General features: G+C 56.3%; 96 protein-coding genes and 2 pseudogenes (1 of these 98 only partly in view). 32 read left to right on the top strand and 66 right to left on the bottom strand.

Translation table 11 applies throughout. From position 1 onward, the window contains the following. The 6 genes and pseudogenes from AC2FJZ_RS11265 to AC2FJZ_RS11240 all read left to right on the top strand — a co-directional run. A partial coding sequence (locus AC2FJZ_RS11265; RefSeq protein WP_496777637.1) for a hypothetical protein occupies window positions 1-761 on the top strand: 761 nt, incomplete at its 5' end. A gap of 397 nt (window positions 762-1158) precedes the next feature. After that, the gene (rfbC, locus tag AC2FJZ_RS11260) at window positions 1159-1728 is read left to right on the top strand and encodes a dTDP-4-dehydrorhamnose 3,5-epimerase (protein ID WP_496777635.1); all 570 of its coding nucleotides are present in this window, start codon (window positions 1159-1161) and stop codon (window positions 1726-1728) included. Beyond that, window positions 1725-2765, top strand: a complete 1041-nt coding sequence (gene rfbB / locus AC2FJZ_RS11255; RefSeq protein ID WP_496674086.1) for a dTDP-glucose 4,6-dehydratase — start codon at window positions 1725-1727, stop codon at window positions 2763-2765. The genes rfbC and rfbB overlap by 4 nt, the downstream gene beginning before the upstream one ends. Continuing rightward, a complete protein-coding gene (gene rfbD, locus AC2FJZ_RS11250; RefSeq protein WP_496777634.1) occupies window positions 2762-3625 on the top strand; it encodes a dTDP-4-dehydrorhamnose reductase in 864 nt (287 codons plus the stop codon). Before rfbB ends, rfbD begins: the two co-directional genes overlap by 4 nt. Window positions 3626-3643: 18 nt before the next feature. Continuing rightward, window positions 3644-4510: a glucose-1-phosphate thymidylyltransferase RfbA gene (rfbA, locus tag AC2FJZ_RS11245; RefSeq protein WP_496674091.1), complete on the top strand. Its 867-nt coding sequence runs from the start codon at window positions 3644-3646 to the stop codon at window positions 4508-4510. Window positions 4511-4751: 241 nt separating this feature from the next. Next, a pseudogene (locus AC2FJZ_RS11240) lies at window positions 4752-5933 on the top strand (HlyD family type I secretion periplasmic adaptor subunit); the annotation flags it as partial. Window positions 5934-6017: 84 nt separating this feature from the next. Here the strand turns inward: AC2FJZ_RS11240 and AC2FJZ_RS11235 are convergent. From AC2FJZ_RS11235 to AC2FJZ_RS11215, 5 genes are all read right to left on the bottom strand, one after another. After that, entirely contained in the window at window positions 6018-6719 is a 702-nt protein-coding gene (locus AC2FJZ_RS11235; protein WP_496777633.1) for a response regulator transcription factor, read from the bottom strand. Further along, window positions 6719-8584, bottom strand: a complete 1866-nt coding sequence (locus AC2FJZ_RS11230) for a PAS-domain containing protein (RefSeq protein ID WP_496673893.1) — start codon at window positions 8582-8584, stop codon at window positions 6719-6721. The genes AC2FJZ_RS11235 and AC2FJZ_RS11230 overlap by 1 nt, the downstream gene beginning before the upstream one ends. A 108-nt stretch (window positions 8585-8692) precedes the next feature. After that, the gene (locus tag AC2FJZ_RS11225) at window positions 8693-10315 is read right to left on the bottom strand and encodes a bifunctional aspartate transaminase/aspartate 4-decarboxylase (protein ID WP_496777632.1); all 1623 of its coding nucleotides are present in this window, start codon (window positions 10313-10315) and stop codon (window positions 8693-8695) included. A gap of 18 nt (window positions 10316-10333) precedes the next feature. Then, window positions 10334-12019, bottom strand: a complete 1686-nt coding sequence (gene aspT, locus AC2FJZ_RS11220) for an aspartate-alanine antiporter (protein ID WP_496777630.1) — start codon at window positions 12017-12019, stop codon at window positions 10334-10336. Window positions 12020-12239: 220 nt separating this feature from the next. Then, on the bottom strand, window positions 12240-13772 hold the full coding sequence (locus tag AC2FJZ_RS11215; RefSeq protein ID WP_496777629.1) for an alkaline phosphatase family protein: 1533 nt from the start codon (window positions 13770-13772) through the stop codon (window positions 12240-12242). A 233-nt stretch (window positions 13773-14005) separates the two neighbouring features. On the opposite strand from AC2FJZ_RS11215, the gene AC2FJZ_RS11210 reads away from it, so the two are divergent. Genes AC2FJZ_RS11210 through AC2FJZ_RS11195 form a run of 4 tightly spaced genes read left to right on the top strand, consistent with a single transcriptional unit; the run spans window position 14006 to window position 17922 of the window. Continuing rightward, window positions 14006-15130 (top strand): MlaE family lipid ABC transporter permease subunit, encoded by a 1125-nt coding sequence (locus AC2FJZ_RS11210; protein WP_496673882.1) that lies wholly within the window; start codon window positions 14006-14008, stop codon window positions 15128-15130. Between the two features lies 1 nt (window position 15131). After that, on the top strand, window positions 15132-15947 hold the full coding sequence (locus tag AC2FJZ_RS11205) for an ABC transporter ATP-binding protein (RefSeq protein ID WP_496673879.1): 816 nt from the start codon (window positions 15132-15134) through the stop codon (window positions 15945-15947). 5 nt (window positions 15948-15952) lie between these two features. After that, window positions 15953-17269 carry an MlaD family protein gene (locus AC2FJZ_RS11200; RefSeq protein WP_496673876.1) on the top strand — a complete coding sequence of 439 codons (1317 nt, stop codon included), beginning with the start codon at window positions 15953-15955 and terminating at the stop codon, window positions 17267-17269. Continuing rightward, on the top strand, window positions 17266-17922 hold the full coding sequence (locus AC2FJZ_RS11195) for an ABC-type transport auxiliary lipoprotein family protein (RefSeq protein ID WP_050604266.1): 657 nt from the start codon (window positions 17266-17268) through the stop codon (window positions 17920-17922). Before AC2FJZ_RS11200 ends, AC2FJZ_RS11195 begins: the two co-directional genes overlap by 4 nt. A 109-nt stretch (window positions 17923-18031) precedes the next feature. On the opposite strand, the gene AC2FJZ_RS11190 is transcribed toward AC2FJZ_RS11195, so the two are convergent. From AC2FJZ_RS11190 to AC2FJZ_RS11165, 6 genes are read right to left on the bottom strand one after another with little or no spacing between them, the layout of a single operon-like run. Continuing rightward, entirely contained in the window at window positions 18032-19555 is a 1524-nt protein-coding gene (locus AC2FJZ_RS11190; protein WP_496777627.1) for a DHA2 family efflux MFS transporter permease subunit, read from the bottom strand. Next, a complete protein-coding gene (locus tag AC2FJZ_RS11185; RefSeq protein ID WP_496777625.1) occupies window positions 19552-20535 on the bottom strand; it encodes an HlyD family secretion protein in 984 nt (327 codons plus the stop codon). The genes AC2FJZ_RS11190 and AC2FJZ_RS11185 overlap by 4 nt, the downstream gene beginning before the upstream one ends. A gap of 20 nt (window positions 20536-20555) precedes the next feature. Further along, entirely contained in the window at window positions 20556-20882 is a 327-nt protein-coding gene (locus tag AC2FJZ_RS11180; protein WP_050604269.1) for a cytochrome o ubiquinol oxidase subunit IV, read from the bottom strand. Further along, on the bottom strand, window positions 20875-21507 hold the full coding sequence (locus tag AC2FJZ_RS11175) for a cytochrome c oxidase subunit 3 (RefSeq protein WP_050604270.1): 633 nt from the start codon (window positions 21505-21507) through the stop codon (window positions 20875-20877). The genes AC2FJZ_RS11180 and AC2FJZ_RS11175 overlap by 8 nt, the downstream gene beginning before the upstream one ends. Continuing rightward, window positions 21504-23594, bottom strand: coding sequence for a cbb3-type cytochrome c oxidase subunit I (locus AC2FJZ_RS11170; protein WP_496673864.1), 2091 nt, complete (start codon window positions 23592-23594; stop codon window positions 21504-21506). The genes AC2FJZ_RS11175 and AC2FJZ_RS11170 overlap by 4 nt, the downstream gene beginning before the upstream one ends. Then, the gene (locus AC2FJZ_RS11165) at window positions 23591-24550 is read right to left on the bottom strand and encodes a ubiquinol oxidase subunit II (RefSeq protein WP_496777623.1); all 960 of its coding nucleotides are present in this window, start codon (window positions 24548-24550) and stop codon (window positions 23591-23593) included. Before AC2FJZ_RS11165 ends, AC2FJZ_RS11170 begins: the two co-directional genes overlap by 4 nt. A 162-nt stretch (window positions 24551-24712) precedes the next feature. Here AC2FJZ_RS11165 and AC2FJZ_RS11160 point away from each other — a divergent pair, with 162 nt between their 5' ends. The 4 genes from AC2FJZ_RS11160 (at window position 24713) to AC2FJZ_RS11145 (ending at window position 30701) form a co-directional block, all read left to right on the top strand. Beyond that, a complete protein-coding gene (locus AC2FJZ_RS11160) occupies window positions 24713-25960 on the top strand; it encodes a lytic murein transglycosylase (RefSeq protein ID WP_496777621.1) in 1248 nt (415 codons plus the stop codon). 665 nt (window positions 25961-26625) lie between these two features. Next, a complete protein-coding gene (gene galU / locus AC2FJZ_RS11155; RefSeq protein WP_050604272.1) occupies window positions 26626-27519 on the top strand; it encodes a UTP--glucose-1-phosphate uridylyltransferase GalU in 894 nt (297 codons plus the stop codon). A gap of 498 nt (window positions 27520-28017) precedes the next feature. Further along, window positions 28018-28914 (top strand): DUF2793 domain-containing protein, encoded by an 897-nt coding sequence (locus tag AC2FJZ_RS11150; RefSeq protein ID WP_496777619.1) that lies wholly within the window; start codon window positions 28018-28020, stop codon window positions 28912-28914. A 482-nt stretch (window positions 28915-29396) separates the two neighbouring features. After that, on the top strand, window positions 29397-30701 hold the full coding sequence (locus AC2FJZ_RS11145) for a UDP-glucose dehydrogenase family protein (protein WP_496673850.1): 1305 nt from the start codon (window positions 29397-29399) through the stop codon (window positions 30699-30701). A gap of 83 nt (window positions 30702-30784) precedes the next feature. Here the strand turns inward: AC2FJZ_RS11145 and AC2FJZ_RS11140 are convergent, their stop codons facing one another. Beyond that, a complete protein-coding gene (locus AC2FJZ_RS11140) occupies window positions 30785-31690 on the bottom strand; it encodes a sterol desaturase family protein (RefSeq protein ID WP_496777617.1) in 906 nt (301 codons plus the stop codon). 204 nt (window positions 31691-31894) lie between these two features. Here AC2FJZ_RS11140 and AC2FJZ_RS11135 point away from each other — a divergent pair, with 204 nt between their 5' ends. Next, entirely contained in the window at window positions 31895-32785 is an 891-nt protein-coding gene (locus AC2FJZ_RS11135; RefSeq protein ID WP_496777615.1) for a LysR substrate-binding domain-containing protein, read from the top strand. Here AC2FJZ_RS11135 and AC2FJZ_RS11130 read toward each other — a convergent pair. Genes AC2FJZ_RS11130 through AC2FJZ_RS11120 form a run of 3 tightly spaced genes read right to left on the bottom strand, consistent with a single transcriptional unit; the run spans window position 32758 to window position 35140 of the window. Continuing rightward, a complete protein-coding gene (locus AC2FJZ_RS11130; RefSeq protein ID WP_496777613.1) occupies window positions 32758-33834 on the bottom strand; it encodes a helix-turn-helix domain-containing protein in 1077 nt (358 codons plus the stop codon). The two genes, AC2FJZ_RS11135 and AC2FJZ_RS11130, sit on opposite strands and share 28 nt — an antisense overlap. A 47-nt stretch (window positions 33835-33881) precedes the next feature. Next, complete coding sequence (locus AC2FJZ_RS11125) at window positions 33882-34619, bottom strand: hypothetical protein (RefSeq protein WP_496777611.1); 738 nt, start codon at window positions 34617-34619, stop codon at window positions 33882-33884. Beyond that, entirely contained in the window at window positions 34616-35140 is a 525-nt protein-coding gene (locus tag AC2FJZ_RS11120) for an RNA polymerase sigma factor (protein WP_253276870.1), read from the bottom strand. Before AC2FJZ_RS11120 ends, AC2FJZ_RS11125 begins: the two co-directional genes overlap by 4 nt. A gap of 96 nt (window positions 35141-35236) precedes the next feature. Between AC2FJZ_RS11120 and AC2FJZ_RS11115 the strand changes: the two genes are divergently transcribed. Together AC2FJZ_RS11115 and AC2FJZ_RS11110 are read left to right on the top strand one after the other, a co-directional pair. Next, entirely contained in the window at window positions 35237-36178 is a 942-nt protein-coding gene (locus AC2FJZ_RS11115) for a c-type cytochrome (protein ID WP_496777610.1), read from the top strand. Between the two features lie 293 nt (window positions 36179-36471). Continuing rightward, the gene (locus AC2FJZ_RS11110; RefSeq protein WP_496673833.1) at window positions 36472-38256 is read left to right on the top strand and encodes an ABC transporter ATP-binding protein; all 1785 of its coding nucleotides are present in this window, start codon (window positions 36472-36474) and stop codon (window positions 38254-38256) included. Between the two features lie 444 nt (window positions 38257-38700). On the opposite strand, the gene katG is transcribed toward AC2FJZ_RS11110, so the two are convergent. After that, window positions 38701-40881, bottom strand: a complete 2181-nt coding sequence (gene katG, locus AC2FJZ_RS11105) for a catalase/peroxidase HPI (RefSeq protein WP_496777608.1) — start codon at window positions 40879-40881, stop codon at window positions 38701-38703. 107 nt (window positions 40882-40988) lie between these two features. Between katG and AC2FJZ_RS11100 the strand changes: the two genes are divergently transcribed. Further along, window positions 40989-41921, top strand: a complete 933-nt coding sequence (locus AC2FJZ_RS11100) for a hydrogen peroxide-inducible genes activator (RefSeq protein WP_496777607.1) — start codon at window positions 40989-40991, stop codon at window positions 41919-41921. A 52-nt stretch (window positions 41922-41973) separates the two neighbouring features. Here AC2FJZ_RS11100 and AC2FJZ_RS11095 read toward each other — a convergent pair whose 3' ends face one another. From AC2FJZ_RS11095 to AC2FJZ_RS11085, 3 genes are read right to left on the bottom strand one after another with little or no spacing between them, the layout of a single operon-like run. Continuing rightward, window positions 41974-42309: a carboxymuconolactone decarboxylase family protein gene (locus AC2FJZ_RS11095; protein ID WP_496673825.1), complete on the bottom strand. Its 336-nt coding sequence runs from the start codon at window positions 42307-42309 to the stop codon at window positions 41974-41976. A gap of 11 nt (window positions 42310-42320) precedes the next feature. Further along, window positions 42321-43079 carry an amino acid ABC transporter permease gene (locus tag AC2FJZ_RS11090; protein WP_496673822.1) on the bottom strand — a complete coding sequence of 253 codons (759 nt, stop codon included), beginning with the start codon at window positions 43077-43079 and terminating at the stop codon, window positions 42321-42323. Window positions 43080-43088: 9 nt separating this feature from the next. Next, complete coding sequence (locus AC2FJZ_RS11085) at window positions 43089-43829, bottom strand: amino acid ABC transporter ATP-binding protein (protein ID WP_496777605.1); 741 nt, start codon at window positions 43827-43829, stop codon at window positions 43089-43091. Between the two features lie 121 nt (window positions 43830-43950). On the opposite strand from AC2FJZ_RS11085, the gene AC2FJZ_RS11080 reads away from it, so the two are divergent. Then, window positions 43951-44721 (top strand): transporter substrate-binding domain-containing protein, encoded by a 771-nt coding sequence (locus tag AC2FJZ_RS11080; RefSeq protein ID WP_496777603.1) that lies wholly within the window; start codon window positions 43951-43953, stop codon window positions 44719-44721. Between the two features lie 104 nt (window positions 44722-44825). On the opposite strand, the gene AC2FJZ_RS11075 is transcribed toward AC2FJZ_RS11080, so the two are convergent. Together AC2FJZ_RS11075 and AC2FJZ_RS11070 are read right to left on the bottom strand one after the other, a co-directional pair. Then, window positions 44826-45536 (bottom strand): aspartate/glutamate racemase family protein, encoded by a 711-nt coding sequence (locus AC2FJZ_RS11075; RefSeq protein ID WP_496777601.1) that lies wholly within the window; start codon window positions 45534-45536, stop codon window positions 44826-44828. Next, the gene (locus tag AC2FJZ_RS11070; protein ID WP_496777599.1) at window positions 45533-46237 is read right to left on the bottom strand and encodes a GntR family transcriptional regulator; all 705 of its coding nucleotides are present in this window, start codon (window positions 46235-46237) and stop codon (window positions 45533-45535) included. The genes AC2FJZ_RS11075 and AC2FJZ_RS11070 overlap by 4 nt, the downstream gene beginning before the upstream one ends. A 112-nt stretch (window positions 46238-46349) precedes the next feature. On the opposite strand from AC2FJZ_RS11070, the gene AC2FJZ_RS11065 reads away from it, so the two are divergent. Continuing rightward, window positions 46350-48044 carry a thiamine pyrophosphate-binding protein gene (locus tag AC2FJZ_RS11065; protein WP_496777597.1) on the top strand — a complete coding sequence of 565 codons (1695 nt, stop codon included), beginning with the start codon at window positions 46350-46352 and terminating at the stop codon, window positions 48042-48044. Here AC2FJZ_RS11065 and AC2FJZ_RS11060 read toward each other — a convergent pair. Next, window positions 48005-48925, bottom strand: coding sequence for a LysR family transcriptional regulator (locus tag AC2FJZ_RS11060; RefSeq protein WP_496777595.1), 921 nt, complete (start codon window positions 48923-48925; stop codon window positions 48005-48007). The two genes, AC2FJZ_RS11065 and AC2FJZ_RS11060, sit on opposite strands and share 40 nt — an antisense overlap. A gap of 97 nt (window positions 48926-49022) precedes the next feature. Between AC2FJZ_RS11060 and AC2FJZ_RS11055 the strand changes: the two genes are divergently transcribed. The 6 genes from AC2FJZ_RS11055 (at window position 49023) to AC2FJZ_RS11030 (ending at window position 55300) form a co-directional block, all read left to right on the top strand. After that, window positions 49023-50156 carry an enolase C-terminal domain-like protein gene (locus tag AC2FJZ_RS11055; RefSeq protein WP_496777593.1) on the top strand — a complete coding sequence of 378 codons (1134 nt, stop codon included), beginning with the start codon at window positions 49023-49025 and terminating at the stop codon, window positions 50154-50156. Further along, window positions 50153-51403: an NAD(P)/FAD-dependent oxidoreductase gene (locus AC2FJZ_RS11050; RefSeq protein ID WP_496777591.1), complete on the top strand. Its 1251-nt coding sequence runs from the start codon at window positions 50153-50155 to the stop codon at window positions 51401-51403. Before AC2FJZ_RS11055 ends, AC2FJZ_RS11050 begins: the two co-directional genes overlap by 4 nt. Window positions 51404-51455: 52 nt before the next feature. Beyond that, window positions 51456-52433 carry a TRAP transporter substrate-binding protein gene (locus AC2FJZ_RS11045; RefSeq protein ID WP_496671655.1) on the top strand — a complete coding sequence of 326 codons (978 nt, stop codon included), beginning with the start codon at window positions 51456-51458 and terminating at the stop codon, window positions 52431-52433. 69 nt (window positions 52434-52502) lie between these two features. Continuing rightward, on the top strand, window positions 52503-53036 hold the full coding sequence (locus tag AC2FJZ_RS11040; RefSeq protein WP_050604293.1) for a TRAP transporter small permease: 534 nt from the start codon (window positions 52503-52505) through the stop codon (window positions 53034-53036). 4 nt (window positions 53037-53040) lie between these two features. Next, window positions 53041-54354, top strand: a complete 1314-nt coding sequence (locus AC2FJZ_RS11035; RefSeq protein WP_050604294.1) for a TRAP transporter large permease — start codon at window positions 53041-53043, stop codon at window positions 54352-54354. A 7-nt stretch (window positions 54355-54361) separates the two neighbouring features. Next, window positions 54362-55300 carry a hypothetical protein gene (locus AC2FJZ_RS11030; protein WP_496777589.1) on the top strand — a complete coding sequence of 313 codons (939 nt, stop codon included), beginning with the start codon at window positions 54362-54364 and terminating at the stop codon, window positions 55298-55300. 149 nt (window positions 55301-55449) lie between these two features. Here the strand turns inward: AC2FJZ_RS11030 and AC2FJZ_RS11025 are convergent, their stop codons facing one another. The 7 genes from AC2FJZ_RS11025 to AC2FJZ_RS10995 form a co-directional block, all read right to left on the bottom strand. Then, window positions 55450-55794 carry a RidA family protein gene (locus tag AC2FJZ_RS11025; protein WP_496671643.1) on the bottom strand — a complete coding sequence of 115 codons (345 nt, stop codon included), beginning with the start codon at window positions 55792-55794 and terminating at the stop codon, window positions 55450-55452. A gap of 148 nt (window positions 55795-55942) precedes the next feature. Beyond that, window positions 55943-57613: a thiamine pyrophosphate-binding protein gene (locus AC2FJZ_RS11020; RefSeq protein ID WP_496777587.1), complete on the bottom strand. Its 1671-nt coding sequence runs from the start codon at window positions 57611-57613 to the stop codon at window positions 55943-55945. A 2-nt stretch (window positions 57614-57615) separates the two neighbouring features. Then, window positions 57616-58983 carry an amidase gene (locus tag AC2FJZ_RS11015; protein WP_496777585.1) on the bottom strand — a complete coding sequence of 456 codons (1368 nt, stop codon included), beginning with the start codon at window positions 58981-58983 and terminating at the stop codon, window positions 57616-57618. A 3-nt stretch (window positions 58984-58986) separates the two neighbouring features. Next, window positions 58987-61398, bottom strand: a complete 2412-nt coding sequence (locus tag AC2FJZ_RS11010; RefSeq protein ID WP_496777583.1) for a GcvT family protein — start codon at window positions 61396-61398, stop codon at window positions 58987-58989. Further along, window positions 61395-63794: a GcvT family protein gene (locus AC2FJZ_RS11005; protein ID WP_496777582.1), complete on the bottom strand. Its 2400-nt coding sequence runs from the start codon at window positions 63792-63794 to the stop codon at window positions 61395-61397. The genes AC2FJZ_RS11010 and AC2FJZ_RS11005 overlap by 4 nt, the downstream gene beginning before the upstream one ends. Continuing rightward, window positions 63791-65083, bottom strand: coding sequence for an aspartate aminotransferase family protein (locus tag AC2FJZ_RS11000; RefSeq protein ID WP_496777580.1), 1293 nt, complete (start codon window positions 65081-65083; stop codon window positions 63791-63793). Before AC2FJZ_RS11000 ends, AC2FJZ_RS11005 begins: the two co-directional genes overlap by 4 nt. Beyond that, entirely contained in the window at window positions 65080-66624 is a 1545-nt protein-coding gene (locus AC2FJZ_RS10995; protein WP_496777579.1) for a trimethylamine methyltransferase family protein, read from the bottom strand. The genes AC2FJZ_RS11000 and AC2FJZ_RS10995 overlap by 4 nt, the downstream gene beginning before the upstream one ends. A gap of 108 nt (window positions 66625-66732) precedes the next feature. Here AC2FJZ_RS10995 and AC2FJZ_RS10990 point away from each other — a divergent pair, with 108 nt between their 5' ends. After that, the gene (locus tag AC2FJZ_RS10990; RefSeq protein WP_496777577.1) at window positions 66733-67599 is read left to right on the top strand and encodes a LysR family transcriptional regulator; all 867 of its coding nucleotides are present in this window, start codon (window positions 66733-66735) and stop codon (window positions 67597-67599) included. A gap of 129 nt (window positions 67600-67728) precedes the next feature. Here AC2FJZ_RS10990 and AC2FJZ_RS10985 read toward each other — a convergent pair whose 3' ends face one another. Both AC2FJZ_RS10985 and AC2FJZ_RS10980 read right to left on the bottom strand, forming a co-directional pair. Continuing rightward, window positions 67729-70146: a GcvT family protein gene (locus AC2FJZ_RS10985; RefSeq protein ID WP_496777576.1), complete on the bottom strand. Its 2418-nt coding sequence runs from the start codon at window positions 70144-70146 to the stop codon at window positions 67729-67731. A gap of 263 nt (window positions 70147-70409) precedes the next feature. Next, window positions 70410-71306, bottom strand: coding sequence for a LysR substrate-binding domain-containing protein (locus AC2FJZ_RS10980; protein ID WP_496777574.1), 897 nt, complete (start codon window positions 71304-71306; stop codon window positions 70410-70412). A 224-nt stretch (window positions 71307-71530) separates the two neighbouring features. Between AC2FJZ_RS10980 and AC2FJZ_RS10975 the strand changes: the two genes are divergently transcribed. Then, window positions 71531-72877, top strand: coding sequence for an MmgE/PrpD family protein (locus AC2FJZ_RS10975; protein WP_496777572.1), 1347 nt, complete (start codon window positions 71531-71533; stop codon window positions 72875-72877). Window positions 72878-73121: 244 nt separating this feature from the next. Here the strand turns inward: AC2FJZ_RS10975 and AC2FJZ_RS10970 are convergent, their stop codons facing one another. From AC2FJZ_RS10970 to AC2FJZ_RS10880, 19 genes are all read right to left on the bottom strand, one after another. Continuing rightward, window positions 73122-73883: a Phenylacetic acid catabolic protein gene (locus tag AC2FJZ_RS10970; RefSeq protein ID WP_496777570.1), complete on the bottom strand. Its 762-nt coding sequence runs from the start codon at window positions 73881-73883 to the stop codon at window positions 73122-73124. 13 nt (window positions 73884-73896) lie between these two features. Continuing rightward, window positions 73897-74970, bottom strand: a complete 1074-nt coding sequence (locus tag AC2FJZ_RS10965; protein ID WP_496777569.1) for a 2Fe-2S iron-sulfur cluster-binding protein — start codon at window positions 74968-74970, stop codon at window positions 73897-73899. Window positions 74971-74983: 13 nt separating this feature from the next. Beyond that, on the bottom strand, window positions 74984-75442 hold the full coding sequence (paaD, locus tag AC2FJZ_RS10960; RefSeq protein ID WP_050604309.1) for a 1,2-phenylacetyl-CoA epoxidase subunit PaaD: 459 nt from the start codon (window positions 75440-75442) through the stop codon (window positions 74984-74986). 6 nt (window positions 75443-75448) lie between these two features. Further along, the gene (gene paaC / locus AC2FJZ_RS10955) at window positions 75449-76216 is read right to left on the bottom strand and encodes a 1,2-phenylacetyl-CoA epoxidase subunit PaaC (protein ID WP_496777567.1); all 768 of its coding nucleotides are present in this window, start codon (window positions 76214-76216) and stop codon (window positions 75449-75451) included. Beyond that, window positions 76216-76500 carry a 1,2-phenylacetyl-CoA epoxidase subunit PaaB gene (paaB, locus tag AC2FJZ_RS10950; RefSeq protein WP_050604311.1) on the bottom strand — a complete coding sequence of 95 codons (285 nt, stop codon included), beginning with the start codon at window positions 76498-76500 and terminating at the stop codon, window positions 76216-76218. The genes paaC and paaB overlap by 1 nt, the downstream gene beginning before the upstream one ends. Before the next feature lie 23 nt (window positions 76501-76523). Beyond that, complete coding sequence (gene paaA, locus AC2FJZ_RS10945; RefSeq protein WP_050604312.1) at window positions 76524-77501, bottom strand: 1,2-phenylacetyl-CoA epoxidase subunit PaaA; 978 nt, start codon at window positions 77499-77501, stop codon at window positions 76524-76526. A gap of 15 nt (window positions 77502-77516) precedes the next feature. Next, a complete protein-coding gene (gene pcaF / locus AC2FJZ_RS10940) occupies window positions 77517-78719 on the bottom strand; it encodes a 3-oxoadipyl-CoA thiolase (RefSeq protein WP_496671605.1) in 1203 nt (400 codons plus the stop codon). Window positions 78720-78938: 219 nt separating this feature from the next. Further along, the gene (locus AC2FJZ_RS10935; RefSeq protein WP_496777565.1) at window positions 78939-79790 is read right to left on the bottom strand and encodes a PaaX family transcriptional regulator; all 852 of its coding nucleotides are present in this window, start codon (window positions 79788-79790) and stop codon (window positions 78939-78941) included. A 159-nt stretch (window positions 79791-79949) separates the two neighbouring features. Then, entirely contained in the window at window positions 79950-80924 is a 975-nt protein-coding gene (locus tag AC2FJZ_RS10930) for a methylenetetrahydrofolate reductase (protein WP_496777563.1), read from the bottom strand. A 4-nt stretch (window positions 80925-80928) separates the two neighbouring features. After that, window positions 80929-81495, bottom strand: a complete 567-nt coding sequence (locus tag AC2FJZ_RS10925) for a methylenetetrahydrofolate reductase C-terminal domain-containing protein (RefSeq protein WP_496777561.1) — start codon at window positions 81493-81495, stop codon at window positions 80929-80931. Between the two features lie 344 nt (window positions 81496-81839). Further along, the gene (locus AC2FJZ_RS10920) at window positions 81840-82967 is read right to left on the bottom strand and encodes an aminotransferase (protein ID WP_496777559.1); all 1128 of its coding nucleotides are present in this window, start codon (window positions 82965-82967) and stop codon (window positions 81840-81842) included. A 21-nt stretch (window positions 82968-82988) separates the two neighbouring features. After that, window positions 82989-83942, bottom strand: a complete 954-nt coding sequence (locus AC2FJZ_RS10915; RefSeq protein ID WP_496777558.1) for an ornithine cyclodeaminase family protein — start codon at window positions 83940-83942, stop codon at window positions 82989-82991. Window positions 83943-84334: 392 nt separating this feature from the next. Then, window positions 84335-86131, bottom strand: a complete 1797-nt coding sequence (locus AC2FJZ_RS10910; protein WP_496777556.1) for an aminopeptidase P family protein — start codon at window positions 86129-86131, stop codon at window positions 84335-84337. Continuing rightward, a complete protein-coding gene (locus tag AC2FJZ_RS10905; protein WP_496777554.1) occupies window positions 86124-87122 on the bottom strand; it encodes an ABC transporter ATP-binding protein in 999 nt (332 codons plus the stop codon). The genes AC2FJZ_RS10910 and AC2FJZ_RS10905 overlap by 8 nt, the downstream gene beginning before the upstream one ends. Beyond that, window positions 87119-88111, bottom strand: a complete 993-nt coding sequence (locus tag AC2FJZ_RS10900; RefSeq protein WP_496671582.1) for an ABC transporter ATP-binding protein — start codon at window positions 88109-88111, stop codon at window positions 87119-87121. Before AC2FJZ_RS10900 ends, AC2FJZ_RS10905 begins: the two co-directional genes overlap by 4 nt. Window positions 88112-88114: 3 nt before the next feature. After that, window positions 88115-88966: an ABC transporter permease gene (locus AC2FJZ_RS10895; RefSeq protein WP_496777552.1), complete on the bottom strand. Its 852-nt coding sequence runs from the start codon at window positions 88964-88966 to the stop codon at window positions 88115-88117. After that, window positions 88963-89904: an ABC transporter permease gene (locus AC2FJZ_RS10890; RefSeq protein ID WP_496777550.1), complete on the bottom strand. Its 942-nt coding sequence runs from the start codon at window positions 89902-89904 to the stop codon at window positions 88963-88965. Before AC2FJZ_RS10890 ends, AC2FJZ_RS10895 begins: the two co-directional genes overlap by 4 nt. Window positions 89905-89963: 59 nt before the next feature. Beyond that, window positions 89964-91547 carry an ABC transporter substrate-binding protein gene (locus AC2FJZ_RS10885; RefSeq protein ID WP_496777548.1) on the bottom strand — a complete coding sequence of 528 codons (1584 nt, stop codon included), beginning with the start codon at window positions 91545-91547 and terminating at the stop codon, window positions 89964-89966. 97 nt (window positions 91548-91644) lie between these two features. Continuing rightward, a complete protein-coding gene (locus tag AC2FJZ_RS10880; RefSeq protein ID WP_496671578.1) occupies window positions 91645-92256 on the bottom strand; it encodes a helix-turn-helix domain-containing protein in 612 nt (203 codons plus the stop codon). Window positions 92257-92545: 289 nt separating this feature from the next. On the opposite strand from AC2FJZ_RS10880, the pseudogene AC2FJZ_RS10875 reads away from it, so the two are divergent. Beyond that, window positions 92546-93021, top strand: a pseudogene (locus AC2FJZ_RS10875) (hypothetical protein); the annotation flags it as partial. Between the two features lie 95 nt (window positions 93022-93116). Here AC2FJZ_RS10875 and AC2FJZ_RS10870 read toward each other — a convergent pair. From AC2FJZ_RS10870 to AC2FJZ_RS10825, 10 genes are all read right to left on the bottom strand, one after another. Then, entirely contained in the window at window positions 93117-94373 is a 1257-nt protein-coding gene (locus tag AC2FJZ_RS10870) for an Hsp70 family protein (RefSeq protein ID WP_496777546.1), read from the bottom strand. 62 nt (window positions 94374-94435) lie between these two features. Continuing rightward, on the bottom strand, window positions 94436-95398 hold the full coding sequence (locus AC2FJZ_RS10865; RefSeq protein ID WP_496777545.1) for an isopenicillin N synthase family dioxygenase: 963 nt from the start codon (window positions 95396-95398) through the stop codon (window positions 94436-94438). 315 nt (window positions 95399-95713) lie between these two features. Beyond that, complete coding sequence (locus AC2FJZ_RS10860; protein WP_496777543.1) at window positions 95714-96319, bottom strand: pyrroline-5-carboxylate reductase dimerization domain-containing protein; 606 nt, start codon at window positions 96317-96319, stop codon at window positions 95714-95716. Between the two features lie 15 nt (window positions 96320-96334). After that, window positions 96335-96511 (bottom strand): hypothetical protein, encoded by a 177-nt coding sequence (locus tag AC2FJZ_RS10855; protein ID WP_496777541.1) that lies wholly within the window; start codon window positions 96509-96511, stop codon window positions 96335-96337. Window positions 96512-96564: 53 nt separating this feature from the next. Continuing rightward, window positions 96565-97266 carry an SDR family oxidoreductase gene (locus tag AC2FJZ_RS10850; RefSeq protein ID WP_496671568.1) on the bottom strand — a complete coding sequence of 234 codons (702 nt, stop codon included), beginning with the start codon at window positions 97264-97266 and terminating at the stop codon, window positions 96565-96567. Between the two features lie 46 nt (window positions 97267-97312). Continuing rightward, window positions 97313-98395, bottom strand: coding sequence for a dihydrodipicolinate synthase family protein (locus tag AC2FJZ_RS10845; RefSeq protein WP_496777539.1), 1083 nt, complete (start codon window positions 98393-98395; stop codon window positions 97313-97315). A gap of 404 nt (window positions 98396-98799) precedes the next feature. Next, window positions 98800-100029 carry an RNA polymerase sigma factor gene (locus tag AC2FJZ_RS10840; protein WP_496777537.1) on the bottom strand — a complete coding sequence of 410 codons (1230 nt, stop codon included), beginning with the start codon at window positions 100027-100029 and terminating at the stop codon, window positions 98800-98802. A 3-nt stretch (window positions 100030-100032) separates the two neighbouring features. After that, window positions 100033-100392: a YciI family protein gene (locus AC2FJZ_RS10835; RefSeq protein ID WP_496671560.1), complete on the bottom strand. Its 360-nt coding sequence runs from the start codon at window positions 100390-100392 to the stop codon at window positions 100033-100035. A 151-nt stretch (window positions 100393-100543) separates the two neighbouring features. After that, window positions 100544-101578: a proline racemase family protein gene (locus tag AC2FJZ_RS10830; protein ID WP_496671557.1), complete on the bottom strand. Its 1035-nt coding sequence runs from the start codon at window positions 101576-101578 to the stop codon at window positions 100544-100546. A 242-nt stretch (window positions 101579-101820) separates the two neighbouring features. After that, window positions 101821-102267, bottom strand: a complete 447-nt coding sequence (locus AC2FJZ_RS10825) for an Lrp/AsnC family transcriptional regulator (protein ID WP_050604332.1) — start codon at window positions 102265-102267, stop codon at window positions 101821-101823. A gap of 129 nt (window positions 102268-102396) precedes the next feature. Here AC2FJZ_RS10825 and ocd point away from each other — a divergent pair, with 129 nt between their 5' ends. Beyond that, window positions 102397-103446: an ornithine cyclodeaminase gene (gene ocd / locus AC2FJZ_RS10820; protein WP_496777536.1), complete on the top strand. Its 1050-nt coding sequence runs from the start codon at window positions 102397-102399 to the stop codon at window positions 103444-103446. Between the two features lie 23 nt (window positions 103447-103469). Continuing rightward, the gene (ctlX, locus tag AC2FJZ_RS10815; RefSeq protein WP_496777534.1) at window positions 103470-104387 is read left to right on the top strand and encodes a citrulline utilization hydrolase CtlX; all 918 of its coding nucleotides are present in this window, start codon (window positions 103470-103472) and stop codon (window positions 104385-104387) included. A 76-nt stretch (window positions 104388-104463) separates the two neighbouring features. On the opposite strand, the gene AC2FJZ_RS10810 is transcribed toward ctlX, so the two are convergent. Genes AC2FJZ_RS10810 through AC2FJZ_RS10790 form a run of 5 tightly spaced genes read right to left on the bottom strand, consistent with a single transcriptional unit; the run spans window position 104464 to window position 110222 of the window. Beyond that, entirely contained in the window at window positions 104464-105471 is a 1008-nt protein-coding gene (locus AC2FJZ_RS10810) for an Ldh family oxidoreductase (protein ID WP_496777532.1), read from the bottom strand. Between the two features lie 12 nt (window positions 105472-105483). Further along, the gene (locus tag AC2FJZ_RS10805; RefSeq protein WP_496777530.1) at window positions 105484-106113 is read right to left on the bottom strand and encodes a DUF3726 domain-containing protein; all 630 of its coding nucleotides are present in this window, start codon (window positions 106111-106113) and stop codon (window positions 105484-105486) included. Continuing rightward, window positions 106110-107798 (bottom strand): hypothetical protein, encoded by a 1689-nt coding sequence (locus AC2FJZ_RS10800; protein ID WP_496777529.1) that lies wholly within the window; start codon window positions 107796-107798, stop codon window positions 106110-106112. Before AC2FJZ_RS10800 ends, AC2FJZ_RS10805 begins: the two co-directional genes overlap by 4 nt. Before the next feature lie 4 nt (window positions 107799-107802). Then, window positions 107803-108777, bottom strand: coding sequence for a membrane dipeptidase (locus AC2FJZ_RS10795; protein WP_496777527.1), 975 nt, complete (start codon window positions 108775-108777; stop codon window positions 107803-107805). Next, window positions 108777-110222: an aldehyde dehydrogenase family protein gene (locus AC2FJZ_RS10790; protein ID WP_496777525.1), complete on the bottom strand. Its 1446-nt coding sequence runs from the start codon at window positions 110220-110222 to the stop codon at window positions 108777-108779. The genes AC2FJZ_RS10795 and AC2FJZ_RS10790 overlap by 1 nt, the downstream gene beginning before the upstream one ends. A gap of 99 nt (window positions 110223-110321) precedes the next feature. Between AC2FJZ_RS10790 and AC2FJZ_RS10785 the strand changes: the two genes are divergently transcribed. Beyond that, complete coding sequence (locus AC2FJZ_RS10785) at window positions 110322-111194, top strand: LysR family transcriptional regulator (RefSeq protein ID WP_496777523.1); 873 nt, start codon at window positions 110322-110324, stop codon at window positions 111192-111194. A gap of 170 nt (window positions 111195-111364) precedes the next feature. Here AC2FJZ_RS10785 and AC2FJZ_RS10780 read toward each other — a convergent pair whose 3' ends face one another. Further along, a protein-coding gene (locus tag AC2FJZ_RS10780; protein ID WP_496671534.1) for a CHASE2 domain-containing protein crosses the window boundary here: on the bottom strand, window positions 111365-111442 show its 3' portion. Its footprint extends 2154 nt past the window's final position; the window shows 78 of its 2232 coding nt (coding positions 2155-2232); its start codon lies beyond the right edge, outside the window; its stop codon occupies window positions 111365-111367.

The raw sequence follows: 111442 nt of genomic DNA, 5'->3' as shown, positions 1-111442 counted from the left end.
TATGGCAAAACACCGATGGCACTTATAGTGAATGGGTCACTGATGGATCCGGCCAGTATATCAGCAGCAACACCATCTCCAACGTTGTGGATGTTGAAACGGATTATAACGCGGACCTGAACAATGACGGCACAATCGGTCACAAGACGACCACCATTGAATCTAACGGCACCACCACGCTCGGATCCTCGACCCGTGGCGTATATGTGATCGACGGCAACACTGACCTGTCATTTAATAATGCCATCGCTGGACCGAACAGCTTTTCCGGTTGGCAAGCCATACACGCCGAAGCGTCGAGTGGTGGCTATCGCGTTTTGTGGAAAAATACTGATGGATCCTACAGTGAATGGGTCACTGATGGATCCGGTAAGTACATCAGCAGCAATCTCGTCGCCAATGTGGCGGACGTAGAAGCTTTCTATGGGGCGGACGTCGATGGCAGTGGTGCTATAGGGCACCAATTGCCCAAGCAGACCGCGCCCTCAACACCAGAGTCGAAACTGGCTGTTGCCGCGCAGGATCTGAATTTGTCGGACTGGGATGAGGCGGCTGATGAACTGCAATTTGTGCCAGATCTGACATCGGCCTCGGAAAGCAACGCCACGTTTGACGAGTATCTGGATACCCAGGACCTGGGCGTGTATTTTGACGAAAATCTCAGCGAAATAGCTTGGTTCAATCTCTCCATCAATGAAGGTAAGGAGGGTCTGGACCCCACTCTTGCCATTCTTTTGGAGGAGGACGGCTTCCTGCTGTGATCTTTTTTTCTGCTGGAAGCTGGGGCGCTATCACCCGGCTCCAGCGCATCAGAAATCTAGGCTGTCAAAGAACAGAAATTTCGCAAAAACTCTGAGCCCAATACCGCTCAGCGGTCTCACCATTGTTTGAGACCGAAGCCGCAAATTTGACCCGCACGGTTTAGATTGTCGGCATCGGTTGGGCTCTCCGCAGTTAGTGTTATTCGCCATAATAGAGGCAGCCGAATTGTTTCGGAGCAACATCTGCCACTTCATAAATGGGTTGCAAAAATACTTGAGACCGTCACGCTACAGCCATACCTTGCCCGTTTTCATACATGGGCTGTGGCGAAATCAGCCTACATGTGACATAGCTTTCTTAGACAACAGGATAGCTTAAAGAGTAGATTTAGTTTCAATGGAAATAATTGCGCTTTCCATTCCGGAAGTGAAGTTGATTACGCCGAGGCGTTTTGGTGATCATCGCGGGTTTTTCGAAGAAACCTATAATGCCGACAGTTTTGCCGCTGTAGGCATAGATACGCAGTTTGTTCAGGACAATCATTCGCTCTCCGGCGCAATGAACACAGTTCGCGGCCTGCATTACCAGGCCCCTCCCCGTGCGCAGACGAAACTGGTGCGCTGCGGACGTGGCAGGCTGTTTGATGTTGCTGTGGACATTCGCAAGGGCTCCCCGACTTTTGGCAAGTGGGTCGGAGAAGAATTGAGCTTTGAAAATGGGCGGATGCTGTTGGTTCCTGCGGGTTTTGCGCATGGTTTCGTGACATTGGAGCCGGGCACCGAGATCGTCTATAAGTGTTCAGACACCTATGCACCTGAAACGGAAGGGGCAGTCCTTTGGGACGATCCTGATATCGGAATAGACTGGCCAAGCAGCAATTCAGCGCCCCAGTTGTCCGATAAAGACAAGGTCGCGCCACGTCTTTGCGACATTGAAACCCCTTTTGTATTTGAGGCTGCGCAATGAAGATTCTGGTTACGGGAGGGGCCGGATTTATTGGGTCTGCTGTTATTCGGCGCGCTATTTCCGACGGGCATTCTATCGTCAACGTCGATGCGCTGACCTATGCTGCCTGTCTGGATAATGTTGCGTCGGTGGCTGAGTCACCAACATACGTTTTTGAGCATGCGGATATCCGGAATGCCTCGGCGATGTCGGGAGTTTTGGACAAGCATCAGCCTGACGCGATCATGCATTTGGCAGCTGAAAGCCATGTGGACCGTTCAATCGATGGACCCGCGGCCTTTATCGATACAAACCTGACTGGCACATACGTTCTTCTGGAAGCCGCGCGCGCCTATTGGGTGGGTGCGGGCCGCCCCGAGGGTTTTAGGTTTCATCACATATCGACAGACGAAGTTTTTGGGTCGCTAGGGGAAACCGGGTATTTCACCGAAGATAGCCCTTATCAGCCCAATTCGCCCTATTCCGCCTCAAAAGCAGGATCAGATCACCTTGTGCGTGCATGGCGGGAAACCTATGGTCTGCCTGTGGTTTTGACAAATTGCTCGAACAATTACGGCCCCTACCAGTTCCCGGAAAAGCTGATACCCGTCGTCATCCTGAATGCGTTGGCCGGGAAGCCGATCCCGGTTTACGGGAAAGGAGACAATATTCGCGACTGGCTGCATGTCGAAGATCATGCCGAAGCGCTATTGCTGGTGCTGGAAAAAGGAGAGCTTGGTCGCAGTTACAATATCGGTGGCGAGAATGAGATGGCCAATCTCGACCTCGTCAGAATGTTGTGCACAATTCTGGATCGACTGAAGCCGGGAACAGCACCCTATAATGATCTGATCACGTTTGTAACGGATCGCCCAGGCCATGATCGCCGCTATGCCATCGACCCGACCCGCATCCGTGAGGAACTGAACTGGCGTCCGTCGCACACGCCTGAAACCGGGCTGGAGCAAACCGTGCAATGGTACCTGGACAACACAAACTGGCTGAACGCCCTGCAAGCGCGCAACGGTGTTGGCAAGCGTCTGGGGACGGCCCAATGAAGGCGCTGGTTTTTGGTTACAGCGGTCAGGTGGCGACCGAGTTGCGTCGCCGCGCGCAGAACCATGATATCACGCTCCAGACACTGGATCGCGCGATGGCAGACCTGTCCGATCCTGCTCAATGCGCTGAGGCCATTCGGCGCACGGACGCTGATGTAATCATCAATGCCGCTGCTTATACAGCGGTCGACAAGGCGGAAGATGAGCCCGAACTGGCCCAAACGGTTAACGCGGAGTCGCCCGGCGCGATGGCACGCGCAGCCGCTGAACGCGGCCTGCCCTTCCTGCATGTCTCGACGGACTATGTTTTTAACGGGTCAGGCATGACACCATGGGAAACCGAAGACTCAACAGCTCCATTGGGGGTTTATGGTAGAACCAAGCTGGATGGCGAACACCAAGTTGCACAAGCCGGAGGGTGGCACGCAGTTCTGCGCACCAGTTGGGTGTTCTCTGCCCATGGAAAGAACTTTGTAAAAACCATCCTCAGGCTGGCTGAAACACGGGACAGACTGACAATTGTAGCCGATCAGATCGGTGGGCCGACACCCGCGGCCGATATAGCCGACACCCTTCTTCTTATGGCCAAAGCTGGGCAAAATGACGAATACGGCTTGTTTCATTATTCTGGCGCACCTGATGTAAGTTGGGCAGATTTCGCCCGCGAAATCATTGCGCAGTCTGGTTTGGCAGTTCAGATCGAAGATATCCCGACGACAGACTACCCTACCCCGGCCCCCAGACCGCTGAATTCACGTTTGAACTGTGATCGTTTGAACACCGTTTTTGGACTCAGCAGACCAGACTGGAAAGCTGGCCTGAACAACGTCTTGCGCGAGTTGAACTCTGCAACAGGCTGAACCGTGAAAGGACAAGGTATGCAACGCAAAGGCATTATTCTTGCAGGAGGATCCGGCACCCGACTTTATCCGATCACAATGGCAGTCTCGAAGCAATTATTGCCAATCTATAACAAGCCTATGATCTTTTACCCCCTGAGCGTTCTGATGCTTGCAAAAATCCGTGAGATTGCAATCATCACCACCCCCCAGGATCAGGAGCAATTTCAACGTATGCTGGGTGATGGCAGTCAGTATGGGCTGTCTCTCACGTGGATCGTGCAGCCCTCTCCTGACGGTCTGGCACAGGCTTATACACTGGCGGAGGATTTTCTGGCCGGTGCCCCTTCGGCGCTGATATTGGGCGACAATATTTTCTTTGGACATGGTCTGCCGGAACTACTTGTTGAAGCGGACCAACAACAGCGCGGCGGGACCGTTTTCGCTTATCGCGTTGCCGACCCTCAACGTTATGGCGTGGTGGATTTTGAAGGAAACAAAGCCCGGGCGATTATCGAAAAGCCTGAGGTTCCACCATCGAACTATGCAGTGACCGGGCTATATTTTCTGGATGGCGACGCCCCGGCCCGAGCGCATGAGGTTCAGCCATCAGCGCGCGGCGAACTGGAAATCACCTCGTTGTTGGAAATGTACCTGCGCGAAGGCTTGCTGGAGGTCCAAACCATGGGGCGCGGCTTTGCCTGGCTGGATACCGGCACGCACGGGTCCTTGCTGGATGCAGGCAACTTTGTACGGACCCTCGAAGACCGTCAAGGAATGCAGACTGGCAGCCTCGACGAAATCGCGTGGGCAAATGGCTGGATCGACAATGCCGCACTGGAAGAACGGGCGCAACTTTTCGCCAAGTCCACATATGGCCCTTATCTGAAACAGTTGTTGGACTAATTCGTACAAACAGTGATAGTTCCTGAGCCTCTATTTTGCTTTTACTAAACTGAAAGCATGACCCCGCAGCGCGGTTGGAAATATCTTCCCACCCGCGCTTACTAGGTCAAAGGGCGGTGATCACCCACTCAGATGAATGAACGAGCGACAGAGATCCTCAACAACGCAGATCGAGCAGTAGAGGTCCGGCCAAAACGACACAGGACGCTGCAGGAAACTCGGACGCACCGGTTATCTCACCGAACTTGACGATGTCACCCGTGTGGACGGGCGCATCGTACCCTCGGGGGACATCCAGGTGATCGACGCAACCGAGCCGGGTGTTCTTCGCACGCTTCAAGTGCGCGAGGGGCAGCTAGTGGATAAAGGCGCATTGCTGATGGAGCTGGACACCACCCAGATCGATAGCAAACTCAGCCAAGAGCAACAGCGCGCCTATGGCCTGATGGCACGCGCTCAACGGCTTCAAGCAGAAATAGACGGAACGCATTTGGAATTTGATGCGAATTTGATCGAAGGAGCACCAAGCGTCGTACGTTCGGAAACCGCTTTGTATCAAGGGCGGCAAGCAGAGTTGCAAGCAGAGATCGCCATCCTAGAGCGCCAACGGCAACAGAAGTACCGGGAATATGAAGAAGGCTTGGTAGATCAAGTGACGGCCGACGAAACGCTCAAAGTTCTTGCGGACGAGCGCGCCATCATTGCTCCTTTGGTTAAACAACAGATGGAACCTGCGACAACTCTGCTAGCGTTGCGGCGGAGTGAGGCCGAGTGGCGCGGTCGGAAGGTGCGTGCCGAAGCCGCAACCAACAGATTACAAACAGGATTGGATGAAATCGACGATAGCATCCGGGCTGCCCATAGTCGGTTTCGCAGTGCGGCACTGACGGACCTGGCGATCGCCACGGCTGAATTGGCCACTTTGCAACCGACCCTGCCAGCTTTGCGCGACCGGGCATCAAGGGCCCAGGTCCGCTCTCCGGTGCGGGGCATTGTCAATCGCATTCATCAAACGACCATCGGAGGTTTAGCGAGAAGCGGCGAGGAACTCGTCGAAATCGTGCCGCTGGATGACACATTGCTGGTCGAAGCCTATGTGAAACCCGAGGATATCGCGTTTCTGCACGCTGGTCAGCCCGTGAAGGTCAAGATCACAGCTTATGACTTCGCGCGCTACGGCGCGCTGGATGGTGAAATCACACGCATTGGTGCAGATACGATCACGCGCTCGGAACGTAATGAAGAAGAGGTGTTCGTCGTGGAAATTCGCACCAATAACACAATGCTGGACGGGAACGGTTTTGCGGTTGAAATCATACCCGGCATGATTGCTGAAGTGGATATCTTATCTGGTCGTAAATCTGTTCTGGATTACATTTTGCAACCCGTCGTGAAGATCAAGGACCAGGCTTTGCGCGAGTAGACCTCAGCAAGAGGGTTTTCTCAGCGCGATCGACATCGTTTGATTGCCAACACGTGGCCAAAAACTCGTGCGATAATGCTGCACTTAGCTCCAGTCTACGTCGCCTAAAAAAATGTATCCTGCGCCGTATATCGTTTTGATCAGGCGCGGATTTTTTGGGTCTTCCCCAAGTTTTGTGCGCAATCTCGAAATTCTAACATCCATGGCCCGGTCGAAACTGTCACCAGCCGCGCCGCCCAAGGACTCCTGCATTTGCGCCCTGCTGATCAGACGCTTGGGACTTTCCAAAAACAACCGGAGGACTTCCCCTTCAGCATGGCTGAATGGCGTTTCAGCACCGGCCCCATCCTCAAGAACATAACGGTCAAAATGCGCTGTCCAGCCATTGAACACAGCTGTATCCGAATGTGAGGTTTGACCGCGCGGTGTCCGCAATCTGGCACGAATCCGGGCCACCACTTCTGCCGGGTCGAACGGTTTCGTTATGTAGTCGTCGGCTCCAAGTTCCAGTCCTGTCACCCGATCCTGCACCTGTGCCCGTCCAGAAATGATGATTACCGCCGCGCCCTGTTCCAATGCAAGGCGATGAACCAACGCCAACCCGTCGGTATCCGGCAATGAAAGATCGACCAGACAGACATCTGGTGTCACGCGGTTCAGTGCCGCTTCAAATTCCCGCGCGCGGGAAAAACTTTGTGTTCGGAACCCGGCTTCTTCCAAAGCGTCGGTAAGAATACGTCGTATCTCGGGTTCGTCATCGAGAATAGTCACCAACGGTTGCGTCATCAGGCGGCCTCGGCTTGGATCAGTGCGGCCAATTGAGCCTGTGAAAACGGTTTACGCAACACCGGCGCCGCAGAAAGCGCCTGTTGGTACAGAGGATCAGAATTCGGCAACGAAGTCATGAGGATGCACGGCAATCCAGAGTTTACTTTCCGCAGAAGATCCAGACCTGTTCCCCCGCCTTTTAAGCGGATATCGGACAAAACCATCGAGATGTCTTCAACACTAGAAAGCAGCGTCAGAGCTTCATCCGCCGAATTGGCCTCGATAACTGTAAAACCGAGCTCTACCAGCATGTCCCTGAACTGGCCCCGTAACTCGTCACTGTCTTCCACCAGCAATACCAAGCCATCCTGAGCGGGTGGAGCAGAGCGATACGGCAATCGCAACACGACCGATGCGCCGGATGGAGTATTTCTGAGGTTCAGATCGCCGCCCGCAAGTTTCACTGTGTCGTAAACCATTGACAAACCCAAACCGGACCCGTCACTGCCCTTGGTTGTAAAAAAGGGGTTCAGCGCCTTCTCCAGCGCTTCGGGTGAAAATCCTGAACCGGTGTCCGACACCGTGATTTCGACCCATATCTTACCGATCGCATGTGCGCTGATGGTGATCTGACCTGAGCTTCCGCACGCATCCCGCGCATTCAGAACAAGGTTCAGCAACGCATCCTGCACCATCCCCGGATCCAGCATTAATGTCTGATCCGGCAAAGTGTTAACGACAGAAAACCCCATACCGCGCGGCAGGGACGGGGTGGCCAGGATACGCAGGTCTTCCAGCAAACCGCGCATATCTGTAGCTTGTGGCCGCGGGGTTCGGTTACCTGTCATATCTGCGATGCGGTTCAGCAATTGCCCGCCCCGACGCGCCGTTTGTTGAGTGGCTGCGACAAGTTCTTGCGCTTCCTCCGGCAAGCCCATCTTGTCCAGTCTGGACTGCATCCCAAGGATAATCGTTAGCAGGTTGGACAAGTCATGCGCCAGTCCGCTGGTCATCTGCGCCGCCATCTCTCGGCGACGGGTTTGTTGTAGGGCGACCCGCGCCTGGGTTTCTTCGGTAATGTCCACGGACATGACATAGACGCCCCCTGCCCCATCTGGAGTGAATGAAACACGGATCCGGCGAGAATCCTGGTCTTCGGTGAATTCAAAAACCGAAGGTTCACCATCATAAGCCTTTCGCAGGTGGCTTTCCACGCGCTCAAATGCTGCTTCGCCAAGCGCGTCGGAGATATGTAGGCCCAGAATATCGGACGGACGCCCAGGCATAACCGCGCTCAGGCGCCGGTTGGAAAAGTCATACAAACCGTCACTGTCCAAATGCGCGATATGCGCTGGCATCATCTCAGTCACAAGGCGCGTGCGGGCTTCAATTTCGGTCAGTTCCCGTTTGGCTTCTTCCAAGGCAGCTATTGTGGCTGCAAGCTTGCGATTGGTGGCCGAAAGTTCTTCGGCGTGACCCAGCAATTGTTCAGACAATTCCTCTGACCGCGCCCGCAACAGGTTTTCGGCCCGCCGAGTGCCTGTGATATCGGTATAGACCGCAACCCACCCCCCCTGAGGCAACGGTGCACCTTCGATTGAAACAACCTGTCCGTTGGGTCGCACGCGTTCCATGTAATGGGATTCAAAGGTCAAAGCTTGCTCGATGCGCAGATTGACCATGTCTTCCACACTTTCGTCGTGGCCGTATTCTCCTCGGCTGGCAAGAAAGTAGATTGTGTCTCGGAACAAAGCGCCGCGTTGGACAAGCTCATCCGGCAAGTCGAACATTTCCTGAAACCGGCGATTGCTGAGCACCAGCTGCAACTTGCTGTCATAAATGGAAAGCGCCTGACCAATCAGGTTCAGTCCGGCGGTTGTCATCGCCTTGATGCGCTTTTCCGTTATGTCCAAGTTTGCCTTTTCCACAACCCCTGCGTAGCACCTGATTTCAGGTACGGATAGTGGGTTTCATTCTTGGACATTGCTACTTTATGACTCGCCATGCAGCGGCATTTTGTTGGCGGCATGATAAGCCTCGACATAACCTCTGGCGACGGACCGCACGGCGCGGCCGATCTGGGTATAGGCTTCGTCTGGCAGGTTGGCAAAGGACACGCGAGCAGACCACCCTGGCGCATCGAATCCGCTGCCGTTCAACAAAACAATCCCGTGATCTTCGGCCAGTTTGAACGCGATGTCGAGCGGGTGCACATTCTTCTTGATCCATGCAACAACATCATCGCCTACATATTTGCGCAACCAGTATTCGAAATCGATGATCCCGTAATAGGCATCGTAGTTTTCGCCTGCATTAACTTCGATACCCATCGCTTCGGTCAAAAGTTGGAACCGTCGATGTACAAGCTCCATGCAGGCGGTTTGATAGTCTTTCTTGGTGTCCGCCAGTTCGACGAGCGAAAACAGGCTCATCATGACTTGTTGCGGCAAGGACAGACCAGCGGTGTGGTTCAGGGCTACATCCCGGCTGTCCGCAACCAGACGATCAATAAACCTGATCTCACGAGGAGTCAGGCTGAGCGTGCCATAGCGTTTGTCCAGGGTCTGTTTGATCTCTTCACTGTGCCCAGCCAGTTTGAGGTCAAAGATATTGTCTTGCGCCACTGCGATGACACCCAAACGCCAGCCCGTGCAGCCGAAGTATTTTGAATACGAATACACGCCTATCGTGTTGCGCGGCATGTACCCCATGACCGAAGTAAAATCATGTACGAAGGTCCCATATACATCATCTGTCAGAACGATCAGATCGGGACGGTGGTTCTCGACAACATCCGTTAATTTTTTCAGGGATGCCTTGTTCAAGGCGACTGACGAAGGGTTGCCCGGGTTGACCAGAAAGAACGCCTTTTTCTTGGGGTCTTTCAGTGTCTCGACCGCCGCATCGGTTAATTGGAATCCATCTTCTTCATCCGTTTCCACATGCACGGATTCGAGGCTGTAATCCTCAAGTTCAGGCATTTCCAGATAAGGAGTGAAGATCGGGGTACACAGCGCAATCGTATCCCCAGGGTTCAACAGGCGGTTGGCCTTGAGTGACTTGAAAATATAGCACATCGCCGCCGTGCCGCCTTCGACCGCAAACAGATCAAATCGCGCGTCGGGCTGTCGACCGGAACACATGGCCCACATCAGATATTCGTGCGCGATGATCTGATTGTGGTGCAGAATGCGGTCCGGCACCGGGTAATTGTCGCCAATGATCGAGTCCGTCAGTTCGTGAACAAATGCATCCGCATCGAAATCAAATGCACGAATGGCGTGTTTGACAACGGTCATCAAGGTTTCTGTGCCGGGCATATCGGCATTGGCCTCAGCCCAGCCTACCAATCGATCATAGCACCCCTTGATAGCTGGCATTCCGCCCAAACCCGCCGGATGATCCATGACGCGTTTGGCTTCGGTGATGGCAAACTGACCGAGAGCAAAGAACGCTTCCCGCGGGCGGGTCGCGATCCAGTTGGGGTTTCCTCGCCCCGCATTCAGAAACGCACTGTTGGATTTTCGCGCTTCATCCGAGGCCAGATTGATCAGCTCATCCTTGATCTGAAAAGGGCTGAGCGCTTCGTAATCGTGCAGTTTCAGACGGTCCATAACACATACCTTTCCAAATCAACTGAGGATCAAAACAACGACCATGCCAAAGATGGTCAGCAACGTATTCCCGATCGCATAAGGCATCCCGTACCCCAGCGCGGGTATCCGGCTTTGCGCGGCTTCCTGGATCATCCCAAGCGCCGCTGTGGTTGTTCGCGCACCGGCGCAGGCCCCAAACAGTATGGCCGGGTGGAACTTGAACACATAGTGGCCAACGTAGACTGAAAAGATCATCGGCAGAGAGGTGGCGACGATCCCCCAAAGCAGCAGTGCGATACCGGCCTGTTGCAGGCCCGCGACAAAACCGGGGCCGGCGCTGATGCCGATCACCGCGATAAAAACGTTAAGGCCAAGAGTGTTCATCAACCACAAAGACGGGCCAGGAATGCGCCCGAATGTCGGGTGCACGGTACGTAACCAACCCAGCAACAGACCTGACAAAAGTGCTCCACCTGTTGTGGACAGGCTGATCGGGAAACCGCCCATGGTAATTGCCAGGGTTCCGACGAGACCACCAATGAAGATCCCCCACCCGACAAAAGCAAGATCTGTCGTGTCCACCGGACGGTCCGCATATCCAATCTTGGCGATTGCCACTTCGACATGACGCTTTGAGCCTAGAACAGTCAGGATGTCGCCACGGTGCACGACAGTTCCTGGCAGCAGCGGCAGTTCAACCATGTTGCGCATAAGTTTTGATACATAGACGCCACGGGCCAGCGAGAGCTTGCTCAACTCTTCCAGAGATTTGCCGTGCACCTCTTTGCTGGTGATCAGAACATCCAGCTTCTCGGTTGGCGTGTTCAGCAGTTCCGGGGCGTCAGCCTCTTTCAGACGACCTTCCAGCAGGCCGACCAACTCCGACCGGCGACCCGAGAACATAACGATGTCGCCCGCTTGAAGCTCCGTGCTGTCTTCAACCTCGACAATAGCATCACCACGCTTGATCCGTTCGGCATAGACCCGCACACCAGGCAACAGGTCTTTGACCGGCTGGCCCAGCAGGTCACTGTCATTAGGGATTTCAAACGCCCGAGCCTCGATCGTTCGGTAGGCCGAAACGATACCGTTGCCGGATTCGATTGCCGTTCCGCCCCCCAACTGGGCTTCGTATTCCTTGCAGGCCGCAACCAGATCCACACCGATCAGGCGCGGGCCAATCTTGGCCAAAATAATGGCAGAGCCAATAGTGCCATAGATATAGGTGACAGCATATGCGATCGGAATCTGATTGGCGTAGGTCTGCGCCTGTTCTGACGACAGACCCAATTGATTGATCTGATCCGTCGCCACACCAATCGCGGCAGAAATGGTCTGTGACCCGGCATACAAGCCAGCCGCAAAACCCAGTTCCAATCCTGCGACCTTGGCAGAAATAACCGGCACAATCAGACACAAAGCCAATACACTGAGTGCGAACAACACCTCACGTGCACCGTCTGCCTTGAGGCCACGAATAAATTGCGGCCCGACACCATATCCTACCGCGAAGATGAACATGATGAAAAATGTCGATTTGACTGCCGAGTCTATTTGGATGTGCGTTTGCCCGATGATCACAGCCGCAAGCAAAGTTGCCGTGACAGTCCCGAGGCTGAAGCCAAAGAGTTTTTTGGGACCGATCCAGAACCCAATCCCTATCGACAGAAAAACCGCCAGTTCAGGATAGCTGCGCAGCACATTCACAAACCAATCGCCCATCACTGTCCTCCCGAAAACACCCAGTGTAAACATGGATGTGTTTGGAACTTCAAAATCGCTGACAAGCCGATCTGGACAATTCACTCAAAACCGGAAACACAAATCACCGGCACCACAGGCCGTCAGAGCGCAAACAAAAGCGTATTTTTCTGCGACGATATCGTAAGATGCGAATTTTTCTACAGTTTTCCCAAACGGAGTCGGGTCACTAACGGGAAGCCTAGTATCGTGAGCGGGATTTTGCGCCTTCGGATGTAATCGAGTGCAGGGACAAAGTGTGGTCCATGTTTCGCATCCGGTGCCGCAGCATCTGACGACTCAATCGGACCAGGTCGGCTGCAAACTCGGGCTTGTCAGCTACATTTTCGAACTCGCCCTGGCCCTGATGGTCAAACAAAATCGGCGGCAGGTCAGCTGCGAACTCGACCAAGGTAAACCGGTCATCTCGCAGTATGCCCAGACACGAGTCGCTGTTGCCGGTTCCAAGTCTTTGTTGCCACAACGTTGGGTTTTCAGGTTCCGAGAAATCCAGTTCACTGAAGGAATAGCTGCGCCAGTCTTCGGGAATGTCACCATGCAACAATGGCAACAATGACCGACCATCCATCGCGTTCGGAGCTGTTTGCCCGATCCAGTCAAGGATTGTCGGTGTTACATCTATCGACTCAGTTGGCACGGTGATCTGGGTGCCCGCTTGGACCTCGTTGTCAGGCAGACGGATGATTAGCGGCGTATGATAGGCCGCGTCGTAGACCGTCATCTTGCCCCAGCTGTGACGATCCCCCAGCATTTCACCATGGTCTGCGGTGATCACAAGCATCGTGTCGTCGTATTGCCCACTGTCCTTGAGGTACTTCACCACACGGCCGATGTGGTGATCGACCTCTGTTGCCAACCCCAGATAGACAGCGCGCAAAGTACGAATATTCTCATCCGTCGGCTCAACTTCGTCAAAGCCATGAACAAACTCTTTGGCTGTATAGACATCCAGCTTTGGCCCGAAAAATGGGTGCTGTTCTTTCTCAGCTTCTGCGCTGTGCAACCGTTGCGGCAGCGGGATGTCCGCCGGGTTGTACATGTCATTATACGGCGCGGGCGCGACCAAAGGCGGATGGGGGCGGATATAGGTCAGATGGGCAAACCATCCCTCGCCACAATGAGGTGCGATCCCATCCAGGAACGCATCCGTCAGGAACGCAGTGTCGCTGTCTTCCGCCCGATACAGCGCCGGGTCGTTCAATTTGGGAGGTTGACCATCCCCAGAGACAGGTTTGTAGACGTCCCAGTACTGATCGAACTCGTACCCTTTCTTCAACAAGTGCCCTTGCCAAGGATATGACTCTTCAAGGCGCATTTCGACAACCTCAAGGAATCCGGTCATGGATTGTTCATATGATTTGAGCACCGGATCGTTGGCGTCATGAACGCGCGGATCGGCTGAGGTGTCCGTATAGCCGAAAAGCATCGGCATGAATCCCGCTTTACGCATTTCAGTGGCGATGTTCGGGGTATCGTGACGCAGCGGCGTTCCATTTCGAACCGACCGGTGGTTCATCGCATATTGTCCGGTCAAAAGCGACGCTCGCGAAGGGCCACAGGGATTAGTGACAGAATAATGCCGCGTGAATGTCACCGCTTCTTCCATGAATGCCCGAAGGTTTGGAAGCTTCACGTGATCCGCCAAAGCGCCGCTGAGGCAATCCGCCCGAAGCTGATCGATGATGATGAACAAGACATTCTTGGCCTGAGGCATCTGGCTTCTCCGACTCCAAACCTGAGTTTCCGCGGCGAAATGTGTCTTTCTTCTTGCGCTCACGCAACTTATTTAAGAAGCGCTCCGTAACTTTCTTTCGCGGGCTGACAATAGCAGACAAATTTGCGTAGAATCGGCCTTTTGCGTGACGCGAGCGCCATCCTGCAAAGTAAAAACCCGGCCTTTGGGAACAAAGACTTGCAGGTTCCGAAGGTTTTACTTCACATGTCGGTATGACGCAGCCAGCGATTTCAACCGAGCACGACCCCGACGGCATACATGTCCGTATCTCGGGCAAGTTGCTTACCCAATCGTTGCAATCAGTTGAAGCGGATTTTGCTGCCATCCAACCCTCGGCGGATCGGGTGGTTTTTGATTTGTCCAAAGTTGAAGCGCTTGATACTGGCGGGGCGTGGCTGATCGCAAATCTTGGTCGCCGTTTCACCACGAACGGTGCAGAGATTGAAATTCAGGGGGCAAAGCCCGCGCACGCCACGCTTATCGATACTGTAACTCACAATATCCCGGACAAACCTGGGAAGCTTGAAGAACCCCTCAGCTTTATAGACTGGGTCGCCAATGTTGGGCGCGGAACGTTCGGGGCGTGGAAAGATACGCTTTCGATATTGGAGTTTCTGGGCCTTACCCTGCACCGGCTGTTTCGCACTTTCATCATGCCGTGGCGGCTGCGCAAGGCGGCCCTGGTCACGCATATGGAGGAAACCGGGGTCAAGGCCCTTCCCATCGTGGCGCTGATGGGGTTTCTGATCGGTGTTGTGCTGGCCTTTCAGGGGGCCACGCAGCTCAAGCAGTTTGGCGCAGAGATCTTTGTGGTTGAATTGATCTCGATCTCGGTACTGCGTGAGTTGGGAATTTTGCTGACCGCCATCATCGTCGCGGGGCGATCGGGTTCCGCCTTCACGGCCTCTATCGGTTCGATGAAAGTGCAGGAAGAGATCGACGCCATGCGCACGCTGGGGTTGGACCCGATTGAAGTTCTGGTCATTCCCCGTGTCTTGGCCTTGCTGATCATGCTGCCCATTCTGGGATTTGTCGCCGACATTGCCGGCCTGTTTGGCGGTGCCTTGATGAGTTGGATCGATTTGGGCGTGAGCCCGGGGATGTTTCTCACGCGGTTGAAAGAGAACACAGATGTCTGGCAACTGGCCGTAGGTCTGATCAAGGCTCCGTTCTTTGCTCTGGTCATCGGCGTGATCTCTTGTTGGCAGGCCATGCAAGTCAAAGGGTCAGCGCAAAGTGTGGGGCAGCGCACGACGGCATCCGTTGTGCAATCCATCTTCATGGTGATCGCAATCGATGCCCTGTTTTCGATTTTCTTTTCAGAGATCGGAATCTGACATGATGGACGATGTGCAGCACGTACCAGCCTCTACCAAGACGCAACGAGACGCAGTGATCCGCGTACGCGGGCTCAGAAACCAGTTCGGCACGCAGGTCGTGCATGAGAACCTAGATCTTGACGTTTGGCGTGGTGAGGTTCTTGGCGTTGTCGGCGGATCGGGTACGGGCAAATCCGTTTTGCTCAGAACAATTGTCGGGCTGAACAAACCCGCTGCCGGCAGTATCGAAGTTCTGGGCGTCGATGTTGTGAACGGCCCCGAGCAAGACCGCCGCAGGATCGAGCGCCATTGGGGTGTGGCCTTTCAGGACGGTGCGCTATTTTCCTCTCTGACGGTGTTGCAAAACGTGATGGCCCCACTGCGCGAGCATACGGGTCTCAGCGAAAAACTAATGGAGTCGCTGGGCGCACTGAAAATCAGCCTGGTGGGGTTGCCGCAGTTGAGTTGCGGCAAATTTCCATCCGAGCTGTCAGGCGGCATGCGCAAACGCGCAGCGCTGGCCCGGGCGTTGGCCTTGGACCCTGAGATCGTGTTCCTGGACGAGCCAACCGCCGGGTTGGACCCGATTGGTGCAGCGGCATATGATGAGCTGATCGGCGAGTTGCAGCAGGCACTTGGGTTGACGGTGTTCATGGTCACCCATGATCTGGACAGCTTGTATGCTATCTGCGACCGGATTGCCGTACTTGCAGAAAAGCGCGTACTGGTCGAAGGTCCGATAGAAGACATGACCAAGGTTGATCATCCTTGGGTGCAGGAATACTTCACAGGCCCCCGCGCCCGCGCAGCACAACAAAAGGGCCAGGACAGGTAGAGGCAATGGAGACCCGAGCAAATTATATCCTGATCGGCGCGTTTACCCTTGCGGGGCTTTTGGGCGCGTTCGGTTTTTTCCTGTGGCTTGCCAAGTTCGAGGTCACGCGCCAGTACGCATATTACGACGTTCTTTTCGACAATGTTTCGGGGCTTTCTGCGGCAGGCGGGGTGAACTTCAACGGTTTGCCCGTTGGTCAGGTGATCTCGCTGAATCTGGATGAAAACGATCCCTCGAAAGTCAGGGTGCGTATAGAAGTGGACGCAGAAATTCCGATCACGGAAGAAACAGTCGCGCAACTGCAGTCGTTGGGCGTGACTGGTGTGGGCTATGTCGAGTTGACCGGCGGCACACCAACCTCCCAACGTTTGCCGCAAGACAGTGTGATCAAAAGCAAGCGCAGTACGATACAATCCCTTTTTGAGGGCGCACCAAAAGTGCTGGATGAAGCCGTCACTCTTTTGGAAAGCCTGAACAAAGTCGTTGACGACAAGAACCGCGACGCCGTCAGCAGCATTTTGGACAATCTTGCATCAGCCACAGGTCGATTGGACAAAACACTGACAAGTTTCGATTCCGTCGCCAGCAATATCGGCAAGGCAGCCCAGGATATTGGCGAGTTCTCCAAACGTTTGGACCCTTTGATCGATACCGCAGAGACAACGCTGAAAACCGGAACCGATACGCTCAACTCGGTCAAAACCGCATCTGAATCCGCAAAAGCAGCGTTGGACGAAGCAAAAACCACGATCCAGACGGCAGACCGTATCCTGCAGCAGGACATTCAGCCCTTCATTGAGCGTGGCTCGCAACTGGCTGAACGCCTGACGTTACTGTCCGACGAAGGCAGCGTCACGCTGGAAATTGTCAACGAAACCGTTCTGAACGCAAATACGACGCTGGGCTCGATCACATCGGCGATGGACACCGCCAAAGGGGCGCTGTCGTCGGCAGAGACCGCTTTCAACTCTGCCAATCGGGTTATGGAGGACGAGGTTGCGCCTGTTGCCGCAGACATTCGCAAGGCTGCCAACCAAGTAACCGAGACCGTCTCGAATATCACCGAAAAGATCGACCAGATCTCGGACGATGTTCTCAGCGCGTCCAATTCCGCGTCCGAGCTTTTGGGCACCATCGACGGCATTGTTCAGACCAATCGCCGTCAGGTTTCCGATTTTCTGCGTGTAGGTCTACCGCAATTTATTCGTTTTATTGAAGAATCCCAACGCCTTGTCATCAGCCTGGATCGTCTGGTGGACAAGGTCGAACGTGACCCTGCACGTTTCCTTCTGGGCACCCAAGCATCGGAGTTCCGTCAATGATCAAGCCTGCTCTCGCTTTGCTGGCTGTTGCCATAATCGGTGGGTGCGCCGGTTTGGGTACGTTGAAACAAGCAGCCAAACCCAATGACCTGTATCTGCTGACGCCTAAAAGCACGTTCTCTTCGGCGTTGCCCAGAATACAGAAACAGATCGTTGTCGAGGAACCAACAGCTACCGCCGCGGTGAACACTGATCAGATCGCCATTCAGCCGACCCCTTTGCAGGTGCAATACCTACCACGCGCACGCTGGGTGGACCGCGCGCCTTTGATCGTTCAAACGCTGTTGGTGGAAAGCTATGAGAACTCGGGCAAAGTAGCCGCGGTTGGTCGTTCTACGGTTGGTCTGCGCGCTGACTATGTGATTGCGCCGGACCTGCGCGAGTTTCAGGGCATTGTGGTCGAGGACTCTGAAGCCGGGAAAAAGGTCCGCATTGAAGTCCGCATGAATATCAAGGTGATCGACGAATACGAAGACAAGATCATCGCATCCAGTTCGTTTCAGGAAAACGTGGTGGCCGCTAGCGACCAGACCCCGGATTTGGTCAAAGCCTTTGATTTAGCCTTGGGGCGTGCAATGCGAGATGCCGTTGAATGGAGCATTCGCAGGATCAACACACATGTGGCGAATAACCCTAGGTCGGACCCCAGTTAACCCTTCAGGATGACATTACAGCAGCCTTGTTACGGCCGGTGAGCATATGGCGCGTTGTTTGATGTAGCGTGCGACCACCGAGCTTTGTTTTCGACCTGACACCAGTGAATCAATGCACATGGGCAGCGGCCTGGGTGCCCGGCTTGGGGGCACGGCAAAAGAAAAGCAAAGGAATTGCGCCCAATGCCAGCAGGCCCAGATTGTTGAACACGGTCAGATAAGAAATCATTTCGGCTTGTCTCATGATTTCCTGCCCCAATATCGCGGCACCTTGCGCACTGTCAGGCGCAAGACCGAGTGGATTCAGATAAGTTTGGGCCGCAGGATTGTACGGTGTCACATTCTGGCTGAGGACCGCTGTGTTTGTCTGAAGCCCTCGTACGACCCATGTCCCGACCAGAGAGATTCCAACCGATGATCCCAATTGCCGTGTCACGTTGAACAGACCCGAGGCTTCGTCTTGCCGGTTTTGGGTGATGCTCTCAAACGCGAGAATAGACATGGGAACAAAAACCAAACCCATGCCTAACCCACTGATAGCTCCGGGCCAGGCCAGTTCCCAAAATCCGGCGTTGAGGTTTATAGCCCCCATCATGAAATTTCCAAGCGCGGTCAACAACAGGCCAACGCCTGCCAACATACGTGGGTCGAAATGATGGACCAGCACCGCGCCCGTCAAAACCATCGACAACCCTGCCGTCAGCCCTCGCGGAATGAACAAGTGGCCCGAAGCGATGACAGGAAAATCCAGCAAGCTTTGCACAAGCGTTGGTAGAATTGCGATGCCGCCGAACAGTGAGACAGCGAAGCCAGCAATAATCAGGTTGCACAGGGCAAAGTTCCGATCCGCAAACAGCCGCAGATCCACAACCGAATTTCGCGCAGTCAGGGTGTGAACGACAAACCCCAGCGCCCCCAGAATCGACGCAATCACAGCCACCTGAATAACGCGGGAAGACATCCAGTCCATGGTTTCGCCCTGATCCAGGACAAATTGCAGGCACCCGATTCCCAGCGCAAGCAGAGCCAGACCTTTCCAATCTATCTGCACATCTTCGGTTTTGTCTTCGGGCAATTCTCCGGCCAGCAAGAGCAGGGCAAGGGCAGCCACAGGCAGATTGACGAAAAACACCATCCGCCACGAGAAATACTCGGTCAGAATCGCACCAACCGTCGGCCCAAGTACCGGTGCCACCACAACCCCCAGGCCAAAGACCGCCATCGCTTTACCACGTTCCTCGCGGGGGAAAGCATCGAACAGGATCGATTGCGATAGTGGGATAAGGAAAGCCCCGAACATGCCTTGGGCCAGCCGAAAGGCCACAATGACTTCCAGACTCCAGGACAGGCCGCACATCACAGACATAACGGCGAAACCGGTCACTGCTGTCAGGATCAGCCGTCGTCGCCCAACACGACGGGCCACGAAGCCGGTCAGTGGCATTATGACCACCGCCGACACGATATAGCTGGTCAAAATCCATGTTGCTTGATCAGTTGTCGCCCCAAACGCCGCCTGAATATGCGGCAAGGCGACATTGACGATTGTACTGTCCAACACTTCCAGTATGGCGCTGAGAACAACAGCAACCACGATCACCCGGTTTACATGACCGGACGCCGCCGAGGTCATTTGCCGTCCGCCGGGCCTGTTGTGTCCACAACCACTTTACTGCTGCCGCCGACACGCAAAGGCGCATCTGTCGGGTCCAATTCGACCCTCACTGGAAAACGACGTGTGACCTTGACCCAGTTTCCGCTCGCATTCTCGGATGGCAACAAGGAAAACGTGTCGCCTGATCCGCGCCCGATCGAGGCCACTTTGCCGGTCAGTTTCACCCCCGGCAGCATATCGACTTGAACCGTGACCAACTGACCGGCGCGGATGCGCGGCAAAGACGTTTCTTTGAAGTTGGCGTCAACCCACCAGTCCGATGACTCGACAATCGAAAACTGCGGTGCGTTAGCAGAGACCGAAGAACCGGGGCGCAGTGTCAGATTGGCGATCCAGCCGTCTGCTGCCGCATAGACCTTGGTCCAAGCCAGGTTCGTTTCCGAGATCTCAAGCTGTGCCTGCGAAGACAGGATGTCGTCCTGCTTTGCTTCCAACCCGCTTTGCAATGCCAATAAGCTGGATTGGCTGGTCGTCAACCGTGCCGAGGCTTGAGCGAACTCTGACGTGGTTTGATCCAGCGAAGCCTGCGCGACATCCCCGGCTGCAAACAGTGCCTTTGCTCTTTCGAGGCTTTTGTTTGCAGTGTCATATGCGGATTGCGCGCTTTCGACGGCTGCTTCAGCAGCGGTTATCTGAGTGGAATAGGATTTGGCCTGTTGAACCGCACTGTCTAAATCGGCTTTGGCCGCATCGACCGACGCTTTGAACTGCGTATCGTCAATAGTAAAAAGAAGATCGCCAGCTTTGACAGGTAGATTGTCCGAGATATGAACTTCAGCGACCTGACCGGTCACTTGAGGCGCCACATAGATGATATTGGCTCCGATATAGGCATCCTTGGTGGACGGATACCGTTCCTCATGTCGCCAGAACAGCAGCAAACCAACTCCAATAGCTGCCAACATTGCGGCAATTGCTGCTGTTTTGAGAGATTTCATTGTCGCTTCTCCCTGACTGCTTACATCGTATGCATGTGCATCCGTATCGCCAAATTGCCCAAGACCCAAACGGTGCCAAGGATCATGATCAGCAGTACCATGGTGGAAAACAGGACCAGATGCAGGTCTTCCCGGCTGCTGCGCCGACGGTCGATATGCAGGAAATAAACGAGTTGCAGAATAAGTTGCGCCAGACCAAGCAACCCGATGGTCAGATATACCCCAACCGTTTCGATCCCAAACAAATAGGCCACTCCGAACATGGCGAGGGTCAAAATCAGTGATCCGCCATATCCGATCACATAACGCCGTCGCTCGCGCCGGTGCATTTCGGAACGGTTATCCATAGGTCAGACCTCCGAAATAGACGATTGTGATAATCCCGATCCAAATCAGGTCCAGGAAGTGCCAGAACAGCGCCAAACGGACAACGCGTGATATGATCACATCTGTCATCCCCTTGACCCGCAGCTGGACGCCCAGAACGATCAGCCACAAACAGCCCGCCGCGACGTGCAAACCGTGCAGTGGAACAAGACCAAAAAAAGCTGACAGGAACCCACTGCGTTGCGGGATACCGCCTTTTTCCGCCATGGCCATGAAATCGCGAATTTCGAGCACAAGAAAACTGAGCCCTAACAAGAGCGTGACGCCAAACCACAGAATGATGCGCCCGCGTGGCAGGTTGTATTTCAATGCCAGCATTGCAAGACCGACCGTCAGGCTGCTGGTCAACAGGATCAGGGTTTGAGCAAAGACACTTTTTAGGTCGAACAACTCATGCGGACCGGGTCCACCCGCCTGCGCGTCAATCATGGTGATGTAGATCGCGAACATCAGGCCGAAATAGACCAGATCGCTCATTAGGAAGACCCAGAACCCAAAGGTGACAACCTCAGCCGCCTTATCCGCACTGGCGTGGCGTTCCCCCAGATTGATGCCGGGATAGCTGTGGGTCGGTGCACGCTTCATGTGACAGCCTCCAGATCAGGGCGGGCGAGGCCGCGGTTTTCTGAGGAGGTTTCGTAATCACGATCCACTGCTGTTTCGTTATGCACCAGGGATAGCCAGGCTTCATGGTCTCTGCGAACCTCTTCAGCCGCGATGGTGAGCTCGGTGCTGTCATCAAAGGTCCAGATGATCACGGCAAGGATTATCAGCACCGTCATCAGGGCCGCCAACCACCAGATCCACCAAACCAAAGCAAACATCCAGATGCCGCTGAAAACACAGAGGATAAAACCGATGCCGGTATTGCGCGGCAATTCGATATCTTCATAGGCGTCCGGCGTAGGATACGCGACGCCACGTTCTTTGGCTGCGGCGAAATCATCACGATCTGTAACCTTTGGGATGATCGCAAAATTGTAAGGTGGCGGTGGCGACGGGATCGACCATTCCAAGGTGCGGCCATCCCATGGATCCCCCACTGGAACGTGTGTTTTTTCGCGGTCGCGGATGCTGACCCACAATTGGATAAGAACCGAGAACAAAGCGCAAGTAATCACCAGCGCCCCGATGATGGCGACGATCATAAAAGGTTGGAAGGACGGATCGTCATAGCTGAAGGAACGGCGCGGCATCCCCATGAGTCCGACAAAGTAGAGCGGCATGAAGGTCAACAAAAACCCTCCGGTCCAAAGAGCCACCGTAACACGCCCCCAGAACTCGTTCAGGCGGAAGCCGAAGGCCTTGGGGAACCAATAGTTATAGGCTGCCAACAAACCGAACAGCACCCCTGGCAACAGCACGTTGTGGAAATGCGCCACCAGGAACAGCGTGTTGTGCACCTGATAGTCCACCGTCGGATTGGCCAGGATCACTCCGCTGAGGCCACCAATCACAAACAGCATCAGAAACGCCAAACCATACAGCATCGGCACCGAAAACCGGATACGTCCCCGCCACAAGGTGGCCATCCAGTCATAGACTTTCACACCGGTTGGAATAGCAATGAGCATGGTTGCGATGCCAAAGACGGCGTTGATCAGTGCGCTCTGACCCATGGTGAAAAAGTGGTGCAACCAGACCGTGAAGGACAGCACCGCAATCGACATCGTCGCAATGACAAGTGAGTTGTAGCCATACAGCCGCTTGGCCGAGAACGTCGCGAACACCTCGGAATAGATACCGTAGGCAGGCAGGACCAGAAGATAGACCTCGGGGTGGCCGAACAGCCAGAACAGGTTGGCATAGTTCATCATGTTGCCGCCGAGATCGTTGGTGAAGAAGTGGAAATCCAGATATCGGTCTGCGGCCAGCATCAGCGCGGCAACGCCCAAGGGCGGCATGGCAAAGATGATCAGGATCGAACTGCAGATGATCGTCCAGCAATACATCGGCAGTCGCATAAAGGTCATACCCGGCGCGCGCATCTTGTAGATCGTGACGGCAAAGTTGATACCTGTGAGCGTGGTACCAACACCCGACACAACGATGGCCCAGATCCAGTAATCCGGCCCCACGCCCGGATTAAACGCAGCACCCGTATATGGAGGATACGCCGTCCAGCCGCCAGTCGAGAAACGCCCCACCACCAGCGACACCATCAACATCATGCCAGCGGACACCGTCAGACCCAGACTAATTTGGTTCAGTCTGGGAAACGCGACATCCCGCGCACCTATCATCAACGGCACAACATAGTTGGCGATCCCAAAGACAAAGGGCACAGCAACAAAGAAAATCATGATCGTGCCGTGGGTGCTGAAAAGCTCGGCAAAGTGTTCAGCTTCCAGAAACCCATCTCCGGGCCCTGCAGCCTGCTGAGCGCGCATGACGACGCCTTCCAACACGCCGCGTGCAAGCATCACGATGGCAAAGACGACATACATGATGCCAATCTTCTTGTGATCGACGCTGGTCAGCCAATCGCGCCACAGCGGTGTCCACAGTCGAAACCAGCTAAGCAAACCGACCACAACCACGACGCCAACAATCACGATACCAGCGGCTGCATTTGCCACGATCTCATTCGTGTTTGGATTTTCAAGCAAGCCGGCAATCGGAAGCGCATCCCAACTTAGGCGGCCGAAGAAGCCTGTTTCGGGTGAGGTCATTTCTGCGCCTCCCGCCCGAAGGATGCTGTGCCGGGTTGCTGATCAACTGGCAGGGCCTTGCCGCTGTGATATCGGTGCAGAATGTTGTGGAACACGTCTTCCTCCAGCGTGAAGTACAGTGCATCGTCCGGCATCTGTGCAGTGCCCAGGGCGGCTTGAACCTCATCCCTGTCGGACCGCTTTGAAAGCGTCTGATAAGTCGTCGCATCCAAAGGGATGCCGCCAGCACGCACTTTGTCCACCCATGCCTCGAATGCGTCTTGGTCCATTGCAACTGTGCGGAACTTTTGTTTGGTAAACCCGCGCCCGTTATACTGCGTGTTTTCGCCCTGCATGACCTCCGGGGTATCTGCAACCAGGTGAAGTTGCGTTGTCATACCCGGCATCGCGTAAATCTGACCGGCAAGGGCGGGGATCATGAAAGACTGCATCACCGTATCGGTCGTCAATGTCATGGCGACCTGCCGTTTGGTGGGAATTCCAAACTCACCCACGCTGGCAATACCCAGTTCGGGATAGAGAAACAGCCATTTCCAATCCAGGCCCACCACCTGAACTTGCACCGTCGGTTCCTCACCAAAACTTGCCGAATACGGGTCGAGCCTGTGTGTCGCCTTCCAAAGATAGAAAGACAGAAGCGCCACGATCAATACAGGCACGCCCCACATGACAAATTCAAGTTTAGCTGAAAAATCCCAGTCCGGCCTGTAGGCAGCGGTTCCGCCCTTTCGACGTCGGTATCGAAGCGCGATCCAGGGAACCAGAACGAGAACGGGAATAACCGCCACCATGATCAGCGCGGTCGCCCGCAACAGGTGGGTTTTCTGGATGGCGGCAATCGGACCTTGCGGATCCATGAAACTGTCGCTGGCCAACGCCATCGATGGTGTCACCGCAAGAAAGACCAAAGCAGCCATCACGAGCGAGGACGGGTTGGACATTCTGCCTTTGGCCATAACGCACAGCCCTCTCGTGATCCAAATTCCACCCAACTATCGGCAAATGCAAAAGTTTTCTCAAGACCTTTCCAAACTGCAGATTGCCGAGGTACTGTTTAATTCAACCTTGGGCACCAACGGGAAACACCCGTCGTTGACACCTTACCAGAGCAGGGACGCATGTTTACTTTGATGCGCACAATACTTGCAGTCATGTGCTTTAACCTGCTGTCGCACGCCGCATCAGCTCAGGATCATGCCGAGGTCGAACGTCAGTTTCAGGCGTGGTTGCAGGACGTAATTTGGCCAAAAGCACAAGCCAAAGGGGTTTCGCGCAAAACGATGGAGCAAGCGTTTGCTGGAGTGACCCTGAACTGGAAGCTGCCGGATCTGGTTCCGCCCGGACAAAAACCCAAAACCCCGAAAGCCCAGAAACAGGCCGAGTTCGGCTCGCCCGGGCGGTATTTCAACGCGGGATCCGTTCAGGGTGCCACCGCCGTAGGTCGCAAAATGGCGACACGGCATTCAGCGACACTTGCCTTGGTCGAACGTGAAACCGGAGTGCCCGGCCGCATAATCCTGGCAATCTGGGGCAGAGAGAGCGGGTACGGACAAGTGCCGATCCGCCACGACGCGTTTCGTGTTCTGTCAACCAAAGCGTTCCTGAGCACGCGCGCCGAGTATTTTACAGGCGAGCTGATCGCAGCCCTGCAAATTGCTGAATCCGGATATTTGCCTGCTCGGGACATGAAAAGCAGCTGGGCAGGCGCATTAGGCCAGCCACAATTCATGCCGTCCAATTTTTTGACCTATGCAAAAGACGGCGACGGAGATGGGCGGGCTGACATCTGGGGGTCGCCCGCTGATACTATTGCATCCATTGGCCATTATCTGGACCAACATGGCTGGGTTAGCAATCGAGACTGGGGTTTCGAGGTGTCCGTTCCCGCAAAAGTGTCCTGCTCTCTGGAAGGGCCCGATCAGGGACGGCCCATTCACAAATGGGAGGAGATGGGGATACGCCGGGTCTCGGGCAGGCCATTCCCGGCCCATGAACGTGATGGCGAAGGATTTCTGATGATGCCAGCAGGCCGACATGGGCCTGCTTTTCTGGTCACACCAAATTTCTATGTCCTCAAGGAATACAACAAAAGCGACCTTTATGCTCTGTTCGTTGGCCATGTCGGCGACCGCATTCAATACGGCGTCGGTGATTTTGCTGGGCAATGGGGAAAAGTCGGAGGGCTGTATCGATCCGACGTTGCGATAATGCAGCGCGCCCTCGAAGAATTGGGCCATGATGTTGGTGGTGCAGATGGGTTGCCTGGGTTCAAAACGCGCCGCTCAATCGGTCGATGGCAACAGTCTTTGGGACTCGCGCCAACTTGCTTTCCAGATGCCGGGATGAAAGCCGATCTGGTTCCTTAACGGTCGTGTGATTCCGAAAAACAGCGAATTTGGCAGAGGTCTGCCTCCAACTTGCTGACCCGTGCCGCGCCCATGTGCTCGAATCCTAGGCCCGCCCTGCGTTCACTGAGGGGAAATTTGCCTCATTGTTGCCAATTTCAGAACAGCGCTACTGCTTTCTCACTTCAAATCTTACCCTCCCTTTGTTGGAAGAAACACTGCAACTTAACTTGCCTGCTGTCTTTGCTTATTCAGCGCAAACCAACGAAAAAGCCTTTTGGTTGCACGTCTGCCTTGGCTCGTGAGATTGAAATCACCCTCAGAAACTCAGCAGAAAAGCACAGTGTTATGGGCCAGATAGCCTTCATCTGACGCTGCGAAACGGTCCCGTTCAATCGGCGAAGGAGAAAGGCCTACTGAGAACATGGGTAAACACTACGTGATCAATCAACATAAATCAGACATGGATCAAAAGTAGAAATACCCTGAACCACGGCACTTTTCTGTATTGTTCCGGATAGCATGACATCAGCACATTCTTTTGACCACGTCCCTAGAAAATGGCACGATTTGACCAATTGCCGCCCGAGCTATTGGGCATCGTTGATTGATCGGGGCGCGCAGCCTATTAGAACACATCGGACGCTATTCATTCTTCCGACCGACTATTGAATTTGAGAGGCACCATGACACGCAAGGTCACCAAAGCGATTTTTCCAGTTGCAGGCATGGGAACGCGTTTTTTACCCGCAACGAAGTCTGTTCCAAAAGAAATTATGACGCTGGTAGACCGCCCTTTGGTGCAGTACGCGATCGACGAAGCTCGCGCCGCCGGGATCAAGGAATTTATCTTTGTCACATCACGCGGGAAGTCTGCACTGGAAGATTATTTTGACCACAACCTCGTGCTAGAACAGGAGTTGAAGGCCAAGAAGAAAGACAAGCTGCTTGAGATCTTGAACAAGACCAATATGGAAAGCGGCGCGATTGCCTACATCCGTCAGCACAAAGCATTGGGCCTCGGGCACGCTGTTTGGTGCGCCCGCCGCCTGATCGGCGATGAGCCCTTTGCCGTCATGCTGCCGGACGATGTGATCGCGGCGGGCAAGCCTTGCCTGCAACAAATGATCGAAGCTTATGAAGAGACCGGTGGCAACATGGTAGCCGCCATGGAAGTTCCGCAGGAAAAAACAAGCTCGTACGGTGTGCTGGATGTAGGCGACAGTATCGGTCCTGTTATCCCTGCCCGTGGCATGGTCGAAAAACCCGAACCCGCAGAAGCGCCATCCAACCTTGCGGTTATCGGGCGCTATGTTCTGCGCCCATCTGTCCTGAACAACCTGAACGCAAAGAAAGCCGGGAGTGGTGGCGAAATTCAGCTGACGGATGCAATCGCCGAAGACATCGCGCAAGGTGTACCCGTGTTTGGGTACAAATTCGACGGACAACGCTTTGATTGCGGGTCGAAATCGGGCTTCCTGCAAGCCACCGTTGCCTTTGCGCTTGCACGTGACGATCTACGAGACGACCTGAGTCAGTATCTCAATGACATTGTAGCGACAGGAAAAGCGGCCCAGTAACCAAGAATCGATGTTTCACGTGCGCGTTAAGCCGCACTTTTGGTGAGTTGAGATTCAGCAACAGACCCGACGTAGACACAATTCATCCTGTGTTCTTTCAGAGCATCAGGAACATGTTGTGGTCTGTTTCCAAATGCCCGTGAAAAGTCTGATGTGATCAGGTTCACGAACGCAGGGCATGGATAAAGCGGGGCTTTTTCTCTGTTTAAAAAGTTAGCAAAAGGTTTCTAGGGCGGTCGGCCCGATCACAGAGGATTGACGCGCTTTGCGGCAGTGAAGCGCGCAACCGGTGTTTCGGACCGACAGCTACAGGAGGACCTTCGTGTCACAAATCTCACCCCGACTGAACTTGCCTTTTTTGCAACCCTCGCAGGCGCAAAAGCACGTCACCCACAACGAAGCTCTGCGTCAGCTTGATTTGATCGTGCAGCTGACAGTCCGCTCAATCGACGCCAGTACCCCCCCCCGGTTGTTCCCCAACAGGGCGAGGTTCATGCGGTGGGCACATCCCCAACCGGCGATTGGGTGGGGCACGCCGGGGAACTTGCAGCTTGGCTGGACAATGCCTGGCATTTCGTGGCCCCAGCCGTTGGTTGGCGCGCTTGGGACGAAAACTCTGGTGATCTCAAATTCTGGGACGGAACAACCTGGGTGCCTCTACCCGTGGACACGCAAAACCTGGATGGTGTCGGGGTGGCGGCCACCTCAGACACAACGAACCGCCTGACTGTGCGCAGCCCGGCCACATTGCTGACCCACGAAGGTGGTGGACATCAACTGAAGATCAACAAAGCCAGTGCGGGCGACACCGCGTCATTGCTGTTCCAATCGAACTGGACAGGCCACGCTGAGATGGGCCTGTCGGGCAATACTGGTTTTTCCATCAAAGTCTCACTCGATGGCGGAAGCTGGACCGATGCGTTGAGGTTTGATCCAACCACCGGAACGGCAACAGGCGCGGCTGTCCAAAGCGATGCAACCGATACAACCCCTGGCCGCCTTATGAGAGCAGATTTCGGTTACGGACCCGCTAATCTTTTGGGATCTGTCTCGGAAAACTCGGGCACCCCGACCGGCGCTGTTATCGAGCGCGGAAGTAATGCAAACGGAGAGTTTGTGCGGTTCGCCGATGGCACCCAAATCTGCACCGCTACTTTACCCTCAGTTGACTGCACCAATGCTGAAGGTGCTATTTTCGTAAGCTCTGCAATAGTGTGGGACTATCCCGCGACCTTTATAGCGGCACCAAGTGTCAGTGGTAGCGGAGGGGCAACCAACCGTTTCATTGGAATGGACACACCCAACACGACACAAATTAATTGCAAAGTGTTGTCGGCCCTGTCGGATTCCTCGACACTGCCTCCAACCGTTACAGCAATCGGGCGCTGGTACTAATTCAAATGGCCGTCCGACGTCGTATGTCTCGGGCGGCTATATTTCTCGAAGGTCGAAGATGACCAATTCTAGATTCCAGGCATGGGTTTAACAAACACGGCTTCAAAGCTCATTTCTGGCGAGCCGCTCAGGTTTTCACAGTTACAGCCTCGTGTGAATCTTCCCCACCATGCGCAAGCGAAAGACCGAGTTCCGCCGCAGACCCTTGTATAGACCGGTTCTCCTAGCCGAACCCAGAAACCGAATAGCTTTAAGTATTCGCAAGGTGCCTTTCACGTCTGCATCTGCTGTGTATTCAGACGATTAAAAGCAGTTTGGACTTTAACGTGCAGCGCAAGTTTTTTCTCTGCGCTCTTATTGCCTCAAAAACAGCAAGAATCTATGGGATGTAACCCACAGCTATTGTGAACCATTGAATTCGGTGTTGGTTTCTTCAATTGTTCGCGCGTTGTCGACAGGTATTAGTAAGAAGGATTTTACAGATGCGTATTGCAATGATCGGCACCGGATATGTGGGCCTTGTGTCTGGCGTGTGCTTCTCGGATTTCGGTCATGACGTGATTTGCGTCGACAAGGCAGATCAGAAAATCGACATGCTCAAAGCCGGGGACGTCCCAATTTACGAGCCGGGCCTTGATGTGTTGATGGCTAAAAATGTGGCTGCCGGTCGCTTGAGCTTTACGACTGATTTGGCCGCTGCCGTAGATGGCGCTGATGCTGTCTTCATTGCAGTCGGCACCCCAACGCGGCGGGGTGATGGCCACGCAGATCTGACCTACGTTATGGCCGCTGCAGAAGAAATTGCAGGGGCTGTCACTGGCTATACGGTCATTGTCACCAAATCGACAGTACCCGTGGGCACCAACAGACGAGTGCATGAGGTTGTCTCGGCCTCTAATCCCAAAGCTGAATTTGACGTCGCTTCGAACCCTGAATTCCTGCGTGAAGGTGCGGCGATTGATGACTTCATGCGCCCGGATCGCGTTGTGGTGGGTGTGGAAAACGATCGCGCCGCCGAAGTGATGGCCGAGATCTACCGCCCGCTTTACCTGCGTGATTTTCCGATCCTTTCTACGGATCTGGAAAGCGCTGAGATGATCAAATACGCCGCAAACGCGTTTCTTGCGACCAAGATTACCTTCATCAACGAAATTGCGGGCCTTTGCGAAAAGGTCGGCGCAGATGTCAAAGAAGTGTCGCGCGGCATCGGTCTGGATGGACGGATCGGCAACAAGTTCCTACATGCTGGCCCTGGCTATGGTGGGTCGTGCTTTCCTAAAGATACTGCCGCGCTGGCCCGGATCGGTCAGGATCATGCGCATCCGATGCAGATTACGGAAACCGTCATTCGTGTGAATGACGAAATCAAGAAACGTATGATCGAGAAAATCCGCGAGGTCTGCGACGACCGTTTCAATGGAAAAACCGTGGCGGTTCTAGGCGTCACGTTCAAACCCAACACAGACGATATGCGCGACGCACCTTCGTTGTCCATTGTCCCCGCTTTGATCGGCGGAGGTGCAAAGGTACGCGTTGTCGACCCTCAGGGCAGATCAGAGGGTGAGGCGCTTTTGCCAGGGGTCGAGTGGTGTGATGACCCCTATGCGGCAACTCAAGAAGCGGATGTCGTTGTGCTGTTGACTGAGTGGAACGAGTTTCGGGCGCTGAACCTGACTGAAATGGCCAAGTCGATGAACACGGCCCGCATGGTCGACCTGCGCAACATTTATTCGAGATCGGCGGCGCTCAAGTCGGGGTTTGAAACCTATGTTGGCGTCGGGCGCTGAACTCTTTACGCTGCATGCGTTCTAAACAGTCATGACTCAGAGAACCGGGCCCGCAAAAGGCCCGGTACATCACGTTTCAAACTCTACTCAGCGGCCCAGATCTTGCGACGGCGTTCCTTGACCATTTCGTTGCCCTCGTCTGTGCCGTCGTGGAAGGTGTTGAACCACTCATCCCACGGGGTTTCCCACGTACCGTAATTGCAGTCGAAGAACCTGTGATGCAGCTGGTGAAAGAAATCCCCGACCTGTAACTTGGCTTTGTTGCCAAGCTTCACATGTTCGAACCCAGCATGAGAGGTCGGCGCGCCAATACCGTGATGAAACAGCAGGAAATTAGCATGGATCGGATGCGAAGGCAGGAGGAAAAAGATCATCGTGTCGAACATCAAAAAGAAGCTTTCAACCGGATGCATGGCCAGACCGGACCACGGGCCAGTGTTGATGTTGCGATGATGCCAAGCATGCACTTTGGTATAAAGCGGGCCAACATGCAGCAAACGGTGTAGCCAGTAGAAATGAAAGCCTGCCCAGATTGGGACAAAGATCACAACCGCGATGAACCAGATCGGATTGCTGTCAAATGTGATCATCGTGATCCAGCCGTTGGCATAGGAATACAGGATCAGGCATTCCCAGAAAGTCCAGAAGGTCAGCGCCGGCCCGAGGGTCCAGAACATGTTGTCCCAGACCTGGTTCTTGAAGGTAAAGACCTTCGCACCCTTCATCATCGGGCGCATGTCATAGCGGTATTCATCCTGTTGCGTGCGGAACTTCCACAAAGCCAGATGCAGGCCACCGGCCACAACCATCAGAATACAGAAGTTGCGGAACCAGATCTCGGCCACCCAATCCCAGCTGAAAGTCTCGATCCGTGCCAGCGATGGGGTCAGGAAATTCCAGGTGATGATTGCAAAAACCAGCAGCAAAGCGCGCAGGGCCAGCGGATTCCAGCTTTGCAGCAGGTAACGCAGCGCCGCCAAGGGCTTCATGGGCCAATCCCAATAAGGCGAAGTTTGGATCGGCAATTGTGGTGTGAAGTTCCAAATCTTGCGCCTGGGGCGTGGAGGCAAGGCAGGGTCTGACATAACGAGCTCGTTTTTATTTGTTCGCTGGTCACAAGTCTAAAACGGGAGGCCGAAACCTCAGACCATATTGTCTTGCCGGTGAGGCTAAGTTTTGCTTAGCCTAGGAGAATGAGCACTCGAGTCCCCTCTCTCAACTGGCTTCGTGTATTCGAAGCTGCTGCCCGAACCGAAAGCTTTGCCCGAGCGGCAAGTCAGCTCAACATGACACCCGCTGCCGTCAGCCAGCAGGTCAAAGCGCTTGAGACCCAATTGGGCACGCCCTTGTTTCATCGCCACGCCCATGCCGTAACCCTGACCGAAACCGGGCGCGCGTATCTGCCCTCGGTGCAGCAATCGTTGCTCATGCTCGAAACTGCAACCACCGGGTTGTTTGGTGAAACCCGCGCACAACGGCTTTATGTACAATCCGTACTGCTTTTTGCACACGGCATTTTAGCCAGCGGTGTTCCCACGTTTCAAACCGCGCATCCCCAGATCAACATGTCCCTAACCACTGGAAATGTCGTTTCCGATTTCGCCAACCGATTTACGGATCTGCAGATCGTATTCGGGAATCCCGCTCTTTTCGGTACCGAAAACGATGAGGTGATGCGCGAAAGCCTGTATCCCGTCGCCCCGCCTGACATTGCGGCACAGATCGAAACCCCGCAGGACCTGTTTCAGTTTACGCTCATCGAGGTCTCAACCCATCGCGCTAGCTGGCCGCATTGGTTTGAAAACCTGCGACTGCAAGCGGGGCAGGCACGCTATTTCTTTGCCGACAATTCCTTGATGGCCGCAGAGCTTTCTGCTGCTGGTTTGGGTATCGCGTTGGCCCGCGCCCCAGCGTCTGACCGGATCATGGATCTCTCGGGTCTTGTCGCCTGCCTGCCCGACTGCTCCTGTCCGGGACAAGAGGCGTATCATCTGGTTTACCCTTCCAGAACCACACTGCGCCCTGCGGCCCGTGCTTTCCGGGATTGGGTGCTGGACTACAGCGCGGCAGTCCAGACGCGGTAACGCCCCTGTCCAGTGACCTCACGCACCAGACCGCGACGGGTAAACAGATCAAAATTGCGCTGTACCGCTGCACGCGACGATTTGGTCAGGTCTTCCGCCAAAGGGGCAGAGACCATCGGCCATGAGGCCAAGACCTCAATCAGTCGTGGCGGGGTGCGTCCACTCAGATCTTGCGTGGCGTCCCGGGCCTGGTTCTCCCACGTGTTGACCCGATCAAGATGCAACAACCCGGCAAGGGCCGCCTGCCCCGCCCCATGTATCCAGGCGCTCAGCTTTTCAGTTGGCGTCCCCGCCCCGCGAAGTGCCCCAGGCCCCGACAAGGCCAAAGGCATGAAAAGAGCACCCCCACGCCCCATTGATGCCGCGTGCCGCGCTGCGATAACTGCTGCTTCGGTGTCTTGTCCAATTTCCTGTGCCAACGCCCGCCACGCGTGAAACGCAATTGCTGATTGGGTAACCGGATGCAAACCTTCTACATTTTGCATGACTTCGGCCAGATCAATGACCGCCTCGGGTGCAGCTTCAGACCCTTGTGCCAATCGGTCAAGAAACGCGGTCAAACCGCTTTCCCACCCCCCTTCGGAAGGGGCCGCGCCCGAACTCAGGCGGCGTACCGCCCAGCCAGCACGGAACAGCGCCTGTACGTCATCATGGGTCGCGCCGATGCGTAGGCCCGTCCACAAGGCCAGACGGTCCACACTGACCCGATCGCCTGTCCACCAGCCCAGATCAGAAGTTTCCATCAGGGCCAGACGATGCGTCCACCCCTTGGGGCCAGCCCGCAACCGTTCGTCCAGCGCACCAAAGGTCAGGGCAAGATCGGCAAGCTCAGCAGAAAGTTCGGACTGAGCCGCACGCCAGTCGCGCGGATCGAACAATAGGCGCTGATCGGATCGAGGGCCGGGTAGAAAGTAATCTTCCTCCACGACCTCGTCCGGCGGCAGAAACCACAAATCCTCTTCTTCCGAAGAGTCCCCATCGTAAATACTGGCGGGTCCAAGATCTTCAGCCTCGTCCTGTGAGACGGGTATTGGTTTCTTCGCAATCATGCCCGGTATTCTTCGGACATTCGTACCGGTTCACAAGGGGTTTTCCGTCAGCCCGCAAAGGTTTGGGTCAAAACATCCAATTCGCTGTTCAAATCAGTCTGCGGAGAGCTGCCCAACAGCATATACCCATAGCCATGCTGCGCCCATGTGGCGGTCGCCAATCCGCTCAGTACCGCTTGCTTGATCTCAGCAGGAGGTGCGTCGGGGCCCTGACGGATGACACAGAATGCAAAGGGTCGCCCTTGATCATCCGCAAAAACAATCTGAATCAAAGGCTTGCCTTTGAAGGACAGAACCTGAGCCCGTTTAAGCTCCAACCCTGGGAGCGCTTCCAACGTTTCACGGTTCAGGGATCGGCCAAGTGCGGCCTCTGCCATTTCAAACTGCTTATCCAGCGACGCCTCGGAATCGTCCAGCGGGGCGATGGTCTCGGGCACATAAAGTGACTGATAGATCGCCGCCTGCTGCGCCCATCCCAGTTCTGAAGGGCGGGTTGCCCAGAACGTTACGGCAAAAGCGGCAATCGCGGTGCTTGCTGCCACAGCGACAACGTGCAGGACACCGCCACTTGAGTGTTGCGCATCAGGCTCGGGCAGATCGAATTTCGGCACCTCGGTGGGAATTGTCTCAAAAACGTCCTGAATGACCGGCGCGAGAGGATCCAGCGCCATCAGGCGGCGTTCAAGCTCGACATCATGCTCGACCGCCGCCTCAATGGCCCGGCTCTGAGCTTCATCCAGTGAGCCTTCCAGATACGCTGATAGCGTCTCGTCGGAAAACGTCATTTACCACTCCGTCGCGCGGTGTCTGCCGCATCAAGCTGCATCACGGTTTTCAGTTTCTGCCGGGCATTCGATAACCGGCTCATGATTGTACCGATGGGCACTTCCAGCATGGCAGCGGCTTCGCGATAGCTGTACCCTTCGACGAACACAAGCATTACCGTTTCCCGCTGCGCTTCTGGCAGCTGCATCACTTGTGTAAACACCTCAGTGGCGAAAATATTCGTTTCTGAATCTGCTCCTGGTGCCACCAGGTCTGCTTCTGGTGTCACCGATAGCGCCTGCGCCCGCCGGACCGAGCGTGAGCGCACCTCGTTCAGCCAGATCGAGCGGCAGATCGTCATCAGCCAGCTGTCCAAACGATTATGCGATGTGACCTGATGATGACGCTCCAGCGCGCGAAGACATGTCGCCTGCAGAAGATCATCAGCCACATCAGATGCCCCTGACAAAGCCAGAGCAAACCGCCAGACGCGTTTCGAATGCGTCTGCACCGCATCGCGCACGGCCTGTTCGGAAGTCATTTCGGCTCTCATCGAATAAATCACGACCTGTGTGTGTTTGTCTGTCACGGACCGGGCCCGCAGGGGCACGAATGTCATAATCTTAGGAGAATTGAAATGAATCTTCTGTTGAAAGCTGTCACGATTGCGTCGGCAATTGTTGCAACGCCTGCACTTGCGGACAACTGGACACTGGACAGCGACAGCTCGCATCTGGCCTATGGTACCATCAAGAAAAACACTGTGGGCGAGGTCAACGGTTTCACCAATCTCAGCGGACATGTGACCCCTGACGGTAAAGCCGAAATCGACATCGACCTGTCCTCTGTCGAGACCAATATCGATATCCGAAATGAGCGGATGATCGAGTTTGTCTTTCGCAAAGTAGGTTCGGCAAAGCTGACGGCTGACTTCGACATGTCCGAGGTGTCCGGGCTGTCAGTCGGAGAAACCACCACGATAGATGCAGAATCCGTTCTTTCGCTGGCTGGCACCGATGTTGCTTTCGACGCCGAACTGTTTGTTGCGCGCCTGTCCGAAACTGCGGTAATGGTCTCAACCAACGATATGGTGTTCCTCAATGCGGAAGACGCCGGTGTCAATGCGGGCGTGGACACGCTGAAGGAACTGGCAGACCTGTCAGGCATTACCCGGACAGTGCCGATAACGGCCAGATTGATCTTTCATTCTGACGGCAAACAGGCCGCCGCAACGCCTGCCTCAGCGACACCAGAGATCGTAGCGGCAGCAGTGCAAGGGGACGCCAAAGCAGGTAAAAAGGTTTTCAGAAAATGCAGCGCCTGCCACAAGCTTGACCAAGGTCGCAACGGTGTCGGCCCGTCTTTGCACGCCATTATTGGCAAATCCGCTGGTCAGGCCGAAGGGTTCAGGTTTTCTTCTGCCCTCCAGGAAATAGACGTCGTCTGGACGCAGGAAAACCTGGCCACATTTCTGGCCGACCCCAAAGGGTTTCTTCCGGGTAATCGTATGCAATTCCCGGGGTTGAAAAAGGAAGACGACATTGTGAACCTGCTCGCGTATTTGCAGGACGCAAGCTAAACTGTTCCGAATTCCCGCTTGATCTCAGTCGCGCGGATCACCGCGCACTGATGATTGAGTTATCTGCCGTATCTTTCGCAACAATAAAGTAAAACCGCGCTGCCCGAACCAGCTTCTTTTCGGCGCTTTGACGCGCATTGCACTTGTCCAATCCCATTCCATTCCCTATCTACGGCGTCGCACGTAAGACCGTTGGCATGAGCCGCTCTGCCGCATCCCGGCATCTGCTCTTTAGGCCCGGCAAAAATTAGGGTATCTGAACGTGCGCACCGTTTCACGATTTGGAGTACGCAATGATAACGCGCGCCTGGAAAAAATGGCGATCTGGCTATATGGGCCGCCTTGTGGGCGAAAGCTTTTATGCACAAGGCCCCTTATACGCCGTTGCGATGTTGGCGATGATCATGGTGGCCGTAACCACCGCCGGATCCGCCTATATGATGGAATTCATCGTCGATGCCATGACCAGCCCCGAGCTTCGCGGATGGGCGCATGTGATAGCGCTGGCGGTTGTGCTGCTGTTTCTGACCAAGGCGATTGCTTCTTACATTCAGGCTAACTATCTTGCGCGCGCAGGCAACCGGATCGTGGCACAGCAGCAGGAAAAGGTTTACCGAAAACTGCTTCGGCACGGTGTTTCTTTCTTTTCTGCCAATGAATCTTCCGATCTGTTGATGCGCACAACCAACGGCGCGCAAGCAGCCCGCAACCTGATCGATGTTCTGGTTACCGGCTTTGTCCGCGACGCGCTGACGTTGGTCGGGCTGGTTGCGGTCATGCTTTATCAACAGCCTGTTTTGTCGGTGATGTTCTTTATCGTCGGTCCCATTGCCTTGCTGGGGGTGCGATATCTGCTCAAGAGTGTACGCTCGATCATGCAGGCCGAGTTCAAATCGTTGGCCGAGATCATTCGCGTGCTGCAGGAAACCTCGGCCGGTATTAAGGTCATCAAGGTCTTTTCGCTCGAAGACCGGATGATCGACCGGATGGAAACCGCCATCAGAAAGGTCGAGCAACGCTCGAACGATATCGCCAGACTTCAGGCTATCGCCAGCCCGTTGATGGAATTCCTGGCAGGTCTGGCCGTTGCTGGCGTCCTAATTGTCAGCACGATGGGCATCGCGGGCACGGAACAACCCACCGCCGGGCAACTGATGTCCTTTATCACCGCCCTGTTGATGGCTTATGAACCGGCGAAGCGCCTGTCGCGAATGCGTGTCCAGATTGAATCAAATATGGTTGGTGTCGGCATGTTGTTTAGCCTGCTGGATCAGAAAGACACCATGGTGGAATCCCCCGACGCCCGTGACCTGACTGACGGACCGGGTCACATTGCCCTGCGCAACGTTACCTTTGGATATCAAGGTGCCGTACCGGTGATCGAAGACATGAATGTCTCGTTCGAAGCGGGCAAAACCACGGCGCTGGTCGGACAGTCCGGCGGCGGCAAGTCCACCTTGTTTGGGTTGATCATGCGGTTCTACGATCCTGATGAGGGCGTCGTCGAGATCGACGGTCAAGATCTGCGCGAAGTGAGTTTTTCTTCACTTCGTCGGAAAATATCGTTTGTTGGTCAGGACACATTCCTGTTCTCGGCCTCGATCCTAGACAACCTGCGATGCTCGGCCCCGGACGCAACCGAAGAAGAAATTATTGACGCGGCCAAAGCGGCTCATGCACATGACTTCATAATGGGCTTGCCCAAAGGCTACGACACACCGGTTGGCGAAAACGGTACCTTCCTGTCCGGCGGTCAAAAACAGAGGATTGCAATTGCCCGCGCCATTCTGCGCAACGCTGAGATCCTACTGTTAGACGAAGCGACAAGCGCACTGGATGCGGAATCGGAATCGCTCGTCAAAAAAGCTCTGGATGCCTTGACTCAGAACGTGACCGTCATCGTCATTGCTCACCGTTTGTCGACGGTATTGGAGGCCGACAAGATTATCGTGGTTCAGGATGGCGCAATCGTGGAACAGGGTAATCTGGACGAGTTGATGAAGAAAAGCGGAAGCTTCCGCGCCCTGTTCGATCAACAGTTCAAGCACCACGCTCCTACATCTGAAGTCGCGGGATAACCGCGACTTCAATTCGCTGGCTTACTCTGTTTGACCAAGTATGCAGTACCCGAACCTTTGGCAATTTATCCGACAATAGTGATTGGGTCGGATTACCCTGCCTGCGGGCCAGCACTATGGTGGTCTGTACATTGATGGATGGATTTGCCATCGCGGCAAAAGCACTCGATCTTTTCCTGATGCCTGATGACAATGGTTGGTTGCTCCGAAATCGGAAAACGGAACCAATCAAGGCTTTTGGCGGCCATGTTCTGAGAACGGTTTGTCAGATCTGAAAGGTATTCTCTCAACATCAGGATTTGCACGAAAAGGAAAACCAATGACCTGACTTGACCGGTGTCGGTTTCAGCAAATTGAAATGTGTTGGAACGCGTGTCGGCTCACGCCCCGAACCCGGAACTGCGAAACCAGGCGAGGGCACCCCCGCCTGGTATCTTTTTTGCCTCAGGCAACCAGATCGAACCGGTCGTTGTTCATGATCTTGGTCCAGGCCGCCACAAAGTCGCGCACAAATTTTTCGGCGTTGTCGTCCTGAGCATAAACTTCAGCGTAGCCGCGCAGGATCGAGTTCGAGCCGAAGACCAGATCAGCGCTGGTGGCAGTGAACTTGACCTCGCCCGATGCACGGTCACGCAGTTCATAGGTGCCGCCGTCGACAGGTTGCCAGCTGAGCGACATATCCGTCAGGTTGACGAAGAAGTCGGTGGTCAGCTGACCCACGCGGTCAGTGAAGACACCATGTGCCGATCCGCCGTGGTTGGCACCCAGCACACGCAGGCCACCGACCAGAACGGTCATCTCAGAGGCGGTCAGCCCCAGCAGTTGCGCGCGGTCCAGCATCATCGCTTCCGGCGATACGGCGTATTCCTTCAGCTGCCAGTTGCGGAACCCATCGGCCAGCGGCTCAAGGACCGAGAAGCTGTCGACGTCGGTCTGCTCGTCAGTCGCATCACCACGACCGGCCGAGAACGGAACCGCCACGTCATAACCTGCGGCTTTGATCGACTGCTCCAGTCCAACGTTACCCGCCAAAACAATCACGTCGGCAACAGAGGCACCGGTTTCTGCTGCAATCGGCTCCAGCACGCCCAGTACTTTTGCCAGACGCTCGGGTTCATTCCCCGCCCAGTCCTTCTGAGGTGCCAGACGGATGCGCCCGCCATTTGCGCCACCGCGTTTGTCCGAACCACGGAAAGTGCGGGCACTGTCCCAAGCGGTGTTGATCATCTCGACGGCGGTAAGGCCGCTCTCTGCGATCTTTGCTTTGACGACCTCGACATTATAGCCAGTTGAACCTGCCGGGATCGGATCCTGCCAGACCAACTCTTCCGCAGGAACATCTGGGCCATAGTAGTTGACGCGCGGACCCATGTCGCGGTGGGTTAGCTTGAACCATGCGCGGGCAAAGGTATCGGCGAAATAGTCTGGGTCAGCCATGAACTTCTGACAGATCGCGTTGTATGTCGGATCGATCTTCATTGCCATGTCCGCATCTGTCATGAGCGGCATACGACGGACCGAAGGATCAGTCGGATCGACCGGCTTTTCATCTTCCGGCATATCGACAGGTTGCCACTGATTGGCACCCGCGGGTGACTTGCCCAACTCCCATTCATAACCGAAGAGATAGTCGAAGAAGCCCATATCGAACTTGGTCGGGTGCTTCGTCCAAGCGCCTTCGATACCAGAAGTAAAGGCATTGGTCGCTTTGCCGTCTTGGTCGGGGTTGTCCCATCCCAGACCTTGACCGGTCACCGGGCAGGCTTCGGGCTCAGCGCCGATATGGTCGCCTGCCATCGCACCATGTGCTTTGCCGACCGTGTGACCACCGCAGGTCAGTGCCGCAGTCTCTTCGTCGTTCATCGCCATGCGGGCAAATGTTTCGCGTATATGCAGCGCGGTCCTTGCCGGATCTGGGTTGCCGTTCACACCTTCGGGGTTCACATAGATCAGACCCATATGCACCGCACCCAGCGGGTTTTCCAGCGTACCCGGAGTTTCCAGATCGCCATACCGGTTTTCGGACGGGGCCAGCCACTGGTTTTCCGAACCCCAGTAAACGTCTTTCTCCGGCCCCCAGATATCTTCGCGACCAAAGCCGAAGCCAAAGGTTTTCAGACCCATGGACTCATAGGCAACAGTCCCTGACAGAACGATCAGGTCGGCCCAGGACAGCGCGTTGCCATATTTCTTTTTCACCGGCCACAACAGACGGCGGGCTTTATCCAGGCTGGCATTGTCTGGCCAGGAGTTAAGCGGAGCAAACCGGATATTGCCCGAACCTGCGCCACCACGACCATCGCCCAAGCGGTAAGACCCGGCCGAGTGCCACGCCAGACGGATCATCAGGCCACCATAGTGACCCCAGTCAGCTGGCCACCAGTCCTGACTGTCGGTCAACAGTGCTTCGACATCGGCGCGGACGGCTTTGAAATCCAGCCCTTTGACCGCTTCACGATGGTTGTAATCCGCATCCATCGGGTTGGTGCGTGTGTCGTGCTGGCTCAGAATATCCAGGTTCAGCGCATCGGGCCACCATTTGGTGACAGAATTGCCCGTTCCTGTATTGCCACCATGCATGACAGGGCAGCCGCCGGATTGATGATTGTGGGGGTTACCGTCCATTGTAAATCTCCTGAGTATTTACCTAGGGGTTCAGATGCCTTGACTCGTACCCGACCCAATCGATAAATGGAAATTTGTAATTACTATCATTGCGATTAGTTTTTCATATGAAAGCACTGACCCTAAAACACTTGCGTTACTTCGAAGCCCTTGCCACACATGGTCACTTTGGTAAGGCTGCAGCGGCAAGCGCAATTTCGCAACCGGCACTTTCCATTCAAATCAAAGAGCTGGAAGCCATCATGGGCGGCCCACTGGTCGAACGCGCGGCACGTGAAACCCGCCTGACCGCCCTTGGCGAAGATGTGTTGAAACACAGCCGCGAAATCCTGACGCGGGTCGAGGATCTGGGAAATCTGGTGCAGTCCCCCTCCGGGCCCTTGTCAGGCCGCTTAAGGATCGGTGTGATTCCCACAGTAGCACCTTATCTACTGCCCTCGATTATCAAGGCGATGACCCAGCGGTTTCCGCAGCTGACAATAGAACCCAAAGAGACCATCACCGAATCCGTGATCCGAGAAATCCTTGAGGCACGGCTGGATGTCGGTGTCGTCGCTCTGCCCGTCTCGGAACCCAGTCTTCGGGAGTTTTCGCTGTTTAACGAAGACTTCTTGCTGGTACGACCAGCGCGGGATGCCGGCCTGCCGATGCCAAGTTCGTCGCAACTCAGAACAATGCGGTTGTTGTTGCTGGAAGAAGGCCACTGTTTCCGGGATCAGGCCCTGTCTTTCTGTTCGATCCGCAATATCGAACCGCAGCATATTATGGAGGGCAGCTCGCTCTCTACCCTCGTGCAGATGGTTGGGGCCGGGATTGGCGTCACACTGATCCCCGAGATGGCGGTCGGATTGGAAACCCGATCCGCCGACGTCACAATCGCCCGCTTTCAGGACACCCCGCCGACACGAACGATTGGCCTGATCTGGCGAAAGACCAACCCGCTGAGTGAAAACTTACTCAAGATCGGCGCGATCATCCGTAAAACCGCGGAAGAGAACAATCTGAACGCGGGGCACGGCGATCAGACGGCAGTCTATTGAACCGCGATCACACCCAATGCAGCTGGCGTTGCCGGATCATTACAATTCACTCTCACTCGGAAAACACGTCAAAAGCCTTAAGCGCTTTGGCGCTGTAGGCATAAGACGGGCCGCCGCCCATGTACGTCGCCATGGCCAGCGCCTCGCACATTTCTTCTCGTGTGGCGCCCAGCCGAACCAGAGAGCGCACGTGAAACCCGATGCAGCTGTCGCATTGGGTGGCAATGGCTATGCCCAGGGCCATAAATTCCTTGGTCTTTTCGCTCAACACACCATCCGTTTTAGCGGCCTTGCCCATGACGCCAAAACCGCGAACGGTTTCCGGTACTTCCTTCGAGAATGTTCCGATATTGGCCTCAGTCTCGGCCATGAAATCTTTCCAGTCCATTTGTCTGCTCCTTATCCGCGTTCGTCCGCGCCCATGCGTCGCTCAAGCCAGCGCACCCCAGCGCTGATGATCAAAACCAGGATCAGATATTCGAAAATCAGCAAGGTGTATATTTCCAGCGGGCGGTATTCCGTCACCACCAATTCGTTTGCACGGCGAGTCAGTTCCTGCATCCCGATGACGCTGGCAAAGGCGCTCATCTTGACGATGTAAATGAACTGGTTTGCCAAGGGCGGCAGAATACGCCGGATCGCCTGTGGCAGGATCACATAGCGCATGGTCTGCACATAGTTCAGCCCGATGGTCTGCGCCGCTTCGCGCTGACCGCGTGCGATGGATTGAATGCCTGCCCGGTATATCTCGGCGGTGAACGCACTGTCCGAAATCGCCAGCGTGATGATTGCGCCCCAGAATGGGTCAATCGGGACACTCATTCCCATAGACTGGAACACGATGGGCAAACCGTAAAAGACCCAGAACAGCATAGGTAGCAGTGGAATGGCCCGGACAAATTCCACATAAACCCGGTTGACCAGCCTCCAGCCGCGTTTCTCGGACAGCCCCGGCAATGCCACCATCAACCCCACGACAATCGACAGAACCGCCGCAATCAGCGAGATCTGAATCGTCGCCCACATGCCCGAGATCAGGAATTTCACATTGATCCAGCCCGATGCCGTGGTCGGATCGATCACATACCAGCCCCAAGTCTGGGAAGACGAACAACCCGCCAGCAAAAGTAGGGGCGATATCAGAAGAAGTTTTTTCATCGGCCCCTCTCAGTGCTGCAGAATCTGCGACAGGAATTTGCGACACCGCTCGGATTGCGGGTTGGTGAAGAAATGTTCGGGCTTGCCCTCTTCGACGATCTCACCGGCGTCCATGAAAATCATCTTATCAGCTATCTTTCGGGCAAAACCCATCTCATGCGTGACGACCACCATGGTCATGCCCTCATTGGCCAGCGCGACCATCACGTCCAACACTTCCGAGATCATCTCGGGGTCCAGTGCCGAGGTCGGCTCGTCGAACAACAGAACACGCGGCTCCATGCACAGGGATCGCGCAATGGCAACGCGTTGTTGTTGGCCGCCAGACAGCTGAACGGGCTTTTTGTCTGCCTGATCGGGAATATGCACGCGTTCCAGAAAATGACGTGCTTTTTCCTCGGCCTCTTTACGGCTCAGACCCCGCGCCTTGATCGGGCCCAACGTCAGATTTTCCAGCACGGTCAAATGCGGGAACAGGTTGAATTGTTGAAACACCATTCCAACTTCGGACCGTATGGTCGCGGCAGATTTTGCGACATTCGTCAGCTCGACCCCGTCTACGCGGATGGTGCCTTTCTGGTGTTTTTCCAACTGGTTGATACACCGAACAACAGTGGACTTACCTGACCCCGAAGGGCCACAGATCACCACCTTTTCGCCGCTGTTGACCGTCAGGTTTATATCCTTGAGTACGTGAAACGTGTCGAACCACTTGTTCACACCCACAAGTTCGATTGCGGCGTCTGGCATAAGCTGGTCTGTCCCTGTTTTGGTCAAGTTGTAATATTTTCTTGAGGTTATCTTTCTCTTTCGGGTTAAATCAATGATGAACACGGCGACAAGACAGAAACACCACCAACAGGAGAAACCAATGAACACTTTTATGAAAGCAGCGGCTGCAGCTGCGCTTGGGCTGGTACTGTCGGGGGCCGCACATGCGCAATCCGCGCTCAACGAGATTCTGGATTCCGGCGTGCTCAAGGTGGGCACCACCGGTGACTGGAACCCCATGTCGCTGCGCGACCCCGCCACCAACAGCTATAAAGGCTATGACATCGACATCATGAACGAACTGGCCACCGATTTGGGGGTTGAGGTCGAATATGTACCCACCGACTGGAAAACGCTGGTCAATGGCGTGGTGGCTGGAAAGTACCACCTGACCGGTTCGGCCTCGATCTCTCCGCCGCGCATGAAGGTTGCCGGTTTCTCAGACAGCTACATCGCGGTGGAACTGTTCCCCTATACGACCAAAGACAAGGCGGACAAATTCGACGGCTACGACTCCATCAACCAACCGGGCGTCACAGTTGCCACCACGTTGGGCACTACGTTTGAAAAGCGCGTACGTGAATGGTTTCCAAATGCCGAGATCAAAGTGGTCGAAGCCCCGGCCCGCGGTTTTCAAGAGGTGATCGCCGGGCGCGCGGATGTGTTCATCACGTCGAATATCGAAGGATCGACCCTAGAGGTGAAATTCCCAGTGGTCCGTGTCAAGAATGCCGGTCCTCGGTCGCCGTCGCCTATTGCAATGATCCTGCCGCAGGGCGATCAGGTCTGGATCAATTACGTGAACAACTGGATTGAAGTGAAAGAAGCGCAGGGTTTCTTTGAAGCGAACCGCGAGAAATGGGGTCTCTGACAGGTTTCAGACACCACTTGCAATTCAACGCTCGGTCCAAAAGACCGGGCGTTTTCAATTGGCGCGTGACCTGCAGTTTACTCACTGCGCCAGGTGTTTCGTGCTCAGTAGGGCGGTGGGTTCAGACCCGCTTGGAACCACTTGATGAATGAAACGATCGAGAACACCGGCAACCCGGTCGCCTGTTGAATATCGGACGCATAGGGACACATATTCGTGCATTCCAGCACGATCGCACCCAAGTCAGGGTTGTCCGCAACCAACGCCAACGCAGCCTGAACATTGTCTTCGCGCGCTTTCCCCACATCCAAGCTTAGCTCGTTTCCAAGGATCACGCGAGTGAACTCCTGCCCGCCTTCGGTTGTTCCAATAGGTGTATCCAACGGCACGTTAGCAGCCAGCAGATGGTCTTTGGTCAGGGTAGAGGCGGAAATGGTCAAAACCCCGGCGCGCTTTCCCGCAGGCAGAATGCGGTTCACCATCTCGACCTGCATCAAGGACGACGTGGCCACCGGAACCAGGACGGCTTCGGCCAGTTCTTTCTGGAACAAGGACAGAAAGCCGCAATTGGTGGTTATTCCGTCCACACCATCCCGCACCAGATCCCGCGCCGCATCAATAAAGGCATCAAGCATCCCCTCGGCCCGGTGCCGAACCACCCGATCCGGCGAAGCATCACGGACAATGCGATAGAGAACCGGAAATGGCCAGGTCAGCGCATTGCCCATATCGCCGGGGATTCTCGGGAACTGGGCATCCAGCATCAAAATACCGACGGATGCGCCATAGATGGATTTTCCGCCCTGCGTGATCATGCCTTGACCTCCTCGATTATTCGCGCCGAGACGTCTCCGGACCCTTCCATATAGATGTTGGTGATCCCATGACGCACGGCGTCCTGCACCTGATCCATGCGCTTGGCGATATGAACACCCAGAACTCGCGCGGCCTCATCCGCGTTCCGTTCGATCAACGCCTGCATAACGCGCTTATGTTCATCCTTTGAACGGTGCACCCGGTCCATACTCATTGAAATCCAACGGATATAGCGGATCCGCTCGTTGATCCGCGTCAGGGTCTGCAAGAGCTCCATGTTGCCCGACAGATTTGCAATCCCAAGGTGAAACGCCTCGTCCCGGCTGACGGCTTCCTCGACGGTCAGGCCGCTGATGTCGATGCCCGTTGAATAAAGCTCATCCTTCAGCATCTGCAGGTCTTCATCCGAAGCTTTGGCGCAGGCCGCACGAGCGGCAGCAATTTCGATAATCTGGCGCAGTTCGAACAGGTCAAACACGCTTTGTGCATCCAACGGACGGCAAAAAAACCCCTGTCCCGGGCGGAAATCAAACAGCCGTTCGGCGACGAGGCGGTTCAACGCCTCGCGCAATGGGGTCCGGCTGACGCCCAGATCCTTGGACAGGGCAACTTCGTTCAGACGATCCCCGGGCCGCAGCCGGAACGAGACCGCCATCGCCTTAACCTGATCATAAATGTCATCGACGCGTGGACCCGCCATAAACCCTGCCTTTCCTCTTACGAGTCACAGGTGCCACACGCAGAACTTGAAATCAATATACAAAACTGTATACAGAGCTGCGTACAGATTGGAATCAAGGGACTCGCGGATCATGACAGGGACGAATTATCTGACCGGAGCAGAGGCAATGGTGCGTATGCTCGAAGCACATGGCGTGAAACACATGTTCGGTCTGTGCGGCGACACAACATTGCCGTTCTATGACGCTCTGGCGCGCATGGATCACGGTATTCAGCACTTTCTGACCCGGGACGAACGGCACGCAGCCTATATGGCGGATGGCTATGCGCGCGTGACTGGAAAGCCTGGTGTCTGCGAAGGCCCCTCGGGCGGTGGCGCGACTTACATCCTGCCTGGCGTTGTTGAAGCCAACGAAAGCTCGGTTCCGATACTGGCGATTACCTCGGACGTCGCGACAACCAGCCGGGGCAAATACCCTTTGACCGAGTTGGATCAGCCCGCCCTGTTCAAACCTTTGGCCAAGTGGAACGCCTCTCTGGACGACGCCGCGCGGCTTCCGGCCATGGTGCGGGCCGCCTTCCGGGCAATGACAACGGGCACGCCGGGGGCCACGCATCTGGCTTTGCCCTTCGATACGCAGAAAGCACCGGTAGACGAGGCTGAAATCTGGGCGGATGAAAGGCATCGCAGTTATCCTGCCGAGCGCGCTGCCCCAGACATGGATGCGATCGAAGCGGCGGCGGACATTCTGGCAAGGGCCAAATCCGCTGTTGCGGTCTGCGGTGGCGGGCCGGTCCTGTCCGGAGCCTTTGACGCCTTAAGGCAGGTCGCCGGTCTGTTGGATATGCCCATTGCCACAACCGTATCCGGCCAGGGCTCTGTCGCTGAAATCGACCCGCTGTCTTTGGGCGTTGTCGGGTCGAACGGCGGCGTCCCCGCGACACGCGCCGTTGTCGATCAGGCGGATGTTGTCCTGTTCATTGGATGCCGCGCCGGTTCGGTCACAACCGAACGGTGGAGAAGCCCCGGGCGCGATGCAACGATCATTCACATCGACAGCGATCCAATGGTTATTGGTGCAAACTACCAGACCGAAGTGGCAATCTGTGCAGACGCCCGCCTGGCGCTGGAAGCTCTGGCCCGTGCACTGGAGGGTCGGCCGGACCTGAACCTTCAAGGTGGGGTGGAAAAGGCCCGCGCCGCGTGGGATGCCAAACTGGCGGCCTTTGCGCCCTTGGCCGCAAGCCGCGAAATGCCGATCCGGCCCGAAACTGTCATGGCTGCGTTAATGGATATTCTGGATGACGACGCGATAGTTGTTGCTGATCCCGGCACCCCCTGCCCCTATTTCAGTGCGCACTACCGTTGGCAGAAACCGGGGCGGCATTTCATCACCAACCGGGCTCATGGCGCTCTGGGCTATTCTTTGGGCGCAGCGATGGGTGCGCATGTCGGGCGCCCGTCGGTCAAGACCCTCGCTGTCATGGGTGACGGTTCGTTTGGTTTCACCTGCGGTGAGTTCGAAACGATGGTGCGGCACAAGATGCCGATCACCTCGATCGTCTTTTCGAACTCGGTCTTCGGCTGGATCAAGGCGGGTCAGGATGCGGGCTTTGCCCAAAGATTCTACAACGTTGACTTCAACCGCACAGACCATGCCGCCGTAGCGTCTGCCTTTGGTGTGAAATCATGGACGGTCAAAGACCCCGAAGACCTGCCAAAAGTCTTGAAGCAGGCCATCGAACATGACGGTCCCACCTTGGTCGACATCCATTCGCAACAGCTTCACGACGCGGCCGCGCCCGTTTCCGAGTGGGTTGCGTAAGAGGCTATTGACGGGGTCAGTTGGTCCAGAAACTCCTGAGCGATCCTGGACAGGGGGCGACTTTTGGCCGTGATGATTGCAAGCTCCAGCATGACCGCTGGTTTGAAAGGGCGGGTCTGATATCCGCTCTCTTCATCGAAGGTAACGGTAAAGGGGTCGATCATGGCGACCCCCATGCCTTGCTTCACGAAGCTAAGCAGGTTTTCAGACAAGTGCGTGTGAATCTGCGTACGCCATACGCGCCCGGCACGCTGGAAAATGTCTCGGGTTTTTCGGTGCGTCTGATGCTCCGGCCCCATGACGATAAAAGGCTCGTTTTCCATAGTTTCCGGCGTCAGAACGTCATACGTTGCCAACGGGCTGTTTTCAGGGAAGGTCGCCAGCGTTTCGAACTGAAACACCTGGTAGTTCAGCGTGTCGTGCAGGATCGGCATCTCAACAATGCCGATCTCAAATAGGCCAGACGTCACCCATTCCTGAATCTTTGACGAATATTGCGACTGAAAGCTGACGGACAGGTTCGGACGGCTTTTGGCAAACCGCGCGATCTCTCGCGGCATGAAACCAAAAGACAACAGGTGCGGGGCAGCAACCTGTAACTGACCGGGATGCTTGTTCTGCAGATCCGTCACCGCTTGGGCAACGTGATCCAACCCACGCACTACGGTGTCGACCTCATGGTACAACAGTTCGGCTTCCGGGGTGGGCAGCAAACGGCCTTTGTTGCGCTCAAACAGAGGCAATCGCGCCTCTCGTTCCAACTGTGCCAACAGGTTGCTGATGCCGGGTTGCGAGATACCAAGAACCGACGCCGCCCCCGTCACGGTTCCGGTTTCCATGATGGCGTGAAAGGCTTGAAGCTGGCGAAAACGCAATGACATCGGCAATGTATCATTTTTTCTGATGAACTGTCGAAGATATAGTATTTGAAATGATATGCTGGTCAAGGCAGGCTTCCGCTTATCTACAGGGGACTGAATGAGCGATCTGTCACAGAAAATCACGGGCTATGACCTATGGCACCTAAAGCTGCCGGTAACCTCCCGGCGGGATCACGGTATTGGATCTGTGGAGGGCGTTTGTGAGGTTGTCATCTTGCGGCTGACATCCGAGGACGGCACGCAAGGATTTGGCGAAGCGTCACCGTGGTCGGTGTTCACCGGCACTCCAGAGGCGACCTTTGCCGCATTGGATCGATATTTGCGCCCACTTGTTTTGGATGCGCGTGTCGGTGACAGGTCCGCGATCATGGCGCGCGCGGCTTATGCCGTGGCGCATTGCACAGAAGCCAAAGCGGCGCTGGAATCCGCGCTTTTGGATCTTGCGGGCCGGATCAGCAAGGTTCCAGTCTGGTCTTTGTTGGGCGGCAAGTTCCGGGATGCGATCCCGCTCAGTTGCTCCATCGCCAATCCGGACTTCGCGCAGGATATCGACCTGTTGGCAAGGTTGCACGACGATGGTGCCCGGATCGTGAAACTCAAAACCGGGTTCAAGGATCACGCCTTTGACATCATGCGGCTGGAATACCTCGCACAGAACTGCCCCGAGTTTTCGGTGCGTGTGGATTATAATCAGGGACTTAACATCGAAGATGCCCCGGCACAGGTCCGAGACGTCGCCCGGTTCGATCCCGATTTCATCGAGCAGCCCGTGCGCGCCCACCACTACGGCATGATGTCCAAGCTGAGGCAAATGACAGATGTTCCGCTATTGGCAGACGAGAGCGTGTTTGGCCCTGAAGACATGGAGCGCGCGGCACGCGAGGGGATTTGCGACGGTGTTTCCGTCAAGATCATGAAGTCCGGCAGCCTGACGCGCGGTCAGACCGTAGCGCGCATTGCGGCTGCACACGGTCTGACCGCCTATGGCGGCGATATGTTCGAGGCTGGGCTTGCCCATTTGGCGGGCACGCACATGATTGCCGCGACACCGGAAATCACTCTGGGCTGCGAGTTCTATCAGGCGTCGTATTTCCTGAAAGAAGACATTTTGGAAGAACCGTTCCAGGTCAGCAAGGGACAGGTCTGCGTTCCCGACGGCCCCGGGCTTGGCGGCAAGCCCGACTTGAGCAAACTGGACCACTACGCAGTGTCCAAGGCGGTGGCCGCGTGAGCGAGAAGAAGACCATAGCCATCATCGGGGCCGGAATTGTCGGTGTATCCGCTGCAGTCTGGCTACAGCGCGATGGCCATGACGTGATTCTGATCGACAAAGCCGGGCCGGGCGAAGGAACTTCGCACGGCAATGGCGGAGTTTTGGCGTCCTGCTCTATCATCCCCGTGACGGTTCCGGGGTTGCTCGGCAAAGCACCCAAGATGCTTTTAAGCCCTTCTCAGCCACTGTTCCTGAAGTGGGGATACCTGCCAAAGCTGCTGCCGTGGCTCAGACAATACTTGAGCCACGCAAATGCCGCAGATGTTGAGCGGATCGCTGCGGCCCTGACGCCCATCGTGGGCGACAGCCTAAACGACCACAAGGCTTTGACTGCAGGAACCGGCGCCGAGAAATGGATTGTCCCCAGCGACTATCTGTTCCTTTATGAAAACCGCGCCCATTTCGAAAGCGATGCCTTTGGTTGGAGCATTCGACGCAAGCAAGGTTTTGCGTGGGAAGAATTGGAAGGCAAGGCGTTCCACGATTACGACCCCGTATTCAGCTCGGATATCGGATTTGCGGCCAAGCTATCGGACCATGGCCATATCACCGATCCGGGGCGGTATGTGAAAGATCTAGCTGCGCATGTTGAAGATCAGGGAGGTCGGATCATCCGTGCCAATGTCGAGGATGTTACGCGCGAAAACGGCAGCGTCACAGGCGTGCGCGCGGGCGGTGAGACCATTGCGTGCGACACAGCCATTGTAACGGCTGGCGTTTGGTCGGGACCATTGGCAAAACGATTGGGGGTTTCTGTTCCTCTTGAAAGCGAACGTGGGTATCATCTTGAATTGGTGGAACCTTCCGCAATGCCACGCAGCCCGGTCATGGTCGCCTCAGGTAAGTTTGTTGCCACACCCATGGATGGGCGCATACGCTTGGCGGGAATTGTAGAGTTCGGAGGGTTGGATGCACCACCCTCACGCGCTCCGTTTGAATTGATGCGCAAAAATGCCCGGGCGGCTTTTCCGGGCATAACATGGAAGGAGGAAGTGGAATGGATGGGGCACAGGCCCGCCCCGGCTGACTCGATCCCGATCATTGGCGACGTGCCCGGTATCCAAGGTGCTTACATGGGCTTCGGACACCATCACATTGGCCTGACAGGCGGGCCAAAAACCGGACGTCTTCTGGCGCAGATGATCGCAGGCAGAACCCCGAACACGGATGTGAGCGTTTACGCGCCGTCGCGCTACACGACATAAGAACAAGCTGATGAAAAACATCGGTATTTTAAAACTCAATAGGGAGAAAACGATGAAAAAACTGACAAATCTTCTGGCAGCGACAGCTTTGACCACAGCTGCAGCAGCACCGGCCATGGCCGAAAAATGGGACATGCCAATGGCCTATTCGGCGTCGAACTTCCATTCGGCAACAGGCGCTGAGTTCGCAAAATGCGTGACCACCGGTACAGGTGGCGAGATAGAAATCGTTACGCACCCTTCCGGCTCGTTGTTCAAAGGTGCTGATATCAAACGCGCGATCCAGACCGGGCAGGCCCCGATTGGTGAGCGCCTGTTATCCGGTCACCAGAACGAAAATGCACTGTTCGGGTTTGACTCCATCCCGTTCCTGGCAACGTCGTTCGACGACAGCGCCAAACTTTGGGAAGCTGCCAAGCCATCTATCGAAAAAGTGCTGGCCGAACAGAACCTGACGTTGCTGTATGCGGTGCCGTGGCCGCCTCAGGGCCTGTATTTCAAGGACGAAGTGACTTCTGTCGCCGATATGAAGGGCATCAAGTTCCGCTCGTATAACAACGCCACATCGCGGTTGGCTGAATTGACCGGGATGCTGCCCGTGACCATCGAGGCTGCGGAAATCAGTCAGGCTTTTGCCACCGGTGTTGCAGATTCGATGATTTCTTCGGGTTCGACCGGCTACGACCGCAAGGTCTGGGAAAGCCTGAAGTACTTCTACGAGGTCGATGCCTGGCTTCCGCGCAACTACGTGATGGTGAACTCGGACGTCTGGTCGGGCGCTTCAGACGCCAACAAAAACGTCATAAAGGGGTGTGCCGAGTTAGCCGAGTATGCGGGGAACTGGCGCGCCAAGGAATATACTGGCTTCACTCTGCAGGGTTTGCGGGATGGCGGTATGACAGTTGGCCCGGCATCTGACCAAATGGTGCAGGAATTGAAAGAGATCGGCGTGACCATGACCAATGAATGGCTGGAAGCAGCCGGTGACGAAGGCAAGGCCATCGTCGAAACGTTCAACGCGTCTCAGTAACCTTTCGAATTGGGCGGCGGTTCATCCTGCCGCCTTTTTCGCATCCAATCAAAACACAGCGGGGACAGCATGGCGGTATTGCGAGGGCTTCGGTCCGTACTGGACTTTATCTATCAGGCGGCGGGGGTACTTGCGGCTCTCAGCCTCATTGCGATCCTGCTGTTGATCGTCGTGCAGATGCTGGCCCGCTGGACCGGTGAGGTGTTCCCCGGAGCGCCCGACTATGCAGGTTATGCCATGGCCGCCGCGTCCTTTCTGGCCTTTGCCAATGCGCTGAACCGAGGCAGCCACATTCGCGTTTCAATCCTTCTGAACGCGGTGCCCGACAGTGTCCGTCGCATATTGGAAGTCTGGTGTTTTGCAATCGCCACAGCCGTCATGTGGTATTTTTGCTGGTACGCTTACCGCTTTGTCTATTGGAGCTGGAAGTTCAACGACATCAGCCAGGGACAGGACAAAACTGCCCTTTGGATCCCGCAATCTGCAATGTTGATCGGTGCTATCATCCTTGCCATCGCCCTGACCGACCACCTGATCCACGTGCTGTTCAAGGGCGACCACCGCATCACCCGCGATCTGGCCGACCAGAGCCACGGAGAGTAAGCGCATGGAAAACCTCTCTGTTATCATCCTCTTTCTGTTTGTTCTCTTCACCTTGCTGGGCACCGGCGTCTGGGTTGGTTTGGCCCTGATGGGTGTTGCCTGGGTCGGGATGGAGCTGTTCACTACCCGCCCCGTCGGGGATGTTATGATCACCACCATCTGGTCGGCATCGTCGTCATGGACCCTGACCGCACTGCCCATGTTCATCTGGATGGGCGAAATCCTGTACCGAACGCGATTATCCGAAGACATGTTCAAGGGCTTATCCCCATGGATGGCCCCTTTGCCTGGCGGGCTGGTACACACCAATATCGTTGGATGTACGGTATTCGCGGCCGTCTCGGGCTCCTCAGCGGCCACGCTGACAACGGTTGGAAAGATGTCTATCCCTGAGCTGCGTAAGCGCAATTACCCCGAGCGGATGATCATCGGGACATTGACCGGGGCCGCCACACTTGGGCTGATGATCCCGCCCTCACTGACCCTGATCGTATACGGCGTGACGATCAATGAATCCATAACCAAGCTGTTCTTCGCCGGAATTCTGCCGGGTCTGGTACTGGCGTCGATGTTCATGGGTTACGTAGCTATCTATTCCAAGCTCGGCAAGGATTGGAGCCCCGATACCGAAACCAAACTGAGCTTTTCCGAGAAAATCAAAAACTCGCGTTTTCTGCTGCCTGTAATACTGCTGATCATGGTGGTCATTGGGTCAATGTATCTGGGGTATGCCACCGCGACCGAGGCCGCAGCATTTGGGGTCATCGGCGGGCTGCTATTGGCGGCGGGTCAGGGATCGCTAACCTGGAAAACGTTTACCGAAAGCCTGATGGGAGCCACGCGCACCAGCGCGATGATTGCCCTCATTCTGGCGGGCGCAGCCTTCCTGTCGCTGTCCATGGGCTTTACCGGCCTGCCGCGTGGGCTGGCCGATCTGATTGCCGGATGGGAGCTAACCCGGTTTGAACTGCTCATGGTGCTGCTGGTCTTCTACATCATTCTGGGCTGTTTTCTGGACGGCATTTCTTCGGTCGTGCTGACCATGGCCGTGGTCGAACCCATGATCCGCGACGCCGGGATCGACCTGATCTGGTTCGGTATCTTCATCGTTGTCGTTGTTGAGATGGCACAGATCACGCCCCCGATCGGGTTCAATCTGTTCGTCATGCAAGGCATGACCAACCACGAGATGAGCTACATCGCACGGGCGGCCATTCCGATGTTCCTGATTATGGTGCTGATGGTCTTTATCCTGATCTGGTTCCCCGATCTCGCGACTTGGTTGCCCGAGAACCTGCGACAAACCTCTGGAGGGTAGATAAGCTTTGAACCCGCTTCATCTGGCGGCGCGTCAAGGTCCGTATGTACTGATCAGTGGTCTGGTCGCAGGTCTACTACTGCCGGCCTTGGCTGAACCGATGCGGGGCCTGCTTCCGCCCCTGGTTGTACTGTTGCTCTTCGTCACCGTGCTGAGGATGGGCCCAGAAGCGATCTTTGGATCGCTGAGTGACCTGCCCAAAGTGGTAGTCACGATCGTTGGGTTTCAGCTCGTGATTCCGATGATCCTGTTGGGAATAGGATATGTCGGAGGGTGGATCGGAACGCCAGTCCTTCTGTCCTTGCTGATCATGGCCGCGGCCCCTTCCATAGCAGGCAGTCCGAATATGTGCATGATGATGGGGCACGCACCAGAGCACGCTATGCGGCTAATGGTGGTTGGCACAGCCCTGTTGCCCCTGACGGCACTGCCCGTTTTCCTGCTCATGCCCGAGTTGGGTGACATTCAATCTGTTTTGTGGGTGGGTTTGCGTTTGTCGCTGACAATCTTGTGCGCAACCGGAGCAGCCATTTTCATAAGGCGCAAAGTGCTGCGAAATCCTTCGCAATCCATGCTTTTGAACTTGGAAGGATTGGGCGCAATCACTCTGGCCGTTTTTGTTATCGGATTGATGCCTGCGGTCAGTGCCATGGCCTTGAAAAACCCTGCCACTGCACTGTTTTGGATCGTACTCGCGTGCCTGGCCAATTTTGGCAGTCAGATCATAGTGTTTTTTCTGACGTCCGGCAGGCTACCGCAGCCGAAGGCCACAGCCATGTCGCTTATCGCAGGCAACCGGAACATCGCCCTTTTCTTTGTAGCGTTGCCAATTGACGTGACCGCACCCGTCATGGCCTTTATCGGGGCCTATCAGATTCCAATGTACCTGACTCCAATGGTCATGCGGCGTTTTTACAGAAAGAAAGATCCCGCGTCCGACTGGTGAAAAAGCGTCGAAGTTAGCACCAAACCGGGTAATCATTTGTGTTAACACTTATGCCGCCAGCTTCGGATTGCATCCGGTTTTTGAAAGTTTCGCAAACAAGGGCTACGCCCCGCACCGAAAATCGGTACAGGGCGGGTTTCTTGCAATGATCAGTCGCAGGCCGCGGTAACGATCATCTCGACCTTCAGAATATCGCGGGCCAGCTTCGCCTCGCCACAGGCGCGGGCAGGCGCGTGGCCTTCGGGCACCCAAGCGTCCCAGACGGCGTTCATTTCAGCAAAATCCGCCATGTCTGACAGCCAGATCACACATTGCAAGATACGCGTCTTGTCACTGCCAGCTTTCTCCAGCAGGTCCTCGACTTTGGCAAGGATGTCGCGGGTCTGATCAGCCACCGTGGCGGCATCCGAAACCTGACCGCACAGATAGGCGGTTCCGTTATGCTTGACGATGCGGCTCATGCGCTGGCCGGTTTCGATGCGGGTAATGGTCACGGCTGGTAACTCCTGTCGCGGGTGGGTTGTTCCAAACGGGCGATAGAGCGAAACAACCCGAACTGCCAGCCCCGATATTCAGGAATTCAACACTTCCCGGACGGTGTTGTCAGTCTCGCCGGATCGGCAGTGCGCATATACTGAGTAATCAACTCTTTTGCGGCGTTTTGAACAGGTCTTTGCGCAGAGTCATCAAAGCGCCGGGGTCGATCTTTGCCTGAATAACAGTGGTTTCATTCGACGCGATGGCTTGCTCCAGCGCTGGCCCCATATCACCCGGGCCATCGACCCAGATACCTTTGCCACCGCACAGCTCTGCGAATTTGTCAAAGCGGGGCGAGCGGATTTCGGCACCCAGCAACCGACCACCGTAAAACTCCTGCTGATAGGCTTTCTCGGCCCCCCATGCTTCATTATCCAAAACAACAATCGTGATCGGAAGGTTGTTCTGAATAGCCGTCTGAATTTCGATCATCGTATAGCCGACGGCACCGTCTCCCATGAGGGCTATGACGGGGCGATCCGGTGCTGCCGCCTTGGCCCCGATTGCGGCGGCAAGGCCAAAGCCGACAAGGCCGAAGTCCAAAGGCGTGATCAAAGACATCGGCGCATAATGTGCCAGCCGGTCGGCGGCCTGCAGACACGTGTTGCCGGTGTCCAGTGTTACAATGGCATCTTCCGGCAGCGTGTCGCGGATTTCGGCCAGCGCTCGGCGTGGGTGCATGGGCAAGCTCTCAAGCGCTGCCTCAGCGGCGCGCTCGGCTGCGAGGTCGTCCATATCGGCACGAAAGGCCGCGCGCCAAGGATCACAGTTTGGCCGAGGCGCAATATCGACCAGGGCCTCGGCGGTCAGACGAGCGTCACCTTGCGCTGCGATTTCGGCCGGGAAGTACCGGCCAACCGCTGCGCCTTCGATATCGACATGGGCGATCCGGGTGTCGACTCCGACATAATCGTTGGAATGAAAGGTCGAGTTGAACCCAAGCCTGGCCCCCAGAACCACCATGACATCTGCATCGCGAGTCAGCCTACTGGCGACCACGTTACCACGTGGGCCAGCCTGCCCCGCAAACCACGGGTGCCCGTGGGGCATGACGTCGGCATGACCGGTGGAGGCGACGACCGGTACTTCAAGTTTTTCTGCCAGCGCCATAAGGGCATCATGCCCTGCCCCCCATTTGAATCCCCCACCGGCAAAAATCACCGGCCTTTCGGCCTCTGACAACAGCTTTGCAATGGCGGCTATGTCCGAGGGCGCGGCAGGGCCCGCGCGCGCAATATTCACCGGAGCAGGCTCAAAGGCCGGTATGCCTGCGGCGAACAAGTCACGCGGGACATGCAGCACCACTGGGCCACGCCGGCCTGTATTTGCCAACCGGATGGCGTCTTCAAGCATCGGTGCAAGCCTCGCAGGGTCTGTCACCATGACCGAGCGTTTGGAAATGGGCGCAAACAGCGCGACTTGATCGATTTCCTGAAACGTGTCCTTGCATTGATCGGCGCGAGTGATCGCTCCGGCAATCACAACAAGCGGTGAATAGGCCAGTTGCGCCTCGGCCACTGCAGTCACAATGTTGACCACGCCGGGCCCGGCCTGTGCGCCCAGAACCACACCAGGTTTACCCGTCATCCGCGCCCAGGCATCGGCCATATGACCCGCAGCCCGTTCGTCGCGTGCGCCCACATAGGCGATCTGACCGCCCTGATACATAGCGTCGTAAAGTTCGAGCATCGAACCGCCCAACAATCCAAAAACGGTATCGATGCCGTTGGCTTTCAGAACGCGATAGACGGCTTCTCCGCCATTTATGGTGGTCATGTTTAGTCTCCGGAAATTTGGCGTTCGATCTGGCGGGCAAAGCGCAGCAGCCGTTCGTCCGATCCTTTCGGGCCGGTGATGTGAAGACCCACAGGCATACCGTCCGAAGACTGGCCCATGGGGATAGAAACCGATGGAAGCTCCATCGTGGGTGTCAGAGTGACTGTGCGCCAGTCCTCGGTGATTTCGCTGTCGCGCAGGTCAGCGCTGAACGGCATGCCAGTGGCGGTGGGCCAAAGGGCAAAATCATAGCGGGTGAAAAACGTGACAACCGAGTCCCAGACTTGACGGCGCGTCGTTTGATAGGCGATCAGATCAGACAGGCTTTGCCCTTCACCCTGTGCACAAGCCGTGCGGTAGCTCTCGCCTGCCAATGACATGTCTGGATTCAGAGCAGCGCGCATTTGCAAGGCGCATTGGCCCCGAATGATGTTGTCATGTGCAAGCAGCGGGGTAAGGTCCGGGGCCATGTCTTCATCGACGTGCCAACCCAGATCGCGGCACAGATCAGCAACTGGGGCCAAAGCCGCCTTTACCGAAGGATCAACACTGGCCCCAAAAGGCGCTAGGCTCAACGCCGCGCGTCCGACCGTCAGCGGGATGTCCAACGCGGCGGGGTCCGGGTAGCTGCCGGCAAAACCAAGGGGCTGATTGGGCGTCGACCCCTGCATCACGCTGAGCATCAAAGCGAGGTCTGAGACAGTGCGCGCCATCGGGCATGGAACGGACAACCCGTCGAAAGGGGCCGGGTTCGGATCCATAGGCACCAAACCCGATGTGGGGCGCATACCGACCACACCACACCACGCGGCCGGTGTACGGGCACTGCCCCCAAGATCCGAGCCATCAGCAAGCGCGACCATGTTGGCGGCCAGCGCGGCCGCAGCGCCACCAGAGCTACCCGCGACCGTCCTTTCAGGGTTTAGCGGGTTGCGCGTCGTGCCTGCTAAAAAGTTTGTGGTTTGACCGGAGAAAGTGAACTCGGGCGTGTTTGTTTTGCCAACAATAATGGCGCCAGCCGCACGCAGACGCTCCACGTGGAGCGCGTCTTTTGTGGGGACATGTTCGGAAAAGCTTTTTGACCCGTGCGTGGTTCGCAGACCGGCGGTCTCAAAGCAATCCTTGATCGCGATGGGCAGCCCATGCAACGGCCCGGCGAACTGCCCGCGCACGGCCAGCTTGTCCAATTCATCGGCCCGAGCACTTGCGGCGTCCCAGTCCAACGTGACAAAAGCGTTCACCCCGGCTGTGTCGTTTTCGATACGGGTACGGTACGCGTCAAGAACTTCAACACTACTCAGGGTTTGTGCGCGCAGATCGGTCGCAAGTTCGGTCGCCGATTTCTCAATGATATTGGTTCGTTGCAGCAAGTGTCACTCCTCGGATCGCGGCCGCAGATTCTGCGGGTCGAGAAGCGCATCCTGATGGACGGTCACCGGGATGTCGCGATTCAGAATTCGGACACTGAGACCTATTTGCGGCGTACCTTTTCGGACAAACAGCCAACCAAGCGACTTGCCAATCGTGTACCCGTACCCGCCCGACGTCGTCAGACCCACGGGATTTCCGTTCAGTAAAACCGGTTCTCCACCGTGAATGTCGATGTCATCTGCATGTAGCTCTGCGTAGAACAGCTGCCATGTCGGATCGCGTTTCAACAACGCGTCGCGGCCCAAGAAATCACGCCCTTCGCTGACAACAAAACGGTCGAGTCCGACGTCAAGCGGGCCAACATCCGTGGTCAGTTCGCCACTGGCGCGATAAGCTTTTTCCATGCGCATCCCGTTAAAGGCATAGGAACCCAGATCGGTCAGCCCATGCTTGGGCCCCGCTTCGAATAGTGCGTCATAGAGATCACCGATCTGACCTAACGGCGCGTGCAATTCCCACCCCAACTCGCCAACAAACGAGACACGCAAGACATAGCAGGGAATGCCCGCAACACGGATTTCCTGCCCCGAAAGCCATGGAAAGGCACGGTTGGACAGGTCGGCATCGGTAAGCTCGGACAAGATACGGCGCGACGCAGGGCCGGCCAATGCCAACATCCCCCAATCCGCCGAACGGTTGATCATGGTCACATCCTCGCCCGGACGGATGTGTGATCTGATCCAATCAAAATCCGGGGCGGCCCGGGCGATGGGGGAGCCGGTGAAAAACCGATCCTGAGCAATCCGCCAGATTGTGATCTCGGTCACGAAACGGCCATGTGACGTCAGCAAATGGTTCAAGCTGATCCGCCCGTCTTTCGTCGGAATACGGTTGGCCGAAAGCCTGTCCAACAGAGCGCCTGCATCCTTGCCTGAGATTTCGAATTGGGCAAACGCGCAGAGGTCTATCACACCGGCAGAATTGCGGGTGGTTTCAGCTTCGGCGCTGGCGTTTTCGTGCCAGCGCTGATGCCCCCAGCCGATCTGTTCAATTTCTCCCACTTCACCAAAATAGCGCGGGCGCTCCCATCCGGCGATTTCACCGAAAACTGCGCCCTTGGCAGCAAGCCGGTCATACAACGGGTGCTTTCTCAACGGCCGCAGGCTGTCGAACTGCTTGCCCGGACACGGCGTGTCATGGCGGCGCATGAACTCGTCCTTGGTGCGCTCGACGATGAAGCTGTCCGAGGCGAAATCTCCGTAACGGCGGGGATCGAAGCCACGCGTGTTGATCTCGGCCTCGCCATGCACCATCCAATCGGCGAGCACCTTGCCCGCACCGCCGCCCCACGCCAACCCGATGGACGAACCACAGGACAGCCAGACATTTGGGGCACCAGAAGGCCCCACCAACATCCCACCATCGGGCGTGTGCGTGATGGCCCCACGCACGACACGTTTGATACCAAGCTCGGCTAGGATCGGCATTTTGTGGAAGGCCACCATAAGAAAATCGCCGATCGAGTCATAATCGGCCTGAAACAGCTCATTCTCCGCTGCCCATGGCGCACCTTTGGGCATTTCCCAGACTGTCGGGCAGACATGGCCTTCATAAATTCCGATCAAGCCGGATTTCTGTTCCTGTCGGATGTAACCGCCATACGCGTTGTCGCGCATCACGGGTAGCTCCGGCCTGTCGGCGAACTGCGGCACGGTGTCCGTCACAAGGTAATGATGCAGACAGGACACCGAGGGGATTTTCAAACCGAACCACTCACCAACCTGATTGGCATATGAGCCGGCGGCAATCACCACATGTTCGGCCAGAACGTCACCCTTTTCCGTCTGCAGCAGCCACATATCGCCTTTGCGAGAGGCCCCGATTACCCGGTTGTGTCGTTCGATCCGCGCACCGCGCGATCGGGTTGCGACGGCCAGCGCCATGGTCACACTTGAGGGGTCGATATGCCCATCCGCATAGGTGCGAACCGCGGCCTTCACGTCATCAACCCTGTAAAACGGGTTGATCTGCGCCACCTCGTCCGGGCCGATCAGATCCATTGGCAGGTCCAACAGCTTGCCCACGCCCATGATCGATTTCATCCAATCGACTTCATCGTCGGTGGTGGCAATCCGGATGCCGCCGACTTCGTGCCAGCCGATGCTTTGCCCGGTTTCGGCCTCGACCCGCTTGTAGGTTTCGATGGAGGTTTTGTTGATCCACCCCATAAGGCGGCTGCCAACCGCATGGGCGATCTGACCGGCGGCGTGCCAGGTGGACCCGCTGGTCAGTTCTGCTTTTTCAAACAGGATCGTGTCAGCCCATCCGTTTTCCGCCAGCTGAAACTGCGCGGCAACGCCCATGATACCGCCGCCTATAATGGCTACCCGTGTGGATTGGATCGTATCGCTCATGCGAAAGCTACCTTTGCGGGTTTGAGAGAAGCTTTGGCGGCAAAGCCTGTGCAAGCGATCTCGGCTTCGAATCCGTCCACAACTTCCTGTGTTTCCAGAAGATCAAGCGGAGCGTTGATCAGGCCAAGCGCCACTGAGCGGCCAAACCGGTAACTCCACGCGGCCGAGGTGATCTGGCCCACAACTTTGCCATCGAAGTAAATAGGCTCATCGTGCAAGGGGATCGCAGCGGGATCGTCAAACAAGATCGAAACGATGCGCCGCTTGGATTTGTGGTCCTGCAAGGCATCTTCACCGACAAACCCGGTACCCGTGGCGCAGAATACGCCCAACCCGGCCTCAAGCGGTGTGGTACCCGGTGTCAGTTCGTGGCCGAAAGCCCTAAAGCCACTTTCGATGCGAAGCGATCCGCTGGCATAAAGCCCTGCATGGCTTACCCCAGCAGCGACCAGCGCTTCGTGCGCAGCCATCGCCATCTCGGCCGGGATGTAGAGTTCATAGCCTTCTTCGCCGGTAAAGCTGAGCCGCCCCGCCCATCCTCGCGCCAGACCAATCTCAACCGGGGCGAACCGGAAGCGTTTCAGATCGGGCACGGGTGTGTTTGTCGTGGCTTGCAGAACCTCGCGCGCTTTCGCTCCGGCGAGTCCCAATATGGCAAATCCACTAGTCACATCAAAGAACTCGGCACGATAGTTAGTCCTCGTGCCCCGCATCCGTTGCATTACACGGACGGTCTCATTGGCGCCGACGATCATCAGATAGGTTTCAGGCCCATGCCGCTGCACGGTCAGATCACTTTCGACACCGCCGCGCGTATTCAGAATCTGAGTGTAGGCGATACGGCTCTCGGGCATATCCATTTGCGCAGCGCAGAGCCGGTTCAGAAAGGCACATGCATCCGGCCCCTGCACCATGATCTTGCCAAAGGCGCTTTGATCCAGAATGGCCGCACCGCTGCGGCAGGCTTCAACCTCTTGTCCAACCTGATCACGCCAGACTGGTACACCAAAGGTCAGCGGCAGATGGGCGGCTTCGCCACCGAAATGCACCGCGCGCTCCCAACCTCCACGGGCTTCGAATTGCGCTCCGGCGGCCACCAACCCGGCATGAATGGGCGACCGGCGCTGACCTCGCGCTGTCTCCATCGTGCGCCCGGGAAAAGGATTGTCATAGTGCCGACCCAGCACCTCGGGGATGCGGGCTTCCAGCGCGCCAAGGACGTTCATTTCGGGGCTGAACCGGCGAATGTCGGCCTCGTTCAGCTCCATAGTGGGTTCACCGGCAATAATCCATTCGGCCAGCGCTTTGCCTGCTCCACCCGCCAGAGCAATACCGGTCGAGTTCATCCCGCCCATCAGAAACAGCCCCGGCACTTCGGGGCTTTCGCCCAGAATGAACTGGCTGTCGAGGGTGAAGCTTTCAGGCCCGTTCAGCAACATCCGCACCTCGGCCCGTTCCAGCGCCGGAATACGGCGCAGGGCGTTTTCCATCATCGGCATGAAATGGTCCCAGTCCTCATCCAGCAGATCGAATGAGAAATCGGCAGGCAACTTTTCCAGCGGCAGACCCTTGGCGTGTGGCTCGAACGAGCCCACCAATAGCCCTTCAACATCGTCACGGGCATAAAGGAAAGCGTCCTGATCGTTCAACGTGGGCAGATGTACGCCTTTTCCAAGGGCCTGAACCTCGGGCAAGGGTTTGGTCAGGATGTAGAAATGTTCACAAGCATAAAGCGGCATGTGCGCTCCGGCCATGGCCGCGACCTCGCGCGACCAGAGCCCACAGGCGATCACAACCTCGTCGGCCTCAATGACGTGGTCACCGACCTCGACGGCTGATATCCGACCGCTTTTCTTTTGCAGGCCAGTCACGCGGGTATCTTCAAAGATCTGAACCCCTCGCGCCCGTGCGCCTTTGGACAGCGCCAAAGCCACGTCAGAGGGGTTGACCCGCCCATCAGAGGGCGACCAGACAGCGCCAATCACATCATCAACCTCGATCAGCGGCCACAGATCCTTGGCACGGGTCGCATCCACAACCTCGGCCTCAAGCCCGAAGGCACGGCCAAGCGAGACTTGACGTTTGATATTGATCAGCCTGTCTTGGTTGGTGGCAAGCGTCAATGAACCCGTTTGAGTCCAGCCCGTAGCTTGCCCGGTTTCACGTTCAAGCTCGCTGTAGAGGTCGATGGAATAGTTGATCAGCTTCGTCAGTGTCGCCGAAGGCCGCAAGCGCCGCACCAGACCGGCCGCGTGCCATGTGGTGCCGCTGGTGAGTTTCGAGCGTTCCAGAACAACGATGTCCTTCCGCCCTTCGCGCGCCAAATGATAAGCGACCGAGCAGCCGATAACACCACCGCCGATGATGACAGTGCGGGCATGGGTGGGCAACGTCATGACAGCACTCCGTCGCGGATGAGGTCGGATACGGTGTCGCGGAAATGCACGACCGCCTCGTCGATCAGGTCGGGTGTATGTGGCAAGCCAGTGACGCAGGAGGTGAAGGACATGAAGTCCACGCCTCTCTCCAACAACCCGTCTCGCAAACCTTTGACAACAGCGGGGGGTGTTTTGCGGATTGCGGTGGCATCCAGCCCGTCAATGGATCGCCCGCCGAAATAAAGATGGCAGGTCGAGCTGTCGCCATAGGCCAATGCTTGTACGTCCAATGCTCGGAATACAGTGTTGAAGCCATCGCGCAGGCGCGCAGCCATTGCATCGGCGTGGGTCTGAACGTCACCGGTCGATAGAATTTCCATCGCCTTGACCGCACCGGCAGCCACCAAAGGGGCCGCATTGAAGGTGCCCTTGTGGCTGACCGGAGGCGACAGCCCGTCGCGGGTTTCACTGGGGCTGAGCAGATCCATGATATCAGCCCGACCGACAACTGTCCCACCAGGCAGACCTCCGGTGACAATCTTGGCCAGCGTGGTCAGATCCGGTGTCACTCCGTCACGCGCCTGCCGTCCGCCTGGCGACCAGCGCAGGCCGGTGATAACCTCGTCAAAGACCAGCACATGACCAGTTTGATCGGTCAGAGCTCGCACCCCCTGCAAGAACCCGTCCGGTAGCGGGACCGAACCGTAATTTGCGCCGGATGCCTCAACAAAAACGGTTCCGATCTGCGGGTCGCTGTCCAAAAGTTCGGCGACAGCGCCCAGATCTGGGGGGGATATCACCGTCATATCGGTGACAGCGTGCGGTATACCCAAAGAAGGCGCTGTGTTGATGCCGGGTTTGGCACCTTTCATCAACATGTCGTGCCAGCCGTGGAAATGGCCATCGATGCGCAGCACTTTATCACGGCCCGAATGCGCACGGCCCAGTCGCAGGGCCAGCATCGTCGATTCCGTGCCGGACCCCGTGAAACGTACCCGCTGGGCAGATGGAAACAGACGGTTTAGCCATTCGGCCCATTCGACCTCAAGCGGATGACAATCAGCGGTATAGGGCATCCGCGCCATCTGCTGGGCGACAGCTTCGGCGATTTCGGGATGGGCGTGACCCAGTATCTGACTGGCAGCACCCAGTTTGAAATCAATATAGCGCTTGCCGTCCACATCCCATTTCTCGGCCCCTTTTGCCCTCTGGAAATAGATCGGGTGTGGGCTTTTATACCGCAACTCGTGACTGACACCGCCGGGCATCACGGCATGGGCGCGGGCGCTGAGGCTTTGACTTTTCATGAGGATCTGCCGGTTTGCTGTCGTGTCAAACGAATGTCGAAACGCGCGCGCAGCGCCCGGTCAACATCATCAGGAATGTGCTGTGGGAAATGGCCAGACATTATCTCGCGCGCTTTGTCCCGCGCGATGTCCCCCACTGATCGACTACCGTCTTCCTGCCATTCCCGCGGTGTCTTGCGATCCCCGATTTCAGGGTAGAAATAATCTGATTTCATCCGGTTGAACGTGTGTTGTTCGCCCAGATAGTGTCCTTCACCCCGACAAACGTCGGCGATTACATCGGCGGCAATATTCTCGGACGTGGCCTCGATCCCGCGTAGGGTTCGCAGGATATTGCCCAGCATATCATTGTCGCTGACGTAGGCCGCGTGGCTGACGCCCAGCAAACTGGCCTGCATTCCCGCAGCTTGAGTAACGATGTTCGAGCCCGCATGGGCAGCCATGGTCACAGCCAGCGATTTCTCGGCTCCGTATTGCGCATCCAGACATTTGGCGTCGGTAATCCCAGCGATAGAGGAGGTTGGCAGATCGAAATGCCGCCCCATCTGCGCAGCGCCAGCCATCAGAATCGCTTGTTCTCCACCGCCGCCGCACATCGAACCGGTGCGCAGATCTGCAACCAGCGGTTTGGGCGCAAAGATTGCCTTGACCTCTGGGTCAACAAGGCGGGCGAACACAAGCCCCGCCAGCGTTTCGGCCACGGCCTGCACCAACGATCCGGCAATGGTGGCCGGGCTGGTTGCCCCAGCTTGTCCGGCGCTGATCAATTGTACCGGGAAACCCGCCAGAATTGCGGCCTCGAGCACCTCGCATGCTTCCTCGGCAAAGCGCATGGGTGGCACGACGTGGCACACCATTACGGTCAGGAAAGGTCGGGCGCGAAAAGCCGCCTCGCTGCCGGCGACGGCGTAACATAGCTGCGCAATCGTGGGCACATTTTCAGGCTCGCTGATCGACATCGACACATGTTTGGACGTGCCTGCCAGACAGGCATAAGCGGTGTTGAGGTCCATCACCGCATTGTCTTCGATGTCCCGGGCGACAACCGAACGGCTGAAATGGTGGATGTTTTCCATCTGGTCGACAATCCGAGCCGCGTCATACAGGTCAACCAGTGTTGAATCCCGGTAGTCGCCCGTTTCAAGGTCAAACACGCCCGGGGCCGCACCGCCGCTGGACATGTGCACGCGGGCGTTGCTGATATCCAAGTCGTGTTCAGGTGTTTGAGCGCAAAGGGAAAAGTTGCGCTTTGCATCAACAATGGACTGTTGCACCAACGCGCGGGGGAACAGCAAACGGTCGTCGGCCGTCATCGACCCACCGGCCGCAAGCACCTTGTCGATCATCGACGGAATAGCCTGGCTAAGGCCAAGCGTTTCCAGCAGCGTCAGCGCCGTTTCTTCAACCAGCGCCACCTCGTCAGGCAAAAGCGGCTTAAACCGCCCCCCATTGACACCCGGCCAGACCGGAGGGTTCAACGCGGGTTCAGTTGTTTGGTTCAGCCGCTGCTTGCGACCACGCCTGCGGGCGGTAGAGGTCATTTTTCATGAGTCCAGTTTAACTACCTGCAATAGTTGCAGCCATAATGGCCTATTTACAAATGGTCTTTCCTCAGCATTTAGTGAGTTGAACTCATCAGTGAGAATCTCATGCTTCCATCTCTATCCGCGCTGCGCGCTTTCGACGCTGCGGCCAAGGCTGGCAGTTTTCGTGCTGCGGCCGAGCGCCTTGCGGTGACACCAACGGCCATCAGTCACCACATCCGTGGAATGGAAGGTCAACTGGGCACGTTGCTGTTTGAACGTGTAGGGCGTGAAGTCAGGCTGACAGAAGACGGAAAGCGGCTGGCCGAGACAACGGCGCAGGCGTTTGGACTGCTGGAAGACACGGTTGGAACCCTGCGCAGAACATCACGCAAGGTTGTGCGCCTGGCCGCAGGTCCCATTCTGACAGCCCGATGGCTGATGCCGCGCATCAGCGACCTGTGGCAGAGTTTCCCAGGGGTTGAGCTTGAGGTCGTGCCCTCTTACCGCCCGCGCATGGGCGATCAGACGCATGCAGATATTGTCCTGAGCTGGCATCGCCTGGCGGACATGCCACGTGGTGCACTCAAGTTGCTGGAACTACGGCCTGTCGCTATCGCCAGCGCGCAGTACATCAAACAATACGGGCCAATTGACACGCCCGAGGACCTGCTGAACAAACCTATCCTACACCAACGTAACCACTGGGGGTGGCTTGACTGGTTTGTCGCAATGAACGTGCAGCCCTCATCCGCGTTGGCGGGCGTGATCTTCGAAGATGCTAATATTCTGTTGCGCGGCGCAGCCGAAGGACAAGGTGCGGTTGTGGGTTGGCTGCCGCTGATCGATCAGGACCTCAGAGAGGGGCGCGTGCTGCGCCTGTTCGACGAAGATATCAAACCAACGCATGGCTATTTTGTCGAAGCCCAGGACGAAAGCCGGGACCGACGCGAAGTTCAGAACGTGCTCCAGTGGCTGGTTTCGCAAGGTTGAAGGTATAACCGGCAGTGCCCAGCCTGTGAGGGGCGCGTGCGCATCGCTTGTCACGATGCGCTTGATGGTTTTTGAGGTCCCACCCCGCATTTTGGGCAGGACCAATTGTTTTGGACGCGTGCAGAGGTTTTAACCGCGCAGCCTTTCGCCCTTGGGGTCGAATGGAGCCTCTGCCAGAACTCGGCCTATGTGCGGCGTTCCGATCACCTGGATCACCACCTTGTCCCCGGGTCGCGCCACTTCGGGGTTGCGGAACCCAAGGGCAAGCGACTTCCCGACCGAATACCCGTACGCCCCGGATGTGACCCGGCCCACAGGCGCACCTTCGGGCGAAAAGATCGGCTCGCTGCCCGTGGCGTCGGCGTCTTCGGTCACATCCAGTTCGAACACCGACAAAACCTCGCGCGGGGCATTGTCCTTGATCGCCAAATAGGCGTCCTTGTGCAGGAAGTCCTTGTCCAGTTTGATCAGCCCGGTCAATCCGACCTCTTGCGGCCAATACTCCTGAGAATACTCCCGCCCCCAGGACCCATAGCCCTTTTCGATACGCAATGACCCCAATGCACGCCCACCAACCGGGCCTCCGCCGCAATCCTTGGCAGCTTCAAGCAGCGCTGTGTAAAGCGCAACCTGATCGTCTTCGGCGCAATGCAATTCCCAACCCAGATCGCCGGTGAAGCTAACGCGGATGGCCACACATTCCACACCCGCGACGATGATCTTCTGCGACCGCATGAAGCGGAACACGTCGTTGGACAGGTCGGCATTGGTCAGACGCGACAGCCCTTCGCGCGATTTCGGGCCAGCGATGTTGAACCCGGCGATGCGGTCGGTCGCAACCTCCAACGTGGTGCCCTCGGGCATTTCGACCATTTGGAAGAAGCGCTGATGATAGCGTTCGGCCATGCCTGAGCCGATCATCATGTATTCTTCGTCGGCAAGCTTGGTGATGGTGAAGTCACCCGCCACGCCACCGCGAACCGAGATCAAAGGAGTCAGGCAGCTTCGCCCCACCTCGGTGGGCACGCGATTGGCGACCAGACGGTCCAGCCAGTCATAAGCGCCCGGTCCCTTGATCACGTAATTGGCAAAGTTCGAGATATCGATGATACCTACGCTGTTGCGCAGCATCTTTACCTCGCGCCCAACCGGATCGAACCAGTTTTGGCGCGTAAAGCCGGTGGTTTCTTCGGTGCCGGGTTCATCGGCAAACCAAAGCGGGTGTTCCCAGCCGCAGTTGAGCCCAAAGACGCAGCCCATCTGTTTCTGCATCTCGTAAGCGGGACGTACGCGGGCCGGGCGTCCTGCGCTGCGCTCCTCGTTGGGGAAGTGGATCTTGAAGCGGTGGATGTAGGAATCCTGCACGCGCGCTTTGGTGAATTTCTTGTCGGCCCAGTCACCAAAACGGGCCAGATCCCAAGCGAACATGTCATATTGCGGCTCGCCCTCGATCATCCATTGCGCCGCCAAAAGGCCCAGACCACCAGACTGCGAAAACCCGGGGATCAACCCCCCGATCAGAAAATAGTTCTTCAGCTCGGGCACCGGCCCCCACAGCATGTTTGAGTCAGGCGACCAGATCATCGGCCCGTTGATCACCCGCTTGACCCCGGCGGTTGCCGCAACCGGCACCCGCTCGGTGGCGCGGATGACGTTTTCCATGATCCGGTCCAGATCGTCGGGGAACAGGTCATGCGCAAAGTCCAGCGGCGTGCCGTCTTCGGCCCAGAACTTCATGTCTTTCTCATAGGCACCGATCAGCAACCCGTTGCCTTCCTGCCGGAAGTAGTATTCGCCGTCACGGTCGGCGATCGAGGGTAAACGGCGGCCCAGATTGGCCACTTCGTCGATGGCTTCGGTCACGAAATACTGGTGTTCGGTGGGTTGCAGCGGCAGGGTCAGGCCCGCCAGTGCCGCCACTTCACGACCCCAAAGGCCAGCGGCATTGACCACCCACTGGGTATGAATGTCGCCCTTGGGCGTACGCACGATCCAGCTGCCATCGGACTGTTGTTCAGTCCCAATGACCGGGCAGAACCGTTCAATCGTGGCCCCCATGGCCCGGGCCCCAGCAGCATAGGCGTGAGGAACACCCGAGGGGTCCACATTGCCACCATCGGGTTCGTACATGATGCAACGAATGTCATCGAACTGCGCCAGCGGATGGAGTTCTTTCGCCTCTTCCCGGCTGACCTCGTGGAAGTTCAGACCGTAAAATCGTGCTTTGGCCTCTTGCAGGCGCAACTGCTGCTCGCGCTCTTCGGTCTGGGCCAGGTAAAGCGACCCGGGTTGAAACACCCCACAGCTTTGGCCGGTTTCCTTCTCCAGTTCTTTATACAGGTTCATTGTATAATGCTGGATACGAGTGATGTTATTGTTGTCATGCAGACCATGAATGTTGGCGGCCGCGTGCCAGGTCGAGCCGCTGGTCAACTCGTCCCGTTCCAGCAGGATGACGTCAGTCCAACCGAGCTTGGCAAGGTGGTACAGGATTGAAGTACCGGCAAGACCGCCACCTATGACAACAGCTTGTGCGTGGGTTTTCATCAGTAAATGTCCTTAAGCTCACCGCATTTCATGAAGTGATCGATCTGAGTTGAAGGGCCGCAAGTCTGAACTGACGCAATTCTCGGGGTTTGGCTCATGACAGGTGACGCTTTGTGTTGTCTTTCAAAAAGTTGGTTTGGACCCTAGGGTGGTTCACATCTTGTGACATGCGAAAAAAACTGTGGCAAAGCGGTCGATTTTTCTGCGCGTCTGGCGCGCAGGTTTTGATCCGGTGTGTCCGTGCCGCACCAGACGAGGTCCGCTTAACCAATCAGATCGCCGGTCTGCGCCGCCACCGTCATCAGCCAGTCCTGAAACAGCTGAACCGCAGGAGTGGCCCCCGTTTTCCGGAGGTTGGCATAATAGGCCCAAGGGCTTTCCAGATTCAGTTCGAAAGGTTCTATCAACAAACCTCGATCCACATAGGGACGAGCAAGCGATTTCGGCAAGGCCACACATCCCAGAGATTTCGAGGCCAGCTCCAACGCAAGATTCGAGACATTGGTCCTTGGACCTTCTTTCTGGTTCAGATCTTCCAGCCCGAATTCTACCGCCACCTTCTCCCAATAGGCAGGGCGGCCAAGAATGTGAATCAGTTGTGCACTGCCCAATTGATGCGGGTCCCTCATGGGTTGACCCGCGACACAATAGTTCGGGGCGCAGACAACAGTCAGCTTGTCCGTCCACAACCGCGTCAGACCCTCGGCTACGTCGTCGACATGGCTAATGACGATCGAGATGTCTGAGACATTGGGATCGACATCGGTCCAAATCGTGCCGTGAACAGTCAGGGAAATGTCGGGATGCACCTCCGAGAAACTCTGAATGACATCGGGCAACCAGTTTTCGGCCAAGCTGACAGGACAAGAGACGACAACTGTTCGGGTATGAGGTCGCAGCACCAGAGATTGGGTGGCCACATCGATTTCCTGCAACGCATGGCGCACCGAGGGCAGATAAGCTTTGCCCACATCCGTCAGTGACAGAGACCGGGCGTGACGCACGAAAAGCGGGCGCTTTAGAAATTCTTCAAGCGAACGCACGTGATTGCTGACAGCCGACTGCGTACAATTCAGTTCTTCCGCCGCGCTGGTAAAGCTGAGGTGACGGGCAGCGGCCTCGAAAGAGCGCAGAAAGGACAGGTGCGGCAGGTTCATCATGTGCTGTGATCCATGGCAGTTTACATGTCGAGTATGGCGAAGCAGGCCCGGCCTTTTGTACTTTTGCGACAAAAAGAATTTTACATATGGGACAAGACGGATCTCATTGCCACAAAAATTCCGGGGCCAATGCCCTTGGATTGTTTTCGTGCCGCCAAAGTAAAAGGCGCATAATTTTCTGCCAAGACCGGTATCCAGACCCCCAAAACACAAGCAGGCAGGCCGTGGCGGACAGATTTCAAAATATTGCAGACTTTACCCTTGGAACATCTGTCGAGGATATCCCGGCCACAACGCTGAGAGCTGCCGCGCGGATGACGCTGGACACGTTGGGTATCGCGATCGGATCCGCACCGATGACGGCCGGGGTGATCGCACGCGAAACCGCCCGCGCACTCTATGGCGCGGGTGACGATGCCTATGCTGCGCGAATGCTGTTTGACGGTCGCCCGGTCAGTGCCGCCGGAGCCGCCTATGCTGCCGCAACCCAGACCGATAATCTGGATGGCCATGACGGGTATAACCCGACCAAGGGCCATATCGGTGTGGCGGTTATTCCCGCGCTGGCGGCTGTGGCTGAAACGGTCAGAGATTTTTCAGGCCCCGAAGCTCTGGCCGGTGTCACCATTGGCTACGAGGTCGCTGGTCGGGCCGGGATCTCTTTGCACAACACCGTCAGCGATTATCACACTTCGGGCGCATGGAACGCGTTGGGAGTGGTGGCAGTTACGGCTCGGTTACGTGGGCTGAGCGCCGAGCAGATGCGGCAGGCCATGGGGATCGCCGAATACCACGGTCCCCGCAGTCAGATGATGCGGGAAATCGCCAATCCCACCATGTTGCATGACGGTTCAGGTTGGGGTGCCTTGGTCGGGGTATCTTCGGTCGTTCTGGCGGAAAAAGGCTTTGTTGGCGCTCCTGCGATCACCATCGAAGCGGACGAGGTCGCGCCATACTGGCAAGATCTGGGGCGGTTTTGGCAGATGGAGCACCAATATGTGAAACCCTACCCGATCTGCCGTTGGGCACATGCCGCAATTGACGCAACACGTGCGTTGATGCGCGATCATGACCTGAGCCACACGGATATCGCGGCGATCCGGGTCAATACCTTCCGCGAAAGCGCTTGTCTGTTTCAAGGGATGCCAGACGATACGTCGAAGGCACAGTATTCCCTTCCGTTTGCGGTCGCCACCATGGCCGCCCATGGGCGGATCGGGGTCGAACACATCACTGGCGCCGGGCTGTCGGACCCTTTGGTCGCGTCGATTGTCGATCGCATTTCCGTCTTTGAGACGGAACGCCACTCACGCCGCTTCCCCAAAAGCCGGTTCGCCGATGTCTCGATAACACTGACAGATGGGCAGGTTCTGGACTCAGGCGATGTACACGCGCGGGGCGGGCCCGAAGCACCTATGGATGACGCAGAAGTGGACGAGAAGTTCGTGGAATTTGCAGCCCCCTCTTTGGGAACGGACCGGGCCGAAGCCATACGTAAAACGGTATGGGGGCTGTGCGCACCTGGCTCCAAATTCTCGGACTTGGCGGCGCTGCTTTATGATGAGCCGTGAGTTCAGGCGATTGTCGAGGCTCGAGACTGAGCTATGCCTCTGAGCCACCTAAGAAGTATGGACGCCAGCAATAAATCGTTCTGCTCCGCCTTGTTTTCACCTAGCCCCTTCAATTCTCAGGCCAAGATTTCAACGACGTGCACGAAGGTGCTAATACCCGCGAAAACTTACAAAAGAGAACAAATTGAGACTTGAAGACACGGCCCCCGTTTTGAACGGAAGCCGGCTCCAAGTATGCCAAGTCTTACGCTGGGGTAGACAACCCCAGCTGTTCAACAACGGCGCCTGCGGCTTGGGACCAACGTTCTTTCAGTGCGCTGTTTCGATTATGACGCAAACCGATCGACGTCAGAAATGCGAACCGTTTCGGATCGTCTCCGCCAAAGGACACTGCGACACGGGGCCACCAATAGTCCACGGCACCTTGCATCTGCTCTGTCTCTCCGCTTTCTGCCAGCTTCACAGCACCCTCAAGCGCAAGCGCGCCATGATGTGCCTCGACAGCGGCGATCTGACGGAAGACTTCCGCGAGGGGTTGATACGAAACCGTCGAAAACTCAGCCAATTGCTCGGCCACCGCGCGGCTCATCAGAAGGTTCATGATCACGGCGTCGGTCCAGCCTGAGATCGGATAGTTGAACACCGCAAGACGCATGTCATGTTCACTGCGGGTCGCACCGACATCGTCATCCCGATCCAGCCGCGCGGTCCAGGGATGATGCGTAGCATATCGCTCGGTATCTGCACCGAACTCACCCATAATTTTCAGGACGCGGTCTGCGTGATCGGTTTTCTCGAGCACGATTTTGGCAGCCGCGATCCGTTCCTTGATGCCCGGCCCCTGGTTGATGATATCCGCAAAACCGGCGGCGCCTGCCAATTCGCTATCCACAAAGGTTGCCATCAGCTTCATCAGTTCGGCGCGGTAGCGTGGTGGCACATTGGTCGGGTTGGTCAGCACCCCGCCCGCGGCCAGATAGCTGTCAAGTGTCATGGCTTCGGTCATTGATCCTCTCCCTTTATTGGTCGTAGTCCACGACCACGCGGTCTGTTACCGGATAAGCCTGACAGCTCAGCACATAGCCTTTTTCGACCTCGTAATCCTCGAGCGCATGATTGGCGAGCATCTCGACCTCACCCTCGAGCACGCGGCAGCGACAGGTGGAGCACACACCAGCTTTACAGGCGTAAGGCGCGTCCATGGCGTTTTCCAAGGCTGCGTCCAAAATGGACTGATCCTTGGGTAGGGTTACTGTTTGGGTGGAGCCGTCGAGCGTAATTGAAGCGCTGGTCTGGTTCGCCTGCTTTCCTGCCTCTTCTGCAGTTGTCTTGCGCTTGGCCCGACCCGGTTGGGCGCTGGCAAAGAGTTCGAACTTGATCTGGTTGTCTTCAAGCCCGTGCTCCCGCAGCGCGGCGGCAATACCCAGCATCATCGGTTCAGGTCCACAGATGAAGGCCATGTCAACGTTCTTGATGTCGATCCAGTGTTTGAACAGCTCGCCGCATTTTTCCTGCGTCACGAGCCCCGTGAACAGATCAATCTCCTGGGCGTCGGTCTCAAGAATATGGATCACGTTCAGGCGGCCCATATAGAGGTTTTTCAAGTCCTCAAGTTCCTCTCGGAACATGATCGTGTTGACGCCCTTGTTGGCATAGATCAGCGTGAAGTGGGACTTGGGTTCGCGGGCCAGCGTAGTTTTCAGGATCGACAGAACCGGTGTGATACCCGATCCGCCAGCAAAGCCGACGTATTGTTTTTCCGCCTCCGCTTCGATTGGCACGTGAAAGCTGCCCATCGGTGGCATCGCCTGCACAACGTCGCCAACGCTCAGTTCCGCGTTGGCCCAGCTTGAGAATGCTCCACCATCTACACGTTTAATACCAACCTGAAGAACGCCGTCATCCTTGCCAGCGCAGATCGAGTATGAGCGACGGAGTTCTTCGCCGTCAAAATCGCGCCGGAACGTCAGGTACTGACCAGCGACAAAGTTGAATTGGTCCGCTGCGCCATTCGCGGGCTCAAGCGTCACGACAACCGCATCGCGGATGGTTTTGTGGATGTCGGTGACTTTCAGGTCATGAAAACGTGCCATCCGGTGCTCCTCCTCAGATGCACTTGAAATAGTCAAAGGGTTCCAGACAGTCGGTGCAGCGCCAATGGGCCTTGCACGGGGTCGAGCCAAACTGGCTGACTTTTTCAACGGCCTCGCTGCCGCAACGCGGGCAACGTTCTGGTCCGCCCGCCGGTTGTGGCGGCGCGATCCCATAGTCTTCCAGCTTGGCACGGCCTTTTTCACTAAGCCAATCGGTGGTCCAGGCAGGTGCTATGCTGGTTTCGATCCGCACATCGCCGATCCCGTGGTCGCGCAAAGCGGTTTCGATATCCATACTGATGACGGACGTTGCCGGACAGCCGGAGTACGTTGGTGTGACCCTCACAACCAGCGTTTCAGCGTCCCAACGCACATCGCGAACGATGCCCAAATCCACGACCGAGATCACCGGAATCTCTGGGTCGGGAACGGCGTCCAGCCAGCTCCAGATCTGATCAGTCGAGGTCTGCATCTGCTCTTACCACTTTGCCCCAGGATAGGCGCGCTGCAGCCATTGCATCTGTGTCAGCAGGTGGCCCAGATGCTCGGTATGCATTCGCCCGTCGCGACCGCCTTTATGAGCAAAGCGGCTTTCTGGAATAGTCAGCGTTGCCTGGGTCAGAATCCGCTCGACCAGAGCGTCATATTCCTCTCGTAGGTCGTTTGGGTTCGGCGCGATACCTGCGGCGACAATCTTGGCGTCAACCTCGTCGCTGGCAAACATCTCACCGACATAAGGCCACAGATAATCTAAAGCTTCCTGCATCCGGGCATGGCTTTCCTCGGTGCCGTCACCAAGACCCACAACCGTGTCGCCCGAGCGTTCGAGGTGATAGGCAACCTCTTTGCTGGCCTTGGCGGCAATGGCGGCGACACGGTCATCCGAGGATGTCATCAAGCGCCCCAGCATGATCGAATGCCAAGCATCGAACAGGAACTGGCGCATCAGCGTGCGGCCGAAATCTCCGTTCGGAACCTCGACCAGCAGCACATTGCGGAAATCCCAGGCGTCGCGCAGAAAGGCCAGATCATCGGCGGATTTACCGCCCTCAATCTCACCTGCCAAACCCAGCCACATCTGCGTCTGCCCGATCAGGTCCAACGCGGTATTGGCCAGCGCAATGTCTTCCTCCAGGACCGGCGCGTGACCGCACCACTCACTGACCCGGTGGCCAAGGATCAGAGTGTTGTCCCCCATCCGCAGCAGAAACTGCAGCAAAGCGTCATTGGAAACCGAAACACCCATTACATCGCTCCCACTTCATCGGGAATGTCGAAGAAGGTTGGATGGCGGTACACTTTGCTTTCGCTGGGCTCATACAGCGGGCCTTTGTCGCTGGGCGACGAGGCAGAGATATTGTTGGCCTCAACCACCCAGATCGAAACGCCTTCGTTACGGCGGGTGTAAACATCGCGCGCGTTCTTGATCGCCATTTCCGCGTCCGGGGCATGCAGCGAGCCGACATGCCGGTGGCTCATCCCATGTTGGCCACGGATGAAGATTTCCCACAGGGGCCATTCAGTGTTCATCGGGTTTCCTCCTCAGGGTAAGCTTATTCAGCGGCCAGATTGCCAGCCTTTTTCTTGCGAGCATGGGCCAATAGCCCGTCTCGGACCCATTTGCCGTCGTCCCACGCCTTGTTGCGGGCCGCCAGACGGTCGACGTTGCAGGGACCATTGCCTTTGATCACATCGAAAAATTCGGACCAGTCGGGTTCCGAGAAGTCGTAATGTCCGCGTTCCTCGTTCCACTTCAGATCCGGATCAGGAATGGTCAGGCCCAGATATTCAGCCTGCGGCACAGTCTGGTCGACAAATTTCTGGCGCAGCTCGTCATTGGTGTTGATCTTGATCTTCCATGCCATCGATTGCGCGGAATGGACCGATTCTTTGTCGGACGGCCCGAACATCATCAGCGACGGATACCAGAAACGGTTCATCGCATCTTGCGCCATTTTCTTTTGTTCTGGAGTACCTTCGGCCATCTTGCGGATCGCGTCATAGCCTTGCCGCTGGTGAAAGCTTTCTTCCTTGCAGATGCGGATCATGGCGCGCGAATATGGCCCGAAAGATGTCCGCTGCAGCGGTACCTGGTTCATGATGGCGGCCCCATCGACCAGCCATCCGACCGCACCGATATCGGCCCAGTTCAGCGTTGGGTAGTTGAAGATCGACGAGTATTTCATGCGCCCGTCCAGCAGCATCTCAGTCAACTCATCCCGGCTGACGCCCAGCGTTTCAGCGGCACAGTACAGATACAACCCATGCCCGGCCTCATCCTGCACCTTGGCCAAAAGGATCGCCTTGCGCTCCAACGTGGGTGCGCGGGTGATCCAATTCCCTTCTGGCAATTGTCCGACGATTTCGGAATGCGCGTGCTGGCCGATCTGTCGGATCAAGGTCTTACGATACCCCTGAGGCATCCAGTCCTTTGGTTCGATCTTGATATCGGCATCAATCCGCGCCTGGAACTCTGCCAGTTTTTCCGGATCGTCATTCGACGCCTCGGATTTAACCATCTGAGCGTACATGTCCCGTCTCCTCCGTTACACGCGTTCAAGAATAAGAGCCGCACCCTGCCCAACACCCACACACATGGTGCAGAGCGCATAGCGACCCCCAGTACGTTTCAATTGATAAGCTGCAGTCAGCACCAGACGCGCACCACTCATGCCCAGTGGGTGGCCCAAAGCGATGGCCCCGCCATTGGGGTTTACGTGCGGTGCGTCGTCCGGCAGGCCCAGTTCCCGCAGGGTGGCAAGGCCCTGAGAGGCAAAAGCCTCATTCAATTCGATCACATCCATCTGTTCGATGCTCAGCCCTGCACGGGCCAGAACCTTTCGGCTGGCGGGCACCGGGCCGATGCCCATGACGCGCGGCGCAACACCCGCAACCGACATACCGACCACACGAGCCATGGGGTTCAGTCCATTCTTGGCCGCTGCCGCCTCATTTGCCATCAGAATGGCTGCCGCACCATCATTGACACCCGAGGCATTGCCCGCCGTAACCGTCTTGTCCGGCCCATTCACCCCTTTGAGGCCCGATAGCTTTTCCGCTGTGGTTCCGGGGCGTGGATGCTCATCAGTGTCCATGATGATCGGTTCGCCCTTGCGCTGCGGCACTGAAACCGGAGTGATCTCATCCTTGAAGACACCCGCCGCATGAGCGGCTTCCCATCGGGCCTGGCTGCGCGCGGCAAAGGCATCCTGATCTTCGCGACTGATGCCATAGTCTTCGGCCACGTTGTCGGCGGTCTGCGGCATGGAATCCACGCCGTATTCCTGCTTCATCTTTGGGTTCACGAAGCGCCAGCCAATAGTGGTGTCATAAACCGCATTGCTGCGCGTGAACGCCGTGGTTGCCTTGGGCATCACAAACGGCGCGCGGGACATGCTTTCCACGCCCCCCGCAATGGCCAGATCGTAATCGCCCGCCTTGATGCCACGCGCTGCCATTCCAACTGCGTCCATTCCGCTGGCGCAAAGACGGTTCACCGTTGTGCCCGGCACGTCGATTGGTAACCCGGCTAACAAGGCCGCCATGCGTGCAACGTTCCTGTTGCTCTCTCCGGCCTGATTGGCATCTCCATAGATCACATCGTCCACACTGGCCCAGTCGACCTGAGGATTGCGTTCCCTCAACGCCGCCAAGGGCTGAGCAGCAAGATCATCTGTACGAACCGACGACAACGCCCCGCCATACCGTCCTATCGGTGTTCGCGTCGCGTCGCAGATGAATGCGTCCATCTCTGAGGTCTCCTGTTCGCGTCCAAATTTATTAACCGTCTGGTCGGTTGATATTGAATCAATCGATTCGAGGCAAGCTTTATGTTACCTCAATGCGAAATTTTTCAAGTATTCTGTAACATATTGAGCAAGACTTTATCATTTCGATGTTCGGACAGAATAGAGCTTTGAACCAAACAATACTTAGCGGACCAATCGATGCGCGGGTCTAGGTAAACATCAATCGCCCAGCACGGCTTCCAGCGATGCAAGGCTTGGACGAGGCAACCTGTCCAGTAACTGCAACACCTTCTGGCGACACTCTGCACCTTTCCAGTCTGCAGGCAGAAAAGCGGGGGGCAAAGCAGGATGACGCAGGATAAGTCGCCGCCACCCATGCACGATCAGAACGCGTAGAACGGCGGTTTGTAAGGGGTCGTCCAACCCGTTGGCAGGCAAATGCCGCTCGACAAGCTGAAGCGTTGCCCAAAACTGCTCATAAGCTGCTTTCAGGGGTTCAGGTCCACACAAATCCCGCATCCAGTCGGGAACTGAAATGGCGCTGCTTTCAATCCCCAACAGATCCTCCAGCCCATCTGGAACTGGACCGGGCGCTATGGCAGTGGACGGGTTGACCGAGATATAGTCGCCAATGAGCATAAGGTCTGACAGCTCTTTCCGGGACCTCTCGGAAACGCTGGCGATAAGCACATGCCAGGTGTCGGGATTGTTGGTGTCACGGGCATAAATTCGTGGCGCGGCGGTGGCACTTTGGTCGCGACCAAAATCCGTCAAACGGTGCACACTGTTGCGCCCCACCCGCGTGCTTTCGATCCAACCTTCCTTGCGCAATCGGTGAAGCGCAACACGCGTCGCCTCGGACTTGATCCCCGCCAGACTGGTGAGCGCCGTCATCAGCGCACCGCTGATCTGATCTGACCCGCTTTGGGCAAGATCACCAAAAATCGTAACCAGCACTGACCATACCCGCTGCGTGCCGTTGGCAGTCAGCTGGCTGATGCAGGTTTCGAACCAATCCGGAGCCGTATCTTTCATACGCCATGTATAAGCCGAACCGTGTAGAAATGCCATCCGACCTTGCAAGCGCACCATCGACTCAATGCTGCATCATGTTCGACACTGTGACTGCCGCCGACACCCCGGTGTCAGGGCCTGTGTCCACCAAAACCCGGTCCGACGCACGGTTCTCAGTCTCAGTGGAATTGACCTAAACGTCACACAAGGGCTGCGTCAGCGTCGGTTTCGGCGATCCAGCAAGCCACTGCTTGTTATGATCTTCGACACCTGGTGTTCGCGTCTGTAGGCCATGATGTGCATACCCGACACACCTTGGATTTCGCGGATCTGCTGTATCAGTTCGATGCAGATCTTCTCGCCTTCAGCTGCCTGGTTTTCCGACCCCTCAATACGCGCGATAACATGATCTGGAATGTGAATTCCCGGCACGTTCGATCGCATCCAACGCGCGGCCCGCGCCGAAGCGAGCGGACCAACGCCGGCCAGTAAAAAAATCTGTTGATCCAAGCCCAGATCCCGCACTCTGGACATGAATTGCTCAAACCTCGGGAGGTCAAAGACATAGTTTGTCTGGATGAACTCGGCACCCGCCTTGACCTTTTTGGCCAGCCTGTCCGGACGCCACTCCAAGGGATCGACGCATGGGTTTTCTGCCGCGCCGATGAATAGCCGGGGCGGGCGACTGATTTTTCGACCTGAAAGAAACACACTTTCATCCCGCATCGTGCGCAAAGTGCGCAACAAAGAAACGGAATCCAGATCAAAGACTGGCTTTGCCCCCGGTTGATCCCCCGCCCCGACGTCATCGCCGGTAAGACACAGGACGTTTTTGACACCCAGCGCCGCCGCGCCGAGCACGTCCCCCTGAATGGCGATGCGGTTCCTGTCACGGCACGAAATCTGGTAAACGGCCTCGTAACCGGCCTGAACCAGAAAGGCCGAGATTCCCAGCGACGACATGTGGCAGTTCGCCCCCGAGGCATCGGTGGCGTTGATTGCGTCAGCAACTTCGCTCAGCGGCCTTGCAGCCTGATAAACATCATCGGGGTCCGCGCTGTCCGGAGGATTGAGCTCTGCCGTGATCGCAAATTTTCCGGCCTTCAGCGCAAGTTCAAGACGGCTGCCAGAGACAATGCCCTCGGACAGTTCCGGGTAGGAATTGGTTGGTATATCTAATCCCGTGGCCATGGTCCTATGTGTCTTTCTTCTCACCGGGCTCGGGGGCAAGCGGTGCCGTGGCCGGTTCCTTTTCCCGCGCGGATTTAAAGGCTCTGGCGACGGTCGAGCGGCGGGCCTCTCGCGCTTCGCGCAGGCTGACGGCCTTCTCACGCGCGACACGCAACCAGGAAGATGTGCCTTTCAGCGAATGATCCACAGGCGGTAGGACGATTTCGATCTGGTTCCCGTGTCTCATCCGCGACGCGCCATCCCATGCACAGACCCAGACACATTTCATCTCGGGCTTGACCTCACAATACCCACCCGGCCGGACACCCCCGCAAGGTCCATTCCGAAGGGTCTTGGGGCAGTTCATAGGACAGGACATACCCGTCGAAGACAATGCGCATTGCCCGCACATCTTGCAATCAAACAGAAAGGACTTGGTCCATCGTTCCAAGGTCGCAACAAAAGGCTCGACGCGTTCATACCCGATCCGCCGAAATACCGGGTCAAGTGAAACCAGAGAAGCTTCAACGCGGCGATAGATCCATTCAAACGAACGAGAATGGCGGACTGCAAATAGTCTGACGCGATACATCCTGCTTCCTCCGACTCGTTGAATTGTTCGATCCGCGGAACTCTATCTTGGTGGGATGGACCTTTCAGAGCAAGCCTGCTCATCTGCGCGGGACACGAGGGCTGCGCGCCTGTTCAAACGAAGATGACTGCGAATGTGGCGTGACCCGTCGGTTATCCAAAGCCATCGCAGATTGTTCGGCTTAGCGACCGCATGGCGCAACCCGAACCAGCGACCCCGTGCACCTGATGTCAGCACTTGCCAGACAGAAATGCTTCACGGACCGTGTCCAAATCTTGCAAAATGATCCCAAAGGCGTCAGCCAAGGTCACACCTTAATGGTCCAGATTGACACCCGTGCCCTTCTACGCGGCGCTGTGGCGCGCCAAGAAACCCGAGAGCTTTGCCAACCCGGCCTTCAGGTCTGCTGTCGGATTGGTGTAGCCGAGGCGTAACCAGCCTTCCATATCCATGGCACTGCCCGGGGTCAGCATCACCCCCTCCTCTTTCAGAAGCGCCACACACAGATCACGCGAAGACATGGGCAGGTCGTACTTCAGCAAAGCCGTGGTCCCCGACTTTGGAGGCACCCAAGTGATCAACGGTTCTTTCGCGATCCACTCTTCAACGATCCGCAGGTTCTCCCTCGTGATCCGCTGCGCCCGCGCCAAAATCCTGTTGCGGTTTTCCAGCGCCATAGCCGCGAGCAACTCGTCAACTTGACCAACCGAAATGGTGTTGTAGTCCCGGTGAACCATCACCTCATGCAGCATGTCCTTAGGTCCCGCGATCCAACCAACCCGCAAGCCCGCCAGGGAATAAGCCTTGGACATGCCCGCTGTGCTGATCCCTTTTTCGTAGAGGTCCGCAACCGCAGCCGTGAACCCATCGCCGGTCTGGTCGGTGCCGCGATAGACTTCATCGCACAACACCCACGCATCAACGCTGCGGGCAATGTCGACGATCTGCTCCAGCAACGCGCGATCCATCAGGGCGCCGGTCGGATTGTTGGGGTTGTTTATCGCAATCAGCCGCGTGTCTGGCCGCACCATCGTGCGCAACTCGTCCAGATCAGGCAAGAACTCGTTTTCAGGTTTCAGGTGCAACAACTCGATATCCGCGCCGATGCTTTCGGGGATCGAATAATGTTGCTGATAGGTCGGGATCACAGAAATCACGTGATCCCCGCGCGAGACAAGTGTCTGATGTACCAGCGCGTTGGCACCGATCGTGCCATGTGTTGTCAGGATATTTTCGCGCGTCTGTCTTTCATACAGCCCACAGATTGCGTCACGCAAACGATCCGACCCTTCGATCGCACCATAGGTCATCTTCATGGCCGACAGGTCACCAAGAATACTGTTATGCTGACAGGCCATTTCGAACAGTTCACCCAGTGTGATGGACTCAACACAGGTTTCCGCCAGATTAAGTTCGCATTTGGTTTCGAACTCATTCATCCACATTTCGACGCCGAAAGGTCTGATGTCCATGGGTCTCTCCTTAAGTCTCAGTCACGCCAAAGCCGCATCGTAAATGGCGCGCGCTATGAAAATATCTTCCAGACCCAGTCCAATCGAGCGGAAAAACACCGGCTTGCTGCCCGACGGTTTGTCACAGGATTCGGTTTGCAGTTCGGCAAGATCGCCACGGATGGCAGAGGCAGACCACCCAGCCTCGGCGGCCAGCTTCATTTCTCCGGCGGACGCAGGGGTGGTCGCGCGATAATCGCAATAAACCTCGGCGCTGTTCAGGAAGGCCGGGTCGACCTCATGTGCGTTGGCCACATTGGTACTGATCGACGTGATCAGAGCGCCTGGCGAGACTGACGCTGTGTCAAAGACAGGCGTTCCGGAAGAGGTACACAACATGACCACATCCACGCCCATTCCGGCCAATTCGGCGCTTTCGACAATCTTTACGCGTGCATCTGCATCACACCACTTCGCTGCAAGAGTATCATTGCCACTCAGACTTGGGGAAAAAACGCGGATCTCTTTCCAATCCCGGAGGGCCAGAACATGCTTCAGATGCGCTTGAGCAACTTTACCCGACCCAATTACCGCCAGTATTTCCGCCTCCGAGCGCGCCAGATGATCAACGGCCAGTGCCGTGGTCGCGGCAGTCCGTTCCGTGGTCAGTTCACCTGAATCGCACAGCATCAACGGCTGACCTGTCTTCATGGACATCAATACCGTCCAAGCGGTGATGACCGGCTTGCCTGGCTTCACAAGATAAGGCGACAGCTTGGCCCCAAACAATTCAGCGCCAGTGCTTGCACCCAGATAAGTGATGAAGTCGCCTTTGTCCTTTGGAAATAGCGTCAGGGCCTGCGCCGGCTGCACTGCCTGGCCGCGTCCAAGCTCTGTGAACAAGGCACGCATAGCGCCCAAGGCGTCGACCTTCGACAAAAGATCCTGCACGGCAGCCGCATCGAATACCAATGCAGATTGGGAGGTGTCGGTCATGACAAGTTCCTTGCTATTCGGTCCAGACATGGCCCGAGTCTCTTAGCGTGCCCGATGACGTTGGAAAACTCTTGTGTATCCGGCTTCGGCGTCTTTTCACATTAACGGCAGTCAATTGTCCATGCTGCGGCAAGGTCTAAATTGCCGATGATACGCGCAGCTTGAACCCGCTGCACGTCGCAAACTTCCTTACCTCTAGTTTTCAGGGGAAAAACTTCTTCGCTTTCTATCTTCGCGGAAATACCCAGAGTTGTTTCCACCAGGATTACGCAGATGCACGAACAAGAAACGAAAGACGACAGACGACAGACGCAATTGCCAATACCGAAACACCACGGCGCAAGACCATATTCCGTCGGCTTAGGAGTGCTCTGCGCGTTGACCAGATTGGACTAAACCCTCGCGCAGGCTGATTCTGCCCATGCAAGGGCATCAGAAGACAAGCTCGACCCAAGGCGATCCAGAACATTCTGATGGTAGGAGTTCAGCCATTCACACTCGGCTTCCGTCAACATTTCGGTCTGCAACATATCTGTCTGAATAGGACACCATGTCAGGTTCGAGAAGGTCAGGAACCCGTCATCTGCCTCGACAATTTCAAACAGGTTTTCAATCCGAATTCCGAACCTGTCCTGCTCGTAATAGCCGGGCTCCAGCGAGAGGATCATGCCCGGCACCAGATCAACCGGGTTGTAAGGCTTACCAATTCGCTGGGGGTGTTCATGCACGGACAGCCGGTGGCCAACGCCATGGCCTGTCCCATGATCGTAATCCAGCCCAAGATCCCACAGCGGTCGACGACAGATTGCATCGATGTGGTGGCCTTGCGTGCCTTGCGGAAAGCGCAGGGTTGCTATGGCATGAAACGCCTTGAACACAGCCGTATAGGCGCGATCGTATCCCTGCGGACGGACCGGACCAAAAGCAAAGCTGCGGGTGGCATCGGTCGTGCCGGTCTCGTACTGGCCACCGGAATCCAGCAGGTACGTATCGCCGGAACCGATCGCCACCTGGTTGGCTTCGTGCGTCGAATAATGACACATCGCCGCGTTACCGCCCGAGGCAGATATGGAATTGAAGCTTTGCTCAAGAAAACCGGACTGAAGTCGACGAAAGCGCAGGATCGCATCTTCTGCCTCGCGCTCGGTAACAGGCTGTCCGCCATCGCTGCGGCGCGGGACTTCGGCGGCGAGCCAGGCGCAGAACTCAACCCATGCAATGCCATCTTCGATATGGCACGACCGCATCCCTTGCAGTTCTACGGGGTTCTTTATGGCCTTGCGTGCAGTCAGGAAGCTGGAATGCAGCTGCGCAATGCCACCAGCTTGTTCTATGGTCGTGCGCACGGCAACCGGGGAAAAAGCGGGGTCGACCAAGACACTTTGCCCGGGTTCCACATGCTTTTTCACTGCGGGCAGGAAATCCTCAGGTCCGCAGATTTGAACCGTATCCGGCAGGAATTCGGTCACATCAGAGTTTAGTTTTTGCGCCGCAACAAACCAAAACACCTTGCCTTTCGCATTCACCAGAACAAACGATTGCGGGATTGGGTTGAAGGCGACATCGGCCCCCCGAACATTCAGCAACCAGGCAATATTGTCGGGCTGCGTCTCAACCAAAAGATCCGCACTGTTGGCCCGCATCCGGCTGACCAACTCTTCAATCTTATCACCGGTTGACTGGCCTGAAATCTGAAGCGGAAACGGCTCTATCTGTGCTGCTGTCGGCTGCGGTTGGTTTGCCCAAATTCTGTCAACGGGGTTGTCCTCAACCGCGACCAACGTGCCTTGCTGGATCGCTTTGGCAAACCGGTCGAACTGGGCTGGTGGAACGTGCATCGGATCAAACCCGACCTGCCAGTCGGGCTGCGCCACACCCGCCAGCCAATGCTCGGGCGGATCATTGAACAAATGGTGGTGCGAGAACAGTGGCTTGGGGCATTGGTTCGCCGCTTGAACCACATAGCGCCCATCCACAAACAATGCGACCGTATCCATTGTTACGATGGCCAGACCGGCGGATCCGGTGAAACCTGTCACGTAAGCAAGACGCTCATCATGGGGCGCGACATATTCCGCCTGATGCGCGTCATATCGCGGCAGAACAAAGGCATCCAACTGTCTTGCCCGCAGTTCGGCCCGCAAGGCGGCGACAATTGGGGCCCGGTTTGCATCAGGGGCGTCAAGCATGTGTATTGATCTCTTCAACATTATGACAGGCAACTTCGCCCTGCTCCTTAAACGGTTGCAAGGTGGGCCGTGTGGACTTGCAGATATCGGTGGCGTGACGACAGCGCACATGGAACGGGCAACCGGACGGCATATTCAGGGGCGAGGGCAGTTCACCTTCCAGCTTGACCGCCCTGCCCCGATCATCGGGGTTCAGCGACGGAGCTGCTTGCAGCAACGCCTGACTGTAGGGATGCGACGGGGCGGAAAACAGCGTCTCGCTGTCTCCGATCTCGACAATCCGGCCCAGATAAATCACGGCAACCCGGTTTGAAACGTGACGCACCAAGCGCAGGTCGTGGGCGACAAACAGGATCGTGAGCCCCAGGGTATCCTGCAACTCCAACAACAGATTGACCACCTGAGCTTGCACCGAAACATCCAGTGCTGAGACCAGTTCATCCGCGATCAGAACCTCGGGCTCGACCGCCAATGCACGGGCTATCGCGATGCGCTGACGCTGACCGCCCGAGAATTCGTGGGGCAGCTTGTGTTGCGCATCCTGCGGCAATCGCACCAGTTCCAACAGTTCAGCGACACGCCCGGGGATGTCCGCTTCTGGGCGCATCTCATGCACGCGCAAAGCTTCGGTCAGGATCTGTCCCGTTGTCATCCGCGGATTGAGCGACGAGTACGGATCCTGAAACATCATCTGGACCCGGCGATTATACACCCGGTCCGAGCGCTGATCGGCCGCAAAGATGTCATTGCCATCAAAACGGATTTCACCATCGCTGGGTTTGTAAAGCCGCACGATACAGCGGGCGAGTGTGGACTTGCCGCAACCGGACTCTCCAACGACACCCAGTGTTTCGCCCCGGATCAGATCCAGGCTGACACCATTCAGAGCGTTCACGACGCGACCCGGGCGGCCCGTCAGAAAATCACCCGGGCTGCGCCCCAAAGGAAAGCGCAGATGCAGGTCGCGGATTTCCATCACCGTGGCGGTCATGCGGCATTCCCCTGAGACGTGGCAATCGGATTGAAACAGGCCACCTGCCGCCCTTCGGTGATCAGGGACAAGGCCGGGCGATCCTGACTGCATGGCGCAATGCAAGACGCACAACGCGGGGCAAAGGCACACCCCACTGGCAAAGCGTCCAGCCCCGGTGGCACGCCGGGTATGGAATAGAGAGGCGTGCGCGGCGGCAAATTCTCGGGCACCGAGCGCATGAGGCCGACGGTATAAGGATGACGCGGTTCGCGCAGAACATCCCTTACCGGTCCTTGTTCGACGATCCGGCCCGCATACATCACCGCAACGTTGTCGCAGGTTTGCGCCACGACACCCAGATCATGCGTGACCATCACCACGCCCATATCCAAGTCCTGCGCCAACTGAAGGATCAGATCGAGGATCTGCGCCTGAATGGTTACGTCCAGCGCCGTGGTAGGCTCATCCGCCAGCAACAATTTCGGGTTCGCCGCCAGTGCAATGGCGATCATCACCCGTTGCCGCATTCCGCCGGAAAACTGGTGCGGATAATCCTTCAACCGTTGTGAAGCCGAAGGGATGCCGACCAGATCCAACATCTCGATTGCGCGATCCCGACGCGCTGTGCGCGGCAGGTCGGTATGGGCGCGCAGCGTCTCTTCAAGTTGCAGACCAACCGTCAACAGCGGGTTGAGTGAGGTCATCGGCTCTTGAAAGATCATCGCGATCTCGCGGCCCTGTATCTGACGTAAGGCGCGATCTGCCATCCCGACCAGATCGCGCCCCTGCCAACACACCGCTCCGGTTACATCCCCGTAACGGCGCGCCAATCCGATGATCGAACGCAAAGTGACGCTTTTGCCCGACCCGCTTTCCCCGACCAGACCCAACACTTCACCCCGTGCGACAGAAAAGCTGATGTCACGCAAGGCAGCCAAGGCGCTGCCATTGCGGTAGAAGGTGGTGTTCAGGCCGTCGACCTGCAGGATCGGTGTGTTTTCGTCCATCCCTTACCCCCTCGGTCTCAACAGATCGGCCAACCCGTCGCCCATCAGGGAAAAACCAAGGCCGGTCAGAACGATTGCAAGTCCGGGCATCAGGCTCAGCCACCAGGCGGTTGAGATAAAGTTTCGCCCTTCGGCAATCAGAACGCCCCATTCGGCCTGCGGCGGTTGCGCACCCAACCCCAGATAGCCCAGCGAAGAACCCAAAAGGATCACCAGCGCCATGTCGGTCATCCAATAGACAATCACGGGCGTGATCGCATTGGGCAGCAAGTGGCGGAATATAATGCGCCTGTCAGAATAACCCATGACGACCCCGGCGGCGGCGTAGTCATTGCCCATCTGTGCAATGACCTCAGCCCGCATCAGACGTGCATAATACACCCAATAGACCACTGAGATGGCGATATACATATTGACCAGTCCCGGTCCCAGCACCGCAACCACCGCGATAACCAGAACCAGAAACGGGAAGGTGATGACCGCATCAACGATCCGGCCAAAGATCATATCCGCGATGCCTCGGTAATACCCGACCAGCGCTCCGATGATCACACCTGTCACCAACGCGAACACGGTGCCGAGCACAGCCATCTGCATATTGACCTGATAGGCCCAGATCACGCGGGACAGGCTGTCACGACCCAGTAGATCGGTACCAAACGGGTGCGACCAAGACGGGGGCTGACGGATCGCGTTGTAGTCAATCGCGTTTGGATCATACGGCGCAAATAGACCGGGGAAAATCGCCAGCAGGATTGAAAAACCGATGATCAGCATCCCGGCGACAAGACCAGGCTTGCGCAACGCCTTGCGAACGAAAGAAGGCCGGTCCGAACTGAAAGCTACATCACTCATTGCAGGCGCATCCGTGGGTCAAGGCGGCTCTGGAAAAGATCCGTCATCAGGAAAACCAGCGAGACCAACACTGCAAAGGTCAGGGTCAGACCCTGGATCAGCGGGTAGTCGCGCGCAAAGATCGCCTCGAGCATCAGCCGTCCCATACCGGGCACGGCAAACACTGTCTCGGTGACCAGCGTTCCGCTCATCAGATTGCCAATGGACAGACCCAGAAGTGTAACGGTTGAGATCAGCGCATTGCGCAACACGTGCCGTCCAAGGATCAGGCGCGACGGCAGACCCTTGGCGCGGGCGAACTGGACATATTCGGCGTCAAGCACCTCGATAATCGCGCTGCGCAGGTTCCGCATGATAATGGCCGAGGTGTAAAGCGCCACCGTGACCGATGGCAAAAACAGGTGATAGAGCTTTTCTCCAAACGTGTCCCCGTAACCGCCCACCGGAAACAGGCGCAGCTGCGCTGCCAAGAAAGTCAGCAGAACCAGACCGATATAGAAGACAGGCATTGAAAGCCCGATCTGGAAAATCGTGCGGATCACCGCATCCGGCCAACGTCCGCGATTGAGCGCGGCGACAAAGGCCAGCGGCCCCGCAATCAGCAGCGACAAAACCACCGAGTAAACGGTCAGAAACACTGTAATCGGCAGGCGGTTTGCGATGACGTCTATCACGTCCGTCCGCATCAGGATCGATCGTCCAAGATCCCCCTGCACCGTATTGCTGAGAAACAACCAGAACTGCACCAGCATGGGCTCGGTCAGACCCAGCCGCTCGCGGATCGCCTGAATATCGGCATCCGAGGCGCGGTCACCCGCCATCGCAATGGCCGGATCACCCGGCAACATACGCACCAGCATGAAGATGATGACCATGACCAGAAAGAAGGTTGGCACCATCAGCAGCAGGCGCTTGAAGATATAGTTCAGGCTGGACACATCCGCACTCCGCGAAAAGGCCCCGCCGCCAGGGTGCGGCGAGGCAAAGGCTTCAGCTCTTACCGGCTGACTGTAGCTTCATCGAAGATGTTATTACCCAAGGGCGTCTGAACATAGCCCTCGACCGCAGATCCCAGCGCCACTGCAAAGGGGGTCTCATACATAAACAGCAGAGGCGCTGCTTCGGCATAGAGGTCCTGCATCTTGGCGAACTTGGCCTTGCGCGCCTCGGGGTCCATCTCTTTCGCGGCTTCTTCGAAAAGCGTGTTGAACTCGGCATTCTCCCAACCCGTGCCGACAGCCTTGGCGGTGGGCGTATATCCCAGCCAGCCTACGACCTGACTTGGGTCGTTTACATCGTTGACCCAACCATAGGTGTGGATGTCGAACTCACCCGAGCGATTCTTGGCACCACGCGTGGCGCCATCAACCTGTTCGACCACCAATTCGATACCCAAAGGCGCCCACATCTGTTGCAATGCCGCAAAGATGGTCGCGTCATCAGCTGAACCTGCCAGCGTCGTCAGCGTGACCTCGGTCCCCGGTTCCAGACCGGCTTCGGAGATCAGCGCCTTGGCCTTGTCCATGTCGTACGAATAGAGAGGGCTAAGATCAGATGCATATTGAGTTGCCTTCGCCATCAGTGGTGAGCTCATCGGCTGACCCGCGCCGTGCAGAACCACACCGATCAAGGCATCTTTGTTGGTGCCATAGTTCAACGCCTGCCGCACGCGGGCATCCGCCAACGGGTTTGGCGATCCGTCAGCGCGCGTGTCGCGCGTGTTGATCGGAGAATAGATGATCCGAGTCGATGGGTAGAGCTGCATGTTGATGTTTGGATCAGCCTCCAGCTCGGTCACGCGGCTGAACGGGATAAACTCGGCTGCGTCTACTTCACCAGCTTGCAAGCTCAGTATGCGTGTGGCGTCATCCGGGATGATCTCGAAGTGTACACCTTCCAGATAAGGCAGCGGCTTTCCGTCCGCCCCAATACGCCAGTAGTGCTCGTTGGCGCAGAAATCCATCGAGGCCCCTTGTTCGAAACCGCAAAGATAGAACGGGCCAGAGCCGACGCCGGCAGATGTCGAGGCAAAGATCGCCGCAGATTTATTCTGATCCGTATCACCCGGTGCTGCGTCATATGCCGCTTTTGACACAACCGCCGTGTTGAACGTGGCCAGCATCGACAGAATCGTCGGGTCCGCATCCTTCAAGGAAATCGTGACCGCATTGCCATCGGCTGAAACGCTGTCAATCGAACCCAGCAGGCCCGCCCATGGGCTAAGATCCGGGTTCCGCGCCCGGTCCAGAGAGAACACGACATCTTCACCCGACATGGATGATCCGTCGGCAAAAAGAACACCCTCTCGCAGCGTCAGCGAAACCGTCTTGCCATCGTCAGAGACCGAAAACGTCTCGGCCAGCCCGGGCTCAACGGAATTCCCATCGGCACTGCCACGCAGCAACGTGTCGAAAAGGCTCCCGACCATCCAAATATCGGGGTTTCGATCCGCATAGATCGGGTCAATCAACCTTGACCCGTCGTATCGCGCGAAGTTCAGCGTGCCGCCTCTTTCCTGCGCTAATGCCGGCATTGCCAATGATGAGGCAACAACCAGTCCCAATACCGATTTCAAGTGCATTCTCTTTTCCTCCCGCAAAAGCATCTGCTTCATGCGATGGGAGAATACCCAGTTTTTAACAATACTAAAGTTTTTTTTAGTAATGCTGCAAATTTTTTTATGAAGGTGAATTTTCGTTTGCGGTGTTATTGATTGGTGAAGTCGTCACCCAAAGCTCAACCGCCTCGGTCTCACCCAGCACAATCGAGTAATGTGGCGTTGACGTGTCATGATGAATCACGTCACCCGGTGACATCGTAAAAACCTGATCTCCAAGGTGATATTCCAACTGCCCGGACAGCAAATAGCAAAAGGCTTCCCCGGTGTGGCACATGTGCTCGGATACATGCCCTGGTGGGCGGTGCACAATCTGTGGGTGAAACAACGCTCCGGCAAAGCCTGGACCCAGTTTTTCATAAAACCGACCACGCGTTCCAAGCGAATATGACTGGCGATTGTCGCGCGCAACGTATTGCGAGAACACCTCGGGCACGCTGAGCAATTGTTCGACACTGGTCTGCAGCGCGGCCGCAATCGACATCAAGGATGTCAGTGAAGGAGAGCTCAACCCGCGTTCAACCTGTGACAGAAATCCGGTTGTCAGCTCAGCAGATTTCGCCACCTGGTCCAGTGTCTTTCCCATTGCCTTTCGACGCCTGCGGATGGCCTGCCCCAGCTCGGTCGGCTTACCCTTCTGCTTGGATTTGGCACGCTCGGTAGGGGCTTGCATTCGTGGTCTCCTGAGGTTCGGAAAGTGCAAGCCATTCAATAGAATTATTCAGGGAAGATCAAAATTTATTTTTGTCTGCCTAAAATTGAGTGTGTCAGTATGTGTTGCGGCCATGCATCTTCGAGGCCCTTCTGCGATCTCGCCTTTCAGGTCATACGTAAAGGAAATCGGTTCGCCGATCCTATTGAGTCCTGCAATCGTCAATTGATCCCCCGCGCATTGCGGACATCCAATGAGCATCCCCACCTGAACTAGTCCACCCCTATGTTTAGGAAACGGAGGACTAAGAATGGCCAACATGAGACCGAAGCCCGAAGAGATTGTCTCAAAGTTGCGGCTGGTTGAAGTTCTGATGGGGCAAGGCATGTCCCGTCGTGATGCGATGAGACAGATTGGCGTTGTTGAAGGCGCCATTGGTTCGAGCCTAACGGAGAATGGGGAATGGGCGTAGATCAGTTGAAAGAACTGAAGCGGCTTCAAAAAGAGAACGAGCGATTGCGACGTGCAGTTTCTGATCTGACGTTGGACAAACTGATCCTGAGGGAAGCCACAAGGGATGAAGGCCGAAATGTAAATCATCCAGTGGATGATTTGCAGGCCTGAACGCGCAGCCCTACTGAGCCCCGCTCGTCGTCGTGCTTGTATTAACCATTTACTCAACCAGCTGAACGTTTCCAAGAGACGCGCCTGCGCGTGCTGGGGCAACACCGGGCCACGCAACGGCGCGCCCCACAAGGTCGCGCAGACGAAATGCCACTCATCAGCGCAGTTTGACAGTACGCAGCTCACCTGTACATGTCGCTGGATGACACCCGTTTCCGATACGAGGCGGGGCTCTTTCCGCTATTGAACGCGGTCTATTATTCGCCCTCACGTCCAGCCATGATGGCCAGACCTTCGGCAACCGCGGTAAAAACCGAAGCAAAGGAATGCTCTGCCGCCGGAAACACGCGCCGCATCGTTTCCGGTACCACAGCCATCAGGCTGGAACCGCCAACATAGACGACACGGTCGATCTGATCTGCGCTGAACCCGGCAAGGCGCAGCACCTCTTGCGCTCCGTCATCCAAACGTGCTGCATGTGTAGCGAGACAGTCTGCCACCAGAGCATCGTTCAGTGGGGCCGACAGCCCTTTCTCCAACATGTTCAATTCGATTGCCGGGTCCTTCGTGCCTGAGTTCACAGCAATTTTCCCGCGCTCTACCGCAAAAGCCAGTTCGTGGCCCAATTCATGCTCAAGAACCGCAGCGAGCCGACCTAACCGCTCGGGCGATTCCGCTTGCTTCAGCATATCACCAACCAAACGCCGGTTTTGCGCCGTATAGAGAAACGGGATCATCTCCCACGTTGCAAGGTCATTGAAGATCGCATTGGGAGTCTGCGATAGCCCGTCTCCAAAAACATCCCGGATCATCGAGCCTTTGCCCAATACGGGCATTACCCGATCTATGCTGATCGCGCGGTCAAAGTCCGTACCACCGATACGCACACCATAATTGGCCAGAATTTCAACCCCTGACGGGCTGGCCTGAAAAACCGAAAAGTCCGACGTACCGCCGCCGATATCGACAACCACACCCGTCATCGACCCCCGCCCAATCGCGCCAGTTGCGACGGCAGCTGCGGCAGGTTCGGGACAAAATCGAATGTCCGTAAACCCGGCGGCCTCATAACACGCACGCAAGTCCGCCTCGGCCTGAGTTTCACGCGGGTCGTTCACACCGTGAAAGACCACGGGGCGACCTGAAACGACACGTGTGCACGGAACGCCGCGCTCGGCCTCGGCCCGCTGTCTCAGCTTACGCAAAAAAGAGCCGATGACCTCGACAAATGTCACCCGTTCATTCAGGATCTGTCGCTTTTCATACATCAGCGTGGTGCCCAAGACCCGTTTAAGCGCCCGCATGAAGCGCCCTTCCAGCCCCTCCAGCAGCGCCTGGTTGGCTGTCTCACCGATCAGGGTTGCGCGCGTGTCGAAATCAAAGAAGAAGGTGGTGGGAAGCGTTGTCGCAGCGGCATCCACCTTCAGCAGTCGGGGCGCGCCAGCATCCAGATAGGCAACCGCTGAGTTCGACGTGCCAAAGTCGATTCCGATCCACGGGCTGGTAGGGGCCATGGCGCATGTCTCCGAGATGTATTTGCAAAGGACGCCGGGCCTAGAGTGTTCTCAAGCTGCGGTCAAGGCTCGGAACCCGATGTGTCATCTTGGTGGGCCTCATAACTGGCTTCCAGCTCGCTCCTTAAAAATTCGCCAAAATTCAAAGGCGCAAACTCGGCCCTCCCTGTTCCCGGAAGCGGTGCGATATCAGCAGATACATTCGGATCGAAAAAGAACGGCACGGAATAACGCTCTCGCCCACTGGAATTGATCACCCGATGTGGCGTGGACAAGAGCTTGCCATTGGACAACCGATGCAACATGTCCCCAACATTGACCACAAATGCATCTTCAATCGGCGGCGCGTCGACCCAATGGCCCGAAGGTGTCTGAACCTGCAAACCTCCAACATCATCCTGCGCCAACAGTGTCAGAACCCCAAAGTCCTTGTGTGGGGCTGATCCGAACAGATCATCCGGGGCTTGCGGGGGCTGTGGCGGATAGTGCAGCAGACGCAACCAGATCGTCGGCTCTTGAAACGCCGCAAGGATCGCACGATCCTCAACCCCAATTGCGTCCAAGGCCAACCCTAACAGCTTGTGACCCAATCCGGTCATCGCTTTCGCGTAGGTTTCGCAGGAATCTCGGAACCCATCCAGTTCCGGCCATTGATTTGGCCCGGACAGATAGACATTCGGGTTAACCTCTGCGTCCTCTCTCATCATCATGAACGACGCGGACTGGTTCGGCTTTGTCACTTTGGCCAAATCGGAGTTCACGTCCGTCGACGTGTTTATGGCGATATAACCGCGATGGTTTTTGTCGAGAGCGATGGCCCCTTTTGCGGCCTCTGACAAAGCGTGAAACCGTTTCGAGGCAGCAAACACGGCGGCACGCACATCCGGGTCCACCCCGTGGTTTATCACATAACCAAACCCCGTCTTTCCATACGCCTCAAGGAATTCCAGCGACAGTTTGGTTGTGTCTTCGCCATGGATCAAGGGTGCCAGATCAAGCACCGGAATTTCGGTAAATTCATTCATCTCAAGTATCCGGATAAAGTTTCGCCCAGGTGGTACATGCCGGGAACCGCTATCCTGCAAATCGCTTTCGACGATGAGCGCTGTGGCGCTCCAGGATAACAAGATGAACAAACTTTGACATATGTCTAACGCTAGGGCGGGGCGCAACATCGATCAACCCTGAAATTCTGTCAGCCCCTAAACAGTCATCACGGTCCCACGCAGACAACCAGCGTCGTCTTGGTTTCGAAATGCTTGCGAATTGTAGTCCCAATACCGCTTGTGACATTTGGCAGGATGGCAGCTGCATTGCCCTGTCAGCTCATGAGTGCCGACCTAAGTCTCTGGTTCTACGGCCGCCTCTCGGGCTGTAGTAAGCCGCTGCATGACGCTGTCCAAGCCAGCTTTCAGCGCGTCTGTTCCACCGGCTTCAGAAAAAACCTCAAATACCTCAGCATTCAACCCCGCCGGTGTCGAATGTTCGGAGCGCAGCACATCAAACGATTTTCCAGGGTTCTCCACCGCCGTCTGCGCCAGCCCCTCAAATACGCCGCTCAGGTAACTTCGCGCATCCTCTTGCCCGATCCCGCTAGATTGCATCCAGTCCGAAGCTGCCTCAAGTACGCCGAAATACGTCCCCATCAGGGCGCTGGCGGATGCAAACGCGTCGAATTCTTCCACGGTTCTGGCGCTGACCACTGTGCCGAGTGGACGAAACAGCATGTCGCCTACCGGATCATGCGGAAACAGAATGGTTACGCCTCGATTTTGTGCCACCGAAGGCAAAGGGATCGACCTGAACAGGCGGACAGGTGTAACAATCCAATCTTGCAACGTCTCATGGGTCACAGAAGCAATCAGACTGCACAGGTGCTGTCCTTCGGTGAAGAGTAAGGGTGTAAGAACCTCTTGCGCGTCCTGCGGGCGAACTGCCAGAAACACCAGATCCGAGCGGTCTTAAACCTCTTGCGACGTGTCGCAGATCATCACGTGATCGCTGAATGCGGCCAGCCGGGCAGACACCAAGCGATTGCGCTGTGTTACAAAAATTGTATCGATATCGACATCGGACGCCAGAAGCCCGGTTATAACAGCCTCGGTAATAACGCCCGTTCCGATGAACCCCAAACGCATCTGCGCATTCCTCAACTCTGAAAAAGCCGCCCCAAGACCAGCGCCGTAAACACTTACATATGCCGGGTCACGCCGCCATCTACGCGCAGGGATTGACCGGTGATATAGCTACTGTCTTCACTCAACAAAAAGGCGGCAGCCTTGGCCTGTTCTTCGGCCCGGGCCAAACGACCAAGCGCAGACATTTCGGCAAATTTATGTGGCAGGTCAAGACTGTCGGTGAACCCCGGCAGCAAGCAGTTCATACGGATATTCGCCGGGCCGTACCGATCCGAGAATTGCTTGGTGAAACTGGACACACCGACGCGGTACACGCTGGAGGTCGGGAACGTCAGGGATGGCTCGAAGGCCGAGAACGTGGTGATGTTCACGATTGACCCACCGCCCTGCGCCTCCATCACGGGGGTAAGCAGCTTGGCCATGCGGATGACAGGTTTCAAAACCATCTCATGTGCGCGGTCCCAGTCTTCTTCGGGAATGTCCAGCAGGTCACCTTTGGGCGGTCCACCAACATGGATCAGGCAGGCGTCGATGCGGCCAAAAGTAGACATGGCCAGATCAAAGACTGCCTGCGTATCCTCGGCATTTTCCGCTTTACCACGATGTGCGACCCCATCCAGTTCCTGAGCCAACAACTCACAGGACTCAGAAGGCGACATCAACGCCATCTTGTAGCCCCGCCCGTGCATCTCACGGGCAGTGGCTGCTCCCATCCCACGTCCTCCACCGATGATAAGGCATGTTTTCTCGGTCATGGTTCGCTCCTGTTCTTTTTTCGATACTTCTGGGTCGGCCTGTGGCTTACATCGCCAAAATGGGCTTCATGGCCTCAGCAAACTCAGCCTTCTCAGCGTCAGTCAACGGCCCCAGAGGGGCGCGGCATTCGCCTACATTCAGCCCTTGCAACTCTGCACCGAACTTGATTTTCTGAACAAACTTGCCGCATTCCAGGATATTCATCGCACGGTAGAGCTTTTTCATCAGGTCCTTGGCAGATGCCAATTCACCCGCTCTATACAGGCGGTCCAGTTCGCAACACGCCTTAGCCATGCAGTTCGACGGTCCGCAAATCCAACTATCGGCACCCCAGAACATAAAATCCAGGGCGATGTCGTCCGAACCGGATACCAACTGAATCTTGCCTTCGTAGCGCGAAGCGATATCGATCGCACGCTGCAACACGCCAGAGCTTTCCTTGATACCAATCACGCGGGGATTGTCGGCGAAATGGTCCATCAATTCAAAAGAGATATCGGCCCCGTCCTTAAGCGGATAGCTGTAAAGCACGATGTTCACGTCAACCTCGGCCAGAACCGCTTCGTAATGCGTGATCAGTTCTTCTAGCGTGGGGCGCGTGTAGAACGGTGGCGCCAGCAGCACATTGTCATACCCGATTTCCTTGGCCATCGCGGTCTGTTCGATCACCTCACGGGTCGCAGGCGCGTTGGTTCCGGCAATCAGAACCTCATCACCGCGGGCAAAATCCTTGACGAATTGCAGCACCTGACGGCGTTCTTCTGTCGACTGACTAAAGTATTCGCCGGTCGATCCGTTTGGAACCCAGCCTGTCACCCCCGCTTCGCGAAAATGGGTCAGCAAGTTTTCGAACGCCTTGAAATCAATCTTGTCATCAACCCCGAAGGGGGTGACAAGCGCAGGCATTACGCCTGAGAGTTTGACGTTAAAGCTCATTTGATCGCCCTTTTCCCTAGCATCTGAAGCAGTCACGCCGTTCTTTTGCCTGCCATTCTCTACCTGATTGGTAAGCTCAAGCAGGCTAAGGCTCAAGTCATAGAGTTTTTGGGAAAGGACCCCACCGCATGCGAGACCGCCAATAACCCGATCTTGGTTGGTCGAGGCCGAAAAACCGACCGGGTCGCGCACTGTCACCACCCTGACACGTCAGGCCGAAGGGAAAGTGGAAACACTTGCGTCTCATGCGCCTAGTGAGCCATTGGGAAAACATGTTGCCTCAGGCTGTATTCCACACCAACCAACATGCTGAACTGACTCGGTTGAGGCAGTTTCTGCTAGATATCATTCCTTTGGAAAGAAGCCGTACTGAAGCGGATGATTTTGATCAACGGCATCGGCGCAGGTTGCATGAGGACGGGTGGTGTTGCCAGCCATGTGGTCAGCTAACGGCGGCAGCCAACCCTCTCAAGATCCTTAGAGGTTTGACAGGCACCGTTTTCAGACAAAGCTGCGTCTTTGGCTCTGAACTACTTCGCGTCCAATTGAGGGGGTCGAAAACTCTCCGATGGTGTTGCACCTGAAAACGCGCGCTTTCAGATGGTGATGGCTTGCACCTTCCGGCTCAGGAACTTTCGCGATGCATCATTTGGTGCCAGTTGAATGGCTGTCTGATAAACCGTGTGCGCTTCCGAAGTGCGCCCAAGCTTTTCCAGAATATGCGCGCGGGCCGCATACCAGGGCTGAAAGTTGCTTAGACTTGACTGCAACTCGTCGAGCCTCTGCAACGCAAGTTCAGCTTGTCCAGTTTCGGCAAGAACCACTGCCCAGTTCAACGCGACAACAGGTGTTGGTTCGAACACCCAAAGCGACCCGTAGAGTAGCGCCATCTGCGGCCAATCGGGTGTGGGGCGCGCCATGTGGCAATCTGCGATGGCCGCCTTGATCTGAAACGGACCTGGCTGCAATTGCCTTACGGCATTTTCCAAGATCTTGCGGGCTTCTGCCACAATGTCTTCCGGCCAGAGACGATGATCCTGGTCTTCCACGGGCACGATAGCCCCGTGAACGTCAACTCGTGCAGGACGCCTTGCATCCGTTAACAACATAAGGGCCAGCGCGCCTTTGATTTCAGCCTCATTCGATCGAAGTTCATTCAAGAGGCGCGCCAGGAAGATACCTTCCTGGCACAGGTCCCGAGGCCCAGTGTCCTCGTTTACGTAGCCGGAAGTGAAAATCAGGTAGAGTGTCGATAAAACAGTTCCAAGGCGTGTGTCCCACTCTTCTGGCTCCGGAACCGCGAAACATAGCCCTTTGGACTTGATTTTCGCCTTGGCCCTAGACAGGCGTTGTCCCATTGTTTGTTCGGAATCAAGAAAAGCGGCTGCGATTTCTCGAGTGGTCAGGCCGCAAACTGTTCGCAGTGTAAGGGCGACTCTGGATTTTTCTTCTAGCGTGGGGTGGCAACATGCGAAGATCAGACGAAGACGTTCGTCGGGAATAATCTGAGGTGTTTTGCTTTCAGCATCAGCCAGTTCCTCGATACGTATCACGTCCGATTTCCTTAGTTCCCGTTGTCTGTCTCGGATAAGATCGATCCCTTTGCGGAAACTAACCTTCATCAACCAAGCAACCGGATCATGAGGAGGCCAGGATCGACCCCAATGCTTGAGGGCGGAAACGGACGCTTCCTGCAATGCGTCCTCTGCCAGCTGGAAATCACCGAGCCGTGTAAACAGCCCAGCCAACAGCCGCCCCCTGTTCTGGCGAATCACGTGCTCAACCAATCGGTTGACTGCAATAGCTTTGGGGGCGGCGTCCTTCATCGCTTAACCTGCCTGATTGAAATCCAACAGTGGCCGAACTTCGACAGTGCCAAAATGGGCGATGGGAATTGACGCGGCGTATTTCAATGCGGTGTCCAGGTCCGGGACATCCAAGACATAGTACCCGCCCAAGTGCTCGCGGGTTTCGGCAAAGGGGCCATCCATCGTTTCAACCTGGCCGGATTTGATCCGCAACGAGGTTGCCGTCTCGGTCCCCTGCAAACCTTCACCCCCTATGAATACACCGTCATTCACCATGGTTTCACTGACTGCAGCAAAACTGGCCATCATTTCATCAAATTCCGGGGTCCCGTAAGCAGGTTCTTTGTCGGGCGCTGCGTAGAGCAATAGCATGTATTTCATTGTGAATTTCCTTTCATCATTCGGTTCACACCTCAAGGACGTCAATGCGGATCGATTTTCGACATGGCGTAGGAATTTTTTCATCTTCATCATTATTTCAAAATGCGCAGGAAACTTGGGGTCTGGGACAATCGGACCGCAGGTGATTGACCTAAAGCTCGTGGGCGTACGGTCCCCAGGTGTCGCCCAGTATGAAACCTTTTGGGAAAGGATCGGTTGGGTCCAGCCCAATCTGCGACACCCCATAAATCCACGCGCTGCCGGTGATGTTGGGCAGAATAGCCGGATCGCCGCTAGATAGCGTTTTCGCGCCTTTGTGCTCGACCCGGAATTCCGACCCGATAATCGAACGTGTAACAAGGACATCGCCAGATTTGACCTCACCCTTTGCGTCCATCACTGCCAGCTGCGCTGAACTGCCGGTCCCGCATGGAGAACGATCCAGCCGCCCCGGCTTCATGGTCGTGCAGGTGCGAATGGCCCCATCCTCTTCACGTTGGCGGAACATCACGTAAGCCAAGTTATTCAGGTCCGGGTTTTCAGGGTGTCGCACAGCCACGTGCTGTTCGAATTGGGTTTTCAGGTAAGTTCCGGCATCGACAAGCTGTGTTGCGTTGTCAGGATCAATCCGAAAGCCCAGCTGTTCCACATCCACCAGCGCGTAAAAGACACCGCCAAAAGCGATATCTGCGGACACACGGCCAAAGCGTTCAGTGTCGATGGCGACGTCGAGATCCTGAACAAAGGCCGGCGTCATATCCAGCGCGACTTTTTCGCAACGACCATCAAGGCATGTGGCGTTCGCCGTCACCAGACCGGCCGGGGTGTCAAGCCGCACAATATTCTGCCCCTCTTGCATCGGCAGAATGCCGGTCTCTAGAAGAACAGTCGTGACGCAGATCGCGTTGGATCCGGACATCGGATGTGCCCTGTCGGCCTGAAGGACGATCAAACCCGCATCTGCATCGGGCCGCAGTGGCGGCATCAGCAAATTGACGGACATAGGCGCAGACCCTCGTGGCTCCATCGTCAACAAGCGGCGCAGGCTGTCATCGGTATTATTGATATAGTTCATCCGATCCAGCATCGTCGCGCCCGGAATCTCAAGCACTTGCGATGTCACAACCTTCCCGATCTCGCCTCCGCAGTGAGCATCAACAATCTGAAGTGTCTTTTTCCATTTCATTGTTCATGTCCCTCTGAAGCGCGATAGAAAAGGGTAACGGGTCGATTTCTGATGTGTTGCCAAGCACACGATCACAAATCAAGCATCGCGGATACAAGGACCAACGTCACGTGCAACTATTCATGGCCAATTATGGAAAGCGTTACGGTTTGCGGTTTTGCAAGGAAACTAACCGCTAAGCTGGATCAGATGAGCAGCCTTTGCTCTTCTTCCCAGCGCTAGAAATGGCTGACAACGGACAGTCAAACACTCGAAAGAAGCAGGCTTGTTTCACTGTTCGACACTCCGTCGATCATGCGAACTTCGCGCAAAACCCGATCAAAATCGTGCAACCTGGCAACCCTGACTTCCGCAACCAGATCCCAATTGCCGTTTGTCGTGTGCAACGTGAAGAGTTCGGGCATTCCACGCAGCGCCCGAATGACCTGACTGGTGGATTTTCCGATGACTTCGATCATCATGATCGCACGGATATAGTCTTCTTCATAATCTTCGCGAACGCGGGCCGTGAACCCCAGAAGCGCGCCCGTTTCCAGTAATCGGTCCATCCTGCTTTGAACCGTGGCCCGTGTCACACCAAGCACGTCCGCAAGCTTTGATACAGGTGCTCGACCGTCGCGACGAAGCAAAGAGATTAGTTTGCGGTCGAGGTCATCGTAGATGTGCTTGCTATGGCTTTGCTTTGTCATGTTTAGCTTTCTGCACAAAATTGCTTAGCATTTCGCTTAGTCGAGGGGGCTAATTTTAAGCAATTAGCTCATTTATTCAAAATTTCTTACAGAAGATAATGAAGAAAACCAAGATTCGAAAGTGCACCCATGACCAAACCGTCCCCATCCGAACTCGCATATGTTCCTTTCGTTAGTGTCGAAAACATGATGCGCCTTGTGCACAGCATCGGACTTGAGGCCATGCTGGAAGGAATTGCGTCTTACATTGAGGACGATTTCCGTCGTTGGGAAAAATTTGACAAAACCCCGCGCGTGGCAAGCCATTCGGAAGTTGGTGTGATCGAATTGATGCCGACTTCGGATGGCGAAGCGTATGGCTTCAAGTACGTCAATGGCCATCCGAAAAACACCAAAGAAGGTCTGCAAACCGTCACCGCTTTCGGTCTGCTTGCGGATGTCTATACCGGTTATCCGGTTCTGCTGACCGAGATGACGATTCTGACGGCGCTCCGTACCGCTGCAACATCTGCTATGGTTGCCAAGCATTTGGCCCCCAAGGGCGCGCGCAGCATGGCGATGATCGGGAACGGCGCCCAGTCCGAATTCCAGGCCACCGCGATGAAAGTGCTCTGCGGTATTGACACTCTGCGCCTCTATGACGTCGACAGCAAGGCGACCGAGAAACTGGTCCGCAACCTTGAAGGGCGCGGCTTCAACATTAAGGCTTGTGAAACACCAGAAGACGCTATCGAGGGCGCTCAGGTCATCACCACCTGTACGGCTGACAAGCAAAACGCAACAATTCTGACCGACAACATGGTCGGCGCTGGTGTGCACATCAACGCCATCGGCGGCGACTGCCCCGGCAAAACCGAGTTGCACAGGGACATATTGCTGCGCTCAGACGTTTTCGTGGAATATCCGCCGCAAACACGTGTTGAGGGTGAGATTCAACAGATGCCAGAAGATTTTGGTGTGACAGAAATGTGGGCAGTCATCACCGGCGCCAAGCAAGGCCGGACCAGCGATCGTCAGATCACTCTGTTCGACGGTGTCGGCTTTGCGATCGAGGATTTCTCGGCCCTACGTTTCATCCGTGACCGCGTCAAAGATACGGAATTCTATCAAGACCTAGACATGTTGGCTGACCCGGACGATCCCCGCGATCTGTTCGGCATGTTGCTGCGCGCCAAGTAACGGGCTGTTTGAAAGTTCACCAAATGGAAAAGCCCAGCATTCAAGCCCCTTCTTCTGTGGTCATGATCCGTCCGCACAATTTTTCGGTGAATACGGAAACCGGCGACAACGTGTTCCAGGCAAGCCTGCCTGCAAGCAACAATATCGCAAAGCAGGCATATGACGAGGCAACACAGTCGGCGGAAATCCTGCGCCAGCACGGTGTACTTGTTCATGTATTCGAGGGAGACGACAACCGCACCCCAGACTGCGTTTTCCCCAACAACTGGTTTTCGACCCATGCTGGTGGGCATGTCGCGATCTATCCGATGATGGCGCCGAACCGACGTCTGGAGCGTCGAACCGACGTGATCGAATTGCTCAAGCAAAAGTACCGAGTGCAGGATATCATCGATTACTCGGGGCTTGAGCAGGACAATCTGTTCCTTGAAGGTACCGGCGCCATGGTCATCGATCATGCCGACCGTGTTGCCTATGCAGTTGAATCTGATCGAACAAGCCCGATCTTGTTGGAGCGTTTCTGCACTCACTTCAACTATGAGCCGATGGCGTTCGCCGCAACAGATGCACAGGGTGTGGCAGTGTATCACACAAACGTTCTTATGTGCATCGGTACGGACTATGCACTGATCGGTGCAAGCATGATCACTGACGAAAACCGCCGCAAAGAAATCGTCGAGCGTCTCGGGCAACCCGGCCGTGACGTGATCGAACTCAGCCATGACCAGATCGAAGCCTTCGCTGGTAACGCGATTGAACTTCAGGGCAGAAACGGTCGAATTCTTGCTCTGTCGCAAACAGCTTTTGATGCGTTGACGGAAGATCAGAAAACAATCATCGAAAAAAGCGCGGAACTCGTACCGCTTCCCATTCCGACAATCGAAATGGCCGGTGGTTCGGTGCGCTGCACTATCGCAGGAATCCATTTGGCACACCGGTGAATCCGACGTGCTTTTCGCCTTTTGCCTCAGAGAATTTCTGCGCCTGTGGGCCCGCCAAACCCGTTTCGGTCGCGCCCTACAAAAAGTTTTCGATCTTGGCCAGTGTTGCCTTGCTGACCGCGACGCCCGTTGTGCGGGCGGCCAACCGTTTGGCCCCGCGACCATCTCCGGGTAGATGAGCGCCATCTTGTGAACGGATCGCCTCTACCAGAGCTGAAACGCCGTTTTCAAATCCACCAGAGGCCGTCGCATCAGGATCAATCGCTATGAATAATTGGCCTGTTTTCGGTGGACCACCCACCGTTCCGGAAAATGGTGACGCGTTGATGCCCAATGTGGCACCGGTCAGCGCTGCGGCCAAAAGTTCGACGGTCAAAGCAACGCCAACGCCCTTGTACCCGCCTGACGGTGCCATCGACCCTTTCAAACCAATTTCCGGGTCGGTTGTGGGATTACCCTCTGCATCCAGCGCCCACCCGACAGGGATCGGCTTGCCTTCGCGGGCATGTTTCATGACCTCGCTTTTGGCAATGGTGCTGGCGCTTTGGTCGATCAAAAGGGTGGGTTCGCCATCGACTCCGGGTGCTGCGATGGAAAAGGGGTTGGTGCCAACCACGGGTTTCGATCCCCCGGAAGGTGCAATCGAAGCAGGGGCATTGGTAAATCCCAGACCCACCAGCCCAGCCTGGGCCAGCCGATAGGTGTGGTAGCCCAAAACGCCACAGTTATAGCTGTTTTTGATGGCCAGTACCGCAACACCCTGTTCTCGAGCCGCCGGGATCAGGGCCTCGAACCCTGTGTCGATAGCGGAATGGGCAAAGCCTGTTGCGGCGTCAACCGCCACCACGCCGGGTTTGGGGCGCGACAGAACCGGAACCGCCTTCCCATCGACCTTGCCGCATTGCACATGCTCGCAATAAATCGGGATATAGGCCAGCCCGTGACTTGCAACGCCATCGGCTTCGGTTGCCGCCGTGGCCTGCGCCAGCGGGCGGGCATTTTCTTCGGATGTCCCTGCGGCAACCAGCGCGCGGAAAGACAGGTCTTCGATCTCAGCAAGGGTCAGGGTTTGTGTATCGGTCACTTTGGCATCTCTTCAATCATTGTCAGAAAGCCCGGACCCTGCACCCAGCAGGCGGGATTCTTCGGTTGCGGGGGCATAGGTGCGGTGGGCAAAGCGGTTCAGTACGCCCCAATCCTGTGGGTCAGGACAAGCGCGCGCATTTTGTTTACGAGGGGTAGTAAGCGCCCCCCCATGTGTAACCACAACTTTGTGGACCGTGCCGGGCAAACTGTCCGGGGCCACAAGCCGTTCCCCGTCCGTCATCATTTGCACGCCGTCGATCTCGATCGTCAGCACCTCTTTCAAAAGGCGTGCTGCATGGCACGCAAACGGCAGCAACAAAGCGGGCGCCGCGACATTCCGCATTTCTACCGGGCCCGTTTTCAACAGGTGGGCGGCATCAGACAACAAAGGCCCCGCGGATAATGGACACAACGCTCCTTCACTCAGCCAGAGACGATCAATCTGCCCAGGACGATGCGCCGCCGGGCCTGAGGCCAGCCCCTGCTCCAACAGCCCTGCCAAAACCCCGGCCCCGTCCATTCCCTGCGCGCACAGCCAGCGGGCAGCCTTCGACGCCTCCTCGGCCTGCCCCCAGGAATAGCCCGCGCCACGTGTCGCGCGTTTGGCGGTCGCTTCCATCTCGTTAAGTGAAAAATTCATGTTGGTTCCTGCGGGTAGACCCAGAGATCCGCGTTTTCAGAAGTAAGCTCTTCCGGATACGGCGCACCGGAATACATGCAGATACGAACCCACCGATCCGAGCGGGGGTCAAAATGGGTCGCGCCAAAGAAAGAAAGCTTTGCCCGCAGCATGTCGATGGGCAGCACCTTAGACCCAATTGTGTTGTCCCGGATCTCGCCGTAAGGCGCGGAGGTGGTCATTTGAATACGCCGGATCGTATGGCGATGTTCCGGGTGGTGCAGCAGGAATTCGGCCACGGGTTTCGTGTCTTCCCAACCCTGCAGCGCGTCATAGACAGCCGCTGCATCCCGCGCCGGGGCCAGAGGTTGTTCATAGTCTGAAATGGGTTCATCAAACCGTTCGCCCATGCGGGGTTCCAGCTTTTCCTCCGACACGTACCAGGCCCGGGCGCAGTTCTCGCGGGCTTCCCAATCCAGGTCTAAAGCCCAGGCGTATGTTTCCCGGATCAGGTCGCAGACCTTCCCGATGAGCATGGTCCCATCGATCACAAACGCCTGCGTGCAGCTGTCTGCCATGCAAGAGGTCAGCCCATCCACAAGATCGCCATAAGGCTCCAGGATCAACGACGCCAGAAACTCCTGACCTTCTTCGCTAAGCTTGGTTTCTGACCAGCTCATCACCCGATTCCAAGGGCTGCTTCCCCTCAGGTCGTTGTGGCGCAAGTACTCGGCAATCAAATGCAGGTCCGCGTTTAGTTCTTCAAGTTTACCAATCTGGATAGGATGCTCGGACCGCCACCACGACATCGACAACTGGCTGCGTTCAAAGACATCCCGGAACTGAGAGATCTCAGTCGTACTGGCCACTTCCACAGACCGAACCCGTGCTATCGCCTCTTCCCGCACCATGATCCAGTTGTTGAACAGAACCGGGTGGTTGACGATGAAGGGCGCCATGCCAAGTCCGGTAGAGTTACCAATTCCAAGCCAGCGGGCAATCTCGGGGTCCAAAGTCGCAGCCTGGCCGCAGCCTTTGACACTTGCCATATGCTGCACCAGATCACGCACAAACGTCCGGGTCAGGAAGACCGAAAGCATCTCAACCTGAAATGGGGCCTGAGTCTCGGACCGGTCTGCAACTTTCTCCCGATCTGCCGCGCCAAATTTGCCCGAGCCATAGACAGCAGTCGTACGCATCAGGTACCCGACCTGATAGATCTGTTCCACATCCGGCTGATGCCCTGCGGCCAGAGACTCCACAACATGATCCCAAAGGCGAACCGAGCGATTGGCGCGGGACAAGGACAACTCGCTCTCGCTCACCCGTCCGGCCTCTTGCAGAGGTACGTTTTGAGAAAGGCGTTCGATATCAGCCTCGGTCGGAATGCCGTCGAACAAGGCAAAAGTGGCATCCCACGCCTCGGCAATCACGCGGTCCGAGCGTTGTTCCGGTGGTAGGTCATGTGCGAAGGCAACCAGAGAGTACGCGCGGTCCGGCCCTTGAGCGGTATAGACCGCCCGACCGACGCCATTGGCGTCAATGTCGAATACTGGCCGCGTGAATGACCAGTTTTCACTGGCCATTCGGCGGGTCAACTGCCGCATGAAACTCAGCCGACACTGATGCAACGACCCCAGCCGCGACAGCCGCATAATGGTGGCCGGGTCTCGCCTTTCAATCTGTGTCTGCGCTTGAGTGTCCATCCGACTACCCCTGAGCACCGAAGTTCTCAGCAAAGAACCTATACCAGTTTCCGCCCATGATACCGGCCACTTCTTCATCGTTCAGACCGGTCGCACGCAAACCCTCTTCAAGGTTTCCAAAATCCCGATTGTCCCGAAACCAGGACGGCATCGGGGGGAATCCGGGGTTACTTGCCGACCCCTCGCCATAGTCGATCTGCTTCGACCAACGGCCAACCCGCATCCATTCGACGACGCTGTCGGGCTGATCCTGACACAGATCCGTGCCGATCCCGAGATGTTTCGCTCCGTATCGCTCAGCTGTCCGCGCAATCATTTCGCAGAAGCTTTCAAGGGTGCAGCCCGACTTGTCTTTCAAGTGATGAGGATAGACCGAAAATCCCAGCATCCCACCGTTTTCAGTCACCGCTCGGATTACCGTGTCGCGCTTGTTGCGCAGGGCGGGGGCCCAATCAAACGGGTTTGCGTGGGTAATCGCAATCGGACGATCGGACAGCTCGGCCGCCTCGATGGTGGAACGGTCGGCTGAATGGCTCATGTCAACAACAAGCCCGACCCGGTTCATCTCTTTGATCACCTGACGCCCCATGCGGGTGATCCCGGTGTCTTCGGCTTCGTAACATCCCGTCGCCAACAGCGATTGATTGTTATAGGTCAGCTGCATGAACCGCGCGCCCAGCGTATGGACGATTTCGACCAACCCAATGTCATCTTCGATGGGCGATGGGTTCTGAAACCCAAAGAACACCGCCGTGCGCCCAGTTGCCCGAGCGGTGTCGACATCGCTGGCCCACAGTCCTTTCATGATCAGATTCGGGTATTGTTCGAACCAGCGGTTCCACTTTTCAAAGTTCAGAACAGTTTCGCGGAAATTCTCATGATAGGCGATGGTGACATGGATCGCGTCCACACCCCCTTCGCGCAATTGCCGAAAGATCTTTTCGGACCAATTGGCGTATTGCAGTCCGTCGATCCGCATCACATTGGCTTTCCTGCGCTGATATAGGCGGTCTTGACCGTTGTATAGAACTCGGCCGCGGCCTTGCCCTGTTCACGTGGGCCGTAAGAACTGTCGCCGCGTCCGCCAAAGGGCACGTGATAGTCGGTGCCCGCCGTCGGCAGGTTCACCGTCACGACCCCGGTGCGCGCGTTGCGCCGGAAATGCGTGGCGCGGGCCAGGCTTTGCGTGACGATGCCCGAGGTCAAACCGAAATTGGTGTCATTCACGGTTGCGAGCGCTTCATCATAGCTGTCGACCTTGATCACCGAGGTCAGCGGCGCGAACATCTCTTCCCGGTTGATACGCATGTCGTTGGTCGTGTTCAGGAACACGCCTGGGCTCATGTAGTATCCATCACGCGGCATTTCCAAACGCTGCCCGCCACAGGCCAGTTCCGCCCCTTCGGATTTGCCCAGATCGACATAGGCCAGGTTCTCGGCCAGTTGCTGTGCACTGACGACGGGCCCCATCTGTGTCCCCTCTTCCAGCGCGTGACCGACTTTCATCGCCTGTGAACCAGCCACCAGTTTCTCGACAAATGCGTCATGCACAGCGGCATGAACCACCAGCCGCGACGAGGCAGTACATTTCTGACCGGTTCCTCCAAACGCACCGCCCAACGCCAACGAAACTGCAAGGTCAAGATCGGCGTCGTCCATCACGGCAAGCGCGTTTTTCGATCCCATCTCCATCTGCACCTTGGTCAGGTTCTGGATGGCCGCCGCTGCAATGCCCTTACCCACTGGCACCGATCCCGTGAACGAAATAGCGTTGACCTTGGGGCTTTCCACCAGCCGTTGTCCAATGGACCGACCCGAACCCATGACAAGGCTGAACAAGCCCTTGGGAATGTCTTGACGGTTGATGATCTCGGCCAGGGCCACGGCAGAGGCAGGCGTGATGTTGGCCGGTTTCCAAACCACCGCATTGCCGTAACACAGCGCCGGGGCAATCTTCCACGAGGCTGTTGCGGTCGGGAAGTTCCACGGGCTGATGACGGCGACAACCCCAACCGCCTCGCGGCGCACGTCAATCTCGATGTCAGGACGCACGGAATCCGCGTTCTCTCCAACCTGGCGCAGGCATTCAGCGGCATAGTAGGTGAAGAACTGCCCAGCGCGATAGACCTCGCCCTTCCCTTCTGCAAGCGGCTTGCCCTCTTCCCGGCTGAGCAAATTGCCCAACTCTTCGGCGCGGGTCATCAGCTCATTGCCAATGTTCATCAACACGGCCTGCTTGCGTTCGAGCCCATAGGCTGCCCATTCGGCTTGCGCGATGCGCGCCTGATCCAGTGTCGCCTCCAGCTGATCCGCGCTGGCTTGCGCGAAATGGCCAACCAGGTCGCTCAGGTCCGAAGGATTACGGTTTTCAATCTCGCTTTCGCCGGCAAGCCATTCGCCAGCAATCAGGTTCAGGTTGGTCACGGTTTGCCCCAAGATAAAAGAAGTTGAGGCCAGAATGGACTTCTTACGCGATATCAGTCAAATTCAATTAAATTAACTAAACTTCAGGATTTCTGAAACGTGACACTTAAAATCGAAATGCTGCGTTGTTTTTGCACCGTCGCGCAAACGGGAAACTTGTCCGAAGCGGCGGATCGATTAGGGCGAACCCAATCCGCCGTCTCGATGACCCTGAAGCAATTTGAAGATCATTTGGGGAAAAAGTTGTTTGTTGGGGAAAGAAAGAACCAATTGTCAGTCTTGGGCGAGCAGGTGTTTGAGATGTCCCTCAAACAGGTTCGCCAGTTCGACCAGACAGTGCAATCCATCGAAACCGCCGCCCATGCGGCCAATGGGTTGATCCGAATAGCATCCGTCCCTTCTGTCGCCGCTTTGGTTTTCCCAACTGTGCTTGAACACATGACGCGTCGTTTTCCCGGTGCAAAGATCGAGCTCAGGGACGCCGATACGCGTCAAGTGCTGGATGCGCTTGCAGATGGCAAAGCCGATATTGGAATTGCGTCCGGCTTTCATCCTGTGAAAGGTGTGAAGGCGCATCCTTTGTTTGAAGATCAGTTCGGACTGGTGTGCGCGGCTGATCATCCCCTGATGACTAAGCCCGAGCCCCCAACCGTAGAAGATGTAGTAACCACCTCGTTCGTGCGAAATACTCTGTGTGACCTCATTGAGACGCCAGAGTTTGTAAATGCGCTCGACGACGTCGATGTCACCATCCACAATACACAATCACTCATAACGATGGTGGGAACCGGCAAATGGATCACACTTCTTCCTCAGACCGTCGCTCGCATAATCCCCGAGAACGTCACATTCAGGGATTTATCCGATCTACGCGACAGACGACAGGTTTACCTGTACGTAAAGGAGAGTTCCCGCTTCGACGGTCTGATAGACGCCTGCAGCGCGTTTATCTTGAACCTGAAACTGACCTGAAAGTCATAAACCCAGGATTTCAATCCCGACGACAATGACAGCCGCGCGCCCATATATGGACCTTGGTCGCTCTGCTGCCAATCTTGGGTCAGCTGTCAACCGACACCCTTGGGAGGCGTGGCGCAAAGATCCAACGCTGACCAATAACGCAAAGCCGTTGGATCCAGAGGCTATTCAGCTCCCACTCTACGATTGTATCTACTGAACACATAATGCCCAGTCGGCATGTCTGACCTGAAATCAGCCGC

The organism is Ruegeria sp. CDSA079 (assembly GCF_059612245.1).
This window is presented reverse-complemented; position numbering and strand designations above follow the sequence as displayed.

Excerpts from the sequence above, each read along its gene's own strand:
- AC2FJZ_RS11200 (WP_496673876.1), top strand. The coding sequence starts at position 15,953 with ATGGAGACCCGAGCAAATTATATCCTGATCGGCGCGTTTACCCTTGCG.
- AC2FJZ_RS11235 (WP_496777633.1), bottom strand. The coding sequence starts at position 6,719 with ATGACGCAACCGTTGGTGACTATTCTCGATGACGAACCCGAGATACGA.
- AC2FJZ_RS11215 (WP_496777629.1), bottom strand. The coding sequence starts at position 13,772 with ATGCCTCAGGCCAAGAATGTCTTGTTCATCATCATCGATCAGCTTCGG.
- AC2FJZ_RS11225 (WP_496777632.1), bottom strand. The coding sequence starts at position 10,315 with ATGGACCGTCTGAAACTGCACGATTACGAAGCGCTCAGCCCTTTTCAG.
- AC2FJZ_RS10870 (WP_496777546.1), bottom strand. The coding sequence starts at position 94,373 with ATGGCCCCTACCAGCCCGTGGATCGGAATCGACTTTGGCACGTCGAAC.
- AC2FJZ_RS10920 (WP_496777559.1), bottom strand. The coding sequence starts at position 82,967 with ATGGACATCAGACCTTTCGGCGTCGAAATGTGGATGAATGAGTTCGAA.
- AC2FJZ_RS10855 (WP_496777541.1), bottom strand. The coding sequence starts at position 96,511 with ATGCGTTTGGGGTTCATCGGAACGGGCGTTATTACCGAGGCTGTTATA.
- AC2FJZ_RS10805 (WP_496777530.1), bottom strand. The coding sequence starts at position 106,113 with ATGAATTTTTCACTTAACGAGATGGAAGCGACCGCCAAACGCGCGACA.
- AC2FJZ_RS10995 (WP_496777579.1), bottom strand. The coding sequence starts at position 66,624 with ATGACCTCTACCGCCCGCAGGCGTGGTCGCAAGCAGCGGCTGAACCAA.
- ocd (WP_496777536.1), top strand. The coding sequence starts at position 102,397 with ATGACCAAACCGTCCCCATCCGAACTCGCATATGTTCCTTTCGTTAGT.
- AC2FJZ_RS11135 (WP_496777615.1), top strand. The coding sequence starts at position 31,895 with ATGAGCACTCGAGTCCCCTCTCTCAACTGGCTTCGTGTATTCGAAGCT.
- AC2FJZ_RS10965 (WP_496777569.1), bottom strand. The coding sequence starts at position 74,970 with ATGGCACGTTTTCATGACCTGAAAGTCACCGACATCCACAAAACCATC.
- rfbA (WP_496674091.1), top strand. The coding sequence starts at position 3,644 with ATGCAACGCAAAGGCATTATTCTTGCAGGAGGATCCGGCACCCGACTT.
- AC2FJZ_RS11005 (WP_496777582.1), bottom strand. The coding sequence starts at position 63,794 with ATGACGTTGCCCACCCATGCCCGCACTGTCATCATCGGCGGTGGTGTT.
- AC2FJZ_RS11075 (WP_496777601.1), bottom strand. The coding sequence starts at position 45,536 with ATGATCACGCAGGGCGGAAAATCCATCTATGGCGCATCCGTCGGTATT.
- AC2FJZ_RS11090 (WP_496673822.1), bottom strand. The coding sequence starts at position 43,079 with ATGAAAAAACTTCTTCTGATATCGCCCCTACTTTTGCTGGCGGGTTGT.
- AC2FJZ_RS10900 (WP_496671582.1), bottom strand. The coding sequence starts at position 88,111 with ATGGACGAAAACACACCGATCCTGCAGGTCGACGGCCTGAACACCACC.
- aspT (WP_496777630.1), bottom strand. The coding sequence starts at position 12,019 with ATGGGCGATTGGTTTGTGAATGTGCTGCGCAGCTATCCTGAACTGGCG.
- AC2FJZ_RS10895 (WP_496777552.1), bottom strand. The coding sequence starts at position 88,966 with ATGAGTGATGTAGCTTTCAGTTCGGACCGGCCTTCTTTCGTTCGCAAG.
- AC2FJZ_RS11115 (WP_496777610.1), top strand. The coding sequence starts at position 35,237 with ATGAATCTTCTGTTGAAAGCTGTCACGATTGCGTCGGCAATTGTTGCA.
- rfbD (WP_496777634.1), top strand. The coding sequence starts at position 2,762 with ATGAAGGCGCTGGTTTTTGGTTACAGCGGTCAGGTGGCGACCGAGTTG.
- AC2FJZ_RS11045 (WP_496671655.1), top strand. The coding sequence starts at position 51,456 with ATGAAAAAACTGACAAATCTTCTGGCAGCGACAGCTTTGACCACAGCT.
- AC2FJZ_RS10840 (WP_496777537.1), bottom strand. The coding sequence starts at position 100,029 with ATGAAGGACGCCGCCCCCAAAGCTATTGCAGTCAACCGATTGGTTGAG.
- AC2FJZ_RS10930 (WP_496777563.1), bottom strand. The coding sequence starts at position 80,924 with ATGGCCACGGGATTAGATATACCAACCAATTCCTACCCGGAACTGTCC.
- AC2FJZ_RS11120 (WP_253276870.1), bottom strand. The coding sequence starts at position 35,140 with ATGACTTCCGAACAGGCCGTGCGCGATGCGGTGCAGACGCATTCGAAA.
- AC2FJZ_RS10830 (WP_496671557.1), bottom strand. The coding sequence starts at position 101,578 with ATGAAATGGAAAAAGACACTTCAGATTGTTGATGCTCACTGCGGAGGC.
- AC2FJZ_RS11110 (WP_496673833.1), top strand. The coding sequence starts at position 36,472 with ATGATAACGCGCGCCTGGAAAAAATGGCGATCTGGCTATATGGGCCGC.
- AC2FJZ_RS10990 (WP_496777577.1), top strand. The coding sequence starts at position 66,733 with ATGCTTCCATCTCTATCCGCGCTGCGCGCTTTCGACGCTGCGGCCAAG.
- AC2FJZ_RS11060 (WP_496777595.1), bottom strand. The coding sequence starts at position 48,925 with ATGTCATTGCGTTTTCGCCAGCTTCAAGCCTTTCACGCCATCATGGAA.
- AC2FJZ_RS11190 (WP_496777627.1), bottom strand. The coding sequence starts at position 19,555 with ATGACCTCGGCGGCGTCCGGTCATGTAAACCGGGTGATCGTGGTTGCT.
- ctlX (WP_496777534.1), top strand. The coding sequence starts at position 103,470 with ATGGAAAAGCCCAGCATTCAAGCCCCTTCTTCTGTGGTCATGATCCGT.
- AC2FJZ_RS11210 (WP_496673882.1), top strand. The coding sequence starts at position 14,006 with ATGACGCAGCCAGCGATTTCAACCGAGCACGACCCCGACGGCATACAT.
- AC2FJZ_RS11020 (WP_496777587.1), bottom strand. The coding sequence starts at position 57,613 with ATGACCACCATAAATGGCGGAGAAGCCGTCTATCGCGTTCTGAAAGCC.
- AC2FJZ_RS11170 (WP_496673864.1), bottom strand. The coding sequence starts at position 23,594 with ATGACCTCACCCGAAACAGGCTTCTTCGGCCGCCTAAGTTGGGATGCG.
- AC2FJZ_RS11165 (WP_496777623.1), bottom strand. The coding sequence starts at position 24,550 with ATGGCCAAAGGCAGAATGTCCAACCCGTCCTCGCTCGTGATGGCTGCT.
- AC2FJZ_RS11040 (WP_050604293.1), top strand. The coding sequence starts at position 52,503 with ATGGCGGTATTGCGAGGGCTTCGGTCCGTACTGGACTTTATCTATCAG.
- AC2FJZ_RS10970 (WP_496777570.1), bottom strand. The coding sequence starts at position 73,883 with ATGACCGAAGCCATGACACTTGACAGCTATCTGGCCGCGGGCGGGGTG.
- AC2FJZ_RS11055 (WP_496777593.1), top strand. The coding sequence starts at position 49,023 with ATGAGCGATCTGTCACAGAAAATCACGGGCTATGACCTATGGCACCTA.
- AC2FJZ_RS10915 (WP_496777558.1), bottom strand. The coding sequence starts at position 83,942 with ATGACCGACACCTCCCAATCTGCATTGGTATTCGATGCGGCTGCCGTG.
- AC2FJZ_RS10800 (WP_496777529.1), bottom strand. The coding sequence starts at position 107,798 with ATGGACACTCAAGCGCAGACACAGATTGAAAGGCGAGACCCGGCCACC.
- AC2FJZ_RS10850 (WP_496671568.1), bottom strand. The coding sequence starts at position 97,266 with ATGACCGAGAAAACATGCCTTATCATCGGTGGAGGACGTGGGATGGGA.
- AC2FJZ_RS10980 (WP_496777574.1), bottom strand. The coding sequence starts at position 71,306 with ATGATGAACCTGCCGCACCTGTCCTTTCTGCGCTCTTTCGAGGCCGCT.
- AC2FJZ_RS11000 (WP_496777580.1), bottom strand. The coding sequence starts at position 65,083 with ATGAAAAGTCAAAGCCTCAGCGCCCGCGCCCATGCCGTGATGCCCGGC.
- AC2FJZ_RS11145 (WP_496673850.1), top strand. The coding sequence starts at position 29,397 with ATGCGTATTGCAATGATCGGCACCGGATATGTGGGCCTTGTGTCTGGC.
- AC2FJZ_RS11095 (WP_496673825.1), bottom strand. The coding sequence starts at position 42,309 with ATGGACTGGAAAGATTTCATGGCCGAGACTGAGGCCAATATCGGAACA.
- AC2FJZ_RS11195 (WP_050604266.1), top strand. The coding sequence starts at position 17,266 with ATGATCAAGCCTGCTCTCGCTTTGCTGGCTGTTGCCATAATCGGTGGG.
- AC2FJZ_RS10825 (WP_050604332.1), bottom strand. The coding sequence starts at position 102,267 with ATGACAAAGCAAAGCCATAGCAAGCACATCTACGATGACCTCGACCGC.
- AC2FJZ_RS10795 (WP_496777527.1), bottom strand. The coding sequence starts at position 108,777 with ATGCGGATCGACGGACTGCAATACGCCAATTGGTCCGAAAAGATCTTT.
- paaD (WP_050604309.1), bottom strand. The coding sequence starts at position 75,442 with ATGCAGACCTCGACTGATCAGATCTGGAGCTGGCTGGACGCCGTTCCC.
- katG (WP_496777608.1), bottom strand. The coding sequence starts at position 40,881 with ATGGACGGTAACCCCCACAATCATCAATCCGGCGGCTGCCCTGTCATG.
- paaC (WP_496777567.1), bottom strand. The coding sequence starts at position 76,216 with ATGGGTGTTTCGGTTTCCAATGACGCTTTGCTGCAGTTTCTGCTGCGG.
- AC2FJZ_RS10880 (WP_496671578.1), bottom strand. The coding sequence starts at position 92,256 with ATGCAAGCCCCTACCGAGCGTGCCAAATCCAAGCAGAAGGGTAAGCCG.
- AC2FJZ_RS11230 (WP_496673893.1), bottom strand. The coding sequence starts at position 8,584 with ATGACAACCGCCGGACTGAACCTGATTGGTCAGGCGCTTTCCATTTAT.
- AC2FJZ_RS11035 (WP_050604294.1), top strand. The coding sequence starts at position 53,041 with ATGGAAAACCTCTCTGTTATCATCCTCTTTCTGTTTGTTCTCTTCACC.
- AC2FJZ_RS10925 (WP_496777561.1), bottom strand. The coding sequence starts at position 81,495 with ATGTATCGCGTCAGACTATTTGCAGTCCGCCATTCTCGTTCGTTTGAA.
- rfbB (WP_496674086.1), top strand. The coding sequence starts at position 1,725 with ATGAAGATTCTGGTTACGGGAGGGGCCGGATTTATTGGGTCTGCTGTT.
- AC2FJZ_RS11205 (WP_496673879.1), top strand. The coding sequence starts at position 15,132 with ATGATGGACGATGTGCAGCACGTACCAGCCTCTACCAAGACGCAACGA.
- galU (WP_050604272.1), top strand. The coding sequence starts at position 26,626 with ATGACACGCAAGGTCACCAAAGCGATTTTTCCAGTTGCAGGCATGGGA.
- AC2FJZ_RS11100 (WP_496777607.1), top strand. The coding sequence starts at position 40,989 with ATGAAAGCACTGACCCTAAAACACTTGCGTTACTTCGAAGCCCTTGCC.
- AC2FJZ_RS11130 (WP_496777613.1), bottom strand. The coding sequence starts at position 33,834 with ATGATTGCGAAGAAACCAATACCCGTCTCACAGGACGAGGCTGAAGAT.
- pcaF (WP_496671605.1), bottom strand. The coding sequence starts at position 78,719 with ATGGACGCATTCATCTGCGACGCGACGCGAACACCGATAGGACGGTAT.
- AC2FJZ_RS11140 (WP_496777617.1), bottom strand. The coding sequence starts at position 31,690 with ATGAAGCCCTTGGCGGCGCTGCGTTACCTGCTGCAAAGCTGGAATCCG.
- AC2FJZ_RS11180 (WP_050604269.1), bottom strand. The coding sequence starts at position 20,882 with ATGGATAACCGTTCCGAAATGCACCGGCGCGAGCGACGGCGTTATGTG.
- AC2FJZ_RS11185 (WP_496777625.1), bottom strand. The coding sequence starts at position 20,535 with ATGAAATCTCTCAAAACAGCAGCAATTGCCGCAATGTTGGCAGCTATT.
- AC2FJZ_RS11160 (WP_496777621.1), top strand. The coding sequence starts at position 24,713 with ATGTTTACTTTGATGCGCACAATACTTGCAGTCATGTGCTTTAACCTG.
- AC2FJZ_RS10905 (WP_496777554.1), bottom strand. The coding sequence starts at position 87,122 with ATGACCGCCACGGTGATGGAAATCCGCGACCTGCATCTGCGCTTTCCT.
- AC2FJZ_RS11080 (WP_496777603.1), top strand. The coding sequence starts at position 43,951 with ATGAACACTTTTATGAAAGCAGCGGCTGCAGCTGCGCTTGGGCTGGTA.
- AC2FJZ_RS11085 (WP_496777605.1), bottom strand. The coding sequence starts at position 43,829 with ATGCCAGACGCCGCAATCGAACTTGTGGGTGTGAACAAGTGGTTCGAC.
- AC2FJZ_RS10910 (WP_496777556.1), bottom strand. The coding sequence starts at position 86,131 with ATGCTTGACGCCCCTGATGCAAACCGGGCCCCAATTGTCGCCGCCTTG.
- AC2FJZ_RS11010 (WP_496777583.1), bottom strand. The coding sequence starts at position 61,398 with ATGAGCGATACGATCCAATCCACACGGGTAGCCATTATAGGCGGCGGT.
- paaA (WP_050604312.1), bottom strand. The coding sequence starts at position 77,501 with ATGTACGCTCAGATGGTTAAATCCGAGGCGTCGAATGACGATCCGGAA.
- AC2FJZ_RS10885 (WP_496777548.1), bottom strand. The coding sequence starts at position 91,547 with ATGCACTTGAAATCGGTATTGGGACTGGTTGTTGCCTCATCATTGGCA.
- AC2FJZ_RS11175 (WP_050604270.1), bottom strand. The coding sequence starts at position 21,507 with ATGAAGCGTGCACCGACCCACAGCTATCCCGGCATCAATCTGGGGGAA.
- AC2FJZ_RS10865 (WP_496777545.1), bottom strand. The coding sequence starts at position 95,398 with ATGAATGAATTTACCGAAATTCCGGTGCTTGATCTGGCACCCTTGATC.
- AC2FJZ_RS11125 (WP_496777611.1), bottom strand. The coding sequence starts at position 34,619 with ATGACGTTTTCCGACGAGACGCTATCAGCGTATCTGGAAGGCTCACTG.
- paaB (WP_050604311.1), bottom strand. The coding sequence starts at position 76,500 with ATGAACACTGAATGGCCCCTGTGGGAAATCTTCATCCGTGGCCAACAT.
- AC2FJZ_RS11065 (WP_496777597.1), top strand. The coding sequence starts at position 46,350 with ATGACAGGGACGAATTATCTGACCGGAGCAGAGGCAATGGTGCGTATG.
- rfbC (WP_496777635.1), top strand. The coding sequence starts at position 1,159 with ATGGAAATAATTGCGCTTTCCATTCCGGAAGTGAAGTTGATTACGCCG.
- AC2FJZ_RS10835 (WP_496671560.1), bottom strand. The coding sequence starts at position 100,392 with ATGAAATACATGCTATTGCTCTACGCAGCGCCCGACAAAGAACCTGCT.
- AC2FJZ_RS10985 (WP_496777576.1), bottom strand. The coding sequence starts at position 70,146 with ATGAAAACCCACGCACAAGCTGTTGTCATAGGTGGCGGTCTTGCCGGT.
- AC2FJZ_RS11070 (WP_496777599.1), bottom strand. The coding sequence starts at position 46,237 with ATGGCGGGTCCACGCGTCGATGACATTTATGATCAGGTTAAGGCGATG.
- AC2FJZ_RS10935 (WP_496777565.1), bottom strand. The coding sequence starts at position 79,790 with ATGGCATTTCTACACGGTTCGGCTTATACATGGCGTATGAAAGATACG.